Annotated in this window: 77 protein-coding genes (2 of these 77 running past the window's edge); 32 read left to right on the top strand and 45 right to left on the bottom strand. The window is 39.9% G+C overall.

Annotation, left to right across the window (positions count from 1 at the left end):
* The 6 genes from AC1DNH_RS18490 to AC1DNH_RS18465 all read right to left on the bottom strand — a co-directional run.
* Positions 1-154, bottom strand: partial view of a metallophosphoesterase gene (locus tag AC1DNH_RS18490; protein WP_477582968.1) — the start only. Its footprint begins 1,619 nt before the window's first position; 154 of the gene's 1,773 nt are visible here — the first part of the coding sequence; its start codon is at positions 152-154; the stop codon falls past the left edge of the window.
* A gap of 50 nt (positions 155-204) precedes the next feature.
* A complete protein-coding gene (locus tag AC1DNH_RS18485) occupies positions 205-1,749 on the bottom strand; it encodes a RagB/SusD family nutrient uptake outer membrane protein (RefSeq protein WP_477582966.1) in 1,545 nt (514 codons plus the stop codon).
* Positions 1,750-1,766: 17 nt separating this feature from the next.
* Positions 1,767-5,156, bottom strand: coding sequence for a SusC/RagA family TonB-linked outer membrane protein (locus tag AC1DNH_RS18480; protein ID WP_477625566.1), 3,390 nt, complete (start codon positions 5,154-5,156; stop codon positions 1,767-1,769).
* Between the two features lie 183 nt (positions 5,157-5,339).
* Complete coding sequence (locus AC1DNH_RS18475) at positions 5,340-6,347, bottom strand: FecR family protein (protein ID WP_477608799.1); 1,008 nt, start codon at positions 6,345-6,347, stop codon at positions 5,340-5,342.
* Positions 6,348-6,506: 159 nt separating this feature from the next.
* The gene (locus tag AC1DNH_RS18470) at positions 6,507-7,097 is read right to left on the bottom strand and encodes an RNA polymerase sigma-70 factor (RefSeq protein ID WP_477583655.1); all 591 of its coding nucleotides are present in this window, start codon (positions 7,095-7,097) and stop codon (positions 6,507-6,509) included.
* Positions 7,098-7,242: 145 nt separating this feature from the next.
* Positions 7,243-7,479, bottom strand: a complete 237-nt coding sequence (locus AC1DNH_RS18465; RefSeq protein WP_477583657.1) for a hypothetical protein — start codon at positions 7,477-7,479, stop codon at positions 7,243-7,245.
* Between the two features lie 191 nt (positions 7,480-7,670).
* Here AC1DNH_RS18465 and AC1DNH_RS18460 point away from each other — a divergent pair, with 191 nt between their 5' ends.
* From AC1DNH_RS18460 to AC1DNH_RS18425, 8 genes are all read left to right on the top strand, one after another.
* Positions 7,671-9,080: a S41 family peptidase gene (locus AC1DNH_RS18460; RefSeq protein WP_477583659.1), complete on the top strand. Its 1,410-nt coding sequence runs from the start codon at positions 7,671-7,673 to the stop codon at positions 9,078-9,080.
* 72 nt (positions 9,081-9,152) lie between these two features.
* On the top strand, positions 9,153-9,743 hold the full coding sequence (locus AC1DNH_RS18455; protein WP_477583661.1) for an RNA polymerase sigma-70 factor: 591 nt from the start codon (positions 9,153-9,155) through the stop codon (positions 9,741-9,743).
* A 492-nt stretch (positions 9,744-10,235) separates the two neighbouring features.
* Complete coding sequence (locus AC1DNH_RS18450) at positions 10,236-11,258, top strand: FecR family protein (RefSeq protein WP_477625565.1); 1,023 nt, start codon at positions 10,236-10,238, stop codon at positions 11,256-11,258.
* 170 nt (positions 11,259-11,428) lie between these two features.
* Entirely contained in the window at positions 11,429-14,680 is a 3,252-nt protein-coding gene (locus AC1DNH_RS18445; protein WP_477580589.1) for a TonB-dependent receptor, read from the top strand.
* A gap of 381 nt (positions 14,681-15,061) precedes the next feature.
* Positions 15,062-16,363 (top strand): autotransporter outer membrane beta-barrel domain-containing protein, encoded by a 1,302-nt coding sequence (locus AC1DNH_RS18440; RefSeq protein ID WP_477580591.1) that lies wholly within the window; start codon positions 15,062-15,064, stop codon positions 16,361-16,363.
* A gap of 95 nt (positions 16,364-16,458) precedes the next feature.
* On the top strand, positions 16,459-17,553 hold the full coding sequence (locus tag AC1DNH_RS18435) for a hypothetical protein (protein ID WP_477580593.1): 1,095 nt from the start codon (positions 16,459-16,461) through the stop codon (positions 17,551-17,553).
* A gap of 175 nt (positions 17,554-17,728) precedes the next feature.
* Complete coding sequence (locus tag AC1DNH_RS18430) at positions 17,729-19,168, top strand: inorganic phosphate transporter (protein WP_477608192.1); 1,440 nt, start codon at positions 17,729-17,731, stop codon at positions 19,166-19,168.
* A 32-nt stretch (positions 19,169-19,200) separates the two neighbouring features.
* Positions 19,201-20,022: a universal stress protein gene (locus tag AC1DNH_RS18425; protein WP_477580597.1), complete on the top strand. Its 822-nt coding sequence runs from the start codon at positions 19,201-19,203 to the stop codon at positions 20,020-20,022.
* 341 nt (positions 20,023-20,363) lie between these two features.
* On the opposite strand, the gene AC1DNH_RS18420 is transcribed toward AC1DNH_RS18425, so the two are convergent.
* Positions 20,364-20,684, bottom strand: a complete 321-nt coding sequence (locus tag AC1DNH_RS18420; RefSeq protein ID WP_477608194.1) for a hypothetical protein — start codon at positions 20,682-20,684, stop codon at positions 20,364-20,366.
* Positions 20,685-20,892: 208 nt separating this feature from the next.
* On the opposite strand from AC1DNH_RS18420, the gene AC1DNH_RS18415 reads away from it, so the two are divergent.
* Positions 20,893-21,153, top strand: a complete 261-nt coding sequence (locus AC1DNH_RS18415) for a CBU_0592 family membrane protein (protein ID WP_157280255.1) — start codon at positions 20,893-20,895, stop codon at positions 21,151-21,153.
* Here AC1DNH_RS18415 and AC1DNH_RS18410 read toward each other — a convergent pair.
* Positions 21,125-21,748, bottom strand: a complete 624-nt coding sequence (locus tag AC1DNH_RS18410) for a TetR family transcriptional regulator (RefSeq protein WP_477580601.1) — start codon at positions 21,746-21,748, stop codon at positions 21,125-21,127. The two genes, AC1DNH_RS18415 and AC1DNH_RS18410, sit on opposite strands and share 29 nt — an antisense overlap.
* Before the next feature lie 193 nt (positions 21,749-21,941).
* Here AC1DNH_RS18410 and AC1DNH_RS18405 point away from each other — a divergent pair, with 193 nt between their 5' ends.
* From AC1DNH_RS18405 to AC1DNH_RS18390, 4 genes are read left to right on the top strand one after another with little or no spacing between them, the layout of a single operon-like run.
* A complete protein-coding gene (locus AC1DNH_RS18405; protein WP_477608196.1) occupies positions 21,942-22,709 on the top strand; it encodes a carboxypeptidase-like regulatory domain-containing protein in 768 nt (255 codons plus the stop codon).
* Between the two features lie 26 nt (positions 22,710-22,735).
* Positions 22,736-25,150 (top strand): SusC/RagA family TonB-linked outer membrane protein, encoded by a 2,415-nt coding sequence (locus AC1DNH_RS18400; RefSeq protein WP_477625564.1) that lies wholly within the window; start codon positions 22,736-22,738, stop codon positions 25,148-25,150.
* A 31-nt stretch (positions 25,151-25,181) separates the two neighbouring features.
* The gene (locus AC1DNH_RS18395; protein ID WP_477578506.1) at positions 25,182-26,972 is read left to right on the top strand and encodes a RagB/SusD family nutrient uptake outer membrane protein; all 1,791 of its coding nucleotides are present in this window, start codon (positions 25,182-25,184) and stop codon (positions 26,970-26,972) included.
* Positions 26,972-27,898, top strand: coding sequence for a metallophosphoesterase family protein (locus AC1DNH_RS18390; RefSeq protein ID WP_477578504.1), 927 nt, complete (start codon positions 26,972-26,974; stop codon positions 27,896-27,898). Before AC1DNH_RS18395 ends, AC1DNH_RS18390 begins: the two co-directional genes overlap by 1 nt.
* 120 nt (positions 27,899-28,018) lie before the next feature.
* Here the strand turns inward: AC1DNH_RS18390 and AC1DNH_RS18385 are convergent, their stop codons facing one another.
* From AC1DNH_RS18385 to spt, 10 genes are all read right to left on the bottom strand, one after another.
* Positions 28,019-28,960 carry a phosphatase PAP2 family protein gene (locus AC1DNH_RS18385; protein ID WP_477578502.1) on the bottom strand — a complete coding sequence of 314 codons (942 nt, stop codon included), beginning with the start codon at positions 28,958-28,960 and terminating at the stop codon, positions 28,019-28,021.
* A 1-nt stretch (position 28,961) separates the two neighbouring features.
* Positions 28,962-29,582 carry a sterol desaturase family protein gene (locus AC1DNH_RS18380; RefSeq protein ID WP_477578500.1) on the bottom strand — a complete coding sequence of 207 codons (621 nt, stop codon included), beginning with the start codon at positions 29,580-29,582 and terminating at the stop codon, positions 28,962-28,964.
* A gap of 293 nt (positions 29,583-29,875) precedes the next feature.
* Positions 29,876-31,165: a DUF4833 domain-containing protein gene (locus tag AC1DNH_RS18375; RefSeq protein ID WP_477578498.1), complete on the bottom strand. Its 1,290-nt coding sequence runs from the start codon at positions 31,163-31,165 to the stop codon at positions 29,876-29,878.
* Between the two features lie 10 nt (positions 31,166-31,175).
* Positions 31,176-33,719: a DUF5686 and carboxypeptidase-like regulatory domain-containing protein gene (locus AC1DNH_RS18370; protein WP_477625563.1), complete on the bottom strand. Its 2,544-nt coding sequence runs from the start codon at positions 33,717-33,719 to the stop codon at positions 31,176-31,178.
* Positions 33,720-34,097, bottom strand: a complete 378-nt coding sequence (locus AC1DNH_RS18365; RefSeq protein ID WP_477578496.1) for a GtrA family protein — start codon at positions 34,095-34,097, stop codon at positions 33,720-33,722.
* A 2-nt stretch (positions 34,098-34,099) separates the two neighbouring features.
* Entirely contained in the window at positions 34,100-34,555 is a 456-nt protein-coding gene (locus AC1DNH_RS18360; protein ID WP_477578495.1) for a phosphatidylglycerophosphatase A family protein, read from the bottom strand.
* A complete protein-coding gene (locus AC1DNH_RS18355) occupies positions 34,555-35,880 on the bottom strand; it encodes an inositol-3-phosphate synthase (protein WP_477578493.1) in 1,326 nt (441 codons plus the stop codon). The genes AC1DNH_RS18360 and AC1DNH_RS18355 overlap by 1 nt, the downstream gene beginning before the upstream one ends.
* An 18-nt stretch (positions 35,881-35,898) precedes the next feature.
* On the bottom strand, positions 35,899-36,888 hold the full coding sequence (locus tag AC1DNH_RS18350) for an NAD-dependent epimerase/dehydratase family protein (protein WP_477610459.1): 990 nt from the start codon (positions 36,886-36,888) through the stop codon (positions 35,899-35,901).
* Positions 36,885-38,006: a hypothetical protein gene (locus AC1DNH_RS18345; RefSeq protein WP_477578491.1), complete on the bottom strand. Its 1,122-nt coding sequence runs from the start codon at positions 38,004-38,006 to the stop codon at positions 36,885-36,887. The genes AC1DNH_RS18350 and AC1DNH_RS18345 overlap by 4 nt, the downstream gene beginning before the upstream one ends.
* A complete protein-coding gene (gene spt / locus AC1DNH_RS18340) occupies positions 38,003-39,208 on the bottom strand; it encodes a serine palmitoyltransferase (protein WP_477578490.1) in 1,206 nt (401 codons plus the stop codon). Before spt ends, AC1DNH_RS18345 begins: the two co-directional genes overlap by 4 nt.
* Positions 39,209-39,748: 540 nt before the next feature.
* Between spt and AC1DNH_RS18335 the strand changes: the two genes are divergently transcribed.
* Positions 39,749-40,645: an AraC family transcriptional regulator gene (locus AC1DNH_RS18335; RefSeq protein WP_477578488.1), complete on the top strand. Its 897-nt coding sequence runs from the start codon at positions 39,749-39,751 to the stop codon at positions 40,643-40,645.
* 424 nt (positions 40,646-41,069) lie between these two features.
* On the opposite strand, the gene AC1DNH_RS18330 is transcribed toward AC1DNH_RS18335, so the two are convergent.
* The 4 genes from AC1DNH_RS18330 to AC1DNH_RS18315 all read right to left on the bottom strand — a co-directional run bounded on the left by AC1DNH_RS18330 (position 41,070) and on the right by AC1DNH_RS18315 (position 48,078).
* Positions 41,070-42,149 (bottom strand): phytase, encoded by a 1,080-nt coding sequence (locus AC1DNH_RS18330; RefSeq protein WP_477609967.1) that lies wholly within the window; start codon positions 42,147-42,149, stop codon positions 41,070-41,072.
* 1 nt (position 42,150) lies between these two features.
* On the bottom strand, positions 42,151-43,410 hold the full coding sequence (locus tag AC1DNH_RS18325; RefSeq protein ID WP_477578485.1) for a right-handed parallel beta-helix repeat-containing protein: 1,260 nt from the start codon (positions 43,408-43,410) through the stop codon (positions 42,151-42,153).
* A gap of 22 nt (positions 43,411-43,432) precedes the next feature.
* Complete coding sequence (locus AC1DNH_RS18320) at positions 43,433-46,210, bottom strand: TonB-dependent receptor (protein WP_477625562.1); 2,778 nt, start codon at positions 46,208-46,210, stop codon at positions 43,433-43,435.
* A gap of 263 nt (positions 46,211-46,473) precedes the next feature.
* On the bottom strand, positions 46,474-48,078 hold the full coding sequence (locus AC1DNH_RS18315; protein WP_477625561.1) for a tetratricopeptide repeat protein: 1,605 nt from the start codon (positions 48,076-48,078) through the stop codon (positions 46,474-46,476).
* 171 nt (positions 48,079-48,249) lie between these two features.
* Between AC1DNH_RS18315 and AC1DNH_RS18310 the strand changes: the two genes are divergently transcribed.
* From AC1DNH_RS18310 to AC1DNH_RS18300, 3 genes are all read left to right on the top strand, one after another.
* On the top strand, positions 48,250-48,645 hold the full coding sequence (locus AC1DNH_RS18310; RefSeq protein WP_477585043.1) for a GNAT family N-acetyltransferase: 396 nt from the start codon (positions 48,250-48,252) through the stop codon (positions 48,643-48,645).
* A 9-nt stretch (positions 48,646-48,654) separates the two neighbouring features.
* On the top strand, positions 48,655-49,206 hold the full coding sequence (locus AC1DNH_RS18305; protein WP_477585044.1) for a dihydrofolate reductase family protein: 552 nt from the start codon (positions 48,655-48,657) through the stop codon (positions 49,204-49,206).
* A 188-nt stretch (positions 49,207-49,394) separates the two neighbouring features.
* A complete protein-coding gene (locus tag AC1DNH_RS18300) occupies positions 49,395-49,973 on the top strand; it encodes a YdeI/OmpD-associated family protein (protein ID WP_477585045.1) in 579 nt (192 codons plus the stop codon).
* A gap of 106 nt (positions 49,974-50,079) precedes the next feature.
* Here AC1DNH_RS18300 and AC1DNH_RS18295 read toward each other — a convergent pair whose 3' ends face one another.
* The 6 genes from AC1DNH_RS18295 to AC1DNH_RS18270 all read right to left on the bottom strand — a co-directional run bounded on the left by AC1DNH_RS18295 (position 50,080) and on the right by AC1DNH_RS18270 (position 53,790).
* Positions 50,080-51,138 (bottom strand): NAD(P)H-dependent flavin oxidoreductase, encoded by a 1,059-nt coding sequence (locus AC1DNH_RS18295; protein WP_477625560.1) that lies wholly within the window; start codon positions 51,136-51,138, stop codon positions 50,080-50,082.
* Between the two features lies 1 nt (position 51,139).
* On the bottom strand, positions 51,140-51,520 hold the full coding sequence (locus AC1DNH_RS18290; RefSeq protein WP_477585669.1) for a nuclear transport factor 2 family protein: 381 nt from the start codon (positions 51,518-51,520) through the stop codon (positions 51,140-51,142).
* Between the two features lie 74 nt (positions 51,521-51,594).
* Positions 51,595-52,341, bottom strand: a complete 747-nt coding sequence (locus AC1DNH_RS18285; protein ID WP_477585667.1) for an SDR family NAD(P)-dependent oxidoreductase — start codon at positions 52,339-52,341, stop codon at positions 51,595-51,597.
* Between the two features lie 11 nt (positions 52,342-52,352).
* On the bottom strand, positions 52,353-52,571 hold the full coding sequence (locus tag AC1DNH_RS18280; protein ID WP_131531439.1) for a tautomerase family protein: 219 nt from the start codon (positions 52,569-52,571) through the stop codon (positions 52,353-52,355).
* 10 nt (positions 52,572-52,581) lie between these two features.
* Positions 52,582-53,118 carry a YceI family protein gene (locus AC1DNH_RS18275; RefSeq protein WP_477610997.1) on the bottom strand — a complete coding sequence of 179 codons (537 nt, stop codon included), beginning with the start codon at positions 53,116-53,118 and terminating at the stop codon, positions 52,582-52,584.
* A gap of 93 nt (positions 53,119-53,211) precedes the next feature.
* On the bottom strand, positions 53,212-53,790 hold the full coding sequence (locus AC1DNH_RS18270) for a Crp/Fnr family transcriptional regulator (RefSeq protein ID WP_477585121.1): 579 nt from the start codon (positions 53,788-53,790) through the stop codon (positions 53,212-53,214).
* Between the two features lie 601 nt (positions 53,791-54,391).
* Here AC1DNH_RS18270 and AC1DNH_RS18265 point away from each other — a divergent pair.
* The 7 genes from AC1DNH_RS18265 (at position 54,392) to AC1DNH_RS18235 (ending at position 66,724) form a co-directional block, all read left to right on the top strand.
* Positions 54,392-54,748: a hypothetical protein gene (locus AC1DNH_RS18265; RefSeq protein ID WP_477585122.1), complete on the top strand. Its 357-nt coding sequence runs from the start codon at positions 54,392-54,394 to the stop codon at positions 54,746-54,748.
* Positions 54,749-54,834: 86 nt separating this feature from the next.
* Positions 54,835-55,530 carry an ABC transporter ATP-binding protein gene (locus tag AC1DNH_RS18260; protein ID WP_477585123.1) on the top strand — a complete coding sequence of 232 codons (696 nt, stop codon included), beginning with the start codon at positions 54,835-54,837 and terminating at the stop codon, positions 55,528-55,530.
* Between the two features lie 15 nt (positions 55,531-55,545).
* On the top strand, positions 55,546-58,053 hold the full coding sequence (locus tag AC1DNH_RS18255) for a TonB-dependent siderophore receptor (RefSeq protein WP_477610417.1): 2,508 nt from the start codon (positions 55,546-55,548) through the stop codon (positions 58,051-58,053).
* Positions 58,053-59,498, top strand: a complete 1,446-nt coding sequence (locus tag AC1DNH_RS18250; RefSeq protein WP_477580677.1) for an ABC transporter permease — start codon at positions 58,053-58,055, stop codon at positions 59,496-59,498. Before AC1DNH_RS18255 ends, AC1DNH_RS18250 begins: the two co-directional genes overlap by 1 nt.
* Before the next feature lie 9 nt (positions 59,499-59,507).
* Entirely contained in the window at positions 59,508-60,872 is a 1,365-nt protein-coding gene (locus AC1DNH_RS18245; protein ID WP_477580679.1) for a DUF3526 domain-containing protein, read from the top strand.
* Between the two features lie 579 nt (positions 60,873-61,451).
* The gene (locus AC1DNH_RS18240) at positions 61,452-64,694 is read left to right on the top strand and encodes a SusC/RagA family TonB-linked outer membrane protein (protein WP_477580681.1); all 3,243 of its coding nucleotides are present in this window, start codon (positions 61,452-61,454) and stop codon (positions 64,692-64,694) included.
* A 29-nt stretch (positions 64,695-64,723) separates the two neighbouring features.
* Entirely contained in the window at positions 64,724-66,724 is a 2,001-nt protein-coding gene (locus AC1DNH_RS18235; protein WP_477625559.1) for a RagB/SusD family nutrient uptake outer membrane protein, read from the top strand.
* A gap of 67 nt (positions 66,725-66,791) precedes the next feature.
* On the opposite strand, the gene AC1DNH_RS18230 is transcribed toward AC1DNH_RS18235, so the two are convergent.
* The gene (locus AC1DNH_RS18230) at positions 66,792-67,067 is read right to left on the bottom strand and encodes a Txe/YoeB family addiction module toxin (RefSeq protein WP_477585988.1); all 276 of its coding nucleotides are present in this window, start codon (positions 67,065-67,067) and stop codon (positions 66,792-66,794) included.
* 3 nt (positions 67,068-67,070) lie between these two features.
* On the bottom strand, positions 67,071-67,346 hold the full coding sequence (locus AC1DNH_RS18225; protein WP_477611015.1) for a type II toxin-antitoxin system Phd/YefM family antitoxin: 276 nt from the start codon (positions 67,344-67,346) through the stop codon (positions 67,071-67,073).
* Positions 67,347-67,764: 418 nt separating this feature from the next.
* On the opposite strand from AC1DNH_RS18225, the gene AC1DNH_RS18220 reads away from it, so the two are divergent.
* The 3 genes from AC1DNH_RS18220 (at position 67,765) to AC1DNH_RS18210 (ending at position 73,412) form a co-directional block, all read left to right on the top strand.
* Positions 67,765-68,703, top strand: coding sequence for a family 43 glycosylhydrolase (locus AC1DNH_RS18220; RefSeq protein WP_477585984.1), 939 nt, complete (start codon positions 67,765-67,767; stop codon positions 68,701-68,703).
* Positions 68,703-71,666: a glycoside hydrolase family 2 protein gene (locus AC1DNH_RS18215; protein WP_477625558.1), complete on the top strand. Its 2,964-nt coding sequence runs from the start codon at positions 68,703-68,705 to the stop codon at positions 71,664-71,666. Before AC1DNH_RS18220 ends, AC1DNH_RS18215 begins: the two co-directional genes overlap by 1 nt.
* 75 nt (positions 71,667-71,741) lie before the next feature.
* Positions 71,742-73,412 (top strand): GH39 family glycosyl hydrolase, encoded by a 1,671-nt coding sequence (locus tag AC1DNH_RS18210; RefSeq protein WP_477584287.1) that lies wholly within the window; start codon positions 71,742-71,744, stop codon positions 73,410-73,412.
* 468 nt (positions 73,413-73,880) lie between these two features.
* Here AC1DNH_RS18210 and AC1DNH_RS18205 read toward each other — a convergent pair whose 3' ends face one another.
* The 12 genes from AC1DNH_RS18205 to AC1DNH_RS18150 all read right to left on the bottom strand — a co-directional run bounded on the left by AC1DNH_RS18205 (position 73,881) and on the right by AC1DNH_RS18150 (position 96,107).
* Positions 73,881-75,134, bottom strand: coding sequence for a glycoside hydrolase family 28 protein (locus tag AC1DNH_RS18205; RefSeq protein ID WP_477625557.1), 1,254 nt, complete (start codon positions 75,132-75,134; stop codon positions 73,881-73,883).
* 62 nt (positions 75,135-75,196) lie between these two features.
* Positions 75,197-77,968 carry a glycosyl hydrolase gene (locus AC1DNH_RS18200; RefSeq protein WP_477625556.1) on the bottom strand — a complete coding sequence of 924 codons (2,772 nt, stop codon included), beginning with the start codon at positions 77,966-77,968 and terminating at the stop codon, positions 75,197-75,199.
* A 4-nt stretch (positions 77,969-77,972) separates the two neighbouring features.
* On the bottom strand, positions 77,973-78,281 hold the full coding sequence (gene rhaM, locus AC1DNH_RS18195) for an L-rhamnose mutarotase (protein ID WP_477585212.1): 309 nt from the start codon (positions 78,279-78,281) through the stop codon (positions 77,973-77,975).
* Positions 78,282-78,489: 208 nt separating this feature from the next.
* Positions 78,490-80,943, bottom strand: a complete 2,454-nt coding sequence (locus AC1DNH_RS18190; RefSeq protein WP_477610741.1) for a glycoside hydrolase family 31 protein — start codon at positions 80,941-80,943, stop codon at positions 78,490-78,492.
* A gap of 2 nt (positions 80,944-80,945) precedes the next feature.
* Positions 80,946-83,447 (bottom strand): glycosyl hydrolase 115 family protein, encoded by a 2,502-nt coding sequence (locus AC1DNH_RS18185; RefSeq protein ID WP_477625555.1) that lies wholly within the window; start codon positions 83,445-83,447, stop codon positions 80,946-80,948.
* A 5-nt stretch (positions 83,448-83,452) separates the two neighbouring features.
* Positions 83,453-84,580 carry a glycoside hydrolase family 88/105 protein gene (locus tag AC1DNH_RS18180; protein WP_477581834.1) on the bottom strand — a complete coding sequence of 376 codons (1,128 nt, stop codon included), beginning with the start codon at positions 84,578-84,580 and terminating at the stop codon, positions 83,453-83,455.
* Positions 84,581-84,598: 18 nt separating this feature from the next.
* Complete coding sequence (locus AC1DNH_RS18175; RefSeq protein ID WP_477609006.1) at positions 84,599-87,502, bottom strand: exo-beta-1,4-galactosidase; 2,904 nt, start codon at positions 87,500-87,502, stop codon at positions 84,599-84,601.
* A gap of 95 nt (positions 87,503-87,597) precedes the next feature.
* Entirely contained in the window at positions 87,598-88,389 is a 792-nt protein-coding gene (locus AC1DNH_RS18170) for a rhamnogalacturonan acetylesterase (RefSeq protein WP_477581838.1), read from the bottom strand.
* A 154-nt stretch (positions 88,390-88,543) separates the two neighbouring features.
* On the bottom strand, positions 88,544-89,311 hold the full coding sequence (locus AC1DNH_RS18165; protein ID WP_477581839.1) for a rhamnogalacturonan acetylesterase: 768 nt from the start codon (positions 89,309-89,311) through the stop codon (positions 88,544-88,546).
* Between the two features lie 148 nt (positions 89,312-89,459).
* Positions 89,460-91,805, bottom strand: coding sequence for a glycoside hydrolase family 2 TIM barrel-domain containing protein (locus tag AC1DNH_RS18160; RefSeq protein ID WP_477625554.1), 2,346 nt, complete (start codon positions 91,803-91,805; stop codon positions 89,460-89,462).
* A 19-nt stretch (positions 91,806-91,824) separates the two neighbouring features.
* The gene (locus tag AC1DNH_RS18155) at positions 91,825-93,666 is read right to left on the bottom strand and encodes a rhamnogalacturonan lyase (RefSeq protein ID WP_477581845.1); all 1,842 of its coding nucleotides are present in this window, start codon (positions 93,664-93,666) and stop codon (positions 91,825-91,827) included.
* Between the two features lie 20 nt (positions 93,667-93,686).
* Positions 93,687-96,107 (bottom strand): carboxypeptidase-like regulatory domain-containing protein, encoded by a 2,421-nt coding sequence (locus AC1DNH_RS18150; protein WP_477625553.1) that lies wholly within the window; start codon positions 96,105-96,107, stop codon positions 93,687-93,689.
* A 449-nt stretch (positions 96,108-96,556) separates the two neighbouring features.
* On the opposite strand from AC1DNH_RS18150, the gene AC1DNH_RS18145 reads away from it, so the two are divergent.
* The 3 genes from AC1DNH_RS18145 to AC1DNH_RS18135 are packed head-to-tail and all read left to right on the top strand — an operon-like array spanning position 96,557 to position 101,055.
* Complete coding sequence (locus tag AC1DNH_RS18145) at positions 96,557-98,560, top strand: alpha-L-arabinofuranosidase C-terminal domain-containing protein (RefSeq protein ID WP_477584113.1); 2,004 nt, start codon at positions 96,557-96,559, stop codon at positions 98,558-98,560.
* 16 nt (positions 98,561-98,576) lie between these two features.
* Positions 98,577-100,115: an alpha-N-arabinofuranosidase gene (locus AC1DNH_RS18140; RefSeq protein WP_477610981.1), complete on the top strand. Its 1,539-nt coding sequence runs from the start codon at positions 98,577-98,579 to the stop codon at positions 100,113-100,115.
* Between the two features lie 4 nt (positions 100,116-100,119).
* The gene (locus tag AC1DNH_RS18135) at positions 100,120-101,055 is read left to right on the top strand and encodes a glycoside hydrolase family 43 protein (RefSeq protein WP_477584117.1); all 936 of its coding nucleotides are present in this window, start codon (positions 100,120-100,122) and stop codon (positions 101,053-101,055) included.
* 332 nt (positions 101,056-101,387) lie between these two features.
* Here AC1DNH_RS18135 and AC1DNH_RS18130 read toward each other — a convergent pair whose 3' ends face one another.
* Genes AC1DNH_RS18130 through AC1DNH_RS18120 form a run of 3 tightly spaced genes read right to left on the bottom strand, consistent with a single transcriptional unit; the run spans position 101,388 to position 105,947 of the window.
* A complete protein-coding gene (locus AC1DNH_RS18130; protein WP_477625552.1) occupies positions 101,388-103,733 on the bottom strand; it encodes a beta-L-arabinofuranosidase domain-containing protein in 2,346 nt (781 codons plus the stop codon).
* A 14-nt stretch (positions 103,734-103,747) separates the two neighbouring features.
* Entirely contained in the window at positions 103,748-104,629 is an 882-nt protein-coding gene (locus AC1DNH_RS18125; protein WP_477584966.1) for a sialate O-acetylesterase, read from the bottom strand.
* Complete coding sequence (locus tag AC1DNH_RS18120; protein WP_477608271.1) at positions 104,619-105,947, bottom strand: rhamnogalacturonan acetylesterase; 1,329 nt, start codon at positions 105,945-105,947, stop codon at positions 104,619-104,621. Before AC1DNH_RS18120 ends, AC1DNH_RS18125 begins: the two co-directional genes overlap by 11 nt.
* Positions 105,948-106,733: 786 nt before the next feature.
* On the opposite strand from AC1DNH_RS18120, the gene AC1DNH_RS18115 reads away from it, so the two are divergent.
* Together AC1DNH_RS18115 and AC1DNH_RS18110 are read left to right on the top strand one after the other, a co-directional pair.
* The gene (locus tag AC1DNH_RS18115) at positions 106,734-113,774 is read left to right on the top strand and encodes an SDR family NAD(P)-dependent oxidoreductase (protein WP_477625551.1); all 7,041 of its coding nucleotides are present in this window, start codon (positions 106,734-106,736) and stop codon (positions 113,772-113,774) included.
* Positions 113,775-114,149: 375 nt separating this feature from the next.
* A protein-coding gene (locus AC1DNH_RS18110) for a beta-ketoacyl synthase N-terminal-like domain-containing protein (RefSeq protein ID WP_477625550.1) crosses the window boundary here: on the top strand, positions 114,150-115,343 show its 5' end (the start). 3,042 nt of this gene lie beyond the right edge of the window; the window shows 1,194 of its 4,236 coding nt (coding positions 1-1,194); it begins with the start codon at positions 114,150-114,152; its stop codon lies off the right edge, out of view.

The raw sequence follows: 115,343 nt of genomic DNA, 5'->3' as shown, positions 1-115,343 counted from the left end.
ATTGGGTATCGGGTAGTACAACGATCGCAAATTCATCGTTTGCTAAACGTTCTTCCTGCAACGCAGGTATTAAGCTTGCACTTGTAGTTAATAACATTTGTGCACTTAAAAAAATGCAAAGGCTTTTCTTTAACAGTGCTTTATTTATGGTCATTTTTACTTAATTAAATTTTATTCTTCTTTTACTTGTCTTATACTTCAATCTTAAAAGTATCCTGGGTTTTGGATGATCTTAGGATTTAGTCCAACTTCGTTTTGTGGGATTGGAAATAATAAATGGTGATTATCGATTACGTAAGCATCTGAGGAAAGAAATGGAAGCTGCTGCCTTATTTTAACACCAAATGCATTAATAACATTAATTGCTTTTCCAGTTCTCAATAAATCTGTCCATCTGCTGTTTTCGAAAGCCAGTTCAACCCGGCGCTCATGTAGAATAATTGTTCTAAGCTCCGTTTGATCGGTACTTACAATATCCGTTAAACCAGCTCTTTTCCTCACCCTATTTAGTGGTGCTAAAGCAAGCGCCGATTTTCCTTGCTCGTTCAAAGCCTCGGCCAATAACAATAATGCATCAGAAAAACGGTATATCGGAAAGTCATCACTAGAACCCGTGGTTGCTGCAAGTGGCGAGTGCAGGTATTTTTTAATGTATGGCACACCAATCTTGCCTGCAGCAGGAGTATAATTGACAATACTTTTAACTGCCGAATAAACAAAATAACTGCTGGCATCGTAAGTACCTTCGGCAATACCAATAGCGGCATCAAGACGTTTATCATTGGCTTCAAAATCAGCAATCAGATCGCTGCTTGGGGTATTCCACCCTCCTGTACCTGTATTATCGATCGCAATACCGGTGAGCAATCTGGTATCCTTACTTCTGGGCAGAAAGTGGAATGACAGTGCATTAGGCGTAGAACCTGTAATGGTACCGCCTAAAAACTGGATTTCGAAAATCGATTCCTTTCCATTTTTATTGGCAGGTAAAAAGGTATCTGCATAATTCGCATTGAGGTCGTAACCCATGGTTAACAGACTATTCAATTGAGTTTCGGCCTCTGCCCATTTTTTTTGAACAGCATAAACATTAGCCAATAACATCGTGGCCGAACCTTTTGTTGCTTCGCCAGTTTGCGGGAATTTAGTTGGTGCTGAAAGCTCATTGATAGCATCTTTAGCATCAGCAACAATCTGGGCATAAACTTCAGCTTCGGTAGCTCTAGGTTTAAATGCATCTTCTGCTGTTTTAACTTCGGCTATCGACAATGGTACCCCGCCATATAGGCGAACCAGCTTGAAATAATTAAGCGCCCTTAAAAACTTCGCCTGTCCATCCAAATTGGCTTTTACGGCATCGCCAAGATCGGAAGTTTTCAATCTTTCGATAATGATATTACAACGTGAAATACCTGTATAACTGTGTTGCCAGGTTGCCGAAACATAAGCATTGGTAGAGGTATTGGTAAAATCAGAAATATTCTCACGCTCTACATAGGCCGTTCCCCTATTTCCAGGAATAGGCTGGTACACCGTATTATCTGAATGCATTTCGGAGGTAAAATAGTCGTTTATTAAAACATCCCTTAGAGGTGCATAAGCAGCTACCACAGCAGAACGGAATTGCTGTTCGGTTTTATAGAATACCCCATCAGTATAAGAATCTTCGGGATTAAGTGCAATAAAATCCTTTTTACATGAACTGACTCCAATGGTTAACAGTATAATGGCTATATATATCTTTTTCATTTTTTTAGCTTTAATGGTTATCTGAATGTGGTTGAGATCCCTAGAGAAAAGGTTCTTGGAATTGGATAGGCATTTTCATCTACCCCAACACCCAAAGTCGGGTCTGATCCGCCCACATTTGTTTCGGGGTTCATTCCCGAATAACCGGTGATAACGAAGGCCTGCTGAACGGAAGCAAAAACACGAAGGTTTTTCAGCATGAGGTTTTTTACAGGTATGGTATAACCCAGTGAAATATTTTTGGCAGCCAAATAAGATCCGTCTTCAATCCATTGTGTATTCACGTTACGGCCAATACCAGTAGTTCCAGATTTGGTTCTCGGGTAAATGCCTGATCCCGGGTTTTCTACCGATCGCCAACGGTCTGCTGCTGCTGCCAGCAAAATCCTCGAACCATCCATGTTGGTTTGATAGGCCCATTTGGCGGCATTTAAAATTTTACCCCCTACCGAAAAAGTCATATCAACAGTTAGATCGAAGTTTTTGTATTTAAAATTATTCACCATACCACCGGTAAAGGTTGGTGTTGGATCGCCAATAAAAGTACGGTCGTTCACATCGTCAATTACGCCATCGCCATTAATATCTTTAACCTTAATGGTGCCGATATCTGAATTGCCGTTAGGTTTTGCAGGGGTACTTAAATACTTAGCCGAATTAGCCAGATCTGCAGCATCTTTGTATAAACCTTCGAAAACAAATCCGTAAAACTCTCCTAAATGATGACCAACCTGCTGACGGAAATAATCTGAACTTACAGTAACATTTCTTCTGATAAAACCAGGATCAACCAAATTGGTAATCAGGTTACGGTCGAATGAAAGACTTAAGTTGGTATTCCATTTAAAGTTACCGACCAGGTTTTTTGAGCTGACCGAAAATTCATGTCCCCACATTTTAAGTTCGCCCACATTAAATATAATCTGAGAAAAGCCTGAAGAGGTTGGTATGGCACGTTGTTGAATCAATCCATCAGTTAACTTTCGGTAATAATCGTAGGTAAAATTAATCCTGTTGTTCAGAATACCTAACTCAAGGCCTAAATCAAGCTGTTTGTTACGCTCCCACCTCAACTCCTGGTTAGGCAAGCGATTAATGGTTTGGCCTTGTGTAATTACGTTATTGAAGTTGTAATAATAAGTACCTATGGTGGCCTGCGAATCGTAGTTACCTGCAAAAAAGTTATTTCCGGTAATGCCATAACTTGCACGAAGTTTTAAGAAATCGATACCTTTTACGTTTTTCATAAAGCCTTCATCCGTTACAATCCATCCGGCAGATACCGAAGGAAAACTTCCCCATTGTTTGTTAATGCCGAATTTAGATGAGCCATCACGCCTTACTGCGGCTGATAAAAGATACCTGCCTTTATAAGCGTAATTAATTCTCGCAATTGCAGAAAGTAAAGCATAAGAACCAGCACCACTACTACCGGTTACACTGGTAGCCGCACCTAAATACTCAATATCATCACTCGCAAAGCCAAGTCCGGTTAAGGTATTGCTGTAGGTACTAAATTGTTGCGCTGAGTATCCGACAAGTGCATCAATACTATGATCTTTTGCAAAGGTTTTGTTGTAGACAAGGTTTCCTTCTGCAGTCCACGAACCGTTATCAACCGACGAACTTGTTCCTGTGGTTTGTCCCTGTGTTCCTGTAACCAATCCAGCCTGGAAATATTTACGCATCTCGGCCCCTTTATCTACGCCCAGATTCGTTTTTACAGTAAGGCCTGGCAAAAATTCGTAATTCAGATAACCATTACCTAAAATGCGGGTAGTATTATAATCATCGTTGGTAAGCTCATAAGTAGCCAGTGGATTGATATAAGCAACCATCCCTGGAGAGGCCACATTTCTGATATAAGTACCATCCGGGTTATAGGGCGAAATTAACGGACTAGCTTCAAAAAAACGCTCAAAATAACCACCAACACCATCGCTACTTAACCTATTGTTATGGTCCATTCTATAACTCGGGGCCAGATTAAAACCAACTTTAAGTTTATTATTGGCTGAAGTAAAATCCTGATTGAATCTTAGGGAAAATAACTTGGTTCCGTTATTGATTACTACGCCCTGTTGTTCTTGATATCCGGCAATAACTGTTGACGAGGAATGTTCGCGTGCCGATTGAACCGTTAGATCGTAACTCTGGATAGGTGCCGAACGGGTTAAGAGATCGAACCAGTTGGTTCCTTCACCGTATTGTTCGGGATTATCATAAGCGGCATGGTAATCTGCAGCGATGGTATAACCTGGCTCATATTTTAACCCGTCTTCTCCACGCTCTTTCATAAATGTTGCAAATTCCCTTGCCGTCATCATTTTAGGCAATTTCCCGGTTGGAATCTTCTGGATACCGTAATAAGTAGAAAAATCTATCTTCGAATCGCCTGGTTTTGCGTGTTTGGTGGTAATCAGCACCACACCATTCGCTGCCCTCGATCCATAAAGTGCAGTTGCCGATGCATCTTTTAAAAAACTAAAGCTTTCAATTTCTGCTGGATTAATGTTATTGATACTTCCGGTTATAGGAGTACCATCGATTACGAATAAGGGTTGGTTACTGGAATAAAATGAAGCCGCACCGCGGATAATAAACCCTATTCCACGCCCAGGCTGCCCGCTGGTTTGCGCTATCTGTACGCCAGCAATTTTTCCTTGAAGCTGCTGGGCGAACTGACCAACAGGCATATCCTGAAGCTGAGTAGCATCAATAGTGGCTATAGATCCAGTCACATCTTTTAACCTTTGTTTTCCATAACTCACCACAATTTCCGAAAGCTGATTATCTGCAGGTTTCATGGAAAAACTTAAGGCTGTAGTTTTACCTTCTTTTACCGTTACCCCTGTCATTCTTTGCGTTAGGAAAGAGATATAGGAAATTTCAACGGTATAGTTGCCAGGTTTTAACGAAAGGGTATAGTTACCGTTAGGATCAGTTTGAATGGTTTGTCCGGTTTCGAGCACTTTTAAAGTAGCTCCAGGTAGTGGGCCACCTTTTTCGTCGACAATACGCCCAGAAATATTCCCTGGTTGCTGAGGAACAGGTTTTTGAGCAATCACCACATAACCCTCTACTAATTTATACTCGAGATTGGTTTCGCCAAGTACTTTTTCGATCAGGTACTTTACCGTTTTAGTTTGCTGGCCCAACGTAATTTTGGTTTTCACACCACTAAGCAACCGCTCTGGCAGCACAAACTTAACACCACTTTTTTCCTGAATGCTGAGCAAGCTTGCTTTAACAGTTGAATGATCTAAATTAATATTGATTACCTGATCGAGGTTCTGGCTGTGAACGCTCCCGGCCAAAAGCACGCCGATAAAGGTAAACTGTGCGATTAAAAGCATAAATGAACACCTCATCATAAACTTAATTGTAGGATGTAATCCTTTTTGCATAAATTTGTATATTAATAGTTTGCCCGGTTATAGACCGGAATAATTGTTGATTTTTTTCTTCATTTAATCGCTCTGTCGTCGAAAAGCAAGCGATTATAATGCGATAAAGACTGCTTCCCCGCCCTATGGATGGGGAAGTTTGTTATTTTTAATCCATTGATTTCCTTTCCTATTTTTTAAATGTTAACGGATAGTTATTTCGTTATTTTTAATATTATATTGGAATTTTCCTGCAGCAGAAAGTACATTTAACAGCTTATTTATTGAAACAGTTGCATCCATAGTTAGGGTCATCCGTTCCATCGATTTTTGCCGTTTTTTGAAAATGATTTTAACATTATACCAGCGCTCAAGTGTTTCACAGATTTCTAAAAGGGTCGAATTATGGAAGGCCAGCTGCGATGATTTAAAACCAGTAACATCAGCAATGTCGATACCTTCGGTATTGGCTTTGCCACGGAAATAAACCACCCGTTGTCCAGGTGTAAGGATTGCCAATGATTCGACCCTATTTCCGCTTATTCTGTCTACCCTTACTTTTCCGGTTGCTACTTCTACCGTTAGGGCTTTATTGTTAAATGCCGCTATTCTGAAAGAGGTGCCAAGAACCTGGGTGCTAACCTTTCCGGTATGAATAATGAAAGGTTTTTTTGGATTTTTTGTTACCTCAAAAAAAGCTTCTCCATATAGGGTAATTTCTCTTTTAGCTGCCGAAAATGTTTCCGGGTACCTTAAGCGACTGCCGGCACCAAGGTAAACGACACTGCTATCGGATAAAATTATTTTAGACCGTTGACCATTTGGGTTATTACGCTCAATAAAAGCCAGTAGCTGTTGATCGGGTTTACTAAAATGCATGATCAGGTAAACACTTAATGTAGTGATTATCAGTGCGGTCCAGATGGCTGCATATTTAAAATTGAAGCGCTTTTTTGCCTTTAATTCTTGCTCCTCTTGTTTGGCCGTAATTCTTTGGTTGATTGAACTGTTCCAATATCGTTGTTTAATATGCGGTACATCCTCTGCTTCAAATAGCACCCAATCTTTGGCCTGATTGGAGGAAAGGATTTCGTTTAATAAGATTTCAGACTCTGGCTGTTTTAAGAATAAGCGCACCATTTGCTCTTCTTGCGCAGAACATTCACCTTTAAGGAATTTTTCTAGAAGTAATTGATCAACCAACTTGGGCATGTTTGTTTGGCTCGGCGCATATTAATCGCCCTCAACTAACAAGGGACAAAAAAAGCGTTAAGGGGCTAATGCATTTCCAACAAAACACATAAACAACTGATAATCAAAGAAATTAATTTCAAAAAAAGATTAATTGAAGCAATAAAAGGAAGGATTAGCTTAATGCCAAAGCAGTAGAAGGCTAATAATTAATGCGGCATCTCTATATCTCAGCAAACTTTTACGGAAATGGTTCAATGAAAATTTGAGGTGATTTTTTACCGTGTTGATCGAAATATTGAGGTTATTGGCAATTTCGGCATGGCTCAGCTCTTCTTCCCTGCTCATTTGGAAAACAATTTTGCGCTTGTGACTTAAAAGATTAAGCTTATTCTGATAGTTTTGTTCCAGTTCACTCACTAAAATTGCATAATCCGCGGTGTTACTGGTAAAGCAGATGTGATTTTCTATACTTTCTATTGAAGCTGTTCCGATGGCCTTTTTTCTGATCGCTTTAATGGTTGCGTTTTTCGCCGCCCTAAAAATATAATGTTTAAACTCTCCCTGTACTTCGAGTGTATGCCTTTTATCCCATAGCCACATCATCAAATCCATCATGGCTTCTTCTGCAAAACATTCATCGTTTACATAACTAAGCGCATATTTAAAAAGCTTGTTAAAATACCGGTCAAATAAAATATTAAACGCTTTCAGGTTGTCGCGCGAACATTCTTCTAGTAATTGCCGATCTGAAAGTAAGGGATATTCCATAAAAAATGGATGATTCTATTTTCAGCAAAACTAGAGTTCCGAGTTTATTTTTTGATTAATTACATGTTAAGTATTTATTAATAAACCGGATGTAAACCAATGGCGAATTTATAGTTAGAAGCGATCTATTTGACCGCGTGCCGGATTACTCGTAGCTAGGCTTAAAATCTTTACCTAATGCTACTAATTCGTCTTTATTGATCAGGTTTGGATCTTCGAACTGTCGCTTTAAAAAGTTAACTGGAACTTTTACGGTACCGTTTGTGGTACGTAGTATACAAACTTCTTCATTTGTGGTTGAGGATACATAATGACCAATTTCGGATTCAATTTCAGATAAACGGATCAGCAGTTCGTAATAGATATAGAGCGGAAAATTCACAGCGCAAAGTTAACATTATAAAAAGCTAATATTTAATTATTGTTATGTTAAGGTTAATCGATCTTATAATAATAAGTTAACGAAGGAAACCTTTTCTTTTAAGGCTATATTCGATAGATAAAGTGACTTTGAAAATTAATCTCGAGTTAACAATAGTAGCTTTAAGTTTGTTCCTAAAATTAGGAAAGGCGATGACAAACCCCACAACACACTTAAAAAGAGCAACTTATTACAGCATTTATCTTGTCATTCTATTTTTAGCCATTCTGCCTTCATGCAAAAAGGGCAATAAAAACCCCGATTACCCAATTGGAAGCAACGAGAGCATTAACACTTGGATACTCGATAGCCTTAAACGCTACTATTATTGGAATGAGCAATTGCCGGGCGATCCTAATATCAGTTTATCACCAAAAGATTTTTTTAATTCCATCCGCAATTCATCCGATCGCTTCTCCTATATCAATGTCCCTAACGACCCCACCACCACAACCCCCAGCAATAGAAATTTTGGTTTTGATTATGCAACGGTAAGCGACCAAAACAGCGCAAAAGTTATCGGGATCATTAAAGTTGTGTTAAAGGATTCTCCGGCTTCGAGGGCTGGTTTGAAACGTGGAGATTACATCAGTAAAATTAATGGCAAAACCTTAACCGCTACGAATGCACAGGCTTTGCAAACCGAAATCTTAAACAGCGACCGTTTTTCTTTAGGTTTAGCCGAATTGAATAACAATACCTGGACAGATACACGCAGTGTTGACTTAAGTAAAGGTATAATACTCGACCAACGGGAGATTAGCAAGGTTATAGAAAGCGACGGAAAAAAAATTGGCTACCTCTATTTTCTGGATTTTAATGGCGGTTTGGCTAGCTCACTCACTCCTGTTTTTAGTAATTTTAAAGCCGAAGGCATATCTGAGCTTATCCTCGATCTCCGTTATAACGCTGGTGGTCAGGTAGCAGAAGCAGCAGGCATATGTGCCATGATTGCTAAAAATGTATCGTTCGATAAACCTTTCATTACCTACAGGGGCAATAAAAATGGCGGAGCCAAAACAGAATCTATTGGTACTGCAGCTACTTTCGATGGTACCGTAAATTTCAATACCCTCTTACAACAAAACCTTGGCCTAAGTCGGGTTTATATTTTATCAACAGCTGCCACGGCATCTGCCTCAGAAGTCATGATCAATAACCTTAAACCTTTTATTCAGGTGGTGCTAATCGGCGAAAAAACAAGGGGAAAAGATGAAGCATCATTTAGGATATTTGATGCCCGAAGCCCTAAACAGGTGAAATGGGAAATGCACCCGATTGTTTATAAACTTTTTAATGCACAGGGCAGCGGTGGATATAGTGCTGGAATCAACCCCGATATCGCAATCAATGAAATGAGTATTTTGCCCTTGCTTCAACTGGGTGATCCTGCAGATCCGATGGTAAAAGCAGCTATCGCTGCGATAACAGGCAAAGCCATCAAAACTTCACTTGTTATAAATAATGCGGTTTCCGAGCACTTCCGGGCTGATCGTATTTTAATGGATTCGAGGGCAGAATCTGCCCAACAGAGTATCGTAACTACGCACCGATTAAAGTGATAGAAAAGGTTTTCATTGTGTTAACATTAACTTTAAACGCGACCACTAACTTGCCTCCCATAACCGCTACTTATGGAACAGTTGGAAGATTTTAAAAACGCAAAACTCCTGAATGCAGTAAAAACTGGCAATTCAGTTGCATTTAATGAAATTTACCATCAGTACCGCAAAAAAATATATGGTTATGCCTACCATTTTACACGAGACAAGGAAGAAGCTGAAGAACTTACTCAGGATGTTTTTGTAAGGCTTTGGGAACACAGATCGAAGATCGACCCGCAAAAGAATTTTGATGCTTTTCTTTATACGCTTATCCGCAACAATTTCCTCGCTACACTTCGTAAAAAAGCCAGAGAAAAAGCTTACAGTAGCGAAAACCTTAAGCATGAGCAGTCTTTTAATACCATAGAAGACGAACTTAATGCCAAAGAAACTAAACAGATTGCACAGGAAGCAATAGAAAGTCTTTCTCCACAGGTAAAAAAAATATACCTGATGAGTAGAAATGATCACCATACGCATGAGGAAATATCGCAGTTGATGGGCATCTCCAAAAACACGGTAAACAATCACCTCAAAAAATCACTGGGTATAATGCGGAAATATTTTAGCACTTATTCTCCAGAAACGATATTATTTTTTCTATTGGTGTTTTTTTGTTAAGCGGTTAGCGTGGAGCGTTAAGATAAGCGCCCTCTCCTCATCCATTTTCCATCATTAAGAAATTAAGGCCATTAAGGCTTATCCAGCGCAACCCAAGCGGCGCGTCCTCCTGAACTTGTTTTATTAGCTGTTCTTATTGATTTTTAGACCTAATAGCTACTTCGTGGTCAGGATCTTTATTGCTTTTATCATTAACTTTTAGCCGGCTGCTATTGATCATTGGTTATTAATCCTCCCAACCCATATTCCCTTTTACATCATCCATCATTTCATCATTAAAAAGTTAAGGACATTAAGGTTTTTCTAGTGCAGCCCAAGCGGTCGTCCTCCTGAACTTGTTTCAGGATCTATCCACCTCCGATCACAAAAATTAATTACCTATTAAACAACACTTTACAATTTATTCTAAAAAAATATTTTTCTACATAGCTGTATCAAAGGTTTCGTGCATATATACAGTAGCGCGCAGCATAAAAGCTTACAAACATTAAAGTGAAAGAAAACATTAAAATACTATTTGAACATTACTTAGCAGGTAAAACCAATCCGGAGCAAGAAAAAATCCTGATGGAGTACCTGGCCGACCCGGCAAACGCCGATTGTGAATTTCACCATGTAATGGAAAAAGCCTGGACAAAACAAACGGACGAAATCGATTACTCTTTAGCCGCAGTTCAAGGACTTGCACAGATATGGAATAAAGTTGAGGAACGCCAACCAAAAAGCCGATCACTCTTCCCACTATTAAAATATGCCGCCGCAATTGTAGTCATCATTTCTGCATCGCTTGGCTGGTATGCATATAAGAAAGCACAACAACCTGTACAAACAGCCATTGCCTTTTTAAGTAAAACCACCCAAAAAGGCGAGAAAGTAAGATTGATTTTACCTGATAGTTCTATTGTATACCTCGGTGCCGGAAGTAAGCTTACCTGGCCATCACATTTTGTGAAGGGCCGTTTAAGAAATATACAGCTTGATGGAGAAGCTTTTTTTGAAGTAAAACGCGATACCACCAGCCCCTTTATTGTACATAGCGGGCAGATGCAGACACAGGTTTTGGGAACCTCGTTTAATATCTATGCTTACCCGAAAGATGGAACCTTTAGCGTTGCCGTGCGCACTGGTAAAGTGAAGGTTTCGGAAAACAGCCAAGGCAAACTAAAAGAACTTTCGCTACTTACTCCTGGCATGAAAATATTGTATCATTTAAAGGAACGTAATTATACTGTACATACTGAACGGATAACAGAAGTAAATGCCTGGATCAAAAATAGCTTCGCTTTTAAAGATGTAACGCTACCAAATATGCTCAAATCGTTGGAAAGATATTACAATGTACACATTGAGCTGAAGAGTAATAAACTTAATCAATGCAGGTTTAATGCCACCTTTTCGAACAAAAGTATTACCAATGTGATGAAAGAGCTACATGTAATGAGTGGGAAACACCTGAAATACAAAATAGATACCGGTACTAAAACAATTACCGTATGGGGGGAGGGCTGCCAATGATAGGTTAGCTTATACTTGAGCGCGCAACATACCTGCGCATTATTACCGGATTTACACCTATGAAAAATAAATTAAACCTCTTAACACAAACATGGAGCCGGATTGCTCGAACAATCCAGCTCCTAAACAAAAGTTTTTAACCCGTGAGAATTAAAAAACATCTTGAACCTATGAAAATAGGGTTTTATGAATATATAAAAGAATATATTATCAATTTCGATTACAGGCCAGCGGCATTTATGTTGGTGTTGTGCGCCCTTTTGTCAAATCAGGCATTAGCAAGAAACTTTGAGCAAACACCAGGAGAAAGTAGTGTAAGCATCAAAATAGCCGAAATGAGCATCTCGGATGCCCTTAGTCTTTTAGAGGAAAAAGCAGGCTTGTCGATTAATTACAATAAATCGATTTTTAGCCAGAACAGCAGAATAAGCCTCGAGGTAAAAAACATGCCCCTTGAACTGATCCTCAAAAAAATACTTTCAGGAACCAGGGTAGCCTATAGGTTTGCTGATACCAATACCATATTGCTTTACAAACTTCCTGATCCGGTAAAACCTGGACGCATATCGGGGAAAATACTTGATGAAAAAGGTGAAACCCTTCCTGGTGCCTCCATAAAGGTTATCCAAACAGGCAAAGCCACGCAAACCGCCAGTGATGGAAGTTATACTTTAAGCATTGAACCTGGTACTTATACTGTAGAGGTTAGTTATATTTCTTTTGTTACCCAACGCATTAGCGAGGTAAACGTAAAGGCAGACAAAAATACACCATTAGACATTTCGTTAAAACCTGATGCAAAAGGCCTTCAGGAAGTGGTGGTAACGGCCAGTTACAAAAAAGCATCAGTTGAGGGTTTATTGGCCCGGCAGAAAAACGCCTCCGAAATCAGCAATGGCATCAGCGCAGAACAAATTGGCAGAACACCGGATAAAAACATTGGTGAAAGTTTGAAACGCATTAGTGGGCTAAGCTCAATAGATAATAAACTGGTACTTGTGCGTGGTATTGGCGAACGTTACAACACTGCCCAGTTAGATGGGATTACCCTGCCAAGCACAGAAGCCCAAACCCGCAATTTCTCTTTCGATCTCATTCCTTCCAGCCTAGTTGACAATGTAGTTGTCAGCAAAACAGTTACTCCTGATATGAACAGCAGTTTTGGTGGTGGATTGATCCAAATTAACACTAAAGACATCCCCACTGAAAATTTCATGGGTTTTACTGCAGGTACTGCTTACAACGATGAAAGCACAGGTAAAGATTTTTTAAGCCATCAGCGCGGTAAATATGATTATTTCGGATTTGACGACGGAAGAAGAAAATTCCCTGCCGATTTACAACACACCGACCGTACCATTTCACCCAATAATACCCTTACAGATGAGCAGTATAAGCAAAAGCTGATTGCACAGAGCCAGAAGTTTACCAAAGATAATTTTACGATGTATAAATATAAAACTGCCCCATCGCAAAACTATCAGTTTACTATTGGGAAGATAATTGGTATCGATACCACGAATAACAAAAAACTTGGTTTTACCGCATCTTTAAATTATCGCAACAACCAGAACATCAATACAATTGAACAGCAAACCAGAAGCGACTGGAACCCCAATACAACCAACACTGGTGCCAAATACATGTTCAATACCACCCTTGCAGCAATGATCAATGTGGGTTTACAATTGGATAAAAACCGATTCAGTTTCCGCAATACCTATACGCATATCTACAACAACGATCTTGTCCGAACCATTGGTTATGACACTGACGAAGGTGGAAATTTCTTTGCTGCTGGCTTAAAACCCAACAGAATTATAGAAGCAGACGATCCTACCTATACAGATTTGTCACAAAATAAGCTGAACGGTCAGCACCAGGTTGGAAAGGTAAAGTTAGAATGGAATTTATCCAGAACATCTATAGACCGGAAAGAAAAAGATCTTGGCATTGCTGCACAGAACTTAAAAAAAGTAGGTAACGATTACGAATACTTTTATGGAGCGAGCGCACAATCAGAAGGTTATATAAAACCCACTTCACGCCATAACTATAGTAATAATGAACATCATTTTTCGTGGAATGGAGATGCCAGCATACCATTTAAAACCGGGCCATTAAACAACAGCTTCAAAACAGGTTATTTTGGTATACATAAGGAAGGATCGTTAAACTGGCAAATTGCATCATTGGTTCAAAGCCCAACAATAGCCGATAGTTTAAGGTATATCCCAATTGCCCAAATGATTGATCCAGCAAAAATTGGTAATAACGGTTACAATTACTATATAAACAATTATTTTCTAAATGGCTATAAAGGTAAAAGCATTACACAGGCTGGCTATTTGATGCTGGATAACCGCCTTGCCGAAAAACTGCGCCTGGTTTGGGGCGTTAGAGCCGAATATTATAAATACACCGAATTACGTAATGATATTAATGTAAGGGGAGCAAGTTCTTTTGCGTTGCCATACGAAAAGAAATGGAGGTGGTTACCATCGGCCAACCTTACTTATAGCCCAACCAAAGCGATCAATATTAGGGCTGCTTTTTCTAACACAACCATCAGACCTGAGTTAATGGATAACAGTCAGTTTTTCAGGTATGATCCTATGTTCGATGCGCAGTTTGGTAATCAAGGATTAGTGAGTACACAAATTAAAAATTACGATTTTAAAGTAGAATGGTTCCCAGGGTTAGGTGAAATCATTTCGGCTAGTGCCTTTTACAAGCGCTTTGATAAGCCTGTTGAAGTTACTTTTAGTTTATCGAACGGAAATAGTGGTTTTTACTACATCTTAAATTCTGATGAAGCTAAAGTTTATGGTTTAGAATTCGAACTCAGGAAAAACCTTGGCTTTATTACCAGCAATCCGTTTTTATCACGCATTACCCTTTATGGCAATCTCACTTTGCAAACTGCCGATGTTGTAGGTACTTATAAAGCAGCTGGGCCTGATGGAAACGAAATGGTTGTAAATACCAAAGTAAAAAGAAATATGTACGGGCAATCTCCTTACCTCATCAACGCAGGTTTACAGTATTTGGATGAGCATTTTGGGTTTAATATTGCCTACAATAAATCAGGGCGGAAAACAACACTTGTTAGTGCAGAGCTTAACCGCATCGAATACGAAAACCCGAGAGACCAGATTGACGCACAGGTGAGTTATAAATTTTATAAAAAAAGGTTCGAGGTAAAGGTAAATGCGGGCAATCTGCTTAATAAAGCATCGGTTATTTTCAGAAATACAGGAAGCTATGAGCGTAATCCCGATTATGTTCCCGGAACGGCTGACTATAGTAATTTAAACCGCTTAAAACCCGGCTTTACAAACAAATTGGAAGATGGCGATCAGGTCCTGTTCTCTCAAAAATTCGGCCGTACATACAGTACCTCTATTACCTACAATTTTTAAAACTACCATGAAAAACAGTATAAATAAGGTTAAACCAGTTAATCAGAAAGGAGGAACGAAGTTTCCTGCATAGCCATAAAAAAACGAAAGGTTGTACCAGAACCCTTCGTTTAAACCGATCATTTCTAGTGGAACGGCAATCCAGGATAAACCTGAAATATTTAAAAAACCTACTGTTAAAAGCCAAGGGCGGCTAACAGCTCTTCTTAGTTATCAATAAAGAAATACTAAGATATAAAAAACATCCTATTTAGCGATATGTAGGCCTTTATTTCCATAAAAAAGAAGGAATTATCTGCCCTTACCTCTAAATAACGAAAAAAATCAACCTAAAAAACATGGATCCTACCTATAAGATCCTATGAAAAACAAAAAACGAAAATGAAAAATTTCAAAAATTTAATCGGTCTTTTATCAATTGTTGCTGTTTCTTTTACAGCTTGTAAAAAAAATGAAGGTGGTTCTCCTGCATTTGGCAACCGCAGCACTTCAGCCGCAGATTATTCACAATCATCATTACCTGTTGTAGCCGTTAGCGGAGACATTACCAGCTCTGTTACCTGGACCCCAGGAAATGTTTACGAAATTAGTGGTGTAGTAACGGTTAGAAACGGTGCAACATTAACCATCCAGGCTGGTACTTATATCAAAGCATCAGTTAATACTCCTGGTGTACAGAACGGTGTATTGGTTATTGCAAAAGACGGTACCATTAATGCTGTTGGTACAGCTAACGATCCGATTGTATTCACCAGCCGTTACCTTTTAGATGGTGATGCCAGCACAACAGGTAAACCTGGTGATTTTGGTGGTACCATTATTTTAGGTAATGCAACGATCAACGTTGGTGATAAACTGATTGAAGGTTTAGCTAACGAATCTAAATTCCATTACGGAGGTTCTGACGATGCCGATAACCGTGGTACCTTCCAATATGTACGTATTGAGTATGCTGGTTTCCAGTTGGCTCCAAACGTTGAGGTTAACGGTTTAACTTTAGGCGGTGTAGGTAGCGGTACAACTATCGATCACGTACAGGTTTCTTACGGTCTTGATGATGGATTCGAATTTTTCGGTGGTACAGTTAACGCAAGCAATTTAATTGCTTTAGCTTCTGATGATGATCAATTTGATTTCGACAATGGTTTTACAGGTACATTAAGTGATGCAGTAGCCATTGCCGATAAAAATTCAACCCACAGTACAAGTGGTGGTAACAGCGATTCTAACGGTATCGAATCTGATAACAATGCGACTGCAGAAGATGCTACATTTAGCCTAACCCCTAAAACACACCCAACTTTAATTAACGTAAGTATATTCGGAACTGAAAATCCTTCAGGTATTGCCGGTTTAGGTTACCGTAACGGTATCCGCGAGCGTAGAGGTTCTGAAGTTGATTTGATCGATGTAATTGTTTCTGGTTACAACACAGGTATCGCATTTGATGCAGATGCTCCAGCCGGTGTTTCAAGTATCAGTACTACATCTGTTCATGGTTTCGTTAACGCAATCACTACAGCATCTGGCACTTACGTTGATGGTGGTGGTAACTCATTAGTTGTTAACCCAACCAATGCAAGTTATTTTGGTGTAAGCCAACCATGGTACAACACGCCAGGTTCTCCAGCTACGGTTACTTTACCAACCTGGTCAGCTGGCTGGTCTAAACTTGTATTCTAATTTTTTTCTCTCTTAACACAAAGAGGCTATACCCTAGGGTATGGTCTCTTTATTATAAAAACAGGCAACTGTTTTTAAATGTAATGACACTTTATATGAAACTAAAAATTTTTACCCTTTTCTTTCTTTCTACTCTTGCAGTCTTAAGTTTATCTTGTCGCAAAGCAGAACTCCTACAGCCAGAACCAGTTAAAATTATCCAGCTAAGCATTAGTGGGACAACCAGTGTTGAGCTCGAATACCTATATAAAGACAGTATAATAGCTACTCCGCCCGCAGGTGGCATCAGTTTAAAAACCTTGCTTGCCGTAAAAGACCAGAATGCCGTTTTAAAGATCAGAAAAAAGGGTACTTCCGAAATATTGCTTACCAGAACCATTATGGCTACTCCATTCGATCAGAATATTAGCCTGTTTTATGATGGGACCAAAATATATAACAATGCCATTTCATTAAGACTTAAAGGCTATGCACTATCTGGCGAACTCGAATTCCTGTTGGATGGGACTCTATTTTCTTCAGGTAATGGCGCCATAGATAAATTATCTTCCGTCCTGATTGATAAAGGTACTACAAGAGAAATCACCGTCCGCAAAAAAGGAGAAACTGCTATTCTCTTAACCAAAACAATCGAATCGGTCACGGCACAGCAAAATATCGGCTTCTTTTTTGATGGCATTAAAATAGTCGATAATGTAAAAGTTGATCCACCTGTTAATCTTGCTAACATGATGCTGACAGCTAAATTTGAAACTACATTTCCGAATCAATTTAAAAATGTTGATGTAGACCTTGTTTTCTATACCAGGCTTAAAACTGCATCGAATACAACTGCCGGAGCAAAAGTAACACCCGAGCTTAGATTTACCTTACCTAAAAATGGATCTTTTAATTCGATAGAACTACCTCCTTTACCAGGGACAAATTATATTTACAGTTTTGATATTGTTGAAAAAGGAACCAATACCGAGCCTTATACTCCTGGTACTCCTTTAGTGCTTAATGGTTATACGCTAAAGCCTAATGAGGGTAGAATCACTGCAGCCTTTGCTGAAAACGGGATAAATTTTGAAGCAGGAAAATCAAAGTTATTTGTAATTGCAGATGCCAGAACAGCTGTTACCACTCCAACCAGATCTATTTATGTATCAGGTGGAAGATTAACAGATCTTTCTCAGTATTTTCAATAGGATTTATATTTATTTTATAGAAAATGGGGAAAACCAAGCAATTGCACTAGGTGTTCCCTTTTTCTTTTATTACAATTTGCGCATTAACCTATTGATAACAATCATTTAACCTACAACACGATTTAAATCAGCTACTTATTCATTTATTTGAATAGCGCAGATACCGTTATCTGCTATGGATATCCAAACTGATCTTATGCCGTCGTTCTGCAACATCATTCCCTTTCTGGGAAACACCGATTTAAGTACTCCTCTTGTCATCATTTTTATAATCTGCTTACTTGCCGTGGTTGGTTTCGAATTTGTTAACGGTTTCCACGATACGGCCAATGCGGTAGCTACAGTGATTTATACCAAAGCACTTAGACCTGTTATCGCTATTCCATGGTCGGGGTTCTGGAATTTTATGGGTGTATTTACCGGTGGGATTGCCGTAGCCATGGGCATTTTAAAACTTGTTCCATTAGATGCCTTAATGAACCTTCCTATTGGCGTGGGTGCTGCTATGGTATTGGCCGTTTTACTGGCCTCAATCGCATGGAATCTGGGTACCTGGTATTTGGGTATCCCCTGCTCGAGTTCGCACACTATGATAGGCGCTATGATTGGTGCTGGCCTGGCCTTTACCTGGTACTACGGAGGTAAAGGCGTAAACTGGGGCAAGGCCGAAGAAATTGGCTTATCGTTAATTTTATCGCCCATTATTGGTTTTGGACTTGCCGTTTTGCTGATGTACTTTTTAAAACATACCGTAAAGTATCATGCGCTTTTCCATATCCCACACGGTGAAAACGACCGTCCTCCTTTACTCATTAGGGGCTTACTCATCACCACTTGTACCTTAGTTAGCTTTTTCCATGGCAGTAACGACGGACAAAAGGGTGTTGGTTTGCTTATGCTGATCCTGATTGCTTTTTTGCCTGCAAAATTTGCAGTAAATCACCATATCCCGAATGATAAAGTACTTTTCCAATTGAACCAAACCGAACAGGTACTTCAAAAAACAGCAGCGCTTAATCAGGGCAAAAGATTGGATATTAATACACTGGTAACTAAAATAGATAAGGCTAAATTCCACCTGTCGCTAAAAAATGAAACAGATAAAAAAAATACCTATCTTTTCCGTAAGCAGATAGAAGAAGTAATTGCTTCGGTAAAAGTAGTAAGGACAGATAAAACACTGATAATTAACAAAGCAGACGATCAGCTTCTTGCTGATAATACTACCGAATTAGCTAAAGTGGTTGAGTTTGCACCTTTATGGGTTGTACTTTTAATTTCCATTTCACTGGGCCTTGGCACCATGATCGGTTGGAAACGTATAGTGGTTACCATTGGCGAGAAGATTGGAAATGAACATTTAAATTATGCTCAGGGTGCAACTTCTGAAATTGTAGCCGCATCTACCATCGGTTTAAGTACCGCCTTCGGATTACCGGTAAGTACCACACATGTACTATCGAGCGGAATAGCCGGTGCCATGGTGGCCTCTGGCGGAAAAGAAAATTTAAACAATAATACCTTAAAAAATATTGGCTTAGCCTGGATACTTACTCTGCCGGTATCGATCGTTTTAGCCATCTTGTTATTTATGCTTTTTCATTTGTTTATCTAACCTCTTTCAAATCCCATTTTATCCTTCAAAAAATGAAACAGATACTTGTAGCAACAGATTTTTCGAGAAGTGCAGGAAATGCCCTGGCTTACGCTTTGGCTATGGCAAAAACATTAAAAATGGAGGTTGTGGCCATCCACGCCATCCACCCTACCGAAGGCATAAACAACAGTACCTATAATGCCATTTTTATCGAATCCTATTACGAAAACAAAAGGATCGCCTTAAAAGAATGGGCCGAAAACATTAAAGCAAAAGAAAACCACACTGATATTAAATTGGAAACTAAATGCGATGTTGGTTTTTTAAGGGCAGTAATTACCAATCATACCGAAAACAATCCGGTAGAACTTTTGGTAATGGGCATTACCGGGGCAACCGGCATTAGTGGTATTGTGGGTAGCAACGCTAGTATGGTGGTTACTAAAATGAGAATCCCAACGCTAATTGTTCCTTTAGAAAGCAGTTTTACAAACTTCCCGATTATTACACTGGCCACAGACTATGAAACCGTTTTATCACCTAAAGATATTACAGCACTGAGCGAACTCTTAAAAGCTTCGGGTACAAGAAAAATGCAGGTACTTTATGTTGCTGAGAAATCGGATGAGGTACATATCCAAACCGGAGAAAAAAGAATTAGAGCGTTACTTCCAGATACAGAAATAGAATTTAACTACATTATGGACAGTAGTGCTCCAAACGGTATTATGGATTTCATTAAAAACAACCACACTGATATACTTTGTTTAGTTAAACATCACCACAATATTATTTACCGGTTATTTACCAGTAGTACGGTTAATCAGGTATTAAACAAATCAGTAAAAGCAATCCTGGTTTTACACGAATAGATTTTTATCGGCTGATTTGATGTGATTTTCTTCCAAGTACCCAGCGGTTACGCATGCAGCGGTAACACCTATAACGTTTCACGGGTAACCAGAATAACAGGGTTTTCATCATAAATGTCCGTGGAATTCTTTCCATATCCGATTTATCACCCTTACCACATGGGCATACGCCTTGAAAATGGTCGTTGCCGATTGAATCGATTGCTGCTGTCATGATACAAAAAATTGAAAACTTATACTAACCATATAGATAACCAAAAATACAGTGCTAATGTTAATATAAAATAACCTGTTCAATACCAAAACAGGTTTATCACCTCAGTATCAGGGAATTTTCGCAGTTATTTCCTGATCCTTCTATAAAACCTGGCTATTTTTTTAGCATCTTTTTTAAATGTTTCGAGATAATCTTCTATTTCCTTCTTCGATAATGTTTCGATCCTTGCTTTAACCGCATGCTTAAAACTGCCCACTGCAAGTAGCTGGTTTTTACTATCGCGAAATTTCACATTAGGAAAAAGCTCTGTAATATGACGTTTATTCCTTTCCCTAATTTCGTTCAGTTTGGTAAAAGATTTTGAATTTGTATCGCTATTTAAATCTGTAAGCGAGTTATAATAATCATAATCATTAATGTAATTGATCACGCTGAGGGTAACCATGTTCAAATCCATATTTACTTTTGTTTCAGCTAAATATAACAGTTTGTGTTTAAAATACACAGTGCTGTTTAAAATATGTGACGCAGCAAACAAATCTATTTCAGCAATTATTTAGGCTGCAAAAATCTAAACCAAAGTGATTTTTTGCCCGCTGATTCCTATAGATGTAATCACATTATTTCATAGCTTTACTAGCAAACAATACAACATGATGAATTTAGTGATGTCAATTATCGGATGGTCTGGAGTGCTATTTTGTACACTTGGGTACCTTTTTTTAAGCATGAAATTAATCCGTGCCGATTCTCTCTCTTTTCAGGCACTTAACATACTGGGTGGTTTATGTTTAGCTATAACTGCGTTAGACACCCACGATCTACCAAATGCCGCAGCAAATGTGCTCTGGATGTCTATTGGTTTGTATGCTTTAAGCAGGCAGTTTAGCAAACGGGAGCAGAAACAGCCTTAAGGGGTGGTATAGAAAGAGCATCATATGCCTTTTGTTTATAATACGCTAAACGATCTAAATATGCTTTTTTATCGCTTTCCATTGAAAGGTAAAAATATGCACCATCAACCAGTACAAAAATAAAATCAGCGGCAACCTGAGGGTTCTCCACATGTGTAATATCCTGTTCGTTGCACTGTTCAATCATTAAAGCTAGACCATTGCGGAGGGCATCCAAAATAAGTTTATACTTCAACTTGATCTTTTTCTCCCTGAATGCCAAAGCATAAAAGGTATAAAACAATCCATCATCAAAAAGCAGGTTCCATTTTTTAGAAAACAGCATTTCAATAGTGCCCTGTAAATCATCTAGTTTTGCTTTCCCTTTGTGCTTTATCGTATAAATCAATAAATACCGATCGAGTATATGATCGATCAGTTCATAGGTAAGTCCTTCTTTGGTTTCAAAATAATGAATAATAAGGCTTGGGTTAATATCCATCACCTTTGCAATCTTCGCAATAGAGGTATTTTCGTAACCCTCTTTCTTGGCCACCTGGTAAAATACCTTAATAATTTCCAGTCGTCTTGTCTCTTTTAGACTTTTACGTCCCATCGTGCAGTTAATTTAATTAGGCAAACTAATCAAAAGTAGTTGTATTCTGCAAATTTATTTTTCTTAATAGATTGAATGAACATTCAATTAATATATTAATTTAGTCTTAACTTAACTTTAATATGATATGTTCAATTTAGCGCCGCTGAAAAGTGCTTATCATTCCAAATCAAACAACTAAATAATAAGAAAAATGAAAAAAAAGCTATTCTGGATGTTCACGCTGTTGATCCTATCCGCTAGTGGCTTTGCTCAAGGGATCGCCATTAAAGGTGTGGTCTCTGACGCAAAGACGGGCGAAACGCTCCCTGCCGTAAACATTACTGTAAAAGGCACAAACCTGCACATCGCTACCAACAGTAGTGGTGTTTACACCTTAAGCAGTGTAAAACCTAATGCCACCCTTATTTTTTCCTACATCGGCTACAAGCAGCAGGAAATTGCCGTTGCTGGAAGAACAAAAATCGACGTTTCTCTATCTCCTGACTTTGCCAACCTCGATGAGGTAGTGGTAGTTGGGTTTGGAACCAAGAAAAAAATCAATGTTGCCGGCGCAATTGATCAGATCTCTGGCAAGCAGCTCGAATCGAGACCGGTAACCAACGTATTGCAGGGTTTACAGGGTATCAGTCCTGGGTTGAATATCACTTATGCAGGTGGTGCGCCGGGCAGTGTACCCAACATCAACATCAGGGGATATACTTCTATTAACGGTGGCTCGCCATTAATTGTTATTGATGGTATTCCTGCTACAAGCAATGACGATATGTTACGCTTAACCCCTTCTGATATCACTTCGTTTACAATATTGCGTGATGCGGCATCGGCAGCCATTTATGGAGCACGTGCCGCATTTGGCGTAATTTTGATTACCACTAAACAAGGTGCTGCAGGCAATAATGTAATTAGCTACAATACCCGCAATCTTGGGGAAAACCAACCCTATTACCTAAACCAGTAACCGATCCTTATATTTTTTCGAGGGTTTTGGAAACCTCTACGGATAATACCCCATGGGATTATGTGAATTATAACGATGAGTATTACCGCTGGGCAAAGGAACGGTCAGATAATCCTTCCATAGCCGATACCCGGTTAAACCCAACCGATCCTACCAAATGGGCCTATATGGGTAGCAACGATTGGTACAATTACTTTTTCAATAACTCGAGTTTATCTAAAAGCCATACCCTTACCTTTTCTGGTGGAGCTGCCGTAAACGAAAAACCATTAACCTATTACCTTTCAGCAGATTACAGCAGAGATAACGGACTAAACAAACTTACTGCCGATTATTGGGACCGTTATGGACTAAGGTCAAAAGTGGGTTTTTCTCCGCTTTCGTGGCTTAAAGTTGATAATAACCTGAATATTTATCAGACCAAAAGAGCACTTCCCAACGGAAACATTACCGATCTGTATTACCTCATGCCTACCGATGTGGCTAAAAACCCTGATGGTACCTGGGCAAATACCGCTGCTGGTAAATTGGCTGCAAAACTTGTTGATGGAGGGAACAACCTTCAAAACATGTTTGGTTTCCAGAACATTACCAGTGCTACAGCCTTATTTTTAAAAGGCGATCTTCAGGTAAATGCTGATGCATCTTTTAAACGCGAGCTTTGGAAAACACATAACGATAGTAAAAAATACAAAATTGGCTATGGCCCAAATGATATCCGCGAAGAAGGTGGAAACGGTTCAGTAACCGAAAACAATGGCTACCTGTATAACAATGCATTTAATATATATAGCACGTATAAAAAAACGCTAGGCGATCATTTCTTCAGTGCAATGGTAGGTTTTAATAGCGAAGATTATAGCTATTCTACTGTAAACGCAAGTAAAGATATCCTTATTTCTTCTTCTCTGCCATATTTATCGCTTACCAGCGGTACGGCTACAGCCAGTGCGGGCTATTCGGCTTATGCAACCAATAGTGCGTTTTCGAGATTAAATTACACCTACAAAAACAGGTACATCCTGGAGGCTACCGGAAGGTATGATGGTTCATCACGTTTTCCGATTGACAGACGCTGGGGATTTTTCCCTTCGGCATCGCTTGCCTGGATAGTGAGTGGCGAAGATTTCTTTAAGTCACTTTCACCTGCAATATCTACCTTCAAATTACGTACCTCATATGGCGATCTTGGAAATCAGAATGTGGGCGATTTTGGCTATATCCAATCTCTTGTACCAGGCACTTCAGGTTATTTAATTGGTGGCAATGGGCAGAACCAGGTAATTAATGGGGCTCCGGGACTAAGCGTTGATCCTCAAACCTATACATGGGAAAGGGTTTCTACCTTGAATATGGGTACCGATATTGGCCTATTGAATGATAAACTTTCTTTAACTTTCGATTATTATATCCGCGATACCAAAGGCATGCTTACTGCAGGACAAGAACTACCAGGTGTGTTGGGTACCGGTGTACCACGTCAGAATTCAGCCGATCTACGCACCAAAGGATGGGAACTTTCGGTAACCTATAGAGACAGGTTTGATCTCGGTTCAAAACCTTTCAGCTTTGATGCAAAAGTATTCCTGGCCGATTCTAAAGCCAAAATTACCAAGTTCAAAAATGATCAGAACCTATTTTCAAATTACCGCGAAGGACAAGTTCTTGGAGAAATTTGGGGACTACAGAATGATGGCGTTTTCCGTAATAAAGCGGAAATTGCCGCTTTAGATGAATCTGCACTTATACCTTGGGGAGCCCTTTCTATTGTTGAGGGATGGCCAAAATATGTAGATCTTGACGGGAACAAAAAAATAGAAAAAGGACTGAGTTCAAACGATCCAAAAGATTTAAAAATCATTGGAAACAGCTCTGACCGTTATACCATTGGTGCCAACCTGAATATGGATTGGGGTGGATTCGATCTTTCTGTGTTTTTGCAAGGCGTATTAAAAAGAGATTTTTATCCGCACCATTACCTTTTCTGGGGTCCTTATCAACAGCCATATGCTAACGTTTACCCTTGGAACCTTGATTTTTACCGTGGAACAGCTGATTCGCCAGAACAAAGGGCTAAACACTCTGCGTCATATATTGCTGCCGGACTTGCTGATGCCAATACCGATTCGCAATACCCGGTATTGCAATCGTGGCTTGCTGATGCCAATTATGGATCGGGTTTAGATATCCCCCAAACTAAATATTTGCTAAATGGTGCTTACCTGAGAATCAAAAATGTATCGCTTGGTTATACGCTACCGGTTCAATGGACCAAAAAATTCCATGTAAACCGTCTTCGTGTATTTGTTACAGGAGAAAACTTATATGAGTTTTCTTCAATCAAGAAGTTTATCGACCCGGAAGCGGTTAATCAAGGACCAAGTGCCTGGGCATACCCTTACCAACGCAGATATGCTTTTGGTTTAAACCTCGATTTTTAACCTAAGCCCTCACATTTAAATCATTTTAAAAATGAAAAAGTATATATATATCGTATTTATTGCAGCTGCGGGTATGCTCGCAGCCTGTAAAAAAGCTGGGCTGGACCGTTTCCCACAAACATCCATCTCACCTAACCTGTTCTTTAATACCGAAAGTGATCTTTCGCTTTACGTAAATGGCCTACTCTCTCAGCCAGACCGCAATACTTATCTTAACGATCAGAGTACAGATAACGTAGCTACCACCGCGGCAGTTGAGGTAAAAAATGTCATGACGGGTAACACAAATGCCCAGAATATTACATCTGGCTGGAGCTGGGGCAGATTAAGAAACATTAATTACTTTCTGGAAAACTATGGAAAAGCACAGGTTTCTGCTGTCGTTAAAAACCACTATGCAGGTTTGGCCAGGTATTACCGTGCCGAATTCTATTTAGACAAAGTAAAGCGTTTTTCTGATGTACCCTGGTATTCAGGCACATTGGAACCAGGCGATGAAGAACTTTACAAAGCCCGCGATCCAAGGACATTAATTGCCGACAGTATAATGGCCGATTTAGATTTTGCCTATAAAAATGTAAGGGAAAGTGTTCCGGTGGGTACTCCGGGGAAATGGGCAGTAGCCACTTTGTATGCACGGGCAGCACTTTACGAAGGTACTTATCGTAAATACCATAACGAACTGAATTTAAGTAGTTCAGCAAATACTTTTTTAGAAACTGCAGCAAAAATTTCTGGTGAGATCATCGCTGGCAAAAAATTTAACATTTACAATACCGGAAAGCCGGAACAAGATTATGCAACGCTTTTCTCCAGTCAGGATTTAACTGCCAACAGCGAAGTGATTCTGGTTAACATCTTCGACCTGAGTAAGAGCAAAAGCCAGAATGTGAATTCGACTGTATTTGGCGATTATGAGCAGGCACCAGCCAAAGACCTATTGCAAACGTACTTAATGAAAGATGGAAGTAGGTTTACTGATGTAGCAAACTACGCACAACTGGGCTTTGTAGCAGAATTTAAAAACCGCGATCCACGGATGTCGCAGACCATGGTTTACCCGGGGTGGATAAGAGTACCCGATCCTACACCGTATATTCAGCGCTTAAATAAAAACTTTACAGGTTACCATCAGTTGAAAGGTTATGTAAACAGTACCGATAACTCGATCTTAAATAGTGTAGATTTTCCGGTATACCGTTATGCAGAGGTGCTATTAACCTATGCTGAAGCACTTGCCGAATTAGGTACACTAACACAAACCCAGCTAGACCAATCGGTAAATCTGCTTCGTAGAAGAGCAGGCTTGCCCGATCTTAATCTGGCAACGGCTAACGTCAATCCAGATCCAGCATTGCAGTTGCAATATCCAAATGTTACCGCTAACGCAGGTGTTATACTTGAAATTAGAAGGGAACGCAGGGTAGAATATGCTTTCGAAAACATGCGCTTTGACGATTTAATGCGCTGGAAGGTGGGTAAACTGCTTACCAAAAGTCCTGAAGGCATGTACTTCGCCGGATTAGGCAAATATGATCTTACCGGTGATGGGGTTGAAGATATTATTCTGATTGACAGAACGGCAACCATACCTGGCGAAGACCAGAAAGAAAAGAACTCACTTGGGGTAAAACTTATTTATTACCGTGCAGGATTAATCGGGACTGATGCAACGGTTTATTTAAAGAACGGCAACACTGGAGGTAATATCGTAACAGAAAATGTGGTTAGAATTTTTGAGGAACCAAAATTCTATTATCGCCCTATTCCGCAACAACAAGTAATCCTAAACCCTAAACTGAAACAAATTTTTGGTTGGTAATGATGAAAGAAATAAAAAGAAGGTCTTTACTAAAGGCCATAGGGATCTCAGCAGGTGCTGCATTTTCAGGCACATTACCAGCACTGGCTTCAGAAGCACTTTTGGATAAACCAAAAGGTAAAAAACTGATGCTTACTGTTCCACATATTACCGATGTGCACATACGTGCAGGAGAAAATGCTCCTGAGCGATTTAAAGCCTGTTTAAAACAGATTATCAGCAAACATAAAATTGATTTCTTCTTAAACGGAGGAGATTCGATTAACGATGCTTCTTACGATAATGTAGTACGCAACCAGGTAACCGAACAATGGGGTATTTGGGATGATTGTATTAAAACAATTGATAAATACGAAATACACAGCTGTATTGGCAACCACGATACATGGTGGAAAGCACCTACAAAAGAGGATGAAATGTATGGAAAGAACTATGTTGTGAAACGGCTAAAGATTCCTAGCCGTTATTATAGTTTCTCCAAAAAGAACTGGCATTTTATTATCCTTGATGGAAATAACAGCAAAATTTCGCTTGATGATGAGCAGTATAACTGGCTTGAGCAGGAATTAAAAAACCTGCCCGCTGGTACGCCTACCCTGCTTATGTCGCATTATCCAATCCTGGGCACCACCCAGGTATTGGTTGGTGGCGGACATTCGGATTGTAAAAAACTGAAAGATCTCTTCTACAAACACCGGGATAAGGTAAAAATCTGCCTCAGCGGCCATAACCATCTTTCCGATCAAACCGTTTACAATGGTGTTCGCTACTGTTGCAATGGAGCCATGAGTGGTTTTTGGTGGGGCAAGGGTGATGCAGAATCGGCGGGCCCAGGTTATTACCTGGAAACACCTCCCGGGTATGCAATACTTAAAATGTACGATGACGGAACAGTTGAAAACGAATATTTCCCACACACTTTCTAATAATCTTGAGCACCAGATCACATGCTCAAACAAATGGGTAAGTGTTAAATAATTAGTTTCATTCCTAATTCCAATAACTTGTGCCCCTAAGCCCAATAACCGATCGGTTATTGGGCTTTCTTAATTACGAATGGCACTTATCATATTTGCTGCAAACTGTTTCAACTTAGTATTCCGCATTAAATAATTGAAAGAAATAATACCTACTATGGCGCAGCTTAATCCGGCTAATACATCAAGCGTATAATGATGACTGGTATAAACAGCCGAAAACCAGATTCCAAGCATTACGGCAGCAAAAAAAATATTGATTTTCCCCAAGCGGTTTTTTAAACCATAATAAACAACTATAACAGGATAAGACGAGTGCAGCGATGGCATGGCCGCAAATACATTAGAGCCTTTGCTGTATATGCCATGAAAAAGTGTAATGTTAAAATAATGGTCAAACCGGGCCAATCCGGCAGTATTGCCGGCAGTTTTCGCGATAAATTCGAAGCCATGCTCCTGCACATACCACGGTGGTGCAGCCGGAAAAGCGTAGTACAACACAAAGCCTAATAAATTTACCCACACAAAGGTGAGCGAAAACCAAACAAACTGTTCTTTATTCTTAAAGAACAAATAAGTAGCGAATGCCAGTGGAACAGGTACCCACATCAGGTAGAAAAACCCGGTTAATACATCTAAAAATGTTGTACTGTTTATTTTCCAATACTCGTTAGGTGTAAGTATTAAGCCATGGTAGTTAATGCCGAAAGTATTTTTTTCCAGGTCATATAAATCTTCAATATGTACCGTATTAAAAAGATAGTTTGGAAAGGCTTTCATGTAATCAAACAGAATCCAATAGACAATAAAGATTGAAAAGCCGAGGATAAACTGCCTGGTTCCCTTCGAAATAAAAAACAAAGCATTAAAAATAAAAATCAGCACCAGCTGATCGGTTTTAAAGCCGACCAGTAGTACTGATAACAATAGATATCCAACAGATATAGCAACTGTTAGATAAATATTCCGAAGATTATAAAAACTGTTTTTAAGCAATACTTCTTGCTGCATGTTATTTTTTATCAAAATTAGATCTAAAAATATGATCCCAAAAAGTCCAACTTACCCCATACCCCTTGGTCGAATCGGAATAATGATGAAGCATATGGTGCTGTTTTAACTGTTTCCAGAAACCACTTTTAAAATTGGCATGGTGAAGTGCATAATGCACCATATCGTAAAATAGATAGCCGATCATAAAACCGGAAAAAAATGGATAAACCACTGTATCGGGCAATAACCAATCGAAAAGAAAATAAAAACCCAAAGCCATAGGGATACTAGCCGAAGGTGGCATCACCAATCTTTTGGCATCGTTGGGGTAATCGTGGTGTACACCGTGAAAAATAAAATGGATTTTCTTGCCCCATTCGACTTCCGGTTCGAAATGGAAAACATAGCGGTGCAGGATGTATTCGGTAATTGTCCAGATGGCCAGGCCTAACAAAAACCAACCTGCAAAACTCAAAACAGGCATTTCGATTTCCCAAAGCGCCTTCCAAAAAAGGAAAGCAATAACCGGAACATAAACAATCAAAGGCACATAAAACCTAACTTTTGATAGGCTTTCTAAAAAGTCATTTTTAAACATCCTGATAGATGCTGTCGAATTTGAAACAAAATTCTTTTTCATTGGTAATATTTTAACTGGTCTTCGACTCGGTTAATGTGTAATCGTCATCTCGACTCGAGCGCACCGATTTTTCATCGAGAGCGAAATGGAGAGATCTATCTTTTAGATTTCTCGGCTTCGTTGCACTCCGCTCGAAATGACGGATCAAGTGAGCGTTTAGTGAAAGTCTTCGACTCCACTCAGACTGACAAATCGCTGTCATTCTGAACGCAGTGAAGAATCTCTAACCTACAGCACACAACCCCTGGCCCTAAATAGTAAAAGATTCTTCGTTGCACTCAGAATGACATCAGCTAAACCTTAATCCTTTCAACTAACACTTTTGAAGGCTCCGAAGCATCAACACCTTTTATCTCTACATATTTTACATTCGGAAACCAAAAGGTACCGCCCTCAATCCGAAGGAAAATCCGTTCTAACTGCATTTTTTTATTGTTAATGGTGGCAAAAACATGGTATTTTTTATCTGCACCAGATTTATTCAGGTACATTGGCAGTTTTTTATGCGAGGTAAACCTCAATTCGAACTGACCGTTACCCAGATTTTTGCTGATAATGCCATATGCAAATTTCCGCTGGATATAACTCAGTTCTTTCTTCTCGCCTTTATCTCCGTAGCGCATCCAAAATACATTTACGGGCTGTTCTTTATTTACTTCGCCATGTTTGTCTACATTTAGCTGGCAGATAATGGTATTGGTATTCGGATCGCGCTGTAAATAAAACAGCTGATTACTGATATCTTTTGGCGTTGGAAAAGTAATCGGAGAAGGATCTAATCCCTGCGCATTTGCATTAAAGGGAAGTACTCCAGTTAAACTTCCCATTAATACCAAACCCGCAATTAATGCCGCCTTGTTATTTCCTTTTCGCTCATTAAATTCTTGCGCTTCGAGTCCTTTTTTGGCTTCCTGTAACCTTTTAACTGCAGTGATATTGGTCAATACTGCCATTAGGGTAATGGGCATGGTAAAAATCGACATCGTTTCGAAAACATGGAATGAAACACCTGGTACGTAAACTTTGTAATTGCCGCCAATAAAATGACCTGCAATACCACAGGCTATGGCAAAAACGCCAATGGTTACTACCCTTTCTGGTCTTTGCATTAAACCGCCTTTACACTCCACACCTAATCCCTCGGCCCTTGCGCGGGTATAACTCACCATCATCGAGCCGATTAATGCGATAAACGCAAACAAGGAACTTAAAAAATAATGATGCGCAACCAGGTAATAACAGATGCCCAAAAACATGATCATTTCGCTATAGCGATCAAGAACCGAATCGTACAAAGCACCAAACTTCGAACTCATGTTCCCTAATCGCGCCACCTGACCATCGAGCATATCAAACAGACCCGCAAAAAGCACCAGCGCCCCTCCCCAACCGATGTATGACATATCGCCACGGTTCGATTTTTCGGCACCGAGCACAAAAATTACGGCCACACCGATATTCAGGATCAGGCCAATGGTCGTCACCGCATTAGGCGTTAAACCTATTTTTATCAGTCCCTTTACAAAAGGATTGATCACCTTGTATATGCCCTGTTGCAGACTGTCTCTTAGATTTTTTCCCATAGCTTTTTTCTTAAAAATCAAATTTTACCCTTGCCCTTATTCCCCACTCCGAAACCTCCGGATTATTGAGATAGTTGAACCGCTTCACCACGTCTACCCTCAATAGTTTAAAGATATTACCTACACCAACACTGCCCTCCATGTAGGGCTCGTTACCCAATGCATAAGTTCTTTGTGCGCCATTTTCGTAAACGGGAAACTGATATAGTCCTGATTGGAAATTTGGATTGTTTTCGTTCCTCAACCCACCATATAATGCCTTAAACGAAACCACTTCCCTTAATTTTAACCGCTTAATTAATGGTACTTTATTAAAAAAGAAGCCGTTAAAATTGTGGTCTATATTAATGCTTACATAATGGTCGCTCACAAACTCGAGGAAGTTCATCAGGTTATAAGAGTTGAGCTGATAGGCGTAAGTTTGGTTGGCTCGGTGTATGGCCAATAAAGGGAAAGGCACTTTTCCGGCGATATAACCACCTTCGAAAGTTACATCGCTATAGCCTAACTGTGATAAATAGAAACGTTTATCGATGCTTCCCATTAAATTATGGTAATTGTATTCGCCACCGAAAACGCCCTTTAAACCTGCAGTATAACGCAAATTAAATACCGGATAACGATCGGCAATGGGTACACGGTATATTTTTCCCTGATAAAACTTTTCATTCGGCGCGTACCTTAATTGCAAGGAAATTTCGCTGGTGCTTAACCTGTTGACAGACTGATTTGCTCCGTTTAGGTAATTGAGTCCACCGGCAGGCGTTTGGCTCCACTTTTTAAAGCCAAGGTTGTAAGAAAAGTGGTTTTCGAATTCTTTAACATAATCTAAACGATAAAAATCGTTGTAAAGCAACATATCGTTTACTCCTCTTTTAAACGAGAGCAGGAAATTATCTTCCTGCACAAACTGTAGCTCTTGTCCGGGAATTTTTGTATCGCGTTGAAAACTGGCCCTAACGTAGTTTTGGGGGAATTCGTAGATCGATTTATTGTTCAGCGAATAAGTTCCGGAAAGAAAAAACTTCCATTTCTCATCTTTAATCCCATAAGCCAAATAGTTTTCGAAATAATAACGTTTACTAAGCTCTGGTGTTGTTCGGCCGCCTACCCGCAGCCTTAAACCTTCTACATTGTTAAAGCTATAAAATGTATTTACCGGACCAATTTCATAAGGGCCTAAATTCTGATAGCCTGCAAATAAAAGGGTAACAATTCTCATTGTCCGTTTAAAAGATGGCAGATTTTGCAGGGTATCGATATTACCATAAATCTTCAGCTGGTTCTTCGAAATGGTATCCAGTCTGTTTTGCTCCCAGAATTTATCGTCTTTTTTTGCTGCATCGGCCCGCACAACGGTACTTTTCCCTTGAAAAATAGTATCGGGCAGAACCATATCAAACTGGTAATTCTTATAGGTAACGGTACGCTCGCCGGTAAAACCTATGCCTTTGGTTTTGCCGATACCGAAATCGGCCAGCAGATTGCTTTTACTTAAACTGTATTTACCTTTGTTGTTGGCTTCGAAATCGAGATCGATTTTTAGCGCACGAACAAAATTGAGGTTAATGTTTTTATTTACCCCAAATGAAGCACCCGTAACGGCGTAATGGCTATCATTCGTTACATAAATCTTTCCTTCGAACAACATATCGTTTGTATTTCGGGGGGTAAAAGAAAGTTCAATAACCTGAGGTTTTTGATTTTTTAACGTATCGGTAATAAAAAACTTATAAAAAGCAGGTGCTCCATCCGAAATCGGACTTAAAAATTCGTTACTGATTACGGAGATGTTGTTTTTATAAATATCAATATCCTGATACATCCTATCGAAATAAGTTTTCATTCCCTTATTATCGATGTACCTGCTATCGAAGTTGACCTGTTTCTCAGCAATAACAACAGTTTTATTTCTTTCCGGATCTTTACTGAGGTAACTATCGGCCAGTTTCTCCTGAATGTACACAGGCAAGAGGTTTTTTCCGCCAATTAAGGTCGAATCCTGTTCCTGAAATAAAAACTGATAATTTCTGAACATCTTTTTGTTCTTAAACTTTTCCGAAACATTGCTCAACGAAAACAACATCTTCTCATATTGCCTAAAAGACACCGTATTGTAACTCTTAATCCGGTTTTCATCTTTATGGGCAATTACCTGGCGGATCAATTCTACCGCGGGATTATCTTTGTTTCGGTATTTTATCTTTTTACCACCCACAATGATCACTTCGTCCAAAGCTTTTGAATCAGGAACCAATGCAATATCGAGTTCCTGCGTTGCAGATGGTATAACATTTTTAAAAGCCGCCCGATAACCTACATAATTAAACGTGATTTCGTTTTGAGGATCGGGAGAAACCAATGTGTACTTTCCGTTTACATCGGTTTGTATGCCTATTTTAGTATCCTTAAAAAAAACGGAAACATTGGGCAATGTTTCTTTGGTAACCGCATCGCGCACGATGCCAGATACTACTGTTCTTTGGCCAAAAGCATTTACCTGCAAAATAAAACTGAGCACCACGAGGAGAAAAAATGAATAAATCGGTTTCATTTAACTTGAAAAAATAAACTGCTTTTGCATGATATAATTGTAGCTTAACCCGGTTATAACTGAGCTGAGCACTTTAGCGAGAACATAATTGAGACTACAAAAATGGGTGAGCATAAACACACCCGCGGTTACGATGATCAGATTGCCGGCCCATACCAAAATATATTTCAGCACCTGCCATTTAATAGCGGTAGATTCACTTTCGAAAACCCATTTCCGGTTCACATAAAAATTAACTGCTCCACCTGCAACCGTACCTGTAATACTTGCTGCCAGATACCACCAGCCAAAAAGATTTACGGCAATAATGGTCACACCAAAATCTGTTGCCGAGGCCACTAAGGATGATGCCTGTGCTTTTAGATAAGTGAACATCATGGTTAAAACAGTTCTAAAGCAACAACCAGTTGCAGTATAACATTTGCATAAATCCCGGCCAGCACATCATCGGCCATTACCCCCCAACCACCTGGCAATTCTTCGAGTTTTCGGATGTAAAGCGGCTTGAGGATATCGAAAAATCTAAAAAGAACAAGTCCTATTAGTGTGTATTCCCATTTCAGAGGCACAAACAATAGGGTGATGCACATTCCTGCCACTTCATCAATCACCACCCTACCGTGGTCTTTTCCCCAAATCTCTTCCACCCGATCGGCACTCATCACCCCCAACATCACGATGAGCATAGTGAAAAGTATCGGCCATAAATAAGGGTTGGTATAAGGGCTCTGGAAAAGATGCCAGCAGATGCAGGTTGCTATAGCAGCATAAGTACCTGCGCCCTTGCCGATATACCCGATTCCCAGAGCCGTTGAAAGAAATTTGTGGATAAACACTATACTGTTTCTATCAGTTCTTCTTCATAATCCTGACCTAAATGGGTGATCAATTCTTCGCCCATGATGTAACGTAAGGTGTTCTGAAGTTTCATCAACTGTTTAAAAATATCGTTTTCTGCAGGTACACCTGGAATCGTTTGTGGCGATTTCAGGTAGAATGATAACCATTCCTGAATGCCCGATAGGTTTGCACGTTTAGCCAAATCGATAAACAAAGCAAGATCTAATACAATCGGTGCAGCTAAAATCGAATCGCGGCAAAGGAAATTGATCTTGATCTGCATTTTATAACCTAACCAACCAAAAATATCGATGTTATCCCAGCTTTCTTTGTTATCACCGTGAGGCGGATAATAGTTGATCCTGATTTTGTGGTACATATCGCCATACAAATCAGGGTTAACCTCTGGTTTAAAGATATCTTCCAGTACACCAAGTTTAGATACTTCTTTTGTTTTAAAATTATCAGGATCGTCTAACACCAAACCATCGCGGTTACCTAAAATATTATCAGAAAACCAACCGTTTACACCTAACGAACGTGCCGCCAAACCAGGCGCCAGAATGGTTTTCATTAAAGTTTGACCGGTTTTAAAATCTTTACCAGCAATTGGGGTATCGGTTTCTTTAGCCAGTTCGATTAAGGCAGGAATATCAACCGTTAAGTTTGGTGCTCCATTAGCGAAAGGAATTCCTAATTTTAATGCAGCATAAGCATAGATCATACTTGGCGCAATACGCAAATCGTTATCTCTTAAACCTTGCTCAAACGCAGCAAGCGATTCGTGAACTTCTGATGGTTCAAAATAAATTTCAGTAGAACCACACCAAACCAATACAATACGGTCGCAATTGTTTTCTTCTTTGAAGTTTTTAATATCTTCCATTACGGCTAATGCCAGTTCGTAACGGTTATCGAGATCTTTTACATATTTACCATCAAGGTTTTTTACATAATTTCTGTCGAAAGCAGCACGCATCGGTTTAATGGCCTGTAATTCCTCGCGTACGTCGCGCAAAAGGTTAGCGTCTAATACGCGGGCATTCATTGCCGCTTCGTAAACATTATCTTCATAAACATCCCAGCCACCGAAAACCAAGTCTTCAAGACCAGCCAGAGGCACAAAATCTTTAATTTTTGGTTCTCTTTTTTCTGTTCTTTTGCCCAAACGGATGGTACCCATCTGTGTTAACGAACCGATCGGTTTTGATATCCCTTTTTTAATTGCAGCAACTCCGGCAATCATGGTTGTTGCTACAGCGCCTAATCCTGGCATTAATATTCCCAGCTTGCCTTCAGCTGCTTTTACTTGTTGTTTCATTCTATTTTATTTAAAATCTTATAACCAATTGTTTTTACGGTACCAGTTTATGGTTTCATTAAGCCCTTGTTCGAGTCCGAATTGGGGCACAAAACCAAAGTCGTTCTGAATATTTTTAATGTCGCAGCCCCAATTGAGCGCGGTGAGTTCTTTTATCTTATCTACATTTAAAGCAGGAATCTTATTAAACACGCCATACAACCGTTCCATCGACCAGGCAAGGCCCTTAATCATTTGCACAGGTACATTCACGGTCAACGTTTTTTTGTTTAAGGCCTTGCGCACATGGCTAGCTAGTGCAGAACGGCTATAAACTGCCCCATCAGAAATGTTATAACTTTTGCCAACCACATCAGATGAAAGTGCTTTTATAATAATATTGGCCAGATCGGTGGCGTACACAAAGCTCAGTTCCTGTTCCTGTCTTCCGATATACAGCTCCAGTCCTGCTTTAATGGTTTTAATCAATATGAAAATGTCTTTCTCCCTCGGCCCATATACTGCGGTAGGCCTGAAGGTAATTAAGGGCAGATTGGGGATCAGCGATAAATATGTCTCTGCAAGTGCTTTGCTGATCCCATAATTGGTTACCGGATTTGATGCCCCCATATCTGTCAGTTTTTCATTTTTCCGATTTAAAGGCCCCAGTGCGGCCAAACTGCTGATAAATACGAATTTCTTTATGCTATGTGCCGATTTTGAAGCCGCCAAAGCCAGGTTCCGGGTATAAATGGCGTTTACCTGATTGTAATCATCGAGTTTTTTTGCCTTGGTTACCGCAGCTGCATGCACGATGTAGTCATATCTTTTTTCCTCTATATTTTCCTTCAACAGGTATATGGAAGAAAGATCAAGGTCAACATAGTTGATCGGAAAATCTTTAAGATGTGTTGCAGTGGCCGATTGACGTACATTTGCATACACTTCGAGATCATTCGCCAAAGCAGATTTAATCAGGTGATACCCTACAAATCCTGTCGCGCCTGTAATCAACACCCGCTTTTTCATATCGCTTTCTCCAAAATCCTGTACTTACGATATAGTTTACCACCAATATCTTCAATAGGTTTATTGATCAGATCGTTATGATCTAAAGTCCAGCTGGCCTCTGCATATTTCATGTTTTTAGCCTTAAAATGTTTGATGATACGGCCATAAAGGCAAGCTTCAATCCCCATTTTACGGTAACCATCTACTACGCCAAGCAACAAAATACGGATGCCATCAATTTTCTTTTTATTGGCCAAAAGTTTGATTAAACCTGTAGGGAACAACCTACCTCGTTTAATTTTGATCAGGATCTGATTGATATCAGGAATGGCCAATGCAAAACCCACAATCTTGCCATGCTGTTCTGCCAGGATACAAAACTCTGGGTCGAGGATCAGTTTTAAATCGTTTGCGGTATAGTCGAATTCTTTATCCGTCATCGGTACAAAACCAAGGTTTTTATCCCATGCTTTATTGTATACTTCCCTCACGGCGTTACACTCCTCCTTGAATTTCTTCATGTTGATTTTACGCAGCACAATGTCGTTACGGAGCAGCCGTTCTTCTATCCTATCCAGCAGTTTAACCGATCTTTCGCTATAATTGCCCGCAGTGTAGCGGTATGCCCTTAAATCGACATTTTTCCGAAAGCCGGTTTGCTCTAAAAGCGACAGATAATATGGCGCATTATATGGCATCATGGCCACAGGTGGCCCATCGAAACCTTCAATCAGTAATCCGCATACTTCGTTGGTTGAAAAATTTACCGGACCTAAAACTTTTGTCAGCCCTCTTTCCGATAACCAATCCTGTGCTGCATTTAAAAGCTGCAAGGCAACTTCCGCATCATTTATACAATCGAAAAAACCGAAGAAACCATCATGTCCGCCGTAAACTTTATTGTGATTTGTATTGTTAATTGCCGCAATTCGCCCAACTACTTTACCTTCGTCGTACAGTAAAAAAAGCTGTATTTCAGAATGTTCGTAAAAAGGATGTTTGCCTGGGGTAAGCAAGTCGCGTTGGGCAATAAAAAGCTCAGGGACATAGTTTACATCGGCCGCATACAATTGGTGTGGAAAATCTACAAACGCCTTTAATGCTTTTTTACCAGAAACTTTTACCAGTTCTCTCATGATTGGCTTCCTACTAATTCTACATTAACAGCTTTAAAAGCAGCACTTAGTTTGCTTATGGCTGAATCAATTTGTTCGAAAGTATGCGTGGCCATTAAAGAAAACCTGATCAATGATGAATCGGAAGGCACCGCTGGTGAAACGACCGGGTTTACAAATACCCCATTTTGCTGAAGGATATTCGTAATCATAAAGGTTTTGGTATTATCGCGGATGTAAATGGGAATAATCGGACTATTGCTGTGCCCGATATCGAAACCGGCCTCGAGCAAAAGTTTCTTCGCATATTCTGTATTGGCCCAGAGTTTATCAATACGCTCAGGCTCTGATTCGATAATATCCAATGCAGCAATTACACTTGCTACAGCAGAAGGCGGCATACTTGCGCTGAACATCAGTGAACGGGCACGGTGCTTGATATATTCGATGGTTTCGGCATTGCCCGCAATAAAACCACCTAATGAGGCCAGCGATTTGCTAAAAGTGCCCATAATCAGGTCTACATCCTCCGTAAGATTAAAATGTGATGCCGTTCCCGATCCATTAAAGCCGATTACTCCTAAACTGTGCGCATCATCCATCATAATATTGGCACCAAATTCATTGGCAATATTTACCATTTCTGGAAGATTAACTAAATCGCCTTCCATACTGAAAATGCCATCAGAAACAATCAGTTTAGCGGCATCTTCAGGTAATCTGCTCAGTTTTCGGCGCAGGTCCTGCATATCGTTATGCGCATACTTGATGGTGCGCGAGAAGGACAAACGGCTTCCATCAATAATCGAGGCATGGTCGTACTCATCCAATAACAGATAATCGTTACGATCTAATAAACAGGATATTACCCCTAGGTTGACCTGAAAACCAGTACTAAAAAGCACTGCCGCTTCTTTGCCCACATATTCTGCGAGGCGATTTTCCAATTCGAGATGAATATCGAGCGAGCCGTTCAGAAAACGCGATCCTGCACAGCCAGTCCCATATTTATCGATAGCTGCTTTTGCGGCTTCTTTTATTTTAGGATGATTGGTTAACCCTAAATAGGAATTGGAACCAAACATGAGTACCTTTTTCCCATTTATAACCACCTCGGTATCCTGGCCCGATTCTATCGACCTGAAATAAGGATATAATCCCTTTTCTTTTATCACCGCCGCATCCTTAAAAGAGGCAATTCTATCTTGTAATTTTTTACGCATGCTGAACACTTATATTCTTCAGTTTTTAAAACCCTGTTCTGAAAATTTGGCCTGTACCTGAATGCTACTTGTAGAGATTAAAATCAACTAGGTAGATTAAGGCCGCATTAACCAAACGATTTGATAACACAATTTTAACGCGGAATTGAAGCCAAAAAAAGGTTCAAATGTGGGATATATTGGTCAAAAAGTTGGATCGACGAAATGTGACATTCAGATGAATTGACCAATTGACATTCTGACTTTTATTATAAAATAGTAAAACGATAAAAAACATACAAAACAGCACAACAAATAACATAATTTACTGTTTTTAAGTCAATTAAAATTTGATATTTATTAATCAAAAGATTGAAAATTAATCAGAAATTAGTCATTTTAAAAAATTGTTATTGCAAAATTGATCTCGAACATTACATTTGCCAGTACAAAATCCGACAGATAAAGGGCGAAAAACTATCCATAAAAGGGTGGCTAAAATTGTAGTGCAAAAGATGATCGAATCTGTTAAGAAATTATTAAAAAACGCTGAACGATTTTATGCAACAAGAGTTACTCAATAAAACTTTTTCAGAAAAAAACCATGAGGAAGCGCTTTCTTTAAATGATGGATTGATGGCAAAAATCCACCATAGTAGCGATCCACATTATTGCAGTTCGGAACCTTTTCGCGTATCGAGTTATGCTTTAATTCTGATCACAAAAGGAAAGATGAACCTCCGGATAAATTTTGTAGAGCATGTATTAAATCAAAGAGATATTCTACTCATTTTTCCACATGCCGTTTATGAGATTAAGAACAACAGTGATGTTTCTTTCATCAGCATCCATTTTAATAAAAATTATTTAAAAACCAAGGGGATATTCTTTAATAGCGGAGAAGCTTACAGAATGTTCCAGAACGATCCTACTCATAAATTTTCATTATCAAAAGAAGAATACACATTCATTTACTATGACATGCTTGCGCTGCACAAAAAACTGAATGTACCTAAAGACACCCCGCAGATTAAAAATATTGTGCACAATAGCTTCCTAGAGCTTTTGTACGACATCTTTTTGCTAAAGAATAAACGGAAAGATCCGATACCTTTTGCTCATGATAGCAAGACAGAACTTACCAATCGGTTTTTATCGCTGGTATCGGAAAACTTTAAGAAGGAAAAACGTGTAATTTATTATGCCAACTGTTTACGCATCACGCCAAGGCATTTATCACAGGTTGTTAAACAAGTAACCGACAGAACAGCGGGGGAAGTTATTGATGAAATGGTGATCAGGGAGGCGAAACTACTGTTAACCAGCCATGTTATGAACATCTCGGAGGTGGCTATGGAACTGCGCTTTAGCAACTCCTCTTTTTTTGGAAAGTATTTCAAAAAACAGACGGGCATTACCCCGTCTGAGTATAAATTATCGAATAATATTGCGGTATAGATCAATCTCATCAGACTGCTAATTACCTTCGGTGAGCTCGCTTAAAGCTCGGTTTACTTCGTAGCTTTCCGTTTCACTACAGGTCAGGGTGACGACCGCAACTGGAGACATCTCGTAGGCGTTGTCAGTCTGAGCCTGTCGAAGACCTTTGCTGGCAGCAGCTCCACTAGTCGAAAACAAAAAACATTTACCCTTCGACAGGCTCAGGATGATAATACTTTTTTGGTTTTTCGTTAACTTAACTACATTAGTTGCCCACCTGCAACGGGCAGGGGTTTGTTATACCCATAATAGTAGTACTACTTATGCCTCCTAAACCTGATCAAAGCGGGATGCCAATTTCCTTCAAATTGGCAGAAGCGGGAGCAGGACTGAACCGCCCTAAATGCTCCTGCAATTGCTTTCCAAAAAACAAATGTTAATGTTATGGATTTACACTAGTCAATTTTTTACCTGCTATATCTTCCCATCTATAAAAATGAAAGGTTTTATCATCGCTCATAGCCACCAACAAGCCGTGTTTAAAATCAGCGTTTAAAGGAACTGAAACCACATCAATACCATCCGTTTGATTGGCTGAATATTTAATGGTGGTTAACAGTGGGTGTGGATGAGCAGTATTGGATTTAGCCACCCGATCGTACACTTTTAACTGCTTAGCGCCCTGATCGGATACAATGATATATCCCTTATTCCCTGAAGTTTTATAAATGGCAATCCCCTCATTGTCGACAGCAAAATCGCCCTGCCCAAACAGTGCCAGTTCTTTATTCCCTTTGGCCGGGTCGGCATAATACTTGCGTACACCGACCTGCTCATCGCAATAATAAACATACCCCAATTCGTTATCAACAGCAATGGCTTCTATTTCTTTTTTACCACTATACTGACCGAATTTCCGAACCAAATCTGCTTTAACATTGCCTTTTCCGTCATCGGTTAACAGGTATTGCCAAAGATAACCTCCGTTTTTAGGCCCCGTTTTACGACCAACAATTGCATAAATTTTTCCACTTGGATCGGTATACATCGAAATCCCCATCAAATCGCGGTACTCTGCGCCTGTTTCGCCAACAAAAACAGGAATTCCGCCATTATCGATTGCTTTCATATCAGGAAGGGAAAATATCCTTAGTTTATGCGTGTAACGTTCTGTGGTTACGGCAATATCTGTTTTTTTTCCAGTCAACAATAAACCATAGGCAATATCAACGTTGTTTGGGCGCTTTAAGCCTTTTACGGTTTTCGACTTGATGATTTTACCTTTCAGATCGAAAACATATAAGCCACCGCTGCTATCTTTATCGGTACCGATTACCAAAGACTGCGCCGGATCGTTCGGGTTTACCCAGATGGCAGGATCATCAGTATCAAAATCGACAGGATCGGATACGTATAAAGGTTTTACTGCTGTAGTATTTTCGTTTTGCGTACCTCCATTACAAGAAATGGTCAGGCTTAAAATCGCAAAAGCGGCAAGTTTTAATATATTATTATGCTTCATTTTATATTTTAGTTCCGTATGCACCAACAAATGTTGATGGTGAAGGTGAGCTATAGGTGATACCATTTTTCATTGTAATTCCGGTCTGGTGATGGCGGGTAAAGTTGGTGATGCCCTTACCCAAAGCTGGTGAGTTGCCTTGCAGGTGAAAATCCCATGCGGTATTAAAATCGGCATTGGTAACTGCAGTATTTAATGGATAATTCACAAATTTAGGGTCATTTGCTCCGGCAACATTACTAATTACATCGTTTTTACCGCCTACAATATCGCCAGTTGGCTGAAACTGGTTTACAGTGGCCTGATCGAAACCGTAATACCAGTTATTGCTGTAAGCAGAACGGTTATCTTCAGGCTTTTTCGGATCTCTTTTCACACCAAAACGGGTGTTGGCAAAAAGATTATTATACAGATCGGCACGCACTGTACTTTCCAGCCAGATTGATCCGCCTTTCGCTGTTGGTCTTCTCCAGCCTGTATTCACCATCGTATTGTTATAAGCAATAATATACGTTTGGGGCGTTTTATCGCCAGTATTAGATAATTTTAAGGCATTGGTATTGGTGCTATAAACCAAATTATAGGCTATATCAGCCAAACAGCCCGACTTAAAGTTCATGGCCTCTCCTCCTGTTACACCAGTGGTATAAAACACATTATTGGCAAAAATGATTCTTCCACCTTCAATATAAGTACAATCTTCCTGAAAATTTCTGATGGTGCTATTTTGAACCACCAATCTCCCTCTGGCATTGGCAAACCAAAGTGCTGGCAAACTTTCGCCCGCAACAGCCTTGTACAGTCCCATTTTTACCGAAGTAGAAGCATCGGATGTTTTAGCACCACCATATTCTAGAATTACGTGGTCAAGCACCAGTTCCTCGCATGTTGGACCAGCCAAAATGCCACCCCAAAGTTTACCAAACTTGGTTAACGGCGTTTTGTAAAAATCGTTTACTGTAAATTTAATAGGGTTCTCTGTGGTTCCTAAAGCATACAAATTGCCTTTTATAATAATTTCTGGTTTCGCAACTGTATCCATCAATACCGTTACCCCTTCTTCAATCGTAAGCGTTTTCCCTTCCGGGATTACGATATCGCCTTTAATTACCTGCGTACTGCCTTTAGCCCAAACCCCAGAAACCTCACCAATTGCCGAACCATCAACAGCGCTGGTATCTACATCTATATTGGCTTTCTCGCATCCTGCTAAGGCTAACACCACCAGGACCATCAATTTAAAAATCTGATTCGATTTCATGTCTTTATATCTTTAAATTCTATTAATTAAACTTATATCTGAAACCAACTAGGTAGTTTTGGCCATAATAATCACTTCTGATCAATGTATTCCCATTTTTAACGAGGTCTTCGTTGATGTTGTTATTCTCAGGATTTGTACCTTTTATAAATAATTTTGTCGGTGTATTTAAGATGTTATTGGCTTTTACAAAAACACTGATCCCGCCTTTGAAACGTTTCTCGGCTGAAGCATCCATCTGTACGAATCCTTCCTGCCACAAATCGTTATTTAAAAATTGAGAAACCGTGTTAATGCGTGGCCCTGTATAAGCACCTGCAACCTGAACATCCCAGCCTTTTTTAGTGTCTTTAAACAATAACGATAAATTGGCAATATGCGCTGACTGACCGTAAAGCGGGCGTTCCTGGTTAACATTGGCCGGCTCCGTATCTCCGGTAGTACTATTGATAACCCTGGTGGTTTTAAGGGTATTAATGCGCGAATGGGTATAGGTATAATTGGCTTTCAGGCCTATTTTGCTGAAATATTTGATGTAATCTATCTCTGCACCATAATTATTGGCCGTGCCAAAGTTTCCTGGGGTATAATAAGTATCCTGTCCGCGAACGGCATCAGCCAGAAAAGTATATTCAATTGGGTTTTTGATCCGCTTATAAAAAGCACCAACCAACAGTTGTTCTGAAGCACCGGGGAAAAGTTCGTAGCGTAAATCGAAGTTATCGGCCAAAGCGCGTTGCAGGTTCACATTACCACGTTCTATAAAATCTTCGTTCTTTACTCTTCCCGGTACAATTTCATAAAACCCAGGGCGGTTAAGGGCTTTGTAATAAGACGCATGCAACTGGGCTTTTGGACTTAAGAAGTATTTTGCGGTTAAACTGGGCAGCAGATCAGTATAAATCTGATTTCCTTTTGGAAAAGCCTCGCCTGCAGGAAAAAGCAGGTTATAACCCTGATTGGTATGCTCTACCCTTAGCCCTCCTATCACTTCTAATTTGGCCGAATTATATTTAAACATTCCATATCCAGCTGCTATTTTTTCACTTGCATCGTAGGTTAATGCGTTAGCTACTGCTCCAGTAGAATTACTCACCACGAGGTTTAAATCGGTATAACTCTGAAAATTCACACCGTAAAGATCAAATGCATTGGCTGCGCTTGGGGCAAGATTGTAGTTATTAAAGAAACTGCTTCTTTGTTTATCGCGGTATAAACCTCCGGTCATAATATCCAGTTTATGCTCGCCAGCCAAAACCTGGTAAGTCAGATCCAGGTAGCCAGCTAAGTCCTCATCAGTATTACGTTCCCATCTACGGGTAACCGGATTAGTATTGACCAAACTGGTACGTTTGCTTTGAAAATTCTGCTGTATTCCGTTTAAACTGATGCTGGTATTTTCGGGTACATCGTTTTTGGCCGAAGAATAAACCGCCGACCATTGTACTTTAAATTTATCATCAAAGAATTTATGATCGCCATGAAGCGTAGTATTATAAATCTGTTGCTCGGTTAAGCGGCTACGGGTATCATAAACCAATTCTGCATTCCCAGCTGTTGGATTATAAACCCCATTATAGGTGGTGGTTACAGCATCTCTAACCTGCTGGTTTTTTAGGTTAACATATACATTGTATAAACTGATCTGGTGGTCTTTGTTAAAAACATAATCAATTTTTCCATGTAAACCTGTTCGCTGTTGCTGTTCAGAATACTCACGGTAACTTTTGCTGGTAATTTTGGCATAAGGATCGACGCCTACAACAGAATTATTGTAAAAAGTACTGTTGCTACCGCGGTAAGTATTCTGATAACTTCCTGCCAGCACCACCCCTAATTTATTATCCAAAAAGCGTTTACTTAAGGATAAGCTTCCGATTAAATTAGGTGCAGGATTTTTATATTTATAATCGAGTGTGCCTTTGCTAAAATCATTCTGTGTAGCATTATAGTTTTTCCCGTTTATTTCGTAGGGCGATTTATAATTAATACCTGAAGCATTGTAACTGGTAAACTTACGGTCGAAAAACAATTGGCTATAACCTGTAGAAACATTGGCATTTAGCTGCAATAAGCCCGGAGCATTTTTCATCACCATATTAATGGCACCGCCAATGGCATCGCCCTCTAAATTTGGGGTAAGCGTTTTGTACACCTCTAAACGGTCGAGCAAGTCAGAAGGAAAAAGGTCAAGCGGAACATAACGGTATTTATTATCCGGACTTGGGATTTTCACGCCATTTACCAAAGTATAATTGTAGCGTTTATCCATTCCTCTTAAAATGGCATATTGTCCATCGCCATTGCTATTGCGCTCTATAGATACACCAGAAATACGCTGCATCACATTGGCTACCGTTAAATCCGGTGAAATCTCTATCGACCTTCCTGATACGATATTCATCAGCTGTGGGGCATTTTTTTCCAGGCGCCTTGCACCCTGATCAGTAGAACTAACTGCATTCGACTTGATGGTAATATCATCAAGGCTTTTCGAATCGCTCTCCATGTAGAACTTTAAGTGATCGTTATCCTCTTTCAGTATCACTAAGGTTTTTTCGATGGTTTTGTAAGTAATGTAGCTTACGCTAATTTTGGCAGCACCTGCTTTTACATCCTTAAACTCGAAAGTACCATCTAATCCGGTATTGGTTGTTCGCCTTGGGTTTTCTAAAACCACTGTTGCACCTACAATAGCCTCTCCAGTTTGCTTATCGTAAACGTGGCCTTTCAGTTTTGTGGCATTTGCGGTGCCCGCACAAAAAAGAAGTAAAAACAGAATTTGTAATCGTTTATTCATTGTGTTTGGTCATGTCTTTTTATTATCGACGGGGGCAAAGGTGTATACACCATTTTACACAAAGAAATTATTGAGGTTACATAAAGGCAACAGCGTTACAACAAGCATATATCAAAAGGCAACATAAACATACAACACTATGATTATCAATAAATTAAACAATCATAAAAACGCCGTTATGCTTTCATTACCGTTACATTAACAAATTGTTAAGCCTCTAAAAACCAAAAAAACAAGTAATAATAATACAGCTGATGTAACGGTTATAATGCCTGAATAAATGCTGATAAATTATCGCCTTGTGCCAGATTCAGCTTTTTCCTTAGCCTATATCTCGATACCCTTAAGCTATCAGTAGATATCCCAAGCAAGGTTGCAATATCGCCCGAATCGAGGTTCATTTTTAACAGTGCAATCAAGCGCATATCGGCTGAGGTAAGCTCACTACTATATTTTTTTAGGCTTTCGAGAAACTGATGGTGCACCTGTTCGAAAGCCACCGTAAATTCTTTCCAGTTGCGCTCGTGATTAAAGCTCAGATTAATCTCCGTGAGGATCTGGTTCATCTGCTTTTTCTGATCGCGTTTATCCTCTTTTACCATTGCTTGTAAGGTACCCCTAAGATTTTCAAGGAATTGGTTGTGTTTAATCAGATTTAAGGTATGGGTAGACAGTTCTCTACTTTTAACCTCCAGCAACTGTTTAAGATTTTGCTCTTCGAGCTGAAGATTTTTGAGCGCCAGACTGGTCATATCATGCTCTATTGCTTTCTGCCGCGCCAGCATCTGTTGATCTCTTAATTTTAACCTTTGTCTGCTAAAAATAACAAATCCCAAAACAACCAATAATATGACTACAATTGTGGCAGAAAAAGCAATGATCCTGTTCACCTTCCGATCGTTTTTCAGTTTATTTATCTCATCCGATTTTTTATTGATATCGTAAAGCACCTGCAAAAAAGCTACCTGCCGGGCACCGTCTTCCGAATACAGATCGATCGTGTATTTATAGCCAAGTTTTACATAGTGGTAGGCGCTGTCCATGTTGTTCAACAGTTCGAATGCCTTGCCCAAATCTCTGCAGCAGGAGCTTAACTGATAGATATTACCCATCTTTTCGGCCAGTTTCAACGCTGTTTCGGTTAGCACAATACTTTCCTTGTACCGGCCTGTTTTACGGAGGATATCGCCCAAATTATTAATGACCTCGATACTCCCGAGGTCATTATGATCTTCCTGATATAAATTTAGAGACTGTTTAAAATGCACATAAGCAGAATCGTAACGCTCCAGATCTTCATATATACTGCCCAGGTTTTCGTGTATTTTTGCCGCCCCACTTTTATCATTAACCTGCCCGTTTATTTTTAAAGCGAGCTTTTGATAGTAAAATGCACTGTCGTAAAGTTGCCTTTTTTCGTATAACTGCCCAATATTGCCCAAAACGGTTGCCTGTCCGGTTAAGTTATTCGATCTTTTATAGATACCGATGGCTTTGTTATAGCTATGCATAGCCTTGTCTTTCTGCTTCATATAATAGTAGAGCACGCCCGCATCGTTAAGGTTGGCTGCCAATAAAAGCGATTGATTGGCATTGTTGAATATTTTATCGGCTTTTAAAAAGAACTCTAACGATTGACTGAAATGCCCTTGTGTATAACAAATCTTACCCATCTGCTGCAAACATTTGCCTTCTAAAAGCTCATCATTGTCATCGATAGATTTGGCGTATATTTTTTTTAATTGAGCCAGGGCTGCAGTCGGATCTTTTTGATTCAGGGCAATAATCGATTCGAATTTTTCTTCCTGGGCAATCGCGTTCGAAATAAAAAGCAGAAAAAGTACAAGAACACTAAAGGGTTTGGTCATGTTAAAAGCATCTATATCAGGCAATGCTGAACAAAGTAAGAGCGTATATGTTAAGTTAAGGTTAAGTTGAAAAATTAACTGATAGTGATGAATCCCAAATCTAAATTCAAAACCTATTTTATATTAGTCCATTAAGTGATATTTTGTAATTTAGTAGTAAAACCTATTGATATGAATATTACCTATGAGATAGGTGTTATCCCTACACCAGAAGAAGTAATTGAACTATTTGTCCAGGCCGGACTTAAAAGGCCAACTGAACCAGAAAGAATAGCATTGATGTTAAAAAATGCAGACTTATTGGTTACGGCCTGGCAGGAAGATAAACTTGTTGGTATTTCCAGAACCATTACCGATTGGGTCTGGTGCGCTTACCTCGCAGATCTAGCAGTATTTACAGATTTAAAAAGTTCGGGAATAGGCAAAGAAATGATTGCTATTACACGTCAAAAACTCGGAGATCAATGTATGCTTCTTCTCTTATCAGTACCTACTGCTTTTGATTATTACCCTAAAGTGGGTTTTAACAAAGAAGATCGCGCTTTTAGTATCGAACGGATAAAATAATTTCGAAATATGAAAAAAATTATTCTAAACCTTGCCGTTACGCTTGATGGCTACATTGAAGGACCTAATGGAGAAATTGATTGGTGTATTATGGATGGCGATGCCAATTTTAACGATTTTTTAGATGGCATAGATTCTATTTTTTATGGACGAATCAGCTATGATCTCTGGGGAAATTACCAGCCTGGAGAAGAAGAGGATGAATTGATGAAATCGATCTCCGAAAACATTAACAGCAAGAAAAAATATATTTTTTCGCAAACCAAAATCAGCGATGATACAGGTGCTGTTTTTATCCAAACGGATATTGTAGAAAGAGTAAACGAAATTAAAAATCTTCCCGGAAAAGATATCTGGCTGTACGGTGGTGCAAAATTAATATCGACTTTTTTAAATGCCGGCATGGTTGATGAGTTTCAGCTAGCTGTACATCCGGTAATATTGGGTGAAGGAAAATTACTGTTCAGCGAAATTACCAATCGGGTTTGGTTAACATTAAAAGAAACAAAAAGCGCTCCATCAGGTGTTGTGCAGCTGATATACAGCGTTAACGATAAATGAGCAATGGTAGTTTAGAGTTGAGCGTTTGGCGTTTAGAGTCAATTAACCGATTTCAACAATTAACCGAGTGAACCAGTTTGGAGTTGGGCGTTTGGCGTTTGGAGTCGATTAACCATTTATACAAAAAACCAATTAAGATTGAAGTGACCAATGACTAGTGAACGAATGACTAATGAACTATCATTGCTATGGAAGAAATAAAAAACGGAGTTAAAGCTTTTTATGCCAAAACCCAGGCCGATTGGCGCCAATGGCTCGCCGAAAACCATGAAAAAGAAGTATCTGTTTGGTTAATTATCTATAAAAAAGATGCATCAGCAAATCGTTTACCACATAGCAACGCAGTTGATGAAGCCCTCTGTTATGGTTGGATTGATAGTTTAACAATGAAACGTGATGAAGAAAGCCGCTATCAATTTTTCTCCAAAAGAAAACCTAAAAGCAATTGGAGCGCAATTAACAAGAATAAGGCTTTACACATGATAGCCCAAGGATTGATGAGCCATGCAGGACTACAGTCGATCGAAACAGCTAAAGCCAATGGCATGTGGGATGCCCTAAACGATGTGGAAAATCTGATTGTACCCGATGATTTAAAAAAAGAATTTGAAGCCAACAAATCAGCACAAGCACATTGGGATAAATTCCCTCGTTCTTCAAAGAAAGCCATATTAAAATGGATATCAGAAGCCAAAAGAACAGAAACAAGAGCAACAAGGATTAGTGAAACGGTTAGGTTAGCTGAAGAAAATGTACGGGTGAAATAGCACTTAGTCCGGAGTCTTTAGTCGGGAGTCCGAAGATCAGTTGCCAGTTAACAGTTACCAATAACCAGTTTACCGATTTAAACAATTAACCAATCCCCCAAGCCAACTACCTCACCTCTTTAACCAACACCTCCATTAATTCTTTTGCAGAAGTATATTTTAAGTTTACCGCATTTTGTCCCGACCAGAAATTGTACATATCTGTTTTGCCCTGCTCAATGGCAGCAGCTCGTAACGGCCCCATTAATCGGGTTTGAAGCGGAAAGGGCAATACCTCGGTTTCATAATGAATAGCATTGGATATCCGGTTAGCAATCATCCGGCCCATTCTTCCTGTTAATGATTTAGAAAGCACCGTATTTTTTGATTCTTCGGAGAAAAGTTTTGCCTTGTGCATCGGCGTTGCATTAGATTCGTCGGTTACTAAAAAGGCGGTACCCATTTGAACTGCATCTGCACCAAGTGTTAATGCGGCCCTTATACCTTTTGCATCGGCAATACCACCGGCAGCAATTAGAGGTGTTTTTGTTTTCGCTTTTACCTGTTGGATCAATGCAAAAGTCCCTGTTAACGATTCATCTGCCGGTTTAAGGAATGAAGGACGATGTCCACCCGCTTCAAATCCTGTTGCAACAATGGCATCAACCCGGGCTTCTTCGAGTGCTAAAGCTTCGTCCAATGTGGTTGCTGCACCCACTGTTTTAATGCCTAACTTTCGTGCTTCGTTTAATATTTCTTTTGAAGGTATGCCGAATATAAAACTAAATACTGCAGGTTTCAGCTCAAAAACGGTTTCAACCTGTTTCAAAAATTTTGAAGGAACATTGGCATCAAGATCTGGTAAGGGAATACTTAACTCGTCGAAAAAAGGTTTGAATAATAGTTTAATCTCTTCTATTTTTTCTGATGGATAATTAAGCAAACACTCATCTACATCATTCACCCATAGGTTGATGTTATAAGGTTTATCTGTTTTTGTTCTAACAATTTTATCGGTTTCTATAATTTCTTCAGGACTTAAGGTATATGCGCCGAAGCTGCCCAAACCACCAGCGTTTGATACGGCTGCTAAAAGCTCAGGTGTTGAAAATCCACCTGCCATTGGGCCTAATAAAATCGGATATTCGATTTTTAAAAGTTCGGTTATTTTAGTTCTATTCCACATCCTAATAAATTTTTACGTTGGTTAGAAGTTTATTCACAATCACCCACCCGCTATCGGTTAGATTTAACGACAAAAGATCGTAATAATTAAAATCAAAAATAGGCAGATGAACTTTCGCAATTGCAATAGAATTGATAATTTCTATCGACAATATTTCCATGTGGAATGTTTCATTGAGCTCCTGCGGACTTTTGCGCTTACTTACCCCTTCTAAATATTCATCCAGTGTTTTAAAATATGGAAGGCCATTTACATCACCGGCCAATATAGACTGGGGGTGAAATATTTTTCTGAGCAATGCTGTGTCTCCATTAAAAACTCCCTTAAAATAAGATGACAGTACCTCTGCTATTGCATTTGCGTTTTCAGTGTAATTGTTCATGGTTTTAATTTTTAAGGTATGCCCGGGGTTAAGTATTCCCTTTGCATACCTGGTTCTTGTTTTAATTTTTATCCTTAGCCAATGTGATGCCCTGCTACATGGCCTCCGTCTAAATTGATGATTTCGCCCGTTACAAAATTACTTTCTGCCAGGTACAGGGCGAGTTGAGCTACATCTTCTGTTTCGCCAATACGGTTTAATAAATGTAAACCTGCAAACGCATCTGCATCACTAATGCCATTTTTGGCCTGTAACGGACTTCTAATAATCCCAGGAGCGATGCCATTTACCCGGATGTTGTTTTTGCCGAACTCTGCAGCCAATTGTTTGGTTAAAGCATGGATGCCACCTTTACTTGAAATGGGTGCTGTAGCAGGAAAACCTCCAATGGCATGATCTACCAATACAGTTCCGATGTTAATAATAGCACCACCATCTTGTTTCAACATCTGCGTGATGGCTGCCTGAGTAGTGAAAAATGTGCCTTTTAAATTGATGTTCAAAAATTTGTCCAGGTACGCTTCATCTACCTCTAAAAAAGGTTTTGGTTCAAAAATACCGGCATTATTTACCAGCACATCTACGGCACCAAAACGCGCTATGGCAGTTTCTACCAATCGTTTACCTGTGTTTATATTGCTGATATCGCCAGCTACCATCGCCAATTGGTGGTGCGATCCTAATTCGTTGAAAGCAGTAATTAAATTGTTCTCATTTGCAGCGTTGATCACCACATTGTGACCCTGTTTCAAAAATAAACCTGCAATGGCGCGACCAATGCCTGTTGATGCGCCTGTTATAATTACGGTTAGTGTTTTCATGTTTTTGATGATTATTTATTGTTTGCTGTTATCCCTTTTTCGCGCAATACCGATACCTGCTCGCCTGCATAGCCCCAATCATCCAATTCGATCTCTTGAATTACTACATGGGTAAGCTTTGGATCTTTATCCAATACTTCGGTAATCAATTTGGTTATTCCACTAATTAAAGTCTGTTTTTGTTCGCGGGTAACACCTTCGCGGGTTACTTCTATTTTTACGTATGGCATGGCTGTTCGATTAAATAGTTAATGATGCTGTTAATTTTACATCAAGTTCAAATTCATTGTAAATCAGGTTATCGCCAAGGTTGGTGAAAAAGTTACCTGATCTGAATTTCATGTTGTACTTGTTACGGTCGATAAAGATTTTACCAGAAGCTGTTAAGGTATTGCCATTAACCACAACATCTGCTGCAAAAATTACAGCATGTGTAATGCTTTTAATGGTTAAATCACCAGTAATTACTGTATTATCTTCATTGGTTTGATCAACAGCTGTAATGACAAATGTGGCCTCTGGGAACTGATCGGTTGCAAAAAAATCTTCAGAGAATAAATGTCCCGCGAATTGCGCATTGGTTGCAGGGTCAGTAACATCCAATATTACGATAGACGTGGTATCGATAATAAAGCTCCCGTTGCTGAGTTTACCATCGTTTAAGCTTAGTGAACCCGATTTAATCGTGATGGTTCCATTGTGTGCACCGGTAACTTTTTTACCAGTCCAGTTGATGTTGCTTTGAGCGCTTACAATTTCAAATTTTGTAGTTTCCATTTCTTTGTTTTATCAATCGTTAGTGATTTGACAACACAAAGTAAAGGAGGATTTTTACAGGGCTTAGGTGATGTACATCACATTCTGCAAACGTTATTTTTGTGCGTTGTAAAGTCTGCTCAGGGTTTCTCTGGAAACACCCAAATAGGCTGCGATTAAATGTTTAGGCACGAGATTATAGAGTTGAGGATACATGGCCAAAAGTTCCTCGTAGCGGGCTTTGGTATCGTTATTCATAAAAGATAACAGCCTTTTCTGCGAAGCCAGATAGCCCCTGTTTGTTCTCCAACGGAAAAAATGTTCAGCCTGATGAATTTCGCTGCAGATTTTTTCGCGGTCATCGTTAGAAAGACATAATACTTCTGCATCGCTAATACAATCTACGCTTATGGTTGCACGGGTATGGTTGTATAGGGCGCCATAATCTGAAGTCCACCAGGTAGGCATCGCAAACTGCAGGATATACATTTTGATTTCATCGTTGATAAAAAAAGCTTTTAAACAACCCGAGATCACAAAATATTCGTGATCTACCTTGTCTCCCTCGCTAATGATGGCCTGCCCTTTTTTAAAAGACTTTAACTTGAAATGGGAAAATAAATAATCGAACTCTTTGTCGGTTAAAGTAGCGGTTTTTAAAATATGCGCTTTTAGTGTTTCTTTAGGATCCATAGCTTGAAATAAAGGTAAGAATTATTGGGGTTAGTCGGAAGTTGAGGAGTCAGTAGTCCGAAGTCTGGAGTCGATTAAACGATTAATAAATACACTGATTCCTCAATCGAAATGTCAGCCTGAGGCTTAATTTACTGCATAAAAAATCAAGATAATTGACATTTAATTATCGGTCTTGTGCAATATGCTATTCCCCTCTTTCAGAGGGGTGTCCGTAGGACGGGGTGTTTTATTAGTCCTAGCCGGACGGGCTTTTTTCTTTTTGATGTCAAAAAGAAACAAAAAACACCGGCTGAAAATTTTTCTTTCGAAGCCAGTAGATTGGCTTGGGCAGTGCAGTCCGAAAAATTTGTTAGGCCGGATTTAAGTAGAACGAGGATACGGTGCTAAGGCCTAGTTGGGCGGAAATACAAAATCAACATAAAGCACTCATATTTAAATAATTACAAAATAACATCAATAATAGTAGAGTCGAAGGACAAATAATATTTAGTCAGCAGTTGATGAAACGACATATAGTTAACCGACTCAGCAATAACAGAACAACACAATACTTGATTTATAATTTTTTAAATGTAACTTTGTTGCATTGAAATATTCAGTGTACACATATCGCAAAGAAATTTTTGCCCGTATATGGGCGGTATTGCTATTGGCGGTATTTCTTAATGCAACACTAATCGAAAGCCTTCACCATCATGGCGCCGAAAAAACCGGTTACAGCAAGCAAAGCTGTAGTGAGGCGCACCTGCTTAAACAATTGAGTTCGGCAAAGCTAAAATGTAAATTGTGCGAGGTATTGAAACACCGATCGCACTTTTTCGATTTTCCTGCTCCTATTACATTTGCTTTACGCGTAGTTAAACCAACGATTAAACCTTGCGTTTACCTCATGAGGCATCCTGTTGCTTACATCTTATGCTGCGCCAATAAAGGCCCACCTAGCCTAATGGCTTAATCTTCATACAAGAAGTTTCTTTTCATATCCTTCAAATTTACTCTGTTTAACGCACATGCCTGTTTGGTATGCGCCAATATTTTATTATGCTTCAAGCCATTTCATTATCCAAAAATTATCAATCTTACCGCGCCTTAAATCAGCTTAATTTAACCGTTAATCCCGGTGAAGTATTTTGCCTGCTGGGCCAAAACGGTGCCGGAAAAACCACTACCATTAATTTATTTTTAGGTTTTATTGAGCCCAGTAGCGGAAAAATCTTAATCGACAACGAAGAAATCTCCTCGCACGATGACGAACGGCGGAAACATCTGGCCTACATTCCTGAGGTAGTTATGCTTTACAGCAATCTTTCGGCGATCGAAAATCTCGATTACTTTTCTAAACTGGCGGGGTTTAACTATGGTACTTCAAGCTTGATCGGTTTTTTAAAGCAATGTGGTTTACAGGAAGCTGCCAACTACAAACATTTATCGGGCTTTAGTAAAGGCATGCGTCAAAAAGTAGGTATCGCTATTGCACTGGCCAAAAACGCAAAGATTATTTTAATGGATGAGCCAACCAGCGGGCTGGACCCAAAAGCTACAGCAGAATTTACCCAATTGGTTAAACAATTAGCTGCCGAAGGCAAATCAATTCTGATGGCTACGCACGATATTTTTAATGCAGTAAATGTGGGTTCGCACATTGGCATTATGAAACAAGGCGAATTAATCCATACACTTAAAGCCAGCGACATCACTGCAGCTGATCTTCAGGAATTATACTTACAAACTATTTAAAAACAAATCTATTTCATGTACTTAACATATAAAGGCTTTTCTATTTTCCGTGCGCTCTGTTTGCTATTGCTCTTCAGCACATTTAGCCTGATCGCTTTTGCTCAGATTAAGGTGAGTGGAAAAGTGATCGATACCCAAAACCAAGCTATCCAAAAAGCTACCATTAAATTTAAGAATGGGAAAGATCAACTGAATACAAGTAGCGATTCGCTCGGTAATTTCTCAGTTGTTTTACCTAAAATGGCCAATTATACCATCACCATTAGTGCCATAGGCTACAGCACTTTTAATCGCATTTACTTCGTTAATGGCATTGGTGATCTAAAACTGGATGTAATTGTGCTGCAAAGCACCAACGAAGAATTGCAGACCGTTGAAGTGGTTGGTACCAATGGCAAAAAATACTATGGCAACTACTCTTTTTCGGCCACTAAAACAGCTACTTTGAACAAGGACATCCCACAGGCTATTTCTTCGGTTTCGAAAGAATTAATTGCCGACAGGCAGGCGGCTGTACTGGCCGATGCGGTTAAAAATGTAACCAGCGTATCACAAAGCAGCTATTACAACCAATTTTCGATCAGGGGAATCAACCAGAACGAAGAGGGTGCTATAATTAATGGCATGCGTACCCGCCAATATTATTTTAACCAGCCTTTGACCAATAACCTGGAACGGATAGAGGTAATAAAAGGTCCGGCGAGCGCTACATTTTCGAGTGTAGACCCAGGGGGAAGCATTAATCTGGTAACCAAAAAACCACTGACTGAAGATCGCAAAGAGATTAGTCTCTCGGCCGGAAGTTTCAGTACCATTAGAGGCGCTTTAGATTTTACAGGCCCTCTAAATACAGATAAAACGCTGCTTTACCGGCTTAATGTAGGTTATGAAGACAGTAAAAGCTTCAGAGACCTGCAATACAGAAAGGGTTACCTGATTGCCCCTTCTTTTTCGTACATCCCGAACGATCGAACCAGCTTAAATGTAGAAGTGGTAATGAACAACAGCAATTCGAGGTTAGACCGTGGACAGGCTATTTTTGGTGCAATTGCTGGTAAAACAGAGCTAAAAAGTACACCGATCAGTTTCAATATGGGTGCCAGTAACGACCGTTTTAACAGCCAGGATTTAATGTTGATGACCAATTTTTCGCATAGCCTCACACAGGATATTGTATTTAATGTGGCCTATATGAAGCAAAACTGGAGCGAGGATCTTTTAGAACATAGAACTACCAACGCTTTTGGCGTTGATGAAAACAATCAACCTATCCCTACGTTAGCAGCCATGCGTGCCGTTCAGCGTCAGCAAAAATGGCGAACCGACAATCTAAGCACCTATTTCAGTATAAACACCAATACTTTTAGCTTAATCCACAAGCTGGTAATCGGGTACGATAGAATAAACACCCAGAAACTGCGGGGCGGTGGCGAAAACTCGGCTCAGGGCTACCGTTTAAAAGATGGAACCATTGCAGCTAGGTACGATCCCACAAAGAAAGACCTCTATTTATTTAAGGTTGTAAATGGTATAAATGCACCAGTGCCCAATGTAGAGCACTTTAATCTAGCAAACCCAAGCTATACCATTAAAAATTTAAGCGATTACGTTTTTACCAAAACAGAAATTCCAGCTGCATATAATTTGGTTAATGCAGTGTATCTACAGGATCAGATAAAATACGATCAGCTTACCTTAACATTGGGTTTACGACAAGAGTGGTACGAGGATTACAGCAATTACAAATTGGCTACCGAAAAGAAAATTTATCAGCATAAGCTTTTGCCAAGGGCCGGAATTACCTATGCCATAAACGCAAACATTAACCTTTACGCAACCTATTTACAAGGGTACCAGCCCCAAGGTAATACCTCAACCCTGGTTATTGTTCCACCACCTGCAGGCACCAATTTTAAACCTTTAGAAAGTGATTTAAAAGAGATTGGTGCAAAATCCGAATGGTTGAATAAAAGTTTAATGGTTAACATTTCGGTATTCGAAATCAACCAGAAAAACCTATTGATGAATGCAAATGATCCATTGAATGTAAACCGCCTGATAGAACGCGGTGCCCAACGCAGCCGCGGTGTCGAATTCGAAGCCTCTGGTTTTATCAGGTCTAACTGGCAGTTTAATGCGGGTTATAGTTATGTCGATGCCATTATTAAGGATGATTTTAATCCTGATTTAATTGGTCAAAGGGTGCAGAACACGCCAAAACACAGTGCCAGCTTATGGACACGCTACAACTTTGAAACCCTTAAGCTAAAGGGAATAGGTTTTGGAGCAGGTTTACAGTACAGTGGTACGAAACTTCCCTTGTACATCAGAGATTTTGTACTGCCTGCTTATACCCTGTTAGATGCCGCGCTCTATTATTCGTCTGCTGGTTCTAAAGTGCAACTGGCTGTAAATATGAATAACATTTTAAATAAAACCTATTGGGTTGGCGCACAAAACTATCTACGCCTTTTCCCCGGTACACCAAGAAATGTAATGTTTAACGTAACCTATAGAATATAATGCCAAATAGAATAAGCACTATAGCCAAACAAACTTTTAAAACCGCCCTTAACAATAGGGCTACCTTAGCCTTAACCCTTTTATTAGGTTTATCACTTGGTTTGGCTACCTATGTAGGCTGGCAGAATTTTAAAACACAAAACAATCAGCGCCTGCATTATAAAGAATTGGTTAGGGCACAATGGCTGGCAAAACCAGATAAACACCCACACCGGATGGCACACTATGGTTACCTTGCCTTTCGCGAGAAACATGAACTGAGTTTTTTCGATTTTGGGATAGAAAGTTTTGCAGGTGTATCGATCTTTTTAGAAGCGCATAAACAAAACACAGTAAATTTTAGTGAAGCAGGTTTTTCTAACGGAATGTTGCGCTTCGGCGAAATCAGTGTGGCCATGGTACTGCAACTCCTGGTGCCACTTCTCATTTTCTTCTTAGGTTACAACAGCATTTCAGCTGAGCGCGAATCGGGGACATTAAAGATCCTGCTATGCCAAAATGTAAGCTGGAAACAGCTCCTCTGGGGCAAAACATTGGGCATAATTGGTGTTTGTTTGTCGATATTTATCCCCCTTATGCTGCTTACCATTTTGTTATGGGCCTCACTAAGTCATTGGCAGATTAGTGGTGATGCCAGTTTGCGCTTAATGGTATTGGTATTTAGCTATGCCATCTATTTCTTCATTGTATCTGCTGTTACGGTTTTGGTTTCGGCTTTTGCACGCAGTTCTAAATCAGCCCTAACTACTTTATTGGCCTGCTGGATATTTTTTATGGTCATTATGCCGAGGATTACCCAGGCAATCGGCGTAAAAATTTACCCCTCCCCATCTAAAATAGAGTTTGCCTATGCCATTGCTACCGACATCCATAAACAGGGCGATAGCCATAATCCAGGTGACCCACATTATGCTGCGATTAAAGACTCACTACTCAAAACTTACGGTGTTACCGATGTAAAAAAACTGCCTTTTAACTATGGTGGTTATATTATGGCAGAGGGCGAAAAAATAACCTCAAAAATTTACAGCAACCACCAAAAGGAACTGAATAAAATTTTTGAAAAGCAGAACAGCATTACAAAGGTAGCAGGTTTCATGAACCCTTACTTATCCCTCAAGCATATTTCGATGGCCATAACAGCCTCTGATTTTGACACCTTTGTTGATTTTCAGAACCAGGCAGAAGCCTACCGCTATCAGCTGGCTCAAAAGATGAATAAACTACAAATTGATAAGATCAGTAACATTGCCCCAGGAGAAGAAGAAAAACCTTTGGCCATTAGTAAGGCAAACTGGGCTGAACAATCTGATTTCAATTACCACTTTGGCAAATTAAGTTCAGTAATAACAAATGAGTTATTGGCACTGAGTGCTATAACCTGTTGGTTATTGGCAACGATCCTACTGCTACAATACATTGCCAGGTGGATTAAAACGATATAGCTATTAAGGATGAAAAAAAGTATATATAACCTCGAATTTAAACTGTTTTTTAGAAACAGCTCCTCATGTATAGGCATCATTGTGCTGCTGATTACAGGCTTTGCCGGTTTGTATTTCGGCAAAACCTTTATTGCCAACCAACAGGCCGTAATTGAAAAAGCAGCAATGTTACAAAAGAAAAACACCCTCAGCAATATCGATCATTTTGGTAAAGATATTGGCTTATTATTTTACCACAATAAATTTTCATTGGCTAATGCACCCAATGCCTGGGCCGCCTTTGCTAATGGGCAGCGGGATATTAACCCTTATTTAATCTCGGTAACCATGCTGGGTTTAGAAGGTCAGATTTACGATACAGATATTAATAACCCGGTAAGCCTGCTTTTGGGCAACATGGACCTGAGTTTTGTGTTTATCTTTTTATTTCCCCTGGTGATTATTGCCTTTAGCTATAACTTGCTTTCGGAGCAAAAAGAAAGTGGGGTTTGGTCGCTTTTAAGCGCGCAGACCAACCAGTCTTTTCAGGTGATCTGGCAAAAATTTTTAGTTAGGGTAGCCGTAATTTTTTGTGTTGCTTTATTACTATTATTTGTAGCTGTTCTTTATCTGCATTTGCCCGCAGATTTCATTTTCTTTTCAATAACTACACTCATCATATTTTATCTGGCTTTCTGGTTTGCAGTTTCATTTTTTATCATTTCTTTAGCAAAATCATCGAACTTTAATGCTTCGGCATTAGTTGCCATTTGGGTACTTATCTGTATTGTAATTCCAGCATCACTTAACCTTTTTCTTACCCGAAAATATCCCATGCCAGAAGCACTGCAAAATGTAATTAACCAACGCGAGGGTTATCACGAAAAATGGGATATGGCCAAAGAAGTTACAATGAAACCATTTTTTGAACATTATCCGGAACTGAAGCAATATCCCTTCCCACAAGAGAAAACTTTTAGCTGGTTCTGGTATTATGCCATGCAACAGATGGGCGATGATCAGGCAATGCCGAGTAGGCGCGCAATTGAGAATAAACTGGCCGCCAGACAGCGATTTACAAATACGCTTGCATTTTTCTTCCCTACCATACAAGCCCAGTTGGGGATAAACAATATGGCTGGATCGGATCTTAATACCCACCTCGATTTCCAGCAGGCGGTTAGAAAATATCATGAGCAGATCCGCTTGCATTTTTATCCAAGCATCTTTCTTAATAAAGCAGCGGACAGTACAGATGTTAAAGACTATAAATTGGAAAAATATAGTCCGCAGCAAACGCCTTCAGTTTGGGTTAATTTGCTATCTATGTCGATCCTAACCGTAATCCTAATTGGAACAACAGCTTTTAACTTTAAAAGGCAGGAACAATTTTAGGTTTACTGTGGTTGAAACAATATAAAAATGGTCTGCGTTTACATGGACCATTTTTTTTATCATAAACCATTAAGAAGTTATAAATATCGAATAGGTGATGGTCTGTCGAATAGAAATTAGCCGAAGTCAAAGGCAGTATGAGTTAATTCCACGTTGCAGCCAAATAACCTATTGAACAATATACTAAAACCTATTAGCCAAAGAAGAAAATTCTTTACATCTGGCTATACCTTACAGGATGGAACAGGATGGACTAACGAAATAAAAGTTCTAATCTCGTATAACCAAATACCATCAATTCTTTTAATCGATACCTATATGAGCAAGAAAAATTATACGTCAAACAATGCAATCGTTTGCACCTAATCGCCCCTATACTACCATTTTAAAGCCTTAAGGCAAAAAAAAGACTATTGTAGTCAAACATTAAAAACTAACTCATTTTTCATCCTAAAACAGGTAATACATCCAGAAAAGAATGGATTAATTGCTTAATCATATGCCCTCAAAACAGATAGCACACTCCATCTAATATGCTATTTGGCTAAATAACCAAATATTTACATAACCAATAAAACTATGGATCTTAATTTTTATCCAGAAAATCTAAAGCGACGAAAAGGCTCTTCGTACAAAAAAATCCTGCTTACAGGTATGTCGGCATTGTGCTTACTTTGCGTGGCGAATACTGCAGATGCGGCCAACCGTAAAACGACACCTGGAACCTTGGGTACAAACATTTCAACGAGCAAACGAGATGTTAACCTTAAAGGAAAAATTGTTGACGAAAAAGGCGAAACCTTGGTTGGCGTTAGTATAAAAGTGAAAGGTACAACTATTGTAGCTTCTACTGATGTCAACGGTATTTTCTCCATTACTATTCCATCAACCGTAAGCAGCCCGGTTTTGGTGGTTTCGTACATTGGATATACCACACAAGAAGTACCTGTAGATGGAAAAACGACTATAAATATCCAATTAAAAAGTTCCACAAATGATTTAGATGAGGTTGTAGTTGTTGGTTATAACACTGTAAAGAAAAGTGATTTAACCGGAGCGGTTGTAAGCGTGGGTGCAGAACAGATCAGATCGAGGCCGGTACAAAATGCATTACAAGCCATACAGGGTAAGGCAGCCGGGGTTGATGTAACTTCAAACGAGCGCCCCGGTCAGATCGGCTCCATTTTAATCAGAGGTGTACGATCTATAAACGCCAGTAATTCACCGCTTTACGTGGTAGACGGTATTCCATTTGCCGCAGGTGGAATCGAAGCCATCAATCCTAACGATATCGAAACCATCGACATTTTAAAAGATGCATCGGCAACAGCAATATATGGATCAAAAGGAGCAAATGGAGTTGTTCTGGTTACCACTAAAAAAGGTAAAGCAGGCAGATTAACTTTAGATTATGTGGGTACGGCCACCATCGAAACCATCCAGGATAGAACAGAGATGATGAATGCTGCCGAATACATCGAATTCCGTCGCGATGCTTACCGTCGCGTAGGTTATTTAAATCCTGCAGCGCAGGCAAGCAGCACCTATCCCATTACACCAACACAAGCAGATGATAACCGGATATTTCCTAACGATAGCTATGTAACAGCGAACATTGCGCAAGGCTGGCAAAATGGAGTTTACAATGGCAGTTTAGTACCTACAACAAATTGGACCGATTTGGTTACACGGACTGGTATTACTCAAGACCATGTATTAAGCGCCAGTGGCGGTACAGACAAATTAAAAGCATATGCCTCTTTTGGCTACTTAAACCAGATTGGTACAGAACTTGGCCAGGATTATAATCGTTATACTTCTAAGGTAAGTGTAGAATTGAATCCGGTAAAGTGGTTTAAATTCGGTGCTAACATTACCGCATCTTATGGCTTGCAGAACTATGGATTTTCAACAGGTAATGCAACAGGCCCGAGCAGTTTATATGGTGCAGCACTTGGCATGCTTCCTGTTGCTGTACCTTTTGATGTAAATGGTAACAGGATTAATTTACCTGGTGCCGATATCAATATTCAAAATCCAGTGGGTGAAGATCAATACAATATCAATTTACGTAAAGTGTTAAGAACAATCGGCTCTTTCTATGCTGAAGTAAGCCTTTTAAAAGGATTAAAGTACCGTATTAACTTCGGTCCTGATTTTTATAATAACTATAACGGAAGATATCAGGATGCAAAATCAATCAATCGTGGCGCGGGCGAATCAGGTTCTACCAATTATGCTCAGCTTAACCAAAACAACAGATTTGCCTATACGCTAGATCACTTGGTTTATTACGATAAAACAATAAAAAAACACAACTTTGGCGTTACTTTATTGCAGAGTTCATCGCTCTTTAAAGAAGAGAGTTCATCAATGACGGGAACTAAAATCCCTTTAAGTAACCCACTCTGGTATGGCCTAGGCGGTGCAAATATTCCGAGCCTGGATGCTTTTAGTACCGATTTGAGTAGAAACACTCTAGTATCTTACATGGCCAGGGTTAATTACGGCTTTAATAGCAAATACCTGTTAACAGCGTCTGCCCGTTGGGATGGTGCATCGCAATTAGCTGAAGGCAACAAATGGGACTTTTTCCCTTCTACTGCAATTGCGTGGCGTGTAGATCAGGAAGATTTTATGAAAAATATCAAATGGATCGATCAACTGAAACTTCGCTTAGGTGTGGGTAGTGTAGGTAATTCAGCCATTTCTTATGGAACAACTTTAGGTAAATTACAGCCCTTAACTTATACTTATGGCGGTTCGGTACAAACCGGATATGTAGCATCAGATGCATCACTGGCCAGTCCGCCTACCTTACCAAACAAGGCGCTTGGATGGGAGCATACCTTACAATATAACCTTGGTCTTGATTTTAGCTTAGTTAAAGGCAGAGTTGGCGGTTCCATAGACTTATATAAATCTAATACCACCGACCTGTTATTGCAAAAAGATATCTCTTCGATAAATGGTTATACTTCATCTTTCGACAACATTGGAGAAACCCATAATAAAGGTATCGACATTACCCTGAACACTGTAAACTTAAAAAACAAAGATTTTAGCTGGTCTACAACCCTAAGCTTTTCGGCAAGTAAAGATAAAGTGGTTAAACTGGCCAACGGCGATGTGATTGGTAGTTTATTGTTCATCGGTCAAAGGGTTAGAGTAGCCTACGATTTTGTAAAAGATGGCATCTGGCAGAATACGCCTGAAGACTTAGCTGAAATGGCAAAATTTAATGCTAACCTGCCAGCAGCAAGCGCTTTTAAACCAGGCAGCATTCGGGTTAGGGACTTAAATAACGATTATAAAATTGATGCCAATAACGATAGAATGATAAGAGGAAGTTACACGCCAAGCTGGACAAGCGGGATTACCAATACCTTTAATTATAAAAACTTCGACCTTTCTATTTTTATTATTGCAAGATATAATTTCTTAATTGCCACGGGTGCAGAATCACTTCAAGGCCGTTTTGCCCAACGTTTGGTTGATTATTGGACACCAACCAATCCAACAAACGATTATCCTGCACCAAATTATGGAAGTGCAGCCGGCGACCCTTACAGAAGTGCTATGAACTACCAGGACGGATCTTTCGTAAAAATCAGGAATATCTCATTGGGCTATTATTTCCCGGAAAAAATTGCTAAAAAATTATCATTATCTAAATTAAGGGTATATGCGCAGGCCATTAATCCGGGTTTAATCTACTCTAATGTTGGTTGGGTTGATCCTGATTCAGGTATCTCATCCAATAATTCCGTTACCTCAACTTTTAACAGAGGTGTAGTATTTGGTGTTAATGTTAGTCTGTAATCCTTAACCGCTATTTAAAGAAATTGATCATGAAAAAGATTATAAATATATTATCGGGTGCTGCAATATTAGGAGGATTGATGATTTTCCCTACTTCTTGCAAAAAAAGCTTCTTAGATGAAGAAGTTGTTAATGCCCGTACCACTGCAGATTTTATCACAACTGATGGCCTCGACGGTTTAACCATAGGCATGTACCAAAGTTTAAAATTTCATTTTAATTATACCTGGGCATACACTACATCCAACTATGGAGTGGATGAATTTACCGTTGGTGGAGATAGAACCGAACAAATGTGGAACTCTTACGACGCCAGTTTAAATTCCCTTAATTCGGATGTGGCCAGTGTATGGGACAATATGTACGAAAACATAAATTCGGCCAATATCCTTATCAAAAACGTGCCGTTGTATTATCAGGGTGCAAGTAAAAACACACGCCTGGGCGAAGGTTATTTTATGCGTGCTTTCGATTATTTTAAACTGGTAAAACAGTATGGTGGCGTTCCGTTGAGGTTAGAAGCACAGGATTTAATTCAGGAAGAATTTACAAGGAATAGTGCAAAAGAGGTATATGAGCAAGTGATTCAAGATTTTACACAGGCTTATAACTTTTTGCCAGCTACAGTAACAGAAACCGGGCGGATTACCAAATGGGCAGCTGCTCACTTTTTGGCAAAGGCATATTTATTCCGTGCAAGCGAAATAAACAATGCATGGAATAGCGATACCAAAACTGCTGATTTACAAAATGCAGTAAAATATGCCGACCTGGTGATTAACAGCGGTCAGCATACCCTGGCTACCAACTTTAGCGATTTATGGAATTTCACCACCATTGATGGCGCGAACGAAACCAACAAAGAAATCATATTAGCCGCACAGTTTTCTGGCAATACAGCTACTCAGGGGCGTTATGGGAATCAAGTACATTTGTATTATCCCTCTATTTACCAAAATTTACCAGGTATGCAACGCGATATCCCTGGCGATCGTGAATTCCAGCGTTTAAGATCTACAGATTATGCCTTGGATGTTTTCGACCGTGTAAACGACTCGAGGTTTTGGAAAAGCTTTAAAACACGTTATTTATGTAATAGACCTGCCGGAGCACCACTTTGGACAGCAGGAACAGTGCCAACACCAGATCTTGTGGGTAAAGCAAAATTTGCCGGCGGCGAAGAATCTATTTTATATATCGTTAATAATGCAGGCGATACCAGGTATACACCTGCCGTTGCAAATGCAAACCCTGCACTTCCCACCGATATCGGCCGCCGCAAACCAAGTATGTATGTAAGGTATTTTGCTGGCCAACCGCAAAGTTATTTGGGTGGGCATGGAAATTATGGTGTAAGTCAGTTTGTTGCTTTATCTAAATTTATGGATGGTTCAAGAAATGCTGTAGCCTCACAATTTGGTCAACGTGATGGAATTTTAGCACGACTTGCAGAAACCTATTTAATTGCGGCTGAAGCTTACGGACGAATGGGCCAGTTTGCGCAGGCCATTCCATATCTAAATAAAGTTAGAGATCGTGCTGCTTATAAAGAAGGAGAAGACAGATCAGCATACGTAGATGGTGGTGCGTCGTATAAAAACAATGCTGCTGCAAACACAGCGCCATTTGTTTCATACTCTGATAAAAACAGCTACTTCGAATCAAATAACATCACTGCCACAACAGCCACCACGCTAACCAGTATGCACTTAAATAGTGAGGCTGATATATTTAACTCCAATAAAGAGTTTTATGATAAAATTGGTGCTACCTCACAGGAAAATAAGTTTACAGCTTTTATTTTAAACGAACGCTCGAGAGAGCTAATGGGCGAGTTATTACGCTGGGAAGATTTGGCACGCACCAAAACATTGGTTGCAAGAACAGCTGCCTTTAACGATGAAGCAAAACCATCAGAAAGCAAACATTACCTGCGCCCGATTCCTCAAAGTTTCTTAGATGTGATTAAGAACGGGGGGGCAGCATTAACACCTGAACAAAAACAGGCCATGCAAAACCCTGGTTGGTAAGCCAATTAAGCCTTTAAAAAAGAGCAATTTACTTTCGGGTTTATTGCTCTTTTTTGTTTGGATATTACTATTTATTGTAGTGAAACCGGCATTGAATAATGGCACATTGTTGATCTTTGCCTTTGGTACCCGATATTTGATAAACCAAACGATGCTCCCCGGTAATCCGCCGTGACCAAAAGCCTTTTAAATTATGCTTTAAAGCTTCAGGTTTTCCTAAACCATGAAATGGTGTTCTTGTTATATCTTTCAGGAGTGCCCTAATTTTTCTTTCTGCTTCGTCATCATTATCCATCCAATATTCAAAATCCTCCCAGGCTTCTTCAGTAAATAATATATTCATTGCTTAAAGCTCAACTGACCTTTCGTCTTCTACAGAAAATTGCCTCATTCTACCGTTTTTCAAACTCTCTATAGATTTATCTAATCTTTTGCGATTTGCTTCTGTCGACATTAAATGTGCAGTTTCGGTAAGTGCATTATATTCTTTAATTGAAATCACTACAATAGCATCATCTTCATTATTATTTCTTGGAACAATCAAAACGTCCTCTGTAGCACTTACCTCATCGAAATAGCCTTTCATATTTGTTCTCAGAGAAGAAATGGTTACTGCTTTCATATTTATCAAATTTGTACAATCAAATGTACATCATAACGTACAAAAAACCAAATAAAATAAATAATATGGTCTATACTATTACTTCCTTCATCGTATATTGGGCTCCGTTAAATTGTATTGCTTTTGTTACCACCTCGCAATATCGGATAAAGCATTATTTCAAACGTTTGAAAAGCGTTTAAAGACATTTATAGGCATTCTGCCCATTTTCTACAGGATAGAACAGGACGGCCCTCTCAATTTTAAACGCTAAACTCGTTTAAACTATTTAACCAAATATTTCCTTTTTATTAATGGCGTTTTTATCCCAATGGTATAGAAACGGTCCAATAATGATCAATTTGAGATGAAAAAACTCCTCCTTGCCTTTTTGATACTGTTTTCTATATGTGCTTTTGCTCAAAAAAGCAACAAAACAATGCTAGTTCCCAAGCCATTGTACAGCGATCCTGTTTATGATGGAGCTGCCGATCCGGTGGTGATCTGGAATAAAGGAGAAAAGAAGTGGTTTATGTTTTATACCAACCGCAGGGCAAATGTTAAAAACCTCGATGGTGTAAGTTGGGTACATGGCACGCGTATCGGCATTGCCGAATCTGAAGATGGCGTAAAATGGAAATATCGTGATACCTGCGATATTCAATACCGCTTAACCGATTATACCCATTGGGCACCAGAAGTAATCGAAAATAAGGGAATTTACCACATGTATTTAACCTATGTGCCTGGCGTTTTTAAAGATTGGCGCCACCCAAGGTACATTGTTCACCTTACGAGTAAAAACCTCATCAACTGGAAATTCGAATCCAAACTGAACCTTGCCTCCGATCGTTGCATTGATGCCTGTGTATTTAAATTGCCTGACAACAAAGGATGGCGCATGTATTACAACAATGAAATGGCTGGCAAATCCATCTATTATGCCGATAGTAAAGACCTATACCATTGGGAAGATAGCGGCAAAAAATTAATTGGCGATAAAGGATGCGAAGGTCCGAAAGTCTTCTATTGGAAAAACACCTATTGGATGGTAGTAGACAACTGGAACGGCCTAGGCATATATTCATCTACCGATCTCCTCACTTGGAAACGCCAGCCCAAAAACATTTTACAGGCACCCGGAAAAGGAACCGATGATGGTGTAATGGGCGGTCATGCCGATGTGGTAGTGAATGGAGATAAAGCCTATATCTATTACTTTACCCACCCTGGCCGAACATCCGAAAATAAAGGAATCGATAACTACACGACCAGAAGAAGTGTGATTCAACTGGCAGAATTAGAATACGCCAATGGTGAAATCAGCTGCAACCGTGATAAATCCTTAGCTATTAAATTAAGTCCTAACCAAAAATAATGAAGCACATTTACCTTTTCTTAATGGTTGCGCTACTGCCCTTTATCACTTTAGCGCAACAACCAGTTACCCCAAGAAAAACCTACAACTTTAATCCCGGCTGGAAACTCTTTGTAGGTGATTTACCTAGTGCAGAAAGCACCGATTTTGATGATAAGGCATGGAAACCGATTACCCTTCCTTATGCCTGGAACGAAGATGAAGCCTTCAGAAAATCTATAGAAGATTTATCAACTGGTATTGCCTGGTACCGCAAGCATTTTACCATTTCAGAAACCAGCCAAAGCAATAAAATATTCCTTGAATTTGAGGGCATTAGGCAGGCGGGTGAATTTTACCTGAACGGAAAATTTATTGGCCGGCATGAAAATGGCGTGATGGCTTTTGGATTTGACATTAGCAGCTTAATTAATCAGAACAAAGAAAATGTGATTGCGGTTAGGATCGATAATGCCTGGAACTACAAAGAAAAAGCCACCAACTCTGGCTACCAATGGAACGATAAAAATTTTAATGCCAATTATGGGGGGATATCGAAAAACGTACGCTTGCATGTTACCGGTAATGTATATCAAACACTTCCACTTTATTCTACTTTAAAAACTACTGGTAACTACTGTTACGCTAAAGCTTTTAATATTAAAGGTAAATCAGCTTTAGTGGTTTCTGAATCGCAGGTCAAAAATGAAAGTGAAACAGATAAAAAACTGGTTTATGAGGTAGAACTTAAAGACCTTGATGGAAAAATAGTTAAAACCTTTAAATCCGCAGAAACCAATATTAAAGCTGGTGATATGTTGACCTTAAAAGCCGAAGCATTGGTAACCGGCTTAAATTTTTGGAGCTGGGGCTACGGCTACTTATACACGGTTACTTCAAGATTAAAATCTGAAGGCAAGACTATCGATGAGCTGAGCACCAAAACCGGATTTAGAAAAACAGCATTTAAAAACGGGATGGTTTATTTGAACGATCGTGTATTGATGATGAAGGGTTATGCCCAACGCAGCAGTAACGAGTGGCCGGCAATCGGCTTATCAGTACCACCCTGGCTAAGCGATTACAGCAATCAACTCATGGTAGAAAGTAATGCCAATTTGGTACGCTGGATGCACATTACGCCATGGAAACAGGATATAGAATCTTGCGACCGTGTAGGTTTGATCCAAGCCATGCCTGCCGGAGATTCGGAAAAAGATGTTACCGGAACCCGTTGGGATCAGCGAAAAGCGGTAATGACAGATGCGATTATTTACAACCGCAACAACCCGAGTATCGTTTTTTACGAATGTGGAAACGAATCGATCAGTGCAGCGCACATGCAGGAAATGAAAGAGATTAGAAATCTTTACGACCCAAATGGAGGCAGAGCAATCGGATCGAGAGAAATGCTTGATATCCCTGAAGCCGAATATGGTGGCGAAATGTTGTACATCAATAAAAGCGCAACCAAACCAGTATGGTCTATGGAATATTCGAGAGATGAAGCCCTACGGAAGTATTGGGATGAGTTCTCCCCTCCCTTCCATGTAAATGGCGCAGGTCCGAAATACAAAGATGCCGATGCCAGCGATTATAACCGCAACCAGGATTCTTTTGCCATTGAAGATGTAATCCGTTGGAACGAATATTACGAAGAACGCCCCGGAACAGGAACCAGGGTAAGTTCTGGTGGGGTAAACATTATATTTTCTGATTCGAATACCCACCACCGCGGCGAAGAAAACTACCGCAGAAGTGGCGAAGTGGATGCGATGCGCATTCCTAAAGATGCCTTTTTTGCACACAAAGTAATGTGGGATGGTTGGGTTGATGCAAAAAAAACTGGCATCCACTTAATCGGGCACTGGAACTACAAAGCTGGCGTTAAGAAGAATGTGTATGTGGTGGCCAGTGGCGACAAGGTAGAGCTGATCTTGAACAATAAATCGCTTGGTTTTGGTGAAAAAAGTAATGGTTTTCTGTTCACTTTTAAAAACATAACTTACCAGTCAGGCACAATAAAGGCTATTTCTTATTCTTCAGCAGGAAAAAAACTGGCAGAAACACAATTAAAAACGGCAGGCAAACCAGTAGGATTAAAACTTACTGCAATGAAAAACCCAAGCGGTTTTAAGGCTGATGGTGCCGATGTGGTATTGGTACAGGTTGAAGTAACAGATCAGGATGGAAACCGTTGCCCTACGGCTTCAAATATGATCAAATTTAGTTTAGATGGCCCAGCCGAATGGCGTGGAGGCTTAGCCCAGGGGCCAGATAATTATATTTTGGCTAAAGACCTGCCAGTAGAAAATGGGGTAAACAGAGTGCTCATCAGATCGACAACTACTGCCGGAAAAATTAATTTAACCGCAAAAGCAGAAGACTTACGGCCTGCAAGCCTTTCATTCGAAACTTTACCGGTTAATACTACTCAGGGATTATCTAACCAACTACCAAGCGATGGTTTGAAACCGAATTTAAGCAAAGGCGCAACACCGCTTGATCCATCATACACAATTTCCCGTAAATCGATTAAAATTATTGCTACCGAGGCTGGCGCCAATAGCGATAAAGCCAATTTAAGCTTCGATGATAATGAATTGAGCGATTGGGTAAACGATGGAAAGATCGCTACCGCATGGATCAAATATACTTTAGCAAAAGAAAGTACAGTATCAGCAGTCTCGCTAAAATTGAATGGTTTTAGAACCAAAATTTATCCATTAAGGATCCTGGTTGATGGAAAAGTAGTTTTCGAAGGCAATAGCAAACCTAGCCTGGGTTATTTTACTGCAAACTGCAAGCCAGCAAAAGGAAAAACAGTTACCATACAGTTAATGGGTTCAGGAAAAGAAAAAGAAAACTCATATATTGGCGTAGAGGTAAATGGTAAAAAACTTGATGATGGTGTTGACCGTGCAGAAACCAAACTAAAAGGTGGTTTAAGTATTATTGAAGCCGAAATTTACGAGCAGCCATAAGCAGACTTCCGAAGTTTTGCCAGGCCATATGCCAGGGTAAACTTCGGAAGTCTTGACCAAAATAAAAAACACGATATGAAAACATTCAAAAAAGCTTACCTCCTACTCTTTAGCTTAACCGCTTTCATCCATACGGTTAATGCGCAGTCTAAAGCCAGCATCGAGGTTAATTTCGACAAGAATATAGCACCAATGAAACCCATTTGGGCCTGGTTTGGCTACGATGAGCCGAATTACACCTACATGAAAGATGGACAGAAGTTATTGACCGAGATTTCTAAATTAAGTCCGGTTCCGGTATACGTACGTGCGCATAACTTGCTAACCTCTGGCGATGGCACTCCTGCTTTAAAATGGGGATCGACGAATGCCTATACTGAAGATGCCAAAGGTAATCCGGTTTACAACTGGAAAATTGTTGATCAGATTTTCGATACTTACGTAAAAAGAGGCATGAAACCTTTGGCTCAAATAGGCTTTATGCCTGAGGCACTTTCAACCAAACCTCAACCTTATCAACACAAATGGAAGCCTGGCGCCCGGTATGATGAAATTTTAACCGGCTGGGCCTATCCGCCAAAAGATTACAAAAAGTGGGGCAATTTGGTTTACGAATGGGTAAAACATTGTGTAGCACGATATGGCAAGGCTGAGGTAGAAAGCTGGTACTGGGAAGTGTGGAACGAGCCTGATGGCGCTTATTGGAAAGGTACACAGGCCGAATTCTTTAAACTTTACGATTACGCTGCCGATGGACTAAAACGTGCCCTACCTACCGCGAAAATTGGTGGTGCCAACGTAACAGGCGGTGGAACGAAGTACCTGGATGCCTTTATCAAACATTGTTTAAACGATACCAATTATGTAACGGGCAAAATCGGTTCGCCTTTAGATGCTGTTCTTTTTCATGCTAAAGGCTCGCCAAGGGTGGTTAATGGAACCGTAGTGATGAATGTAAGGGCACAGCTCCGCAATATTGATGGAAATTATAAGATCATCAGTAAATACCCTCAACTTAAAAATATCCCTGTAATTATCGGCGAATCCGATCCTGAAGGCTGTGCAGCCTGTGGCATGAGTACCAATCCTGAAAATGCCTACCGAAACGGCACCATGTATTCGAGCTATACCGCAGCCTCTTTTGCCCGGCTTTACGAACTTACAGATAAATATAAAATCAACCTGTTGGGCGCTGTTACCTGGTCGTTCGAATTTGAAAACCAGCCTTGGTTTGCAGGTTTTAGGGATTTAGCCACCAATGGCGTTGATAAACCTGTTTTAAATGTATTCAGGATGTTTGGCCAGATGAAAGGGAACCGTGTTGAGGCCACAAGTAACCGCATGTACAATTTAAATTCTATTTTAGATTCGAGCATCAGAAAACCACAAACAGACATAGGTGTTTTAGCCACTAAAGCCGAGAAAACCGCTGCTGTTATGTTATGGAATTACCATGATGAGGATAAAGCGGATTCAAAAGATGTTGTTTCCATCTTGTTGAATAAATTGCCTGTAAAAATGATAACTGTCAAAGAATATCGCATTGATACCGAAAATAGCAATTCTTATTCAGAATGGAAAAAAATGGGTTCACCCCAAAATCCAGATGCGAAACAAATTGCAGCATTAGAAAAATCAGGCCAGCTTAAAATGATTGGTAAACCCAGAAAATTTGACACCACGGGTGGTGCTTTTGAAATGGAATTAGCCAGACAAGGAGTAGCTTTGTTGAAATTGGATTGGTAGCATTTAGCTTTTTTTGCCACGGAAACACTGAAAGCAGGAAAATAAAGAAGTATTTTTCTCTTGGTCGGCGGCTCACCGAACAAAACAATCATTTATAACGATGTAAATCGTAATGCTATTTATGCGCTCGTTTGGAAACGAGCGCAAGCAATAATAAAAGTTGCCGTGGTCTGTGTCTCCACAGACCACCTAAATATAATTTTTTCGTTCTGTGAGGACACAGACCGGGGATAAGGAAATGGCAGTTACAGGTGGATCGTCATTCCCAACTTGATTGGGAACCACGGAGTGCTCATGAATGCCTATGAATAAAAAGAAAACTTATGAATAATCTTAACGTTTTAGCTAGGTTTATATGTTGCATTAAGATTCCCGCCTGCGCGGGAATGACGACCGTTCTTTGCAATCTGTCACCTCAATCGTTTAACTTCGAAGCCCAATATCATTAACTTAAGAATAAGTGTTAGATTAAGGTTTAACGACCAAAGGTGCTCCATTTACCATTACGTTCTCAATTTTAACATCCTGATACCTGTTTTTCAGAAAAGGTGTTTTTGTAGTTACTTCCAAATCTTTAAAAAGAAAACCAGATACCTTATCTTCAGGATTCCCATCCATTTCGCCGAATTTTGTTGCTTCTACTTTAATGTTTGAGATCTTGATGTTTCTAATCGTACCAAATGGTTTTGCGGTGCTACCGGCCAAATCGAAAAACTGTTTCCAGGGATTTAAGTCGATAATTGCGCCGCATTTTCCTGTAATGTTTTCTACCGTAATATTTTCGTAAAGCTGAAAAGTATCTCCACGCATTTTCATTTTTAAAATCGGGCAGTTATTCTCTACCTTACAGTTTCGCATGGTAATATTGCGTGCATGAATACACTCGCTTCCCATGGTTAAAGTAGCATGTGCTTCGCCAATGGTACAGTTTTCAATTAAAATATCTTCAACAATACCATTTTCTGGCAGTTTTTGTGCATCGGGTCCTTTACCACCTTTAATGCAAATAGCATCGTCATTTACAGAGATATAACAATTTCTGATCGTTACTTTTTTACAAAAATCAATGTCAATGCCATCAGTGCTTGGTGCTTTTACTGGCCGAAACGGCGAACGGATATCACAATTCTCAATTAATACATCATTAGATTGGTACAAATGGGTGGTCCAGAATCCAGAATTACGCAATTTTACACCCTTAATATTCACATTATTGCACCCCCAGATAAAAAGTAACCGCGGACGGCTTACTTCCAGGTTTGTAGATTCTCTTCCTAATTTTTTAAGCGAATCGCGATGCGCCCAAAATGTTTTCCAGAATTTAAGGCCATTTCCATCAATAGTTCCCGGACCTGAAATACTAAAACCATCTACTTTTGTCGCATTAATTAATGCAGCAAAGTATTTAAGGCTCCTCCCTTCCATACGCGACGGAATAAAAGGGTAATCTTTTATGTTATCAGATCCTTTAAGTACAGCACCTTCTTGTAACAACAGCTTCGTTTTAGGCTTAAAAAAGAGTGCTCCACTAAGATAAACACCTTTAGGGATTACAATCGTTCCTCCTCCTTTTTGATAAGCTTTATCTATTACACTTTGAATGGCTTTGGTATTCAGTTTGGTGCTATCTGCACTAACACCAAATTTTGTGATGACATAATCTTGAGCCATGGCATTTATACCAACGGCGGTAAACAAAGCGAGTATAATGAGTTTTTTCATGATAAAATGCATATTGATTTGTACAAAGCAAGATTTGCGCCTGCGGGAATAACAGTATACGATTAATTAAAAGCTGTGATGCTTACCGGGCCGATTAAGCCTGAAGGCATTACATTCCAGTTTGATGCATCAAAATCCTTATAGTTAATATTTACGAAATTGATTTCGTGATAATTCCGCCATTGGATTTTTTTGATATCCATATCGCGGATGCGGTTCGCCATCAGGTTAACCACTTCAATTTTAATGGTATTATGGCCTGCTTTTAAATATTTGCCAACACGGGCCTGAAAAGGGATACTCCATAAAATGCCCACTTCCACACCATTGATCCATACACGTGCACTCTCATCAACCTGGTTCAGGTTTAAAACATATTCTTTGGCCGATTTTGAATTCAGGTTAAAACTTGAGGTATAAACACCAGTACCAGAAAAGGCCTGTAATTTAGGATCGTTTAAAGTAGTCCAGCTTACCAGTTTAGCTAACCGTTGATCTGCAGGAAGCTCCGGTCCACCTTCGGTAAAATGTAAATTCCATGGTTGGTTAAGATTGATCGTATTGGCAGCTTTGTTCAGATAAACCCAAGGTGAGCTGGTTGTTTCATTCTGACCGACCTTTAAAAACAAACTCTCTCCCGATTTAAGTTGTACACGGACCTTTTTATTGCGTACTGCCGCCAAACCCACATTCGAACTTTGTGGATCCATAATTAAAACCCGTCCTTCTTCATTTAAGGACAGTTCAGTATCAATATCTTTAGCGGTGTGGTTTATCAGATAATAATATTTACCAGTTGTTGTTTTCCTTCTGATAAACTGTAGTCCGCTATCGGTTAAAGTTTCTCTGTTAACGCCGATTGCATTTAATGCTTTTTGCACATCGTTAGCCAATAAAATCACTCCTGCCCCAACTTTAAACTGTTTAATACCATCTGCTCCGTCTGTAAAAATCAATTTAGCCAAGGTTGCTTTTAGCTGTGCTCTGCGGGTTTCCAGGTTGTTTAAACCTGGAACATCTTTAGGTAATGCCTGAAAAATGACTTTTGCTCCATTGCTGGCCAGTTTTATCATTTGATCTAGCGTTTCCGGGCTCATCATTTCACATTGCGGAACAATTAACACCTGATATGGCGCAGCGGCCGCGTTGGTACTGATCAATGCTTTGTTAACCGTTGATTGCTTTAACAGTCGATCAGATGCAAAATCAAAAGAATAACCCGATTTAGAAAGTTCTTTTGATAGTTTATAAAAAGCCGTTGGGTGTAACCATTCATCAACATCATGTACTTTTAAGGCCATATCTAAACCTTTAGCCTTGTTCCATACATCATAAATTGGCCAATAGATCAAAAGTTCGTTGTCAGGAGTTCCCGATTGAAGAATGGACTGACAACGGGCTATATAATTGTTTAATCCTTGTGCCTGTGGCCATAAACTGTTGTTCGGATTCATTTCTACCGAGGCATAAAACAGCCATCCCGGCCAGGAAACATTTGCCGGCGAATTGGTGGTTCCATGATAAAAAATATGATTGATTCCTGCCAGGAACAATTGTTCTGCTTCTGGTTTACATTGCGAAAATGAAGTTTTAAAATGCTCGGTTAGCCAGGTAAACGTTTCAGAAGATGCCAGTTTTTTACCGCCTGTATGTGCCGCAGATGATGCAAATTTGCTCATTATCGGATCAGGATCTACGTTGCGGATATCCCCAGCATCACGCCTAAGACCTGGAATCGGGAAGTAACTTGAACCAAAGGTTTCCGTTTCAGGAATATCAACCGCTCCATAAAGATCGAGCAGATTGCCCGGCGAACCATGCGACTGGTTTTTGGTTGCCGATTTAAGCTGATGCGCCCAATTGGTCCAGTTTTGCGTAAAATTATGGAGCAAAAGTTCATCCATAGTTTCGCGATAATCAGATTTTAAACGGGCAATATTTGCATTTGTAGAATCTTTACTGGTTAATTCTTTAATATGAGAGGACAGATCGTAGCCCCTGTTTTTCTTAAATTCCTGAAAGAAAGTTGGTGTCCATGTTGCACCATAAACTTCATAACTATCGTTAAAAAACGACCGAATACCTTGTGGTTTATCTCCAAAAGCATCCGAAAATCTTTTCAGGTAAACATCAACTGCATTTTTATCGAGGTGATCTAAAGTAAAACCTTCACCTCCAGGTGCTGCACGTTTAACCATTTGGCTGGTTTTACCTGCAAAAGCAGCATAAATATCCCAACTCCCACTACCAGGCGACCAATTTAAAGTTCCATCTGCCTGAACTTTAGAAAGCAGGTTGAGCACCTCACCATTATTACCGTAAGCCGTCAAAGCCTGTAACTGCGCGAAATCCTGTTTCGCTTCTTTAACTTTAATGGTTTCTGTTAACTTCTCTCCCCCCTTGAGTTTATATTGTTGGGTAATCAGTTTGGTAGCAGCGTTTTCGGGCTTAATCTGCGGACCGCCAAATGGCCAGCCCGTACCGGTGTTCATATCAACACCCAAGCCTAAAGTATTGGCTTTATTAACCGTATGGTGCAATATATTCACCCACTCTGGCGATAAAAACTGTAAATATTGCTTTTCAAAACCCTTGGCGCCATAAATTGGTGTAATTTCTACACCGCCAAGACCAGCATCTGCGTATTTCTTTAAAACCAGGTTCAAATTCTGTTCGTCTACAGCATTTCCCATCCACCACCAACGTGTCCAGGGTTTCATCTGCTTTTCAATAACAGGCCAACTGCTGGTATTTTTTACAGGCTTTTGTGCTTTAGCCAAACTAAAAATTAATGCACTAAGTAGCAGAACAGAAAAGAATCGTTGTAATTGCATAAATTTAATCTAAATGGAATACCATTTCTAAAGGGAATGTTTTTGGAGAATTATCGGCATTGGTTTCCATAATATCGGCCATGTATGCCCACCATTTTTGCACAATCTGGGTACTGCCTAAATCTTGCGAGGAATTTCCGTTTTGTTGTTGCACCGCAAAAAGTGTATTGGTTTCTTCATCTAAAAAGATAGAATAATCGCTGATCCCATTTTCCTTTAATAAAGTAGATAACTCTGGCCAGATCTCATCATGGCGCTTTTTATATTCTGTTTCAAAACCTGGTTTAAGTTTCATTTTGAATGCAATTTTCATGTTTTCAATTTTATTTTTTTAAGGATTTCAACTATTAGTACTGTCATTCTGAACGCAGTGAAGAATCCCGAACCGATAAGCACTTAAACTGAGTTCTTCATTTACATTCTGGTTCAGTTTTTTAGCTAAACCTGTGTTCTATTTCTTAGATTCTTCACTGCGTTCAGAATGACAAATCTCCGTGGTTCGTGTCTCCACGAACCATCCATTAATTCACTACAAAGCTCAAATCAGCACTATTATCTCCAGTTGATTTGATCCAAAGTATCTTATTTTTTATATCATAAAACCAGCCTTCAGTTTTATCCAATTGATCTGGTGTTTTTAAAACTTTTAATTTAGTACCATTTTCTGAAACAACACTGGGATCTGCCTTTACTATCCAATGTATTTTAGCCAGATATTTATGTTTAGTTGGCTTAAAACTACCTGTTGGTTTAGCCACTTTCAGCGTTAAATCCGATGCTGTTAATGAGGAAGTAATCTTGGTTAATGCAAAGTTCCCTGTTTTGTATGCAGCGCTTAAATTGTCGTCTTCGTACATATCATATTTAGATGCTCCATAAGGAAAAACATCCAGGGTAATCACATCAACTGGTTTTTCGCCACTGTAGGCCATTTCTGGCTGCATCGGAATAATGCTTCCCGCCTTTACAAACAAAGGAATGGTATCTAAAGGTGCTACCACATGGTGATAACTTTTGCCTTCGTATTTTTCGTTTGTCCAGTAGTTAAACCAGGTACCTTCCGGTAAATAAACCGAACGGGTAATGGCGCCTTTGGTGGTTACCGGGGCAACCATTAAATTGTCGCCAAACATATACTGATCGCCTATTTCGTATACATTTTCATCATCCTGATGGTTGAGTACCAAAGCCCTCATCATCGGCAAACCTGTTTCGTATTGCTGATGCATACTAGTATACATATAAGGGAATAAACGGTAACGCAACAGATCGTATTTTTTGAAATTACGCAAAGCATCTTCACCATATTTCCAGGGTTCTTTATAACCAGGGTGATCCATCCCAAAAACAAGTGCAATTGGACTGAACATCCCAAATTGCACCCAACGGATATACAGCTCCGGATCGGCCTGATGTTCGAAACCGCCCATACAATGCGCCCATGAACCTACACCCGAAAGACCAACATTTAATCCAGCTTTAATTACCGGAGCAAAGTATTGCCATTCACTTGGCCAATCGCCTGCAAAAATATATGGATAACGTTGAATGCCCGAATAACCTTCCCGGGTTTGATTTAATCCCCTAAAACCATTAAACTTTTCGAACTCCAAAAACGGTGCTTTGGCATAGGCTATTGGAAAAAGATTGTGCAAACGTTCTGCATCTTTTCCTGTCGGACCAACTTTTTCACTCTCATTTGCCAATGATCCAAACGCACTTCCTTCATCAGTTTTCAGAAATTTTGCCCCCAATTTTGCTACCCGCATCACGCCATTATCCCACCACCATTGCGTAGCCTTCTCATCGAAAAAGTTTACAAATTCGCCGGGTTTACCATTTTCGGGATAAGTATAACCCTGCGCTCTGGCCTGATCTAACAGGTTTAACTTTTTGGCATTATCAAACCGTGGACGCAGGTGCAATCCAACCATTTTATAGTTCAGGGCATAAAGGCTATCGAACATTGATTTTGGATCTTTAAAGGTTTCTCTCCATTCGAAAGAAGTTGCACCTTTACCTCCATTTTCACCAAATAAACGCCAGGTAGAATCTAACCAAAGCAGATCAACCGGAATACCTAACGACCGGTATTTTTTTGCCAGCTCAACCACATAATGATCTGAAGTTTGTGCCTCATGGCCCCATGTACCACCACTGTACGTACCTGCATGTAAGCCTAAAGCAAACTGTGGCAACATCGGCGATTTGCCTGTAATACTGGTATAATGATCTAAAATAGCTGGAAAAGTTGGCCCGTACATGAAATAATAATCCAATTCTCCATCAGCGGCTTTAAAACTGTACTGATCTTTTTTAGAAGCGCCCATATCCCATTCGGTAGCAAAAGAATTATGCAGAAAAATACCATAACCTTTTGTACTCATAAAAAACGGAACCGGACAATAATTGGCTTCCAGTATATTATAAGCACCAATGGCATGCGGCAAACCTTTTCCACGCCCAACATTTAACATTACTTTTTTAAAGCGGCGATCCATAAAATCCATGCGCTCGCCAAAACCAAAGAAATGCTCGTCGGCCTGCAGCTTTTTAGTTACCCCAACCTGCGTATTTTCTTTATTTACTGATCCATTGACTTCGCTGCTCAGCAATTTACCTTTGACGTCAAAAACATCAATCCTGAAAGGCGCTTTGTATAATTTAATCACCAATTTTGAGGTGGCAAGCAAGAAATGATCTTTTTTATCTGAAACTTTAACCACTACATTAGCCCAGTTGTAATTAATCACCATCAGGTTTTCGTTGGCTTCGAACTTACCGTTCCAACTGGTTCTGATCCTGAAGATTTCTGGTGTACAGAACTCCAATTTCACTTCTCCCTTTGTGGTTAAAAATGAAATGGTATTGCCCGTTTTCTTAAAACCAGATTTATAATCGCCAATGTTTTGTGCCCTGGCGATGGCAAGTATAAAAACTAAGGATAGGACAAAAGCTAAAAGTTTCTTCATCATATTTATTGTATTTCCAACTGGTTAACTACTAAGCCCGGATCGAGCATATAAATTTTCACAGTCGATTTACCTGTTTTATTAATCTCGTGTTTGGTTATGCCCGAAGCGTAACCCTGTAATACATTCTGTTTCCAGATATTATTTTCTGAAGCCGGAGAAATGTTAATTACCTGCGGTTTGTCGTTATTTACCGAAATGGCATAACGCACTTTAATGCCGTTATTAACGCCCTGGGTAGGCAAACATTTCACTTCGATCTGGTGTTCGCCTTGGGTTTTAAAATCAACTTCGTAAATAGTGAGGGCGGCATTTTGAAGCGCTGTTTCCCCGAATGGCTTAAAAGTAAAAGGATAAAGAGAAATCCCATCGCCTCCCAAACCAAGTCCTTTTAGGGTTTGTAAAGATAGCCCCTTTGGCACTGATTTTTCAGCATATTTAGCCGCACCTACAATAATTTTATTTTCAGATTTCTCGGTAATGTCTGATGATTTCGTCGTTACAGCATCGGCCACTTTTGGCATTTTAAAAACGGCTAAATCGCGTGGTTTCCAGCTCATCATTCCGTTCCATTTACCGCCTGCAATTTCTTCATTGTATTTTTCGGTAATCAACTGAATCTGCTCAAAAGCACCCTTCGATTTTTTCGAATAACTTAAAGCCGATTGATCGCCGTTTGCGGCTAAAACCAGACTTTTCTTTGCATATAAAATCTTCTGGTTCATCAGCATGGCACCTTCAACAGGATACAGGATTAATTCAAAAAAGGCATCTTTTAAACGTGCTGGCATCTGATTATTTAAACTTTTGGCCTGATCATAAATCTTTTGATATGCAGCCAAACGTTCTTCGGCCTGGGCATCGGTAAAACTAACACTGGCCATGTGCTCAGGTTTAGCGGCTTGTGCCAAGCGATAATAAATTGCTTTTATTTCGGCAATGGGTTTTGCAAATTCAGTACCGAAAGTCTCAGCAGCCCAGCTTTCGGCATATTTATCCGCATTTTCGGGTTTCCATTGGTTTACATTCCAGGCCAAATCCATGGCAAACTGCGTTTCCATCTCGGCAGGCTTAATATCACCCACATTTATAACCCAAAGTCGGTCGGCTTTATACTGGTAAGCTTTGCTTAACTCGTACGAAATTAATGATGGAGAAATTGAAGAAAGCCACAAATAATCTTGTGGAGCACCCCAATAAGAAATATGGTAGTACACCCCGCTTCCACCCGAGCGCTTTTGCTCTTCAGGGTTCGAAAGCTGGCGGATATAACCATGGTTATCATCAGCCCAAACAATGGTCACATCATCAGGCAGTTTTAATCCGGCCTGATACAAGGAAAGCACCTCTTTGTAAGGGCAAAAAATCTGTGGGATAGAACTTATGGGTTTAGTAATATTCTTACTGAGAATGGTACGCTGATCTGCAATTACCTCACCCAACAATTTCACTTTTTCATTTTTATCTTTCGGTCCGGGCATGCTGCCATCATGGATACCACGCATCCCCACAGTATAAATTGATTCGTAATTTTTTGCCTGTTTTACACGGTCGGTCCAATAGTTTGCAATTTCATTTTTATTCAGATCGTAGCGCCATTCGCCTGGTTTTTTACCATATTCGTGCTCGAAATTCTCAGCCCATTCGAAAACATTGTTCCGTAGCATCGGCTCACAATGACTCGAACCTAAAACAATGGCATATTTATCGGCCATTATGGGATTATTGGCATAATGATAAAATGCTTTGGTTGAAGGATGCATCCCCGGCCAGATATAGTTAGCTTTTAGCCTAAGTAGCAGCTCGAATATTTTAGTATAAGTTTTTGGGCCGATATCTTTCACATCGGTATCCATCATTTTAGCAGCCCAGGGTTGGATGCCCCAATCTTCATCATTGATAAAAATACCGCGGTATTTAACCGATGGCGATTCTACCAAAGGCTGACCAGCTTTTACGTATAACGATTTTTTTGTTGCCGGTTTCACATCAGCCCACCAACAAAGCGGCGATACACCAAGCATCCGCGAAAGTTGAAAAACACCATAAGCAGTCCCACGTCTATCGCTACCAGCAATCACCAAGGCCCTTTTTACTCCTTTTAAAGGATTTTCAATCACTGAAATAGAAAAAGTTTCCCATTTACCGGATAAAGCAATCCTGTTTATTTTCCCACTTTTAATTAATTGATCTATGTAAAACGACTGCCCTACAGTACCAATAATAATGGGATAAGCACTTAAAACAGGGTTATTTTTCAAAACCTGACTTGTTGCTCCCGTTATTAAGTGAATATCACCCTTAAAAGCCTCAGCAGCGATCCCAACAACTTCAGCATCATTTTCATCGATATAAATTGAGGCTGCTTTTCCTCCACCCACAATCGGGAAGGATGAAACACTGTTAATTTCAGAAACGGCAATGCCTATCCTTTGTGCTGTACTTTGTTTGGGCAGCAAGAACAACAACATCAATACCGATAAGCCAGCTAGATTTCTGAAATTCATTTTAATTACTTTTTAAGCTTGTATACCTCTGTTCCGGCCAATAAGAAACAACCCAAACCATAATCTTCAAAATCGGGAACGCTGGTATAACTTACCGGCTGTCCGTCTTTTGGCTCTTTCCCAGTTCCTTGCATATAACCAATAAAACCATTTTTTTGAACAGCATCTTTCGTCATAGCGTTCCAGGCTTTAGTGATGATCGGCAGGTAAGTAGCCTTATCTAAAATACCCTGATTTACACCCCAGGCCATACCATATACAAACAAAGCAGTGCCCGAAGTTTCTTTACCACCAAAATGTGTCGCATCATGTAAACTTACATTCCAAAAACCATCAGTGCGTTGGATTGGCACCAAAGCTTTGATCATTTCGTGATAGGTTTTTAAATATTCATTGCGGTGAGCTTCATTTTCAGGGGTAATTTCTAACACACGCACCAATGCGGCAATCACCCATCCGTTTCCTCTGGCCCAATAACAATCTTCGCCATTTGGTTCTTTATAAGGGGGCACAAAATCTTTATCGCGCCACCAAAGGCCATCTTTGGCATTGTACAAACCACCACCTTCAGTATTTTTGGAATGCATATACATTTTGTACATGTAATTGTAGTAGGCGGTATCGTTGTATAACTTACCCAGTTTGGCAAAAACAGGCATTCCCATTTGGATCGCATCAATCCATGTCCAATCGTTTACCTTGCCCGATTTGATTACCAGATCAATAGAAGCTTTAATGTCTTTAATGCGTTCGGGTTGTTTATCAATCAGGTAAAGATCGATATAGGTCTGCCCACAGGCCTGGTCATCAGCATTTTTTGTAGTAATACCATTTCTTAAACCCCAGTTGTGTTTTTGGCCCCATTGAACGGCATAATCGTAATATTCTTTTTCCTGATGGATTTTATAAAGATTCATCAATCCTTCGTAATATACTGCCCTTGTCCAGATATTGCTTGGGCGCTCTCTGTTGGTTATGATTGATTTCCCGGCATCAGGCCACTTATTCATAAAATAAGCATTAGTTGATTTCAATACTTTTAAAACCTCTTTTTTATTAGGGATTTTCTGTGCCAAAAGCAGTTGGACAGATATGCCGAACAGTATAACGGAGCTGAATATAAATTTCTTCATGTTGGTATTTCGCTTATCTTAATTGGTTTTTGGTTTTACTTTTAACTCATCCGGACTATCTTTTGTAAAGGTATCGAACTGAATTTTCGATGGACTTTCGAAGATATCTTTTACGGTGTTAAAAGCCACTTCATATTTTGGATTAAACTGGGCAGACATCATATACTGCTGTAAACTGAAATAAAGTTGTTGTGCAGCAGGAGCCTCTTTTAAATCAGGTGAGAGGTTGGCACTCGAAACCACTAATTTACCCTTGCCTATTTTTGCTTCGAAAACCAGCGCCAAACGGCGGTTCAAAAACCAGGTATCAATTGGTTGAATAATTGGCTTAAATCCTAAAGGAAAATCTTCGAGATTCATTACCTGCGATTTGTTTACGATTTCCCACCACTGCATATCGCTATGGAAATCGGTCGGGAAATTGTTAAAAGCTGCGTTTTTAGGATCACATAAAATGCCCAAAGTATGTGGCGGGCGCATTTTAAACCACGATGTATTCCAAAAAACAGGCAGAAAAGTCTGCACCACTTCTTTCCCTTTCACCACTTTGCCTGCTGCATTGAGAAAAACATTGCCGCCCTCGGCCAAAACGGCCTGTGCTTTGTCATCTAAACTGGTACAGTAATATACATTGCTTTTAACCTGTGGCAATTGCGCAGGGTAAACCCAGAAACTCCAATCGTTGGCAAATTCAGTTCCATCAACGATAACCTCCAGTTTCAGTTTTGTTGCTTTTGTAATACCATTTAACGGAAATTTAATTTCTCCGATGGCAATACAATTGGTAACAGCTAAGGTTTTAGGATTGAAACTGCCTTTTGCCACATTTGTGCCGCTTTCATCTTTGAGTGTCCAGGAGAGTTTTGCATTTTCAATAGGCGCCTTTCCGAAATGTGCCACTTCTACCGCAGCTGCTAAAGTTTCGTTATTGGTAAAAACAAACTTTGAAACTTTTAGCAAAGGCACTGTGCTATTAGAAAAACGTTTGAATTCTTTAGCGCTGATATAACCTTTTTCATCCCAAAAGGCATCCAATACGCCTACAAGTGCTGTTCCCTGTCCTGGATAATCATTTAGCGACAATAACTGATAGCCATTGTAATTCGGCGTACGTAATGCTTTTTCGATTTCATTTTTATAACAAAGGGCTTGTAATTTACCCGAAGCCATTAAAAAGTCATGTCCCTGATCGGCCATGTCGTGGTCTTTAAGATCTTCCTGAAACATCTCAAAATTTTTCGCACGATAAACACCTGTATATTTTTTTATTTCATCGAAATTAGGGAAAGCACAATACTGGCCCATTTCGTGTGCTACAAAAGGCACGGTAAACTGTTCGATCTGTTTGGCATAGGTAGAAATACTTTCTGGTTTTCTGCCCCAATCTAAACCCCTGGCACCAGCACGCACCATAAACTCGTTGTTCGGAATAACTGGCCAGCTACCACCAACTGATGCTCCGGTATATAATCTTCTCGAATCTTTAGCTTTCCAATAATTATTGAATTTGGTAAGGTAATCCACTTGTTTGCCACGTGGTTCATTTCCATAGGCCATCATGCAGAAAGAGGCATAATTGCCATAGTTTTTGGTCATACGATTGGTTTCGTCGTAGATAAACTGATCAATCGGTTTTCCATCTCCGATAGATGAACCATGATTGGCCCAGCTTGGTCCTTCTGGCTGAAGATAAAAGCCGATTTGATCTGCAGCGATAAAGGCAGCTTCTGGCGGGCAAAACGAATGAAAACGCATGTGATTTAACCCATGTGCCTTTGAAATTTTAAAAATGCGTACCCATGCAGCAACATCCATTGATGGATAACCTGTTAACGGAAATTCGCAATTGTTAACGGTTCCACGCAAAAAAACCGGGCGACCATTAATTTCAAAAGTTCTGCCTATGGCTTTAAACTCACGCATACCGAATTGTACCTTTTTCTCATCTTTCTTGCCATCTTTCGATAGTAAAGTAGCTGTTAAACGGTACAATGCCGGATCGAACTCATCCCAGGTGGCTATTTTATCGCCCATTGGCAAATTGATTTCCAAAGCACCGTCACCATTTGTAATTTGGTAAGCTGCTGTTAAAGGCTTAACCTGAAGTGAATTTTTGGTATTGAAAGTTGTAGCGGCAAGCGTAATTTTCCCGGTAGAAGATTGTTTAGCATTGGCTTTAAGCTGAATTTTAACCTTGGCAGATTTGTTCTTTAAATCGGGATAAACCTGAATATCTTCAAAATAAACAGGCGAACCGGCAATTACCTCCATTTTTCCAACTACACCATTCCAGTTCCCTTGAGTGTGATCGGTTAAACTATGTGAATCCTGTCCCACATTTATCGCTTTGATACGGTTATCGATCAATAAAGTGATGGTATGTTTTCCCGCTTTTAAATTTGCTGGGAGTTCGAAATTTTGTGCAACCACAAAAGTATACTGTGTTCCGATTTCGATATCATCTATCCAAACCTTTGTTTCTGAATGGGGATATTCTAAGGATAACACTAGTCTTTTACCCTTCCAATTGGCAGGAATTTCGATATCTTTTTGATACCACGCTGCGCCTGTATAATGTTTGGCGGGCGTTAACCAGAAAGGTATTTTTATATTACCTGGTTTACGGTATTTTTCTAACCGGGGATGAAAAAAGTACGAGCTATCATAAATACTTCCTGTCCATTTTGTTTTGAGGGTAATGTCATCGCCCTTTAAGTTTTCGGCCATTGAGCCTGGCAGATTAACGGATTCGGGGAGAACAGTTGAATACCATTTTCCTTTTACACCTTCATCTTTAGCATCAATTTTGAAACGCCATTTACCAGCAAGCGAAATGCTTTGGGCATGCATCTGCGTGATGCTTAAGAATATAAAAGCAATGCCTATCAGCACTTTGAAAACTCGGTTAACCTGTATCTGCATAAAATTGAACGGTTTATCACCGCTGGTATTTGGTTAGGCGGTTAAAATAACACAATATTGGCAGGAAAGCATCCTGTAGTATCCTGCCCGATGGCTTATTTCAGGTAGCTATTCAGTTTATTGTTTTTTAATTTCTTTAGGCCTTCTACAACAGCAGCTGCATTTAACTTTGCTCCTGCTTCGTTGGTGTGTGTATGGTCTTTCTCGGTAAAAAATGCTTTTACCTCACTCGCGCTTAAAGCAGCATATTTATCTTTAATGATCTGATTCAATGGAATGAAATCGACTTTTTCGGCTTTTGCCACCTCTTCGGCCCAGCTGGCATAACTATCGTTGGCCAGAACTATAGCATTATCCTTAACCGGATTGCGTGGAATAGGTGAACATACAATCGCTGTTGCGCCTTTAGCTTTAATATCGCTGATAAATTTGCGCAGGTACCAACCGTAGGTATAAACCACTTCCTGCTTTTTCTTGATCGGGTTGTAAATTTCTCTACTTTCCGTTCCGATGCCTTTTATGGTACCACGGGCACGGGCGGTATCGTCTAATGGGCTGCTATCGTTATGGCCAAATTGCATCATCACAAAATCTCCTTTCTTCACCTTAGCCAAAACCGCATCCCACAAACCATTGGTTTGAAAAGTACGGCTGCTGGTACCGCCAAGTGCATTATTTTCGACATTGATTTTTTCGGAATTAAATAAATCTCCGATAAAGCTTCCCCAGCCCCATAAAGAACCATCACCCTTACCTTTTCCGTTTTTAACGGTCGAATCGCCAATGAGGAATAAAGTGGGTTTTACCTGCTGTTTTAAGATAATGCAGGAAGAAAAAACAATAAAAGCAGTTAAGAGAATGAGGGATAGGTATTTTGTTGATTTCATGATTATTGCCCTTCGGGATTGATTACACAGATTAATTTATTACAGCCTTCGGTGTGATTACACCGATTGTTGGATTACAACCTTCGGGATGATTACACCGATTGTGGGATTACACGGATTTATATGGTCTTTTAGCTTTAGTCTTTCTCCTTTATTAAAGCAGATACTTTTTCAAATTACAATCTTTTAATTCCCTGATTCCTTCCACAACAGATGCGGCGTTAACTTTTGCGCCTTCTAAATTGGTATGGGTATGGTCGCCAGGGAAATAGAGTTTTACCTTATCTGGGCCGAGTGCATCATATTTATCAGCCGTTATTTTATTCAGGTCTACAAAATAGGCATTTTCTTCTTTGGCAACTTCAGCGGCCCACTTCCCGAAATCGTTATTGGCTCGAACCACTTTACCATCTTTAAAAATATTTCTGGGGATCATCGAAAGTACAATCGGTGTGGCGCCTTTTGCCTTAGTTTCACGCACAAATTTGCGGATATACCAGCCATAGGTATGTACAGTTTCTACCTTTCCATCTGGCCAGGTTAATACTTTGGTTTCTTCGCCGGTTCCTTTTAACACACCTCTTCTACCTGCTTTTGTGGTATCAGGAACACTTCCATCATTGTGACCGAATTGCATGGTAACGAAATCACCCGGTTTTAATGTCTCCAGAACTTTATCCCATCTGCCCTCCGATAAAAAGGTACGGGTACTTCTTCCGGCCATTGCATTATTTTCTACATGGATTTTTGTGGTATCAAATAAAGAAGCAATCGGTGTTCCCCAACCCCAGGTTTCTTTGTTCGAGTTGCGGACTGTAGAATCGCCTATGGTATGTAATGCAGGTTTATCGCCTTTTATAAATGCCGAAGCCATAAAAATGATGGCTATTGCGGTAAGTAGTTTTATGGGTGTTAATTTCATTTTATTATTATTATCAATGTTGACTATTGGTTAATTTGAGTGCTGTCATGTTGAGCCTGTCGAAACACCTTAAAGCATATTTAGAAAAGTCCTTCGACAGGCTCAGAATGACAAATCTATATTTATTACACAGTCTCGAAAACCGACATTATTTATTACCCACTTCTAATTTTACAGCCGCACCATCAAGTCCATCTGCGGCAGCTTTAACTTCAATGGTTCCAACTCCATTACCCTTAATAAAGGCCATACAAACACCTTGGTAAGCATGTCGCTGTGTAGCTTTATACATTTCGTGACTGGTTATATTGCCATTGTCAACAGCATCGATAATTCCACTGACAGAAATGGTAAACTTAATCAGTTGATCGGCATTTGGGCAAATATTTCCATTTTCATCGTAAATTTTTGCGGTTACAAAAGCCACGTCATCCCAGCTGTTACTGATTTTGTTTTTATCAACTGATAATACAATTTTAGCTGGCTGACCTGCGGTTTTAAGTTCTTCTGATGAAACTATTTTGCCTTTATTTTTACCAACCGCTTTAATACTGCCTTTCTCGAAAGTTACATCCCATAAACGTGGAGAATCATCAGTTGGTTTAGGTTTACTGCCCAGTGATTTTCCATTTAAAAAAAGTTCAACTTCTTCGCAATTGCTATAAATGGCAACCTTTGCGTCATCGTAAGTATCAAAATCGGTAGGTGTCCAATTGTTGATCCAGACACCTGCGCCCGCATTATCTTCTCTACGGACAATGTGTACAACAGGTTTCTCCGACCACCAACTCTGGCGCTGCAAACTTTGCTGTTTCCAACTGCCAATCCTATCGAACAAACCCTGTCCATTGGTAATCTGGGGCCAATCGGCTTCTCCAAGATAATCAAAACCCGTCCAAAGGAACTGGCCTGCCATAAAAGGATTATCGCGAAGTGCCAAATATTGCTGAATTACATGCGTATTTTCGGTGCCGATTACTTTTAAATTTGGTTTTTGATTGTGTAGGGCTACCAATTCATTTTCTCGGTAATTCTGTCCAACAACATCCATAGTTTCAGCAAATCCGTTGGTGTAAACCTTCGAATTGGCCGGACGGAAAAGCGCCATGGTTACCGGACGGCTTGGATCGAGCAGATGAATAAGATCCTGCTGATCCTTATATTTTTTGAATCCCTCCGGGCTGTTTAAATCATCATGGATTTCGTTTCCAATACTGTAAATTACGATGGATGGGTGATTGCGGTCGCGCATCACCATATCGCGCGTATCGCGCTCCCACCATTCGGTAAAAAATCTATTATAACCTTTTTCGCCATTGTTTTTTGGCGAGTTCCAGGTATCGAATGTTTCATCCATCACCAAAAAGCCCAGTTGGTCGCATAAATCCAAAAATTCTGGTGCAACCGGATTATGAGCAGTTCTGATGGCGTTTACCCCTACTTCTTTCAAGCGTTCTAAACGGAATTTCCACACGCTTAACGGCACTGCTGCACCAATTGCGCCACCATCATGATGCAGGCAAGCTCCTTTTAACTTAAAGTTTTTGTCATTTAACCAGAAACCTGTTGCAGCATCAAACTTAAAAGCCCTGATACCGAAGGTATTTAACTGATCATCAATAACTTTTCCATTTACGGTTATCTTGGTTAAGGTTTTATACAAATCCGGACTTTCCAGGTTCCAAAGTTTTGGATTGGTCACTACAATATCCTGATCTATATTCATATTTTTTCCTGCAGCGATGGTTTGCTTGCTCTGGGCAGTTTTAACAATTTTTCCGGCAGGATCTAAAACAGCTGTTTCTACAATAACCTGAGTGCTTTGGGCAGATTCGTTTATAAGGTTTGTTTTTACTTTAACCGTAGCTTTTTGCGCGGTAGCATCTGGCGTAGTGATATAAACACCCCAATCTGCAATATGAACGGCATCTGTTGCTACTAAACGCACATGCCTGTAAATTCCGGCACCGGTATAATAACGCGAAGCAGGCTGTACAGTATTATCAGCCTTTACAGCAATGACATTTGTTTTGCCTTTACCAAATTTTAAGTGTTTGCTCAAATCGTAAGCAAAGCTAATATAGCCATAAGGACGTTTGCCAAGATAAAACCCGTTAATCCATACCTCACTATTGGCCATTACGCCATCAAATTCGATCGTTACTTTCTTTTTCGCAAAGCTTTCATCAAGATTGAAACTTTTGCGGTACCATCCGATGCCCGAAGGCAAATAGCCACCGCCACGGGCAGTTAAATTGGCTTTATCGTAAGCCCCTTCGATACTCCAATCGTGCGGGACATTCAATTTCCGCCATTTGGTTTGATCAAAATCAGCTTTTTCGGCGCCCTGAACATCGCCTTGATTAAAACTCCAGTCCTGATCAAAAGGTGTTATTACCTTCGCCTGTTCTTTTACTACCTGCGCTACTGCAATTGTAGCATAGCAGCTAAACAAAAATGTAAAAATGAGAATATATAATCTGCTATTAGTCATAGTGTGTTTTCGGATTCGTTTATTTTTTTGGTTCTACCAAAGTTATGTGTGGTTTTGGTGCTTTCTTCATTCCGAAACCGAAATAGAACCCCGTATGTGGTGGTTGGTTATAACCATCATTTTGCCAGGCAATACCTAAGCGGTACTGCGGATCGTGCATTAAGGTATAGTTGCGGTATTCGGTCGGAATAGTGGTGCTATAAATCCTTAAACTTTGATTATCCTCAGCTCTTAAAATCAATTCTTCGCGCCAATCTCCAAAAATATCAGCGCTTAAAGCTGGGGTAGATTTAGTTCCGTTGTTAGAAACGGCTCCATCTGCCGTAAAAATCCTCCCGACATTGTACTTATCTATACGATTACCATCTAAAAGTTCCCTCGACAAATCACCATCCCAATAAATTAAAAAATTAGTTGATCGGGGTTGATTACCGATCCGATTGCCCTTGATATCAAATAATCCATTCGATCCCGACCACCACATCTGTGCGCCAAAACGGGTATTATCGATATTATCGGCTACTCCTCTGCCCACATCTTCGTCTTGCGATCCTTCCCATAATATTTTGCCTGTTTTGGCATCATAAACCGCAGCTCCTGGGCCTTTTGTACCTTCTTCTATTTCGTGTACACCAAAAACTTCTAAACCTGGGTGTTCCGGATCAAGGTCTGAAACATGAATGGCATCACCATGCCTTAAGCCCGTAGTGTACAATCCCTTTCCATTATCATCTACACACATCGAACCGTAAATAATTTCATCTTTTCCGTCCTGGTCTACGTCTGCAACGGTTAGGTTATGGTTTCCCTGCCCAGAAAATGAGTTTTTAGCATCTTTAGTATCAAATACCCATCTTGAAGTTAGTTTGCCATTACGCCAGTCCCAGGCTGCTAAAACCGTTCTGCCATAATAGCCTCTGCACATCACTACACTTGGATGGATCCCATCTAAATAGGCCACACAGGCATTAAACCGATCTACACGGTTACCCGTATTATCGTTTTTTCCGTTCCCACCTCTACCACCCCAGGCGCCAATATTGCCACGGGCAGGAATATAATCTGTTGTGGCTAATGCCTCTCCGGTTTTACCGCTAAATACGGTTAAAAATTCAGGGCCATCCAATATTTTACCGTTGGGATTGCGCCAATCTTTAGTCGCATCGCCAATTACTTTTCCTTTGCCATCTACCGTTCCATCAGCAGTTTTACATACCATTTCTGCAATACCATCACCATCCAGGTCGTACACCATAAATTGGGTATAATGAGCGCCTTCGCGGATGTTTTTCCCTAAATTAATCTCCCACAAAAAAGTTCCATCTAATTTATAGGCTTGAAAAATCGGCGGATCGGTAATACCGTTTGATGAATTATCCCTGCTCCGGCCAGTTTGGTGCAACACAATTTCATATTCACCATCTCCGTCTAAATCGCCTACCGAAGCATCGTTAGGCGAATAACCAGCTGGTGTTTTTAAAGGAATAGTTAAATATTGCTGAATAGGTGGCTTGACTGGCAACGTAAAAGATTTACTGGCTTCCGATTCACTGCCTTTTAAAATTGGTTTTACGAAATAGCTGTTCGGAAGATCGAATTTAACCCCTACATCTACAAAATTGGTGTTCTTGGTAATCGGATCGTGATTGAGTTTTATGGCTTCATTATTTCCGCTTTTGCGGTATAGGTTAAAAGCAATGTCATCGCCATCGGTACCCAACATCCGCCAGCCTACATAAACAGAATCGTTATTTTGTCGTACAGCAATTACACCACGTCCCAGTTTTTCCATTTGGCGCTGAGCGAAAAGCTGTGTAGCAAAGAATAAACTGAAACTGAAGATTATAATAGTTTTGATCATAATAGCTTATCTCTGAATGGTTATTGAACTTTATAGCCTGTTTTCGCCGATACGGCCACTCCTTTATCGGTAATTCCATCGGCTTTGATCAAAATATCAGCTTTGTTATCTCCATTAAAATAAGTGATAGTTGCTTCACCATTTTCGTTGGTTTTTACAGCTGGTGCCCAGAAAACGGTGGTACGTAAATCTTTATTTGGTGTTGCCGGACTGCTGTAATTTGGCGAATAAAAAGTTCTTGCGGCATAATAACCGTTTAAATTTAGGTTTAGCAAGTCTAAATTTGGTCCGCGCAAAGCCTCATCCTTTAAATTAAGGCTGATGAGGTACACATCTTTTCCGGTACTGTTTAATAAATGCTGAATTCTAACCTGATTAATCTGATCCATGGTTAAACTGTAGTAATCTAAGCGTTCGGTAAAGAGTTCCTGCCTGTTGTTTACTTTAATAACCGGCCTAACTTTTTTTCCATTGGCGATAAAGGTGACTCCTTCATTACCCAAACTATCGTTTTCTTCCGCTGGATAACTTCCTTTAGCCTTTGTTAACAGAAAATGTTCCAATCCCTTGTAAGAATAATCGGCTGCTGTAATGTTGAAAACTTCCTCGGGATACCCAAATGAGGTAAGTACATCCTGAAACAGAACCACCTTGTTATTCTGGGCGGCCTTAATTTCAATATCGTTTAAACTGATCGAATCGCCAAACTTGTAAGTGCGGTTATAATCCATGCGTTTACCGATTTCTACGTTCAAGGTGTTCGAAATTCCAGGTGAGATCGTTTTTAACGGCGCTAAATTTAAAGGTTTAATCAGCGTATCGATCTGTAGCCAGCCACCCTTTTTCCCTTTATCATCTTTTGATGAAATTTTTACCGTTTGATTGCCATACCAACTCAACCCATCCAGAAAATAACGTCCGCTCTGATCGGTTTTCGTAGTGAAAATTTTATTGCCTGTAAAGTTGGTACCAAATAGGGTAATATTCATATTCGGAATGGGTTTATCGGCTAGTTTCTCTCTTACCATTCCTTTAATTGTGATGCCAGGCTCGGGCAAATAACTTATTTTAATAGCCGAATCGGCCAGTTTTCTCCAGATATAATCTCTCCAGCCCTGGGTAAGCAACAATAAGTCGAGCTGTTTTAAACGAGATGGATTTTTAGCATCAAAATATTGTGCAGCATTTTTAATATCTCCCTTTACTTCCGATTGCAGCATCAAATACGATACAATATCATTTCCATCATCTGGAATAAGTCCATCAACAGCAGCTAAGGAAAATGCTGTTTTAGCTGGCTGACCAAGAAAATTGGTCGCTTTTACCTTAATAACCACTTTCTCTCTTGGTTTATAAGCTGCTTTGTTTGGGCTTATTGAGAAATTGACCTTATTTTCGTCTTGTATAAAAATAAGCCGTTCACAATTAGGCCTGTTCTGGTCATCTAGCAGGGTTATGCTTGCAATACCATTCGGAAAACCTTTTGTTGGGATAGATACCGATACTATAGCTTTACTTAATTTGATCGATCCGGAATAAATATTATCGCCTGCATGTTTAATTACAAGCGAAATGCTTTTATCCTTCAACTCGCCGAACATTAACTCGTTGGCACTGATACTTGCTTTGATATTTAAAGAATCAGTAGTAATATGTAATGAGAGGCCTTTTTTAAGGCTTAAGGGCATTTCCGACGAAAATTTTTCTTTGCCATAAAATCCCTCAACCTTATATTTTTCATCCGTTTTGGGTGTAAAAGCAAAAATGCCCATGCCCGCATCGGTACTTTGAAAAGTAGTTACAGTATCTCCTTTTGATGAGATTACACTTCCTGTGGCTTTAATCCCATTGCCAATGTCATCATTGGTTTTAAAGGCTACAATACTGGTTAATCCTTCAACCAGCGAACCGCCCTCCGGGAAAAAGGCTATCGATTTTTTCGAATTGGAAACATCGTTTTTCTTGACCGGATTTCGGGTAAAATAAGAAGCGTTTTCAATAATGTTATTGCTAATGTGGATCCGTTTTTGAAAAACAAAATCATCGCCAAAGTTTCGCATCCAATTGGTGTAAGCCCTAATGGCGTACCAACCAGAAGGAATAGAATCTTTTAATTTAAAATCTCCCTTTCCCAGTCCACCATCCAACCTGATCATTTTCCGGTCTAAAACTTCCGATTTTGGCGAAAGCAGCTCCACATATAAATTATTGCTGGTAGCGGTTAAATTGCTACTTTTTCCATTTACCAAATAGGCGCTAAACCATACATCTTCGCCAGTGCTGTAATAACTGCGGTCTACCTGTAGGTATGATTTCTCAAAAAAGAGTTTAACCGATTGTTTATCTGTAGCTTTTTGTTGCGCCGAACCACAAAGTGTTGCTGCACTTAAAAAGCCAAGCAAAGTATATTTTTTAAGATTCATAATTCTTTTATCAAGCATGTGAACCAGCTATTTTGCACATAAAAGCCCTACGGAATAAAATAGTCAATATTTGAATATTGAAGAAATGAAGGCTCATCATGTGTTATTGGTTAGCGGATCATAACAGCCGTTGGGTAGCAGCCATTAAATGATTCATGTCGAATGTAAATAGTATATCTTTAAGGCGCATCCTGTAGTATCCTGCTTTTTGACGATGACAATATGTTATAAGAAAGATTTTAAAGGTTTCTGCTCAATAAATTTTAAACATCAAGTAAAAAGTTACTTTACTAAACCCTTTTACTACCTCAATCCATATTTGAGATACTTGTATCATTTTCCCCGATGCTAAGATTGTAGAATTTACCAACAAAATCGTTGATGAATAAAAAAATAAATGTTTAGATAACGTTTATTATTTTAAATATTTTACTTTTACCATTAGGATCTTCCAAATATTAAACCGTATGAAATTAAATTACCCTGTAAAAAGTGTGTTTTCGGCATGCCTGGCATATGCAACAATTGGAATCGGGTACACTCCCGAAGTACAGGCACAAACTGCAAAAGTGATCAAAGTTAAAACAGACCACTCCATTGCCAAGGTGCAACCTAATATGTGGGGCGTTTTTTTTGAAGACATCAACTTTGGTGCTGATGGCGGCATTTATGCCGAACTGATTAAAAACCGCTCATTCGAGTTTGCAAAACCGCTAATGGGTTGGTCCATTCAACGAAAAAGACCACAGGAAGGTGAAATTTTGGTGGTAAACCGCAAGGAAGTAAACACCGCCAATCCAAGATACTTACAGGTAAAAAAACAAACTGACGATTTTGAGTTGATAAATGAAGGATTTAAAGGTATCGGCGTAAAAAAGGGGATGCGATATGATTTTTCTGTCATGTACCGTCAGGCAAAACCTGGTGTTAGGTTGACATTACTCTTAAAGGCCGCAGATAATAAAGTTATCGGACAGGGAAGATTAACCCCAGATCAGACCGGTGGCGATTGGAAAAAGCAATCAGCAAGTTTTACTGCGACAGAAACCGATCCAAAAGCCAGATTTTCGATTGTGTTTCAGGGAAATGGAAACATTGATCTGGATATGATTTCGCTGTTTCCAGGCGACACCTGGAAAAACCGCCCACAGGGATTAAGGGCCGATATGGTACAGTTATTAGCTGATATGAAACCGGGTTTTATCCGTTTCCCTGGTGGCTGCATTGTAGAAGGCACCGATCTGGCCAACCGTTATCAGTGGAAGAAAACCATCGGCCCGATCGAAAACAGGCAATTGATTATGAACCGCTGGAATATTGAATTTGCACACCGCCCCGCACCTGATTATTACCAGAGTTTTGGTTTGGGTTTTTTTGAATATTTCCAACTGGCAGAAGATATAGGCTCTGATGCGCTACCAATACTAAATTGCGGCATGGCCTGTCAGTATAATTCAGCCGAAGTAGCGAGCCTTGATGAACTCGATCCTTATGTTCAGGATGCGCTGGACCTGATCGAATTTGCCAATGGCGATGTAACAACCAAGTGGGGGAAAATGAGGGCAGATCTTGGTCATCCAAAACCTTTCAATTTAAAAATGATGGGGGTTGGAAACGAAAACTGGGGACCACAGTATTTGGAAAGGCTAGCAATTTTCACCAAGGCCATAAAAGCCAAATATCCTGATTTTAAACTGATCAACAGTTCTGGTACCGGTCCGGATGGCGACCGTTTTGACTTATTGAATACTACTCTAAGAAGCAATAATGCCGATTTTATTGATGAACACTATTACCGCCCTGCTGATTGGTTTTTGAAAAATGCCGGCCGTTACGATAACTACCCAAGAAACGGATCGAAGGTTTTTGTTGGCGAATATGCGGTCCACGCAGACAATAGTATAGTTGGAAGTAACCGCAACAACTGGCAAAGTGCTTTAGCTTCAGCTTCATTGATGACAGGCTTAGAGCGCAATGCCGATGTGGTACAGATGGCTTCTTATGCGCCGCTTTTCGCCCATATTGATGCCTGGCAATGGGCACCCGATATGATCTGGGTAGATAACCTAAAATCGTACGGAACACCTGATTATTATGTACAGAAACAATTTTCTACGAATAAAGGAACCGATGTAGTTTCGGTTACGCTTGATGAAAAGAATATTATCGGCCAGGATGGCCTTTACGCATCTGCGGTAACCGATCAGGCAAAAAAAGAACTGATCATTAAAATTGCCAACAACTCCGATCAGGCGCAAAACATTGATTTCGACCTGGAAGGGAAAATGAAACTAAAAAGTAAGGCCACCAACGAGGAAATAGCGAACAGTAACCTAAATCAACTCAATTCTTTCGAAAATCCTGAAGCGGTTAGCCCACAAAAAAGTACTATTAATTTAAAAGGCAAAAAGCTCAACATCACTTTAAAACCTTATTCTTTTAACGTTATCAAAATTCCATTTAACCAATAGATTTAACGAGATCATGATGAAAAAACTTATCTTATCTGCGGCTGTATTCTGCAGTTCTATTTTAGTGCATGCACAAAGCGAAACCCAGTTAACCATTAAACCAGCAGGCGATCAGATAGTGAGCAAGCACATTTACGGTCATTTTTCCGAGCATTTGGGCCGCTGTATCTATGATGGCTTTTGGGTGGATGAAAACTCGACTATTCCCAATAAAGGAAGAATCCGTTTAGATATTGTAGATGCTTTAAAGAAGATAAAAGTTCCAAACCTGCGTTGGCCAGGCGGCTGTTTTGCCGATGAATACCATTGGAGAGATGGCATAGGGCCGAGAAATCAACGTCCGAAAATGGTAAACACCAACTGGGGCGGCGTAACTGAAGACAATAGTTTTGGTACACACGAATTTCTAGACCTCTGTCAGATGCTCGATTGCGAACCTTACATTGCAGGTAATGTAGGCAGCGGAACCGTTGAAGAAATGGCCAAATGGGTAGAATACCTGAACTTTGATGGTGTAAGCCCGATGACGGCCATCCGCAGCCAAAATGGTAGAGAAAAACCCTGGAAAGTGTCTTTCTGGGGTGTGGGTAACGAAAGCTGGGGTTGTGGAGGAAACATGACGCCTGCTTATTATTCTGATTTATACCGCAGGTACGCCACTTATGCACGTAATTATCCGGGCGCTCCGCTAAAAAGAATTGCCAGCGGTGCAAATTCCGACGATTACAACTGGACAGAAACCTGCATGAAAAACATCGGCAACCAGATGTGGGGATTAACTTTACATTATTACACCATTCCAACAGGAAACTGGGGCAAAAAAGGATCGGCTACCAAATTTGATGAAGCACAATACTTTTCGACCATGAAAAACTGTTTAAAAATGGAAGAACTGGTAACCAAACACTCAGCAATAATGGATAAATACGATCCAAAAAAGAAAGTGGCTTTAGTGGTTGACGAATGGGGAATCTGGACGGATGTAGAACCTGGAACAAACCCTGGTTTCTTGTATCAACAGAACAGTTTACGCGATGCTTTAATTGCTGGTACAACTTTGAATATCTTTAATAATCACTCCGATCGTGTTAAAGTAGCCAACCTGGCACAAACAATTAATGTTTTACAGGCCTTAATTTTAACCGAAAAGGATAAAATGATCTTAACCCCTACTTATCATGTTTTTGATCTGTACAAAGTGCATCAGGATGCAAAATATCTACCGATTGCCTTTACCAGTCCTGATTATACTGTAGGCGATCAAAAAATTCCGGCTTTAAATGTTTCTGCTTCTCAGGATGCAAGTGGTGTAATCCATATCTCATTGGTGAATTTAGACCCAAATAAAAAAATTGCCTTAAGCACCGTTTTAGATGGGTTAAAATGGAGCTCGGTTACAGGACAGATTTTAACCTCAGCCAAACTTACCGATGTAAATACGTTTAGCGATTCGAATAAAGTACACAATGCAAAATTTACTGGTGCAAAAAAATCAGGAAATTCGCTTAAAGTTGAGTTGCCTGCGCAATCAGTTGTGGTACTCGAATTAAAATAAAATGATGAAAAAACTCATATACCTTTCTATAATCTTACTATCGGCTTTTTTTAATGCTCAGGCACAGTCGAAAAAGGAGGTTTATCTCTTCGCCTATTTCAAAGGTAATGGGGAAGACGGGTTGCATCTGGCCTATAGTAACGATGCATACAAATGGACCGCGCTTAAGAATGATCAATCGTTCCTTACGCCTACGGTAAGCAAAGATAAATTGATGAGAGATCCTTGTATTATCCGAGGGGCTGATGGCTTATTTCACATGGTTTGGACAGTAAGCTGGAAAGATAAAGGTATCGGTTATGCCAGTTCGAAGGACCTGATTAGCTGGAGCGAGCAGCAGTTTTTACCAGTAATGGCTAAGGAAGATGGTGCGAGAAATACCTGGGCTCCTGAAATCACTTACGATAGCCGCACCAAGACCTATATGATTTATTGGGCTACAACCATTACGGGTAAGTTTAATGAAACAGCCTCAACAGAAGAAAGCGGTTACAATCACCGTATGTATTACGTTACAACCAAAGATTTCAAAAATTATTCGGAAACCAAACTGCTTTACGATCCGGATTTTAATGTGATTGATGCCACTATTGTAAAAAACGGGAAACAGTTTATCATGTTTTTAAAAGACGAGACCCGTGAGCCCGCTCAAAAGAATATCAAAATGGCTTATGCCGATCAATTGATTGGTCCTTACAGCAAAGCGGGAAATCCAATTACGGGAAATTATTGGGCTGAAGGACCAACAACCTTAAAAACCGGCAATAACTGGATGGTGTATTTTGATAAGTACCGCGACCATAAATATGGCGCAATCCAATCTGCAGATTTAAAGAACTGGACCGATGTTTCTGATAAAATCTCCTTACCGAAAGGTTTACGACACGGAACCATATTAACAATTAAGGAAAAAGAACTCGAAATCTTATTAAAGCAATAGGAGTTAAGAAAGCGAAATAATACCTGATTCTCCGTGGTCTGTGTCCGCACAGACCACTTCTACGTATCGTCCTGCTGAACTTGTTTCAGCATCTATAATACTTGATATAAAACTTTCTCAAATAAGATCCTGAAACAAGTTCAGGAGGACGATCGCCTTTAGATTCATCATCATTTCGATCACCATTCCCTGGTCTGTGTCCTCACAGACCTCTTATATTCATGGATAAGATTTCTCTCCCGAAAGTTCGGGACTGCACTTCAGTCGAAATGACGCCTTACATAATAGATCCTGAAACAAGTTCATGAGGACGGACCACGAAAATCAGTCCTCTATCTCAGCAACCTCACCTCATATATATTTGCAATAGCTGATCCCTGATTGGCAGCAAATTTTACTTCTAAATCTGCTTTTAATAGCTCTTTTGGGATTTGGTATTCCTGTGTATAAAAAGTATCACCTTTGCTTCCATCCAGCTTTACATTTTCAATTACAACACCATTAATCAAAATAGAAAAGTTTTTATTCTTTTCTTTTCCGTAAAAAGTTAAGCTCAGCTTATTTGCCGATAAATCTTTGTTTTTAAGCACATAACTAAACCATGCTTTTCCATTTCTAAAATGCCTTTCCTGATAAGTTCCATTGTCGGTTTGCTCGCCCTTAAAATTGTGATCTGATTCTGGCTGCTGCTCTCCAGTGTTGATCAGATCGACGGTTTGCTGTTCCGTTTTCATTTTTTCTTCTTCTGCCAGCTTAATCGCCTTTGCACGCTCTGGCAATGCCTCTGCGCTGCTGTAGGGGAAATAAACCACATACCGCTTTTCGGCCAGGGTGTAAAAAGGAACCAATTTTAAAGATTTGTATTTTGGCTGATAGATCGCATTTTGAGCACTGAAGGTTAAACTGTTTTTATCAATCAAAGTAATTTCATTTGCTAAGGTATTTTTTGCTCCTGTAACGAGTGGTGCGTCACTGATCGGGAATAATGGCCCTGAAGCAATATGTCCCATCCTACTGCCATCAGCTAATAAATTAGGTTGATTTAATGTATCCATCGCCGCAGCGAGCACAACCGGGCCACGAAGAAAGGCCACCCAATCAGAACCGTCGGGCATAAACTCAGTGGTGGTGTGCATTGGCAATGAAATGTTAATCACATCGCCAGTAGCCCAAACACGATCAATACTGGCATACCCATTCGCATCACTTTTGGTGGTTATTTTTTTTCCATTCACCAAAACAGTCATTTTTCCCTGTTCTATCCAAACCGGCTGACGAAAATGTAGGGTAAAGCGTTGCTTGTTCTTTAACTGAAGTTTGATTGTCGTATTTTCTGCATCAGGAAAAAGTGTTTGTTGTGTAAGCTGAATACCTTTTTCCTTCCAGTTTAAGGTAGAGGGAATGAAAAGATTTACATACATATCATTCTTACCATGAGCATAAATCAACTCTCCATATTTGCCATGATTTTCCAATCCCGAGCCTACACAGCACCAGAAACTCTCCTGTGGACTCGAATAAGTACGGTAATGCCCCGGCCGCATCGGTGTAAAATATACAAAACCACCTTTTGGCCGCTGCGAAGAGAGGATATGATTGTAAAGCGTACGTTCGTAATAATCGAGATAGGTATTAGAAGGCTCTGCCAAAAATAGCTGTTTGGTGAGCTTAAGCATATTGTAGGAATTACAGGTTTCCGGGCCTTCACGCGATTCTGTCATAGAAGAAAAGTTACTGGCCGGATGAAAATGCTCTCTAACACTGTTTCCCCCAATGGCTACCGTTCTATGATCTACTACTGTTTTCCAAAAGAAAGCAGCCGCATTTGCCCAGGAAGGGTCTTTATCCAACAAGGCGATCTGCTCAAAACCGATTACCTTAGGAATTTGTGTGTTCGCATGCAAACCATTCAGGGCATCTGTATTTTTTAAAAGTGGATTTAGAATGGATCGATCCGAAAACCGCTTCGCCAATTGAAGGTACTTTTGATTACCCGTTATCGCGTAAACATTGGCGAAAGTTTCATTCAACCCACCGTGTTCGCTTTTTAGAAGTTCCTGTACTTGCTGATCAGATAAATTCGAGACCAGATCTACACACCAGTCGGTGAGTTTTAGGAGCATCTGCTTTGCTTTTACATTACCTGCAACCGCATAAGCATCGTAAAGCCCTGCATAAATTTTGTGGATATTGTATAAAGGCACCCACTTTCCATTCAGCGAAAAACTTGACGATTTGATGTTGCCTGCTTTGATCTCCTTCCAGATTTCTTTTCCACCTGGAATACCTGCCAAATAGCCATCACCATTTTTTACCTGGCATTTATCCAGTTCGGCAATCATGTATTCCATTCGGTCTTTAACCTTTGTATCACCGGTTGAAGCATACATTAAAGCCAGAGCAGACAAATAATGCCCGCCGATGTGCCCATCTAAACCTGTGTTTTCCCAGTTTCCGTAAGATGCTGCTTTAGGTTTTAGTCCTGCCTCCCGTAAATAAGGAGCCAAAAGCTTATCCGCATCAAGCGAAAGCATATATTTTTTGTCAGTTTCCTGAGCCTGCTTAAACGGTCCTTCAAGCAAACGTACCTCCGTTAAATTAAATGGTTGTACGCTCGCCTGTCCGAAAGTAGTTCCATACAAGGCGGTAAACAATACAACGGTAATTATTTTTTTCATTGCTAAATGATAGTCTATTTTAAATGTTTATTTATCTCTTCGGCCATTCTTAATCCCAGCTCCCAGGTCCCCTTGGTACCAAAATGGATATGATCTTTTGGATAACGCGTATTTTTATCACTTGCTCTTTGGCTAAGATCATCGGTGAGTATAATATAAGCATTGCGGACAGATAATGATGTTTTAGCACTCGATGCTACATCACGCTGTCCGTTTCGAACTTCATCTATTGCTATACCCTTATTGGGTGGTGGGTAAACATACCCGTAAACAAACAGCATATTCGCTGTTTTCAAATCCTGCCTGACGCGAATATTGAATTGCTTCAAGTTTTTACCGTAACTCTTGCTTACTTCCTCCCCTTTATCAGCATCGGATTCGCCCTGCTGCCACAACATGCCCTTAATCACAGGTTGATAACCACGTTTGACTAAACTATCCAACCCAGATTTAACCGTACTCATAAATATCTTATATTGTAAACCTTGGTTTATTGTATCCTTTTGATCCTTTCCTGGATTCCATTGTTTATAAAGATTGGTACCACTATGTGCATGTTTTATAATGGCAATACGAGCTTTTGGACGAAGATTTTGTAATTGTGATCCAAAACCCAGTTCAGGGCCAAAACGGTCAGGCGATTCTGAAGAAGCATGTAATGGAAACCATTGATCAGGTAAAAAATTACTATTAAGATGAGGTTTTCCTGAATGATAAATCAAAACCCTGCGATCAACTTTCATCGAATCATCCATATTGGACAAGTAGCCTTGACCAGTTGCATTCGACTGTCCACCAATCAGATAAACTTCAATTACAGGCTTTTTTTGTCCGGAACAAGAAAAGCAAATAAAAGTTAATATTAAAATTAAATTACCGCTCATTTTAATTCCCATCTGGCTTGACTATACTGCTTTTGGGGCTCTCTGGCCAGTGCCAATCTGTAGGATTATCTGGTTTTGCCGGATCAAATTTTGGCAGATCATCCACCAGATATTTCGCAATCCCTAATTTCTGTTCTTTAATCCCTAAGATGATGCATTGTGCAATTTCATAAGCCCCATAAGGATTAAAGTGTGTGTTATCGGCCAATGCCTTATCCTGACCTGGATAACTGTTAGCAGGATAATGAACAAAGGCTTTTTTCGATGGCTCTTCGCCCAAAGCATTAAACAAGGTCGATGTCATGGCATTCAGATCAATCAAAGCAACTTTCTCTTCGGTAGCAACCTTACGTGCAGCATCAGGAAAATCGCCAAGAGAGTTTACAATTTTTCCATCCGGGCCAAAAGACCTTCTACTGGTTGAGGTAACCACAACAGGGATCCCTCCTTTTTTCTTCACTTCCGAAATGAATGTTTTTAACCTTTCGGTATATGATTTATAAGCGCCATCGTTTGGCCCTTTATCTTTTTGATCGTTATGTCCAAATTCAATAAAAAGGTAATCGCCAGGTTTCATCACACTTAAAACCTTCGCTAATCTTTTGCTCCCTAAAAATGAACCCAGTGTTAAGCCAGATTCGGCGTGATTGGCAATAGCAACACCAGGTTTAAAAAAACGGGGAATCATTTGTCCCCACGATGCCCAAGGTTCATCATCCTGGTTCACCACAGTCGAGTTCCCCGCTAAGAAAACAGTAACCTGATCGTCTACTTTTGTAATTTCAAGCGCCTGTAGTGCGGTTTGATGGTCAAATTCTAAAGTCAGTTTATCATCCCAATCTAGTTTGGTAAGTTCGCGTGGTTTTAAAGAAACAAGTTGTCCGCCGGCAATATGTTTATCTTTAATATTTACGATAAAAGTTTTAGTTAGCGATTGCCCAGCTGTGGTTTTCACATTTTCGAGCATCAACCTTCTCGATTCTGCTTTTACTGTACTTAATCCTGGTCCTTTCGGATCGCCTAATGTGATTGTTATTTTGTAATTACCCTCTGGAACAGCTACCGAAAAATAAAATGGTTTATCACTTTTTACCAGATCCGAAGTCAAATAATTCTTCCCACCATAATCTACGCCCACAACTTTCGAATCAAAATCGAAACCATAACCCTTTTCTGTGCTGTAAACATCAGTTGGCAAAACTGGTGTATAACCTTTAGCAACCTTTCCGGTACCAAAATCAAATTTGTAATTGGTTTTTTCCTGGGCCTGGGATAGATTGACAATTAAACCAAGAAAAATGAATGGCTTAATAAACTTTTGAATGCTCATATACTTAAGGTTTGACGTAGGATCTGTTTGATGATTAAATCCATCATATCGCTTTCCTAAAATCTGGTTAAATAAACGTCTGTTTGACATTTATAAACGAATATATAAAAACAATTCTCAATTAAAATGAGAATGAACAGTGTATTTAAAATTTAAGCGTTTTTTTAATAAAAGTGCGATGTCGGCAAACTCACAAAACAACAAATATTCGATTTTAAATACTAATTAATACTACAAACATAAACCATTCACAACACCACATAAATTTCTTCAATTTTTAATTAAAAATTTATAAGCCCAAGAAATATGAAGCAGTAAAGGCAAAAACTCCATTTTACGAACTTAAATCAACAAAAATTCAATAATTTTTAGCCAAAAAATTATAAAACCTCAACACAAAACGTATAAAATCAGTACATTATAAAAATAAATCCGTAAATTAACCCATTATTAATACTAACTCAATATGGATAGTCTTTTTTTGTATTTGAAATTTAAATACACCACATAAAGAACCATAATTGAAAACATTAATTAGAATTTTGTTCATAAAATTCATTTTTAAATGAAAAAATAGGTTGCTTTTTAAACGCCTGTTCAGTTCATTCATTTATAAATTTTTAAAACAATTTGACTTTACCAAGTCGTATATTAGTCTAATTAATCATACACACTAATCGTAGCCCTAAAAAGCTCTGTTATTGCGTATTACGGGCAGGCATAAAGAACCATTATGTTTCGCTTTTAGTCATCCATCAAACAGAAGAAGTAGAAAAATCTAAAGCCATGAACAAATACGCCATTATTGGAGTAACTCCCTTCGAAATCCCTGATAGTAGATTGGTTTCTAATCTACAAAAAGCAGATTGCTTTCCGGTTCTCAGTCTTGGACATAGCATAGCTGATGCTGAAAATGCCCTTCATTCACTCATAGCGGAGGGTATCTCCGATTTCGGTGTTAGTATCAATTCAGTAGAATTGGCTGATATTGATCTTCCTACCCAAGTATGTTTAATTATTGCACCGCATGATTTCGTGCTAAAGCGTAAAACATCAGCAAAAATTATCTACCAGGTTTTTGATCTTGAGTCGGCACTGGCTGCGCAAGCTAATGGCGCAAATGGAATTGTTGTAAAAGGAAACGAAGGTGCTGGCCGTGTAGCATACGAATCTTCTTTTGTTCTTTTTCAACGGATTATTAAAGAAATTACCACTATTCCGGTTTGGGTTCAGGGAGGTGTAGGTATTCATACAGCGGCCTCTTTAATGGCCCAGGGCGCAGCAGGAATCATTTTAGATAGCCAACTCGCCTTATTCCCAGAATGTTCTGCTCCTGAAGACTTAAAAACTATTTGTGGTAAATTAAGTGGAACAGAAACCAAACTGATCGATAAAGCTCGCGTATTGATCCGTCCAAATTCGCCGGCACTGGCAGAAGATACTGATTATAATGGCCTTCAAAAACATTTTAAAGGTTACGACCTGGAAACAAATTATCTTCCAATGGGTCAGGATATTGCCCTATCGATAGACCTGGTTACTAAATATAAAAAACTTGATAAGCTGGTTTTTGGTATAAAGGAAGCCATTTACGGCCATTTAAAACAGGCCAAAGCCATCAATGTAATAAAAGCGGATAACCCGCTTGCTAAAGATTTAAACATCACCTATCCTATTGCGCAGGGCCCTATGACCAGGGTAAGCGATGTGGCGCCGTTTGCAGATGCAGTTTCGGAAGCTGGTGCCTTATCGTTTATAGCGTTATCCTTACTAAAAGGTGCATCGGCAAAAAACCTGATTGAAGAAACCAAAAAACTGGCTGGCGAAAAAACCTGGGGCGTAGGTATTTTAGGTTTTGCACCACAAGAACTTAGAGATGAGCAACAGGAATATATATTAAATGCGAAACCTCCTGTTTTGTTAATTGCAGGCGGAAGGCCATCGCAGGCTAAACCCTTCGAAAAAGCAGGGATCAAAACTTTTCTCCATGTACCCTCTGCTTCTCTTTTAGATATGTTTTTAAAAGAAGGAGCTAAACGTTTTGTATTCGAAGGCCGCGAATGTGGTGGCCACGTTGGCCCCCTATCGAGCATGGTATTGTGGGAAAAACAGATTGAACGTTTGTTAAAGGAAGAAAATCCGGAAAGCATCAGTGTTTTCTTTGCAGGTGGCATCCACGATTCTTTTTCTACTGCATTCATTTCAGTAATGGCTGCTCCTTTGGCAGCCAAAGGAATGAAAATCGGTGTATTAATGGGCACCGCTTATTTATATACCAAAGAAGCCGTAAGCAAGGGTGCCATTTTAGATAAATTCCAACAGGAAGCCATGCAGGCAAACGAAACCGTACTGCTTGAAACCGCTCCAGGACACGAAACCAGGTGTTTAAATTCTTCATTTGCCACCTTCTTTAACGAAGAAAAAAAGAAACTTCAGGCAGAGGGAATGGATAAAAAAGAAATTTGGGCAAAACTTGAAACGCTAAATGTTGGCCGTTTACGTATTGCCGCAAAAGGTATAGAAAGACGCGGCGATGAACTCGTAAAAATCGACGAAGCTGAACAAACTGACCTGGGCATGTACATGATCGGCCAGATTGCACCTATGCATAAAGAAGTGATGTCGCTACTCGATCTTCACCAGGATGTAGCCGACAATAACTATACACATATTTTAGACGCCACACTTTCTTCTCCTCCGGAAAATAAAGCCAAAGCACTGGATGTTGCCATTGTGGGTATGGCCTGTATTTTCCCAGGGGCTAAAAACCTCGAAGAATACTGGCGCAATATCATTCTAGGCAAAGATTCTGTAACCGAAGTGCCGGATGAAAGATGGAATAAGGAACTGTATTATAATCCCGATTCTACCGCAGGAGATATGTCGCACTCTAAGTGGGGCGGTTTTATCCCGAGGATAGATTTTGACCCCTTAGAATTTGGCATTCCGCCACAATCGCTTGCGGCTATAGAGCCTACGCAGCTGCTTACTTTAATGGTGGCCAAACAGGCGATGCAACACGCTGGTTATGCCGATGGCGGTGTGGATAACGAAAATGTTTCGGTAATTATTGGTGCCGAAGGTGGAAACGATCTGGCCAACAGCTATAGTTTCAGAGGTTTTTACAAACAGGTTTTTGGCGAAATGCCAGCCGAAGTAGATGCCGTATTACCAAAAACAACAGAAGATTCTTTCCCGGGTATTTTGGCGAATGTAATTTCGGGCAGGATCACCAACAGGTTAAACCTGGGCGGTCGAAATTATACGGTTGATGCGGCCTGTGCTTCATCTTTGGCAGCAATAGACCTGGCTTGTCAGGAGTTATTTTTAGAAAAATCGGATATGGTTTTGGCCGGTGGAGCAGATCTGCACAACGGCATTAACGATTACCTCATGTTCTCAAGCACGCATGCCCTTTCTAAAAAAGGAAGGTGTGCCACTTTTGATGCCGAAGCAGATGGAATTGCCCTCGGCGAAGGGATTGCCATGATCGTATTAAAAAGATATGATGATGCTTTACGCGATGGTGATACGATTTATTCTATTATTAAAGGTGTAGGTGGATCGAGTGACGGCAAAAGCCTTGGTTTAACTGCACCACGTAAAAACGGACAGGTAAATGCCTTAGAAAGGGCTTATAGCCAGGCTGGAATTACGCCATCACTGGTTGGCCTGGTAGAAGCACATGGTACGGGCACAGTGGTTGGTGATAAAACTGAAATCAGCGCATTAACCGACATGCTTAATCAATCGGGTGCAACCGCCGGACAAACGCATTTAGGCTCCGTAAAAACGCAGATTGGCCATACCAAATGTGCTGCCGGAATTGCAGGTTTGATTAAAGCATCGCTATCGGTTTACCACGGCATTAAACCACCTACCATCAATTTAAAAACACCAAATAGTTTCTACAATGCCCAAACAAGTCCATTCGCTTTTCATACCGAAGCTGGTTTATGGATGGAAGAAAAAAGATATGCTGGCGTGAGTGCCTTTGGTTTTGGCGGAACAAATTTCCATGCGGTATTGGAAAGTGCTCAGAATACCGAAAATAAAAATTCGATCTTAAAATCGTGGCCATCAGAACTTTTTGTTTTCAGGGGAGATACTTACGAGGAAGCCAAAAAGCGGGTGATTTCGGTAAAAAATCTCTTGGAACTGAACGATCAGATCGAACTAAAAGATATTGCCTATAGTTTAGCAACCGCTGATACCAAACCTGTTCAATTGAGCATCGTTGCCAATCATGCAGAAGATCTGGTAATGAAAATCGACCTTGTTTTATCTGGCGTAGAAAGCAAAGACACTTACCTTACTCAAAAACAGGATGGCAAGGTTGCTTTTATGTTTCCAGGGCAAGGCAGCCAAAGGGTAAACATGGCAAGAGATCTTTTTGTGGTTTTCCCTGAGATGAGAAAACTGCTGAAAGCTTATCCTGAATACGAAAAAATCCTATTTCCAAACACCGTGTTTAACGAGGTTGATGCGAAAGCACAAAAAGAACGCATAAAAGATACCCGCATGGCACAACCGCTATTGGGTATTGTTGATCTTGCAATCGCTAACTTCTTAAAATCATTGGGTATTGTGCCTGATATGGTTGCGGGCCACAGTTATGGCGAATTGCCTGCGCTTTGTTTTGCCGGTGCTTTTGAAGAAGAAACCCTGGTTTACCTGAGTGCAGAAAGAGCAAAATCTATTTTAAATGCAGTAGAAAACGGCGATCCGGGCACGATGCTCGCCGTGAGCGCAAAACAGGAAGACCTTGCACAATATCTTGGCGATATCAAAGACGTTTATCCGGTAAACTTTAATGCACCAACCCAATGTGTTATTGCGGGTAGCACCGCAGCTATCGGCCAGTTGGCTACAGTTTTAAAGGAAGCCAAAATATCTTTCCGTCCACTTGAAGTGGCCTGTGCCTTCCATAGTCCCTTGGTGGCCAAATCGAAACAGCTTTACCAACAAGTACTATCTGGTGTAAACTTTAATGATCTAAAAATTCCGGTATGGTCTAACACCACGGCAAAAGAATATCCAACTGAGGCTGCCGCTGTAAAAGAACGTTTGACCGACCATTTGATAAAACCTGTCCTTTTTGTTGATGAGCTTAGGGATATGTATGCAGCCGGCGCCAGGGTTTTCGTAGAAGTTGGCCCTGGCAAGGTGCTAAGTGGTCTAACCAAAGCCTGCATCGGTAAAGACGAAGTGATTTTACACACCGAAGATCAGGGCCAGAATAAACTCAGTAATCTGTTGGGTACACTGGCTGGTTATATGGCTACTGGCCGCGAAATCAAACTCGAAAAATTATTTGAAGGCCGTTCTGTTAAAAGCATCAAATTGGATGAACCTTCAATTTATAAAAAAAGTCCCGCTATCTGGTATGTGAACGGTCAACACGCTGTTCCATCAACGGGTAAACTTCCGGCCAATGGCGCATCCCCTATTACTAAACCGATTATCCTTATGAATAACACCTCTACACCAACTGAAAATCAACAGGTTAATGGCTCTGCCAAAGATTTGATGATGCAGGAGTACCTGCACAGCATGAAAATGCTGATTCAGGCACAACGCGATGTGATGCTTTCCTTTTTAGGGCAAGCTCCCGCAATGCCTTCGCAAATCATTAATCAACCTTTAACATCATATCAGGCACCTCAACCTGTCCGTATCGAAAATCAGATCACGATAAAACAGGAAGTGCCACAAGCACAAACCATCGAAGTAATAACACCTGTGGTTGCACAAAAAGATTTAAAACTGGTGCTTTTACAGCTAGTAAGCGATAAAACCGGCTATCCACAGGAAATGCTGGGTATGGAAATGGATCTGGAAGCCGATTTAAGTATCGATTCGATCAAACGTGTAGAAATTATTGGTGCTTTACGTAGCGAACTGGGTGGTTTCTCTCAATTAAACCTTCCGGAAGATAAAATTATGGAACAGCTTGCCGGACTTAAAACCTTAAGCAGCCTGGTAAACTGGCTTACAGAAAACACCGAACAGCCAAAAGCGGTTAGTGCACCTGCTCCGATAGCCGTAACAACAAGCCAGCTTGAACCTGCAAAATTTTCATTAGATCAGTTAAAATCGGCCATTCTTGATGTGGTGAGTGAAAAAACAGGCTATCCAAAAGAGATGCTGGGCATGGATTTAGATCTTGAAGCTGATTTAAGCATCGATTCGATCAAAAGGATGGAAATTATCGCCTCTTTAAAAGAAAAAATCGGATTTGGTTCACAAGGCGATCAAGCTGATGACTTAATGGAGAAATTGGCCGCAATCAAAACCTTAAATGCCCTGGTTAACTGGATTGCCGATGTTGAAGCAGAAAGCTCGGAGGTGCTTACAGAAGCAAAAAAGCTTATTGAGGAGAGCATCGATGATCAAACGGTTAAAGAAAAATTATCCCGTTTAAGATTTGAGCTAACTCCTGCTGCACTTACCATTACCGAAGCAGCCATTTTAAAAGGTCAGCGTTTTGCCTTAACCGATGATGGTGGCGGACAGGCCATCAAAATCAAGAAAGTGCTCGAAAAACATGGTGCTATTGCTGATCTGGTGAGCTTTGAAGACTCATTGGACGGCTATCAGGGCCTCATCATTTTGAACATGTTCGAAGCACAGCAAAAAGTAGGCATTCTCGATCATTTCGCAACGATTAAAAAACTAAATTTTGATACCGTAAAATGGGTGTATCTGATTGCGGATACCAAACAATATTTTAACGATCAATCTGATATTTCTTTCTTGAGAAATTATCAAGGGTATTCGGGATTCTTTAAAAGTTTAGACCGCGAATACGAGCATACCAAATGCCGTTTCATCAGTCTCGAAACCAAAATGTCCCCTGATGAAATCACCAATATTACCTTAAACGAAATCCTGAATCCGGATAAACCTTCGGAAATTATTTACAACGACCATAAAAGACACATTATGGAACTTGTACCGCATCAATTGAGTACCGAAACTGATGCGCACATCCATTTGGATAAAGATGCCGTGGTAATGGTTTTAGGTGGCGCACAAGGCATTACAGCCGAACTGATGATCCACTTCGCAAAAGATTACCCTTGCAGGTACATTCTGGTGGGCCGTTCTGCAAATCCAATAGCTTCGGCAAATGAAGCCAGTTCTTCGTTAAAAACCAAAGATGAGATCAGGCAGTACGTAATTAAGCAGGGCGAGATTAAAAAACCTGCAGAGATAGAACAGGAAACGAATCGGATTTACAAAAATAACCAGATTTTACGTTGCATTGCAACTTTAGAAGAAGGTGGATCGACGGTAGTTTACGAATCGTTAGACCTTAAAGATGAAGAAGCACTGACCCGTTTGATCAATCAGGTTTACGAAGATTATGGTCGCATAGATGGCGTGGTACATGGTGCAGGTTTATTGGAAGATAAATTGTTCCACAGTAAAACTTCCGAATCTTTCGGACGCGTTTTCGATACCAAAGTAACCCCATTAAGGGTATTGGCTGAGCAGTTAAGACCAGAAACTCAATTTGTGATCCTTTTCTCGAGTATCGCTTCGGTTTACGGAAACCGTGGGCAAACCGATTATGCTGCAGCAAACAGTGTAATGGATAAATATGCCTGGGCCTTAAAACAGAAGATTCAAGGCAAGGTAATGGCCATTAACTGGGGGCCGTGGAAAGGTGCAGGTATGGTTTCGCCAACATTAGAAAAAGAATACCAGCGCAGGGGAATTGCATTGATCCCATTACAGGATGGAATGGAAACTTTCTTAAACGAACTTAAATATGGTAAAGAAAGCCAGGTATTGATCATGGCCGGAAACACTTGGACATAGAAAGATCCCCTGTTGATATTTTTAGCCCATAGCGTCATGAGTTTGCAATGATAAGCAGCCAAAAGTCGTCATTGCGAGAAGGCTTTTTCAGCCGACGAAGCAATCTTTCTAGCAAGGATTGCTAGCAGGAAAGATTGCTTCGTCGTTCCTCCTCGCAATGACGACCGCACTATTAGAACTGTCATCCTGAGCTTGTCGAAGGACCTTTTTAAAATGTCTTATGAGGCGTTTCGACAGGCTCAACGTGACAAATTTGATTGAATTACAAATATGATTCAGCCTTATGACGATCGCGTTAGTTAAACAGGCTAAAAATAGTCAGTACAAATAAAATTAAGAGAATTAAGATTAGAAAGATCCCCCTAAGCGAACAAGATGAAGAAAAGCGACGTAGCAATTATTGGAATGTCATGCATTTTTCCGGGTGCAAAAGATATGCAGGCCTTTTGGGAAAATATTATCAACCGCGTAGATTCTACACAAGAGGTTCCGGCTGATCGGATTGATCCTGTTCATTTCGACAAAGCAATTACCGGGGTAGATCGTTTTTATTGCAATCGAGGAGGTTTTATTCCCGATCATCAATTTGATCCCCAACGCTTCGGAATTTTACCCTTGGCTGTTGAAGGTACCGAACCCGATCATCTGTTGACCTTAGATCTGGTTCACCAGGCATTAGAAGATGCATCAGTATTTGAAAAAAAATATTCCCTCGATAAAACCGGGATCATTATTGGCAAAGGTAATTATGTGGGGCCTGGGGCAACCCGCGCCATCGAAATTGTAAGAACTGGCGAGCAAATTTCGAGTGTATTAAAAGACTTGATGCCACAACTTACTGATGCAGAAATTGAAAAGGTAAAACACGAATTTCAATTACGTAAAGGCCGTTTTAGTGCCGATACCGCAATGGGATTGATCCCTAATTTAGTGGCCTCACTGGTAGCCAACCGCCTTAACTTAGGCGGACTGGCTTTTACTTTGGATGCTGCCTGTGCCAGTTCACTCATCGCAGTTGATCATGGCGTGCAGGAACTGAATAGTGGCCGTTGCGATATGATTATTGCAGGCGGGGTACATTTAGGTCAAAATGCTGCTTTTTGGAGCATATTCTCTCAATTGGGTGCATTATCCAAACAAGAAAAAATAAAACCTTTCGATCAAAATGCCGATGGATTGATTATTGGCGAAGGTTGTGGTTTTGTTGTGCTCAAACGCCTCGAAGATGCCATAAGGGATCAGGATAAAATTTATTCAGTAATTAAAGGTGTGGGCATCAGCAGCGATGGCAGCGGAACCAGCGTAATGAGTCCATCGGTTAAAGGCCAGTTAAAAGCCATAACCGAAGCCTGGAAAAACGCAGAACTGGAAAGTAAAAATATCGGCTATTTAGAAGCCCATGGAACAGGCACCCCACTTGGCGATAAAACCGAGGTTGAAACCTTAAAACAGTTTTTCGGTCAGGATGCCGATCTGCCAAAAGCAGGTATCGGTTCTGTAAAATCGAATATCGGTCATACCATGCCCGCAGCAGGTATAGCAGGATTGATCAAGTCGAGTTTGGCTTTA

The sequence above is a fragment of the Pedobacter sp. 01N310 genome, assembly GCF_056399805.1.
The sequence above is the reverse complement of the archived record's forward strand: the minus strand, read 5'-3'. Positions and strand labels throughout refer to the sequence as shown.

Bases quoted from the DNA above. Each gene is read 5' to 3' on its own strand.
- AC1DNH_RS18485 (WP_477582966.1), bottom strand. From the start codon at position 1,749: ATGAAAAAGATATATATAGCCATTATACTGTTAACCATTGGAGTCAGT.
- AC1DNH_RS18480 (WP_477625566.1), bottom strand. From the start codon at position 5,156: ATGCAAAAAGGATTACATCCTACAATTAAGTTTATGATGAGGTGTTCA.
- AC1DNH_RS18475 (WP_477608799.1), bottom strand. From the start codon at position 6,347: ATGCCCAAGTTGGTTGATCAATTACTTCTAGAAAAATTCCTTAAAGGT.
- AC1DNH_RS18470 (WP_477583655.1), bottom strand. From the start codon at position 7,097: ATGGAATATCCCTTACTTTCAGATCGGCAATTACTAGAAGAATGTTCG.
- AC1DNH_RS18460 (WP_477583659.1), top strand. From the start codon at position 7,671: ATGACAAACCCCACAACACACTTAAAAAGAGCAACTTATTACAGCATT.
- AC1DNH_RS18455 (WP_477583661.1), top strand. From the start codon at position 9,153: ATGGAACAGTTGGAAGATTTTAAAAACGCAAAACTCCTGAATGCAGTA.
- AC1DNH_RS18445 (WP_477580589.1), top strand. From the start codon at position 11,429: ATGAAAATAGGGTTTTATGAATATATAAAAGAATATATTATCAATTTC.
- AC1DNH_RS18440 (WP_477580591.1), top strand. From the start codon at position 15,062: ATGAAAAATTTCAAAAATTTAATCGGTCTTTTATCAATTGTTGCTGTT.
- AC1DNH_RS18435 (WP_477580593.1), top strand. From the start codon at position 16,459: ATGAAACTAAAAATTTTTACCCTTTTCTTTCTTTCTACTCTTGCAGTC.
- AC1DNH_RS18430 (WP_477608192.1), top strand. From the start codon at position 17,729: ATGGATATCCAAACTGATCTTATGCCGTCGTTCTGCAACATCATTCCC.
- AC1DNH_RS18425 (WP_477580597.1), top strand. From the start codon at position 19,201: ATGAAACAGATACTTGTAGCAACAGATTTTTCGAGAAGTGCAGGAAAT.
- AC1DNH_RS18420 (WP_477608194.1), bottom strand. From the start codon at position 20,684: ATGGTTACCCTCAGCGTGATCAATTACATTAATGATTATGATTATTAT.
- AC1DNH_RS18415 (WP_157280255.1), top strand. From the start codon at position 20,893: ATGATGAATTTAGTGATGTCAATTATCGGATGGTCTGGAGTGCTATTT.
- AC1DNH_RS18410 (WP_477580601.1), bottom strand. From the start codon at position 21,748: ATGGGACGTAAAAGTCTAAAAGAGACAAGACGACTGGAAATTATTAAG.
- AC1DNH_RS18405 (WP_477608196.1), top strand. From the start codon at position 21,942: ATGAAAAAAAAGCTATTCTGGATGTTCACGCTGTTGATCCTATCCGCT.
- AC1DNH_RS18395 (WP_477578506.1), top strand. From the start codon at position 25,182: ATGAAAAAGTATATATATATCGTATTTATTGCAGCTGCGGGTATGCTC.
- AC1DNH_RS18390 (WP_477578504.1), top strand. From the start codon at position 26,972: ATGATGAAAGAAATAAAAAGAAGGTCTTTACTAAAGGCCATAGGGATC.
- AC1DNH_RS18385 (WP_477578502.1), bottom strand. From the start codon at position 28,960: ATGCAGCAAGAAGTATTGCTTAAAAACAGTTTTTATAATCTTCGGAAT.
- AC1DNH_RS18380 (WP_477578500.1), bottom strand. From the start codon at position 29,582: ATGAAAAAGAATTTTGTTTCAAATTCGACAGCATCTATCAGGATGTTT.
- AC1DNH_RS18375 (WP_477578498.1), bottom strand. From the start codon at position 31,165: ATGGGAAAAAATCTAAGAGACAGTCTGCAACAGGGCATATACAAGGTG.
- AC1DNH_RS18370 (WP_477625563.1), bottom strand. From the start codon at position 33,719: ATGAAACCGATTTATTCATTTTTTCTCCTCGTGGTGCTCAGTTTTATT.
- AC1DNH_RS18365 (WP_477578496.1), bottom strand. From the start codon at position 34,097: ATGATGTTCACTTATCTAAAAGCACAGGCATCATCCTTAGTGGCCTCG.
- AC1DNH_RS18355 (WP_477578493.1), bottom strand. From the start codon at position 35,880: ATGAAACAACAAGTAAAAGCAGCTGAAGGCAAGCTGGGAATATTAATG.
- AC1DNH_RS18350 (WP_477610459.1), bottom strand. From the start codon at position 36,888: ATGAAAAAGCGGGTGTTGATTACAGGCGCGACAGGATTTGTAGGGTAT.
- AC1DNH_RS18345 (WP_477578491.1), bottom strand. From the start codon at position 38,006: ATGAGAGAACTGGTAAAAGTTTCTGGTAAAAAAGCATTAAAGGCGTTT.
- spt (WP_477578490.1), bottom strand. From the start codon at position 39,208: ATGCGTAAAAAATTACAAGATAGAATTGCCTCTTTTAAGGATGCGGCG.
- AC1DNH_RS18335 (WP_477578488.1), top strand. From the start codon at position 39,749: ATGCAACAAGAGTTACTCAATAAAACTTTTTCAGAAAAAAACCATGAG.
- AC1DNH_RS18330 (WP_477609967.1), bottom strand. From the start codon at position 42,149: ATGAAGCATAATAATATATTAAAACTTGCCGCTTTTGCGATTTTAAGC.
- AC1DNH_RS18325 (WP_477578485.1), bottom strand. From the start codon at position 43,410: ATGAAATCGAATCAGATTTTTAAATTGATGGTCCTGGTGGTGTTAGCC.
- AC1DNH_RS18320 (WP_477625562.1), bottom strand. From the start codon at position 46,210: ATGAATAAACGATTACAAATTCTGTTTTTACTTCTTTTTTGTGCGGGC.
- AC1DNH_RS18315 (WP_477625561.1), bottom strand. From the start codon at position 48,078: ATGACCAAACCCTTTAGTGTTCTTGTACTTTTTCTGCTTTTTATTTCG.
- AC1DNH_RS18310 (WP_477585043.1), top strand. From the start codon at position 48,250: ATGAATATTACCTATGAGATAGGTGTTATCCCTACACCAGAAGAAGTA.
- AC1DNH_RS18305 (WP_477585044.1), top strand. From the start codon at position 48,655: ATGAAAAAAATTATTCTAAACCTTGCCGTTACGCTTGATGGCTACATT.
- AC1DNH_RS18300 (WP_477585045.1), top strand. From the start codon at position 49,395: ATGGAAGAAATAAAAAACGGAGTTAAAGCTTTTTATGCCAAAACCCAG.
- AC1DNH_RS18295 (WP_477625560.1), bottom strand. From the start codon at position 51,138: ATGTGGAATAGAACTAAAATAACCGAACTTTTAAAAATCGAATATCCG.
- AC1DNH_RS18290 (WP_477585669.1), bottom strand. From the start codon at position 51,520: ATGAACAATTACACTGAAAACGCAAATGCAATAGCAGAGGTACTGTCA.
- AC1DNH_RS18285 (WP_477585667.1), bottom strand. From the start codon at position 52,341: ATGAAAACACTAACCGTAATTATAACAGGCGCATCAACAGGCATTGGT.
- AC1DNH_RS18280 (WP_131531439.1), bottom strand. From the start codon at position 52,571: ATGCCATACGTAAAAATAGAAGTAACCCGCGAAGGTGTTACCCGCGAA.
- AC1DNH_RS18275 (WP_477610997.1), bottom strand. From the start codon at position 53,118: ATGGAAACTACAAAATTTGAAATTGTAAGCGCTCAAAGCAACATCAAC.
- AC1DNH_RS18270 (WP_477585121.1), bottom strand. From the start codon at position 53,790: ATGGATCCTAAAGAAACACTAAAAGCGCATATTTTAAAAACCGCTACT.
- AC1DNH_RS18260 (WP_477585123.1), top strand. From the start codon at position 54,835: ATGCTTCAAGCCATTTCATTATCCAAAAATTATCAATCTTACCGCGCC.
- AC1DNH_RS18255 (WP_477610417.1), top strand. From the start codon at position 55,546: ATGTACTTAACATATAAAGGCTTTTCTATTTTCCGTGCGCTCTGTTTG.
- AC1DNH_RS18250 (WP_477580677.1), top strand. From the start codon at position 58,053: ATGCCAAATAGAATAAGCACTATAGCCAAACAAACTTTTAAAACCGCC.
- AC1DNH_RS18245 (WP_477580679.1), top strand. From the start codon at position 59,508: ATGAAAAAAAGTATATATAACCTCGAATTTAAACTGTTTTTTAGAAAC.
- AC1DNH_RS18240 (WP_477580681.1), top strand. From the start codon at position 61,452: ATGGATCTTAATTTTTATCCAGAAAATCTAAAGCGACGAAAAGGCTCT.
- AC1DNH_RS18235 (WP_477625559.1), top strand. From the start codon at position 64,724: ATGAAAAAGATTATAAATATATTATCGGGTGCTGCAATATTAGGAGGA.
- AC1DNH_RS18230 (WP_477585988.1), bottom strand. From the start codon at position 67,067: ATGAATATATTATTTACTGAAGAAGCCTGGGAGGATTTTGAATATTGG.
- AC1DNH_RS18225 (WP_477611015.1), bottom strand. From the start codon at position 67,346: ATGAAAGCAGTAACCATTTCTTCTCTGAGAACAAATATGAAAGGCTAT.
- AC1DNH_RS18220 (WP_477585984.1), top strand. From the start codon at position 67,765: ATGCTAGTTCCCAAGCCATTGTACAGCGATCCTGTTTATGATGGAGCT.
- AC1DNH_RS18215 (WP_477625558.1), top strand. From the start codon at position 68,703: ATGAAGCACATTTACCTTTTCTTAATGGTTGCGCTACTGCCCTTTATC.
- AC1DNH_RS18210 (WP_477584287.1), top strand. From the start codon at position 71,742: ATGAAAACATTCAAAAAAGCTTACCTCCTACTCTTTAGCTTAACCGCT.
- AC1DNH_RS18205 (WP_477625557.1), bottom strand. From the start codon at position 75,134: ATGAAAAAACTCATTATACTCGCTTTGTTTACCGCCGTTGGTATAAAT.
- AC1DNH_RS18200 (WP_477625556.1), bottom strand. From the start codon at position 77,968: ATGCAATTACAACGATTCTTTTCTGTTCTGCTACTTAGTGCATTAATT.
- rhaM (WP_477585212.1), bottom strand. From the start codon at position 78,281: ATGAAAATTGCATTCAAAATGAAACTTAAACCAGGTTTTGAAACAGAA.
- AC1DNH_RS18190 (WP_477610741.1), bottom strand. From the start codon at position 80,943: ATGATGAAGAAACTTTTAGCTTTTGTCCTATCCTTAGTTTTTATACTT.
- AC1DNH_RS18185 (WP_477625555.1), bottom strand. From the start codon at position 83,447: ATGAATTTCAGAAATCTAGCTGGCTTATCGGTATTGATGTTGTTGTTC.
- AC1DNH_RS18180 (WP_477581834.1), bottom strand. From the start codon at position 84,580: ATGAAGAAATTTATATTCAGCTCCGTTATACTGTTCGGCATATCTGTC.
- AC1DNH_RS18175 (WP_477609006.1), bottom strand. From the start codon at position 87,502: ATGCAGATACAGGTTAACCGAGTTTTCAAAGTGCTGATAGGCATTGCT.
- AC1DNH_RS18170 (WP_477581838.1), bottom strand. From the start codon at position 88,389: ATGAAATCAACAAAATACCTATCCCTCATTCTCTTAACTGCTTTTATT.
- AC1DNH_RS18165 (WP_477581839.1), bottom strand. From the start codon at position 89,311: ATGAAATTAACACCCATAAAACTACTTACCGCAATAGCCATCATTTTT.
- AC1DNH_RS18160 (WP_477625554.1), bottom strand. From the start codon at position 91,805: ATGACTAATAGCAGATTATATATTCTCATTTTTACATTTTTGTTTAGC.
- AC1DNH_RS18155 (WP_477581845.1), bottom strand. From the start codon at position 93,666: ATGATCAAAACTATTATAATCTTCAGTTTCAGTTTATTCTTTGCTACA.
- AC1DNH_RS18150 (WP_477625553.1), bottom strand. From the start codon at position 96,107: ATGCTTGATAAAAGAATTATGAATCTTAAAAAATATACTTTGCTTGGC.
- AC1DNH_RS18145 (WP_477584113.1), top strand. From the start codon at position 96,557: ATGAAATTAAATTACCCTGTAAAAAGTGTGTTTTCGGCATGCCTGGCA.
- AC1DNH_RS18140 (WP_477610981.1), top strand. From the start codon at position 98,577: ATGAAAAAACTTATCTTATCTGCGGCTGTATTCTGCAGTTCTATTTTA.
- AC1DNH_RS18135 (WP_477584117.1), top strand. From the start codon at position 100,120: ATGAAAAAACTCATATACCTTTCTATAATCTTACTATCGGCTTTTTTT.
- AC1DNH_RS18130 (WP_477625552.1), bottom strand. From the start codon at position 103,733: ATGAAAAAAATAATTACCGTTGTATTGTTTACCGCCTTGTATGGAACT.
- AC1DNH_RS18125 (WP_477584966.1), bottom strand. From the start codon at position 104,629: ATGGGAATTAAAATGAGCGGTAATTTAATTTTAATATTAACTTTTATT.
- AC1DNH_RS18120 (WP_477608271.1), bottom strand. From the start codon at position 105,947: ATGAGCATTCAAAAGTTTATTAAGCCATTCATTTTTCTTGGTTTAATT.
- AC1DNH_RS18115 (WP_477625551.1), top strand. From the start codon at position 106,734: ATGAACAAATACGCCATTATTGGAGTAACTCCCTTCGAAATCCCTGAT.